Below are 112640 nucleotides of genomic sequence, written 5' to 3'. Positions count from 1 at the left end.
TGGTCTTCGGCGTCGACGCCCGACAGCGCGTCGAAGATCTCGCCGTTGACGGCGTCGACGGCCTGGCGGACGCCCTTGCCCAGGTAGCGCGACTTGTCGCCGTCACGCTTTTCGACGGCTTCGTGAGCGCCGGTCGAGGCGCCCGACGGCACCGCGGCGCGACCAAAGGCGCCGTCCTCGAGGACGACGTCGACCTCGACCGTCGGATTGCCGCGGCTATCGAGGATTTCGCGGGCGATGATGTCGACGATCTCGGTCATGGGAGCTCCCGAAAGAAAAGGCGCTTCCCCTTAGCCGCGACGCCGCGTCGCCGCAACCAAGACCGATGTTCCACCAGCGCGAAGTTCCGCCGCGTCAGGCCTGTAGCGTCGGCCGCTCGGCGCCCAGCCGGAACAGCAGCTGCTCGGCGCCGAAGTCCAGCTCCACCCGGGCGAACAGCTTGAGGACGTCGACGCCCAGCAGGATCGCGGGTTTGTCGCTGATCTTCCAGTGATCGAAGATGTGCAGGTCGGCGAAGACCACGGCCAGGTTGGTCATGCGCAACTCGCCCATGTTCATCGACCTGACGATCCGGTACTCGCCGATCGTCTCGCCGCCGGCGACGCCCTGCAGGCGGACCGCAATGGCAGGATCCGCGCCCTTGCGCTGCTTGGCCTGGATGGCGCGCGACAGGGCCATGTTGCCGATCGACGAGCCCGCGCCCGAGTCGATGAAGGCCAGGGTGCGGATGTTGTTGATCCGGCAATTGACGATGGTCAGGCGGCCGAACTTCTGGTCGGCGACGACCTGCACCTCCTGGGCGCGGCGGAAGAATCGGTACTCGGGCGTGCTGTGGCGGACCTCCAGGCGCTTGCGCTTGAAGTCCATGACCACCGAACGGTCCTGGAGGATGTCGATGCCCAGTAGGCCGTCGCCGCCGACCCGCTCAGGCGGCAGGATCGGAAGCTCGACGCCGGCGAGACGGGCCTCGCCGGAGACAAGCTGGTCGATGTGGGCCGTAGGCGTCACGGCCGAGCCGCCGATGCCGTGGACCATCACGTCCCGCCCTCGCGGCAGCGCCAGGCTCGCGGCCAGGGTGTCGGAGACGACCGAGCGGTCGGCCCCCGAATCGACGACGAAGCGATACGGCCCACGACCGTTGATCATGGTCTCGACGGTCATCCGCTCGGAATCGTCGATCGCCGCGTCGATGATGTAGAGCGGCACGGGCGAGGCCGGCGGCGGCGCGACGGGCGTGGTCGGAGGAACCTGGCCTGGCGAAAGGGCATGGGCCGAGAACGGTGCGGTGCCCAGGGCCAGGGACGCGCCCAGGCCGGAGGCGAGCGCGCGACGCGTGAACATGGCGAACCTCCCAGTCCGCCGGAGTCCCGATCGCGCCTTATGGGCGCTGACCGCGCTCCTGGCTTTGTTGGGATCGTCCCTATGGCGATCCGAGCGTCATCGTAGCACCGCTTGGGCCTGGAAACGACGAAAAGCGCCGCCCGGGCGAGCCGGGCGGCGCTTTCGAAGCGTCAGACGCGAAATCCTGGCGAGGCGCCCTCGAAGGCCCCCCGCAAGGAAGAAAGACCTTAGTCTTCCTTCGGGGTCAGGATCTGCTTGCCGTTGTACAGGCCGGTCTTCAGGTCGACGTGGTGCGGACGACGCAGCTCGCCCGAGTCCTTGTCTTCGACGAAGGAATTAGCGCCCAGGGCGTGGTGCGACCGGCGCATGTTCCGGCGAGAAGGCGAAGTTTTTCTTTTAGGAACGGCCATCGGAGTGACTCTGCTCGCTGAGCGTGAAAATCGAAAGCGGCGACTCGGGTTCGACCCTAGCCGCCGCGTGAGGGCGCGCTTATGCCTGAATCTCTCCAGACATGCAACTCGCCAGTTCAGACCAGTCGTCCGTGCTCCTTGGCCGCCGCGATGAAGCTGGCGAACAGGGGGTGCGGAGCGAACGGACGGCTCTTCAGTTCCGGGTGGAACTGCACGCCGATGAACCACGGATGGTCGTCGCGCTCGACGATCTCGGGCAGCACGCCGTCCGGAGAGCGACCGGTCAGCTTGAGACCCGCCTCCTCCATCTTGTGGCTGTAGCCGATGTTGACCTCGTAGCGGTGACGGTGGCGTTCGACGATGTCGGTGTCGCCATAGATCTCGGCGACCTTCGAGCCCGGCTGCAGGACGGCGTCGTAGGCGCCCAGGCGCATGGTGCCGCCCAGGTCGTCGCCGGCCTTTCGCGAGACGGTCTCGTTGCCCTTGATCCATTCGGTCATCAGGCCGACGACCGGACGCTCGGTGGGCCCGAACTCGCTGGAGCTGGCGTCGGTGATTCCCGCGACATTGCGCAGGGTCTCGATGACGGCCATCTGCATGCCGAAGCAGATGCCGAAATACGGCACCTTGCGCTCGCGGGCGAACTGCGCCGCCCGGATCTTGCCTTCCGCGCCGCGCTCGCCGAAGCCGCCCGGCACCATGATGGCGTGGGCGTTCTCCAGGCGGGCCGCGGCCGCGCCCTCGTCGCCCTCGAAGGTCTCGCTCTCGACCCAGTCCAGGTTGACCTTGACCTTGTTGGCCAGGCCGCCGTGGTGCAGGGCCTCGATCAGGGACTTATAGGCGTCCTTGAGCACGGTGTACTTGCCGACGACCGCGATCGTGACCTCGCCGTCCGGATGCTGGACGGTGTTGTCGATGGCTTCCCAGCGCGAAAGGTTCGGCTTGGGCGCGTCGTGCATGCCGAAGACGTCGAGCACTTCGGCGTCGAGGCCTTCCTTGTGATAGTCGATCGGCACCGCGTAGATCGACGAGCTGTCCAGCGCCTGGATCACGGCGCTCGGGCGCACGTTGCAGAACTGGGCGATCTTGCGCTTTTCCTCGACCGGGATTTCCTGCTCGCAACGGCACAGCAGGATGTCCGGCTGGATGCCGATGGAGCGCAGTTCCTTGACCGAGTGCTGGGTCGGCTTGGTCTTCATCTCGCCGGCCGTCTTGATGAACGGCAGCAAGGTGAGGTGCACATAGCAGCTCTGGCCGCGCGGCAGGTCCTGGCGCAGCTGGCGGATGGCCTCGAAGAACGGCAGGCCCTCGATGTCGCCGACGGTGCCGCCGATCTCGACCAGCACGAAGTCGACCGGCTTCTGGCCCGTCTCGTCCATGGCGGGCGAGAGGACGAAGTCCTTGATCTCGTTGGTCACGTGCGGGATCACCTGGACGGTCGCGCCCAGATAGTCGCCGCGGCGTTCCTTCTCGATGATCGTCTTGTAGATCTGGCCGGTCGTGATGTTGTCGGCCTTCTTGGCCGACACGCCGGTGAAGCGCTCGTAGTGCCCCAGATCAAGGTCGGTTTCGGCCCCGTCGTCGGTGACGAACACCTCGCCGTGCTGATACGGGCTCATGGTGCCCGGATCGACGTTGAGATAGGGGTCGAGCTTACGCAGGCGAACCGTGTAGCCACGAGCCTGCAGGAGAGCGCCCAGCGCTGCGGAGGCGAGGCCTTTTCCCAGGGAGGAAACCACGCCGCCGGTGATGAAGATGTACCGCGTCATGGGCGCTCAGATTACCCGCGATTCGGCGATCGCGGCGAAAAGACCGACGTTCATAAACAAGTTTCGATCCCCCACCCTTATTGGGCGGGGGTCTGGGCCGGAGCGGCCGGCGCAGGAGCGGCCGGAGCCGGAGCCGGAACGCTGAGTTGCGGGGCCGGCACGGCGCTCGGCGCGGTCGCGCCCGGAGCCGGAACGGCCGAACCCGGAGCCGGGACGCTCGGAGCGGCCGGGGCGTTCAGGGTCTTGGTGTCGAGGCTGTCGATCTTCAGCTTGTCGACCACCGAATCGGCGCCGCCGATGCGGCCCGTCAGGACGGTCAGCACCAGGCTGATGACCAGGAACACCGAGAACAGGATCCAGGTCATGCGGGTCATGAAGTCGCCCGCGCCGCGCGCGGTCATGAAGTTGCCGGCGCCGCCGCCGCCCATGCCCAGGGCGCCGCCCTCCGAACGCTGGAGCAGCACGAAGCCGATCAGCGTGATGCAGACGATGATGTTGATGGCCAGCAGGATGCCGATGAGCATGACGAAACAGTTCTCGATCCGGGCAGCCGGCGAACCGACTGTGAAAAACGAAGCGGCCCCTCTACCACTACCGGCGCGCGCACGCCATAGGTGGGGCGACGGCCGGCCAACTCAAGTTCCTCAAATCCAAGTTCCCCAATCCAAGCTTTAGGGCGCGCATGATTCTCGAGACCGAACGCCTGACGCTGAAGCCGCTGGTCGCCGAAGACGCTCCGCTCATCTATCCGTTCCTCAGCGATCCGGAGCTGATGGCCCACTGGGACCGCGCCCCGCTGGAGGATCCCGACGAGGTCGCCGCCTGCGTCGTCGGCCAGGTCGAGGACATGCAGGCCGGCACGGCGCTCTACTGGACCATCCGGCTGACCGCGACCGGCGACTTCGTCGGCGCCTGCGAGTTCGTCGAGATCGACGAGCGCCGCCACCGGGCCGAACTGCGCTTCATCGTGGCGCGTGAGAGCTGGGGCCGCGGCTACGCCCACGAGGCGGTGACCGCCCTCCTCGCCCACGCCGCCGCCGGCGAGCTCAAGCACATCATCGCCCGCACCCAGGTGGGCGACGCCCGCGCCGAGAAGCTGCTGGAGCGGCTGGGCTTCAAGGGCGCGGCCTATCTGAAGGGCCAGGTCGACCGCGACGGCGAGCGCCGGGATGGACGGTTGTTCGACCTGGAGCTTTGAAACCAGGACGCTCCCTGAAGGAGGAGGCGATCGGTGGGGGGATGACTTTCAAACGTCTCGAGAGCTGACAACAGCCCCCCCTCCGTCCGCTTCGCGGACACCTCCCCCAGAGGGGGAGGATCTTGGGGCGTGGCTTCGTGGCCTCGCGCTTTCGCTGCGAGTTGATCGAAGGGGTGCGGGGTGCCCGGGCGACGCCCGGAAGCTGTTTTCAGCAAGTTACCGTTTCGACGAAGCCGGGCGCTCCGCGCCGCCGTTTTCCATCAGCCTCCGGCCGGCGGCGCTGTTGACGCCTTGCCGGAGCGCGCCCGCCGGTTTCCCGGAAGGCGCGCCGCGGGGCGGGGATGTCCTGGGTAGGAGCGTCTCTCCCGTCTGTCCCCGACGAAGCCGACGGCGGGCGGGCCTGGCCAGCGCCAGGTCCCCGAGCGTCCGGCTTTCCCGACCGGACTCGTTCCCGCTCGACTGCATCCCGCCGCCGCATGGTCGCTGGCCTTGCGCCCCTTCGGTGCGGCGAGACGGGTAGATTGTACGGTGGGTTCTAGCGCGTCTGATCGGCGGGCTTCAGAAAGTCGTAGGGCGTTGAGTTCGTGGAACTCTTTTCGGCGAACGGCGGGGATCGGCGCTGCTCTATCCCCGTCCGGCGGTCTTCTCCCTTCCCCATCAAAGGGGGAAGGGCTCTAATTCCTCAGGCCGCCGCGATGATGGCCAGGAAATCCTTGGCCTTCAGCGAGGCGCCGCCGACCAGGGCGCCGCCGACTTCCGGCGTGGCCAGGATCTCGGCGGCGTTCTCGGGCTTCACCGAGCCGCCGTAGAGAATCGGCACGCTTGCCCCGTGGTCGCCGAAGCGCTCGACCAGCACGGCCCGGATCGCCGCGTGAATGGCGCCGATGTCGGCGACGGTCGGGGTCAGGCCCGTGCCGATGGCCCACACCGGCTCGTAGGCGACGGCGAAGGCCTGGCCGGCCAGGTCGTCGGGCAGCGAGTCGCGGGCCTGGCCGGTGACGATCGGTTCCGCCTGGCCAGCCTCGCGCTGGACGAGGGTCTCGCCCAGGCAGATCACCGGCTCGAGACCTGCGGCCAGGGCGGCCAGCACCTTGGCCGACACTTCCTCGCAGGTCTCGTCGTAGCTGCCCCGACGCTCGGAGTGACCGAGAATCACCAGCGTCGCGCCGGCGTCGGCCAGCATCGGCGCGGAGATGTCGCCGGTGTAGGCCCCTTGCGGCGCGGCGTGGCAGTCCTGGCCGCCGACGATCACCGACTCGCCCGAAAGCGCCTCGGACATGCGGTGCAGCAAGGTGGCGGGCGGACAGATGGCGACACGCGCCGCGGGCGGGGTTTGCGCCACCGCGGCGGCCACGGCTCTGGCCTCGTCGAGCGAAGCCTCAAGGCCGAACATCTTCCAGTTCCCGGCGATCAACGGCCGGGGCGTCGTAAGAGAAACGGTCATGAGGAGGCTTTGGGGACGCGCTCCCTTGGTAAGTCAAGTCCGCTTCGGCTTGCTCACGCACCTTGGCCTCTACTATACCCGCTTGCTCGCATCGGATGCGTCGCCCCAGGGCGGTCGCCCACGCGCACGCAATTGGGCGGAATCGAAGAAGGTAGTTTCAAACGTCATGCTCGCCGGCTTTCGCTCTTTCGCCAAATCGCCCTTCGCGATCGTCCTGTTCGCCCTGCTGATCGTCAGCTTCGCGATCTTCGGGATCAGCGACGTCTTCAGCCGCCCCAGCACCAACAAGGTGATCGAGGTCGGCTCACGCTCGGTTTCGCCCGAGGACTTCAAGGCGCGCTTCGACAACTACCGCAACCAGCTGCAGCAGCAGGGCCAGACCCTGACGCCGGACGAAGCCGTCCAGCGCGGCGTCGACCGCGGCATGCTCCAGGAGCTGGCGCTGCAGGAATCGATGGCCGAGCTGATCAAGAAGATGGGCGTGCGCCCGTCCGAGGCCCTGGTCGGCGAGACCCTGCACAAGCAGCTGAGCCAGCTGCCGCCCGGCACGCGTCCGTTCGACCCGGTGACCGGCAAGTTCGACAAGCAGATGTACCAGCGCCTGCTGGCCGACAACGGCATGACCCCGGCCGGCTACGAGGCCTCGCTGCGCGACGAGATCGCCCAGTCGCAGTTCTACGCCAGCGTCGCCAACGGCCTGCGCACCCCGCGCATCTATTCGGCCCTGCAGGCGGTCTACGGCCTGGAGAGCCGCGAGCTTTCGGCCTTCGCCATCAACCCGACCAGCGTCCAGCAGCCGGCCGCGCCGACCGACGCCCAGCTGCAGGCGTTCATGACCGAGAACGCCGCCCGCCTGACCCTGCCCGAAACCCGCGTCCTGTCGGTCGTGCGCTTCAGCGCCAAGTCCCTGGAGCCGTCGGTGACCGTCGACCCGGCCGAGGTGCAGAAGACCTTCGACTTCCGCAAGGACACCCTGGCCCAGCCGGAAACCCGTTCGCTGGTGCAGATCGTCGCCCCGGACGCCAAGGCCGCCGCCGCCATCGCCGACCGCCTGCGCAAGGGCGAGGCCCCGGCCGACGTGGCCAAGGCCTACGGCAAGCAGCCGGTGATGATCCTCGACAAGCCCAAGACCGCCCTGCCCGACCGCAAGGTCGCCGACGCCGCCTTCAGCCTCGGCGAAGGCCAGGTCAGCGCGCCGATCGCCGGCGAGCTGGGCCAGTCGGTCGTCAAGGTGCTGAAGATCAACGCCGCCAAGGCCGCCTCGCTGGAAGCCGCCCGCCCGCAGATCGAAGCCGACCTGCGCGTGCAGGCCGCCCAGTCCAAGGCCTATGACCAGACCCAGGCCTTCCAGGACGCCCGCGACGGCGGCGCCAACGTCGTCGACGCCGCCGGCAAGGCCGGCGCCCTGGTCGTCACGACCGCTCCGCTCACGGCGCAGGGCACGGACCTCGGCGGCCAGCCGGCCGCGGGCCTGACCCCCGACGTGCTGAAGGCCGCCTTCGCCCTGCCGGCCGGCGGCGAGAGCGACCTGATCGAAGCGGGCAAGGGCGAATACTTCGCCGTCCGCGTCGAGAAGGTGAACAAGGCCGCCCTGCCCCCGCTGGCCGAGGTCCGCGCGCCGCTGGCCCAGCAGTGGATGATCAACGAACTGGTCAAGCGCCTGAAGGCCAAGGCCGACGAACTGGCCGTCCGCGTCCGCAAGGGCGAATCGATGGAAGCCGTCGCCGCCTCGGCCAACGCCAAGGTCATGAAGGTCCAGGGCCTGTCGCGCGAGAACGCCCAGCAGCACCAGGCCCTCGGCCGCGACCTGCTGATCGCCTCGTTCAACGCCAAGCCCGGCGAGGTCTTCGCCGCCCGCGCTCCGCAGGTCGGCTACGTGGTCGGCCGCATCGACGCCGTCCGCGCCGGCGACAACGCCGAGATCGCCCGCGCCACCGAGACCATGCGCCCGCAGACCAGCATGGCCTACATGCGCGATATCGGTCAGGCCGGCCGCACCGCCGCCCGCGACAAGCTGAAGCCGAAGCTGAACCTGAACCTGGCCCGCCAGGCGATCGGCGTCGACACCGAGGCGCTGGCCAAGACCGAGAAGGACGGCGCGGCCAAGGGCGGCGCCAAGAAGGCCGCGGCTCAATGAGCCTGGAGCCTGGCTTCGACGCCTTTGCGGCCGGCTACGACGCCGGCCTCCCGCAGCTGGTCTGGACGCGGCTGATCGACGATCTCGAGACCCCGGTCTCGGCCTATCTGAAGATCGGCCACGGCCGGCCCTACGCCTTCCTGTTCGAAAGCGTCGAGGGCGGCGCCTGGCGCGGCCGCTACTCGATCGTGGCCATGAAGCCCGACGTCGTCTGGCGCTGCCGCGGCGACAAGGCCGAGATCGCCCGCGGCGACGACATCGCCGCCGGCAAGTTCGCCCCGCTGGAAGGCGGCGCGCTGGATAGCCTGCGCGACCTGATCGCCCAGTCGAAGATGGAGCTGCCGGCCGGCCTGCCGCCGATGGCGGCGGGGATCTTCGGCGCGCTGGGCTACGACACCGTGCGCCTGGTCGAGAAGCTGCCGGACATCAATCCGGACGCGCTTGGCCTGCCCGACGGCATCATGACCCGGCCCTCGATCGTGGCCGTGTTCGACGCCATCGCCCAGGAGATCATCCTGACCACGACGGCGCGCCCGACGCCCGGCGTGTCGGCCAAGGAGGCCTATGCGGCCGCCCGCGAGCGCATCGAGACGGTGATGGCCGACCTGCGCCGTCCGCTGGCCCACGACGCGCCGCGTAGCGCTAAGGGGCCGATGGAGTTCACCACCCCGGTCAGCCGCGAGGACTACCGCGAGGTCGTCGAGAAGGCCAAGGAGTACATCCGGGCCGGCGACATTTTCCAGGTGGTGCCCAGCCACCGCTTCCGGGCCCCCTTCGGCCTGGACGCCTTCGCGCTGTACCGCTCGCTGCGTCGGACCAACCCGTCGCCGTTCCTGTTCTTCCTGGACCTGGACGGCTTCAACCTGGTGGGCTCCAGCCCCGAGATCCTGGTGCGCCTGCGAGACGGCAAGATCACCATCCGCCCGATCGCCGGCACCCGCCCGCGCGGCGCCACGCCGGAAGAAGACCTGGCGCTGGAAAAGGAACTGCTGGCCGATCCGAAGGAACGGTCCGAACACCTGATGCTGCTGGACCTGGGCCGCAACGACGTGGGCCGCGTGGCCATGCTGGGCCAGGCCGGTTCGAACGAGAAGCCCAAGGCCGGCAAGCACGCCAACGTTCGGGTCACCGACAGCTTCACGATCGAGCGCTACAGCCACGTGATGCACATCGTCTCGAACGTCGAGGGCGACGCGCCCACGAACGTCGATCCGGTCGACGTGCTGATGGCGGCCCTGCCCGCCGGCACGCTGTCGGGCGCGCCCAAGGTGCGGGCGATGGAGATCATCGACGAACTGGAAGTCGAGAAGCGCGGCATCGGCTACGCCGGCGCGGTGGGCTACATCGGCGCCGACGGCTCGGTGGACACCTGCATCGTGCTGCGCACGGCCCTGGTCAAGGACGGGATGATGTACGTCCAGGCCGGCGGCGGCGTGGTGGCCGACAGCGACCCGGACGCCGAGTACGACGAGACGCTGCACAAGTCCCGCGCCCTCAAGCGCGCCGCCGAGGAAGCCTGGCGCTTCGCCTGAGGCGCCTCCAGCGGAAAAGAAGAAGGGGCGGCCTATCGGGCCGCCCCTTTGTCGTTCAGTGGCCCGTATGGGGCCGGGCCGCGCCTTCGGGGCCCACGGCGTCGGTCAGGCCATGGCCCAGGGCCATCGGCTTGCCGTCAGGACCGCGGTCGGCGATGCGGACCATCTCCATCATGCCGGCGTCCTCGTGGTTGAGGATGTGGCAGTGCAGGACGAAGTCGCCGATGTAGCGCTCGTAGTGGGTGCGCACGTTCACCTTGACGCCCGGCTCGACGAAGACGGTGTCCTTGAAGACGCCCTTCATGCCGAAATACTGCGAACCGGCCTGCTGGGTGAGATCCACCCCGGCCGCGTCGATCACCGACTCGACCTCGAACGGATTGACGTGGATGTGGAACGGGTGGCCGACGTCGGCGGTCTCCAGCGTCCAGCGGTCGGTGTCGCCCAGCACCAGGGTGCGCGAGAAGTCGTTGGGATCGAACCGCCGCATCGTCTCCTTGGTGCGCCCCAGGCCAGGCCCCTTCTTCTCGCCCGGCTTGGCGGGCTCGACGCTCAGCGAGAAGATCAATGGCTGGTCGTGGTCGGGCTTGGCCGCCAGCAGGCTGGCGTGCGGCTTGAAGGCGGCCAGCGACAGGTCGCGCTCGAGGCCGGCGACGACGCTTTCGGCCAGGGCCGGATCGGTGATCGGCAGGTTGCGGGCGGCCTCGACCAGCAGCGTCTTGACCTGGTCGCGCGGCGTGGCGGCCTTGGGCTGGCCGGCGACGACGTCGACGAGGAACAGAAGCTGGCGACGATCCGAGCTGCCCTCGATGGCGTCCTTCTTCACGTCGACCTGTTCGTCGATCACGCAGTAGGAGCCGGCCTCGGGGAAGCTGACCAGGATGTCGCTGCGATAGCCGGGTTGCAGCACCGTCGAGGTCCGCTCCTGCACCGCCTCGCGGGTCAGGCCGTCGGCGGCGATCTCGAACTGGGCGATGGCCTGGCTGGAGGGCGCGCACTCCTTGGCGATCAGGGCGTCCTGCGAGATGGCCCCGGCCTTGGCGATGGCCTCCAGCGACTTCTTGCCGATGCGCTTGCGGATCGAGACCTTCACCGTGTCGGCGACGCCGCCGTGGACGAAGCGCCAGCGCTCCGGCGCGCCGGCCACGGCCTTCTGCTCCAGCACCTCGACGGTGGCGCCGTTGACCGTGGTGAAGCGGCCCGAGTTCTTCCAGCGCGGACCGCCGAACAGGTCGTAGCCGTCGAGCTTGCCGACCTGGCCCGCGTCGCAGCGCCAGGTGCCGTCGGCATTGGTCTTCACCTTGCCGTCGGCGTCGCGGCAGGCGTACTGGATCTGTTGCAGCACGAAGACGTGGTCGGGCGCCTTGCGCAGCAGCAGGTCGACGTCGCCCGGGATCACGGCCTTTGTCGCCGCGTCGACGCGCGGCAGGCGGTCGCCCTTGATCACCAGCGCGCCGGCCAGGCCGCTGGCCACCTGGATCGCCGTCGAGCCGTGGACGTGCGGGTGGTACCAGAAGGTGCCGGCCGGGTGGTCGCCGGGAATGTTGTACTCGTATTCGTAGGTGAAGTCGGGATTGGGCGGCAGCTGGCGCAGCACGTTGTCGCTGATGCCGGCCGGGCTGACCCACAGGCCGTGGCTGTGCAGGTTGGTGGTGTTGAAGCAGTGCGGAACGTTGATGTCCGCGGGGTGGCCAGGGCAGTTGGCCTCGGCCGGCAGCAGGTTGCGGATCTTGACCCGCACGGTCTGGCCCGGACGCGAGACCAGGGTCGGGGCGACATAGGGACGGCCGGGCTCGGCCGGATGCAGGGCGTCGCGATAGGCCCGCAGCTCCACGTCGTCGGTCATGCCGCTGTTGGCGTTCCAGATCTTGGACGGCAGCAGCACCACGTCGAGCCTGGCCACCACCTCGTCGCCGGACGGCGGCGGCGCGGGCAGCTCGCCGAACATCTCCGGCCGCTCCTCGGGCGCGGCCGCGCCCGGCGCCACCGTAGTCAGGACCGGCGGATCCGAGAACGGCGCGTCCTGGGCCGCCGCCGCGCCCGCCATGAAGCCCAGGGCGACAGCCGCGCCGCCCAGCAATCCGAGTTTTCGCATGAAGCACCCCCTGCGTCCGAAAATCGCCGGAGGGTGAGAGCGACGCCAGAGTCGTTCAAGTTGAATTCACAACCCTAGGAACTCATTTTGGGTCGACGAGGCCGATCAGTCGCCCAGGCGTTCCTTGGGCAGGTGCTGGGTGGTGAGCGGCGGGGCCAGCACCATGACCGTCGCGAAGCTGACCGCGGCCGCCGCGGCGAAGGCGGCGGCCAGCAGCACCGGCAGCATCTTCTGGCGCCGGCGCGGCGTGCGAAGCAGCGCGCGGGCGTAGGCGATGGCGGCGGTGTCGATGGCGGAATCAGCGACGGACATGCGGGAAATTTCGCCTCTTCGCGCCCCGGTGGCAACGGATCTGCGGCGCGGCGCTTCGCCGCTGGGCGCTTTGACAGAAAAACTCTTTCCGTAAAGGGATGACGCGCCGCCCCCGACCGGACTAGAAGCGAGGCTCGAAAGGCGGCGTCATGATCCTGGTCATCGATAACTACGACAGCTTCACCTACAACCTCGTCCATTACCTGAACGAGCTGGGGGCCGAGACGGTCGTCCATCGCAACGACGACCTGACCGTGCAGGAGGCCCTGGGCCTGAAGCCGCAGGCCGTGCTGTTGTCGCCGGGCCCCAAGGCCCCCGACCAGGCCGGCATCTGCCTGCCGCTGCTGCGCGGCGCCCCCGACGACCTGGCGATCCTGGGCGTGTGCCTGGGCCACCAGGCCATTGGCCAAGCCTATGGCGGCGAGGTGATCCGGGCGAAAGAGGTCATGCACGGCAAGACCAGCCCGATCCGCCACGCCAACAAGGGCATCTTCAAGGACCTGCCCGACCCGTTCACCGCCACGCGCTATCACAGCCTGGCGGTGCGTCGCGAGAACCTGCCGGAAGAACTGGAAGTCACCGCCTGGACCGCCGACGGCGAGATCATGGGCGTGCAGCACAAGACGCGGCCGGTGCACGGCGTGCAGTTCCACCCCGAATCCATCGCCACCGAGGGCGGCCACCAACTGCTGGCCAACTTCCTCGACCTGGCCGGCGTGCGCCGCGACGCCCAGATCTGGGTCTAGGGCGGGGCCAAGACCATGTCCGACGCTTTCAAGCCCCTGCTGGCCAAGCTGGCCGACGGCCAGACTCTTTCGGAAGACGACGCCGAAGTCTTCTTCAGCGCCTGCCTGCGCGGCGAGCCGACCCCGGCCCAGGTGGCCGCGGCGGTAACCGCCATGCGCCTGCGCGGCGAGACCGTGGGCGAGATCGCCGCCTGCGCCCGCGCCATGCGCCGCGCCGCCGTGCACCTGGAGCATCCGTATGACGTCGTGGACGTCTGCGGCACCGGGGGCGACGGCCTGCACACCCTGAACATCTCCACCGCCGTGGGCTTCGTCGCCGCCGGCGGCGGGCTGAAGGTGGCCAAGCACGGCAACCGCGCGGTGACCTCCAAGTCGGGCACCGCCGACGTGCTGGCGGCCCTGGGCGTCAATATCGACGCCAGCCTCGCCCAACAGCGCGCCGCGCTGGACAGCGCCGGCATCTGCTTCCTGTTCGCCCAGTCGCACCACGGGGCGATGAAGCACGTGGCGCCGATCCGCCAGCAGCTGGGCTTTCGCACCATCTTCAACCTCTTGGGCCCGCTGACCAATCCGGCCGGCGCCAAGCGGCAGGTGGTCGGGGTGTCGGCCCCGCGCTTCGTCGAGCCGATCGCTCGTGCATTAGGGGCTTTGGGCGCCGAGCGCGCCTGGTCGGTGCACGGCGGCGGCATGGACGAGCTGTCCATCACCGGCGAGACCGAGGTGGCCGAATGGCGCGAGGGGGCGATCCGCCTCTTCACCATCACGCCGGAAGCCGTGGGCCTGCAACGCGCCTCTCTGGCCGAGATCACCGGCGGGGATCCCGCCTTCAACGCCGCGGCCCTGACCCGCCTGCTCGACGGCGAGACCGGCGCCTATCGCGACATCGTGCTGCTCAACGCCGCCGCCGCCTTCCTGGTGGCCGACAAGGTCGAGACCCTGCGCGAGGGCGTGGAACTGGCCGGGGCCGTGCTCGACGACGGCCGCGCCAAGGCCGCCCTCGCCGGCCTCGTGGCCGCCACCAACGCTGAAGCCCTGACCGCATGACCGACATTCTCGCCAAGATCGCCGACTACAAGCGGCAGGACGTCGCCGGTCGCAAGGCCGTGCGTTCCCAGGGAGACGTCGAGGCCGCCGCCAAGACCGCCTCGGCGCCGCGCGGCTTCAAGGCGGCGCTGGAGGCCAAGCACGCGCCGGGCAAGCTCTCCTTGATCGCCGAGATCAAGAAGGCCTCGCCTTCGAAGGGCCTGATCCGCGCCGACTTCGATCCGCCGGTACTGGCCAAGGCCTACGAGGACGGCGGCGCGGCCTGCCTCTCGGTGCTGACCGACGGCCCGAGCTTCCAGGGCGCCGACGAGTATCTGGTGGCCGCGCGGGCGGCGACCGCCCTGCCCTGCATCCGCAAGGATTTCCTGGTCGATCCGTGGCAGGTGGCCGAGAGCCGCGCCCTGGGCGCCGACGCCATCCTGGTGATCCTGGCGATGATCGACGACCATCTCGCCGCCGAACTGATGGCCGAGGCCGCGCGCCTGGGCATGGACGCCCTGGTCGAGGTGCACGACGAAGCCGAGACCGAGCGCGCCGGCAAGCTGGGCGCGACGCTGTTCGGCGTCAACAACCGCGACCTCAAGAGCTTCGTCGTCGACCTGGCGGTGACCGAGCGATTGTCGAAGCTGGCGCCGGCGGGCTCGCTGCTGGTCACCGAAAGCGGCCTCTTCACCCACGCCGACGTCGTGCGGATGGAGGCTGCGGGCGCCAAGGCCATGCTGGTGGGCGAAAGCCTGATGCGCCAAGCCGACGTGACGGCCGCGACGCGCGAGTTGATCGGCTGATCCGAATTAGGTGCGTGGCCCTCTAAGGACGAGGTTTTCGCCACTCGCCCCATAACATAACGACGGTCGGCCACGTTTCGGCCAAGCTCGCGCTTCTCAATGCCCCTCGGTGTTCGACATCGAGGGGCTTTTCGCATGACCAAGGCTGCGCTGCGTTCGAGCGTGATCGACTGGGCCAGGACGCTGGCGCTGACGGCGGCCATCGTCCTCGTGCCCCGCACCGTGCTGTGCCAGCCGTTCACGATCCCGTCGGCCTCGATGGAGCCGACCCTGCTGGTCGGCGACTACATCCTGGTCAACAAGTTCGCCTATGGCTGGAGCCGTCATTCAGCCCCGCTGAGCCCGGCGATCGGCCATGGCCGTCTGATGGGCCGCCAACCGGCGCGCGGCGACGTGGTGGTGTTCAAGAAGCCCGGCGACGGCCGCACCGACGTGATCAAGCGGCTTGTCGGCTTGCCTGGCGACGAATTGCAGATGCTTGACGGGGTGCTGCGCATCAACGGAACGCCCGTGGATCAGCGTCCGCTGGGGATGCGGATCGAGGAGACGCCGTTCGGCGTGCTGCCGGCCGAGCGCTTCGCCGAGACCCTGCCGGGCGGCAAGACCCACCTGATCAACAGTTACGGCCCGCGCACGGCGGCGGGCAACACCGCGACCTATCGCGTGCCCGAGGGCTGCTACTTCGTGATGGGCGACAATCGCGACAACTCGCTCGACAGCCGCTTCGATCCGGGGCCGATCCCGGCGGGCCAGGCCCGCTGCGCCTGGAACCCGGCCGTGGACGCCCTCCTGCCGGCGGAGATCGGCATGGGTTTCGTGCCGTTCGAGAACCTGGTCGGCCGGGCCGACCTGGTGCTGTTCTCGTGGGAGGCCGGCTCCGGCCCGCGGTGGAATCGCTCGTTCCGGCGGCTCTAGAATCGGTCGCCGAAGGCGGGAATCGGTGCTTTTCAGGACGGACTTCGGCCGCCTGAGGCCAAAGCCAATCGCACCGTTCACGGAAAATCCGCGCTCGTGCAGGCGTGCTCGTCGTTTACGCGCGCTTCAGGACAGCACGGCCAATCCGCATGAAATCAGTCACTTAGACGCCAGTTTCTGACGTCACGCCCCGCCGCGGTTTCAAAGAACGCCGGTCGCTGCAATTCACTTGACCTTAACCAAGAACACCTAGAGAACATTCGAAAGGTTTGCGGTTTGTTCCGCGACGACTTGCGAGGCCGTCATGCTCACCCGCAAGCAGCACGAGCTGCTGATGTTCATCCACGAACGGATCAAGGAGACCGGCGTCTCCCCCTCCTTCGACGAGATGAAGGAAGCCCTGGACCTGGCGTCCAAGTCGGGCATCCACCGGCTGATCACGGCCCTGGAAGAGCGCGGCTTCATCCGTCGCCTGGCTCACCGGGCCCGGGCGCTGGAGGTTGTGAAGCTGCCGCAGCAGGCGACCACGGCCGCCCCGCCCAAGGGCCGCGGCGCGTTCCGTCCGCAGGTGCTGGAAGGCGGCGGCCCGGCCCCGTCGGCCCCCGCCCCGCTTCCGCCGATCCCCGACACCAGCCGCGAGCTGCCGATCCTGGGCCGCATCGCCGCCGGTACGCCGATCGACGCCATCCAGCATGAACGCGACCGCCTGCCGGTACCCGAGACCATGCTGGGCGGCGGCGAGCACTACGTTCTCGAAGTGCAGGGCGACTCGATGATCGAGGCCGGCATTCTCGACGGCGACTACGTGATCATCCGCAAGGGCGACACCGCCAACAGCGGCGAGATCGTCGTTGCTTTGGTCGGCGAGGAAGCCACGCTCAAGCGCCTGCGCAAGAAGGGCGGCTCGATCGCCCTGGAAGCGGCCAACCCCAAGTACGAGACCCGCATCTTCGGTCCCGACCAGGTCGAGGTGCAGGGCAAGCTGGTGGGCCTGATCCGCCGCTATCACTGACGGCGGCCATCACCGAGCAAGACGCGCAAGGCGCGGGTGTCGAAAGGCGCTCGCGCCTTGCTTGCGTCTGGGGCGCCCCTTAAGGCTCGATGCATGTTTGCTTGGGGGGAAATAGCCATGATGGTCCTGCTGCTGGCCGCGCAGGCCGCCGTCGTCGCGTCGCCGGCCGGAGAGCCGGTCCTGACCCTCGCCGAGGTCGGGCTGCACAAGGGGCGCTGGCCCTACACGGGCTATTATCCCGACCGCGCCATGCGCGCCGGCGTCTCGGCGCAGACGACCGCTCTGTGCCGCGTTGCCGCCGCCGAGGCCCTGGTCGACTGCCGCATCGAGGCGGCGCAAGCCGTCGACTACAGCTTCGACCAGGCGACGCTGAAACTGCTGGCCGGCGCCAGCACCGACACGGCAACCCGCGGCGGCGCGCCCACCGAGGGTCGAAGCTTGCGCGTTTCGCTCAGCTTCACGATCAGCCGCAATGGCTCGACGCGGGTCACGGCGCGCTGAACGCGCATTTGTCTGAGTTAATCGAAGCTGCTACTCCAGACCCAAGGCCGTGCGGGGCGTCATGCAAGACGCGCCGCGCCATCGGTCGACCGGAGGAGCCCCCATGTCCCACGCGCCCATCGCATCCTTAAGCGCCGCCCTCTGCCTTTCGCTCGGCCTTGGCGCCGCCGCCGAGCCGATCACCCAGCGGTTCAGCGCCGATCCCTCGCCGCACGTGTTCGGCGACACGGTCTATGTCTACGCCACCGACGACGCGTCGAACTCGGGCAAGTACTGGGACTCGACGTCCTGGCGGCTCTACAGCTCCAAGGACCTGAAGGCCTGGAGCGACGACGGGGCGTTCCTGGACGTGACCGTGTTCAAGTGGGCCAGGCCCGACGCCAAGGCCTGGGCGCCGGGCGCGGTCGAGCACGGCGGCAAGTTCTATTTCTATGCGCCCGTCGGCGGCGACAAGATCGGCGTGGCGGTGGCCGACCGGCCGCAGGGCCCGTTCAAGGACGCCATCGGCGCGCCGCTGGTCGACAAGGCCCGCGACGCCAACGCGGGCGACGAGCCGATCGACCCGCAGGTGCTGATCGACGACGACGGCCAGGCCTACATGCTGTTCGGCACCCGCGTGCCCAAGATCGTGCGGCTGGGCGCCGACATGGCCTCGCTGGCCGGCCCGATCGAGAACCTGGTGGTCACCGGCTATCCGGCGGACGACCCGAAGAAGAAGTACGGCGAGGCGCCGTTCCTGCATAAGCGGGGCGGCCTCTACTATTTCAGCTTCTCGACCGGCTGGCCTGGCCAGATCGTCTATGCGACCGCCAGGTCTCCGATGGGGCCTTACGCCTATCGCGGCGTGATCCTCGACTACCTGCCGATCTCGACCAACCACCAGGCCATCATCGAGCGCGACGGCCGGTGGTGGTTCTTCTATCACGACAAGCTGCTGCCCGGCGGCGGCGACCATCGGCGCTCGATCACCCTGGCGCCGCTGAGCTATGGCGACGACGGCGCTATCCTGCCGATCGAGCGGCCCTAAGGCGGATCGAAATCAGCGGCTTGGGCGTGGTCCTCGCCCTTCGACAGGCTCAGGGTGAGGACCATTTACAGGCCTGGCTGTCAGAAAAACCTCATCCTGAGCCCGTCGAAGGACGAGGTTTTCGTCTCAGATCCTGAATGCCGGTCTCGCCTAGAGCACCAGCGCCTTGGCCGCCGTCTCGAAGCCGCTCCAGGCCGCCGCGGCCAGGGCCACTCCGGTGCTGGCGCGGCGCACGCCCAGGCCCGACAGGTCGGCGACCTTCATGTCCGGTCCCCACAGCAGCACGTTGACCGGCTTGGGGGCCACGGCCGCGACGATGGCGGCGATGTCGTCGTAGCGGGTCACGCCGGGCGCATAGAGGCAGTCGGCGCCGGCCTCCGAATAGGCCACGAGCCGCTCGATGGTCGGCGCGAGGTCGTCGCGGCCGATCAGGAAGCCCTCGGTGCGGCCCACCAGCATGACGTCTTGGCCCGAGGCGTCGATGGCCGCTCGTGCGGCGGCCAGGCGCTCGACGGCGGCAGCGATGGGATGGAGGTCCGCGCCGACGCGATCCTCGATCGAAAGGCCGGCGATCCCGGTCTCGACCGCGCGGGCGACATTGGCGGCGACGCTCTCGGCGCTTTCCGCGAACCCTGCTTCGAAGTCGGCGTTGACCGGCAGGTCGGTGGCGGCGGCCAGCAGGGCCAGGTGCTCGATGACCTCGTCGGCGCTGACCTCGCCGTCAGCGCGCCCCCAGGACCAGGCCATGCCGGCGCTGGTCGAGGCCAGGGCCTTGAAGCCGAGCTTTTGCAGGCGAACGGCGCCGCCGGCGTCCCACGGATTGGGCAGCACGAAGAAGCCGTCCTGGTGCAGGGCGCGGAAGGCGGCGCGGCGGGCGGCGAAGGTGGCGTTCGTCATCGGTCCTGGCTCTCCAAACGAGTCGTCGCCGGGTGATAGCCGCGGCGGCGCGGCATCATCCGCCCGGTTCTTGCGCAATCGTGTCAGCAGCCTGCGTCCAGGGCCGCCGGCCGCGACCGGGCGTGGTCCAGACGATCCACCAGCCGTCGCGCCGGCGCCAGAGTTCAGCCGCGCCGCCGGCGGCGAAATCCTGCCCCGCCAGCACGACGGCGTCGCGGCAGACGGCCGGCAGGACGGCGGGCCTGGGGCCGCGCAGGACCACCACCTCGGCGCCGGTGCAGAGCCGCTGCAGGGCCTCAAAGTCAGGCGTGCGGCGGGTCCAGGACAGGCTGGCGGCCACCGGCGCGCCCTGCCCCGGCCGGCACGAGGTGCGGTCGCAGGTGAAGCCGCCGCCGTCGACGGGCGCCAGGCCGCGTCGGCGGGCCCAGAGCTCGGCCCCGAAGCGGCGAGCGTCGGGGCGCAGCAGCACGGCCTGCCCGCCCCGGCGCGCAACGGCCGTGGTTCCGTCGGCGGCGATCCAGAGATCCGGCGCCGCCGGACGCGGCCACAGGGCCACGGCCAGGAACAGCGGCGCGCCCAGCCAGCGCAGGCGGCCTTTCCAGAGGCAAAGCAGCATGATCCCGAGGAACGACAGCACCAGGGTGAAGCCCGGCGCGCTGGCCACGGTCTGCTGGGCGCCGTGGGCGCCGGCGAACCAGCGGGCGACGGCGGTCATGGCCTCGATGCCCCAGCCGGCCACGGCCAGGAAAGGCCCGCCCAGGCCCAGAGGCTCCAGCGCCGCGCCGACCGCCAGGAACGGCATGATCACGAAGGACGACAGCGGCGAGACCACCAGGTTGGCCGGCAGGCCCCAGATGGCCACGCGGTTGAAGTGCTGCATGGCGAAGGGACCGGTGGCCAGGCCCGCCACGAAGCTGGCGCCGACACTGATCGCCAGCCAGGCCAGGGCGCCCTGCGTGAAGCGGATCGGCCAGGGCACCGAGATCTCGCGCGCCTGGCGCGGCCAGGCTTCCGCGAGCGCGACCAGGGCGGCGGTGGCGGCGAACGACATCTGGAAGCCGGCCGCGCCGGCCTGCTCGGGCTGGGCGACGAGGATGATCAGGGCCGCCAGGGCCAGGCCGTGCAGGCTGACGGCCTGGCGGTCGGCGAGGATGGCCAGGAACGCCACGCCCGCCGTGATCGCCGCGCGCAGGGCCGGCGGCGGTGCGCCGGAGACGACCAGATAGGCCCCGACGGCCGCGAGCCCGGCCAGGGCCGCGATCTTTTTGCCCGGAAAGCGCAGGGCGGCCCAGGGCCAGGCCGCCACCAGCAGCCGCACGGCCGCGAACACGAAGCCGCCGACAATGGCCATGTGCAGGCCGGAAATGGAGAGGATGTGCGCCAGGCCCGAGGCGCGCATGGCCTCGGTCTGCTCAGGCGTGACCCAGGCCTCGTGGCCGGTGACCATGGCCGCGGCGATGCCGCCGCTCTCGGGCCCCAGGCGCTCGACGATGCGCGAGGCCAGGCTCCAGCGCATGGCGTTGATCGCCATCGCCAGGCGCAGCCGCCAGGGCGGCGGATCCAGAGCCGTTTCCTCGATCTCGCCCACCGTGAAGCCGACGCCCCCGATGCCGTTGAACCAGGCGTCGCGGGCGAAGTCGTGGGAACCGGGCGCGGCCGGCGGCGGCGGAGCCGACAGCATGGCGCGCAGGCTCAAGGCCGATCCGGGCGGCGGGGCTTCCACGCCTTCCGGCAGGCTGACGCGGATGCGAGTGGGGGTGGCGGCCGGCGCCAGGCGCGAGATCGACACGGGCGCGATCAGCAGGCGCGGCCCCGCCGCGCCCGGCGAGACCACGTCGACGACGAATCCGTCGACCACCCGCACGCCTCGCTCGACGGGCATCACCGGCGCCGCCACCCGGTCGCAACGCACCTTGCCGGCCAAGGCGCCGGCGGCGGTGAAGGCCAGAAGGGTCAAGGGAACGGCGAGGCCGCTCCAGCGTGTCCAGCCCCGGCTCCAGATCGCCAGGACGCCCAGCGCCAGGGTAACGAGGGCCAGCAGCGACCAGCTGGGCTCGATCCTCAGCCCCAGATAGGCCGCCGCGCCCAGCGCGAAGGCCACCGGGCTCCACAGCATCCAGCGGGCGGCGTTGGCGCGCGCCTCGTCGATCAGTTGTGTGACAAAGGTTGCGGGACTAGGACACCTTCGAACGGCCGTGCTAAGACGCGCCGCCCAACGGCCGGCGCGTGCGTCGCGCGCCGTCGGGCCTCCCGCCGCCCCCGCGGCCTCCAGACCGTCAGCTTCGAAACCTATGTCCAGTTCCTCCCCCGCCCCCAGCGGCGTCGTCACCCGCTTCGCCCCGTCGCCGACCGGCTTCCTGCATATCGGCGGCGCCCGTACGGCGCTGTTCAACTGGTTATATGCACGCCATACGGGAGGGAAGTTCCTTATTCGCGTCGAGGACACCGACCGCGAGCGTTCGACCGAGGCCGCCGTGGCCGCGATCTTCGAGGGCCTGGACTGGCTGGGCCTGAAGTCGGACGAAGAACCGATCTTCCAGTACAGCCGCGCCGACCGTCACCGTGAGGTGGTGCAGGAGTTGCTGGCCAAGGGCCGCGCCTATCGCTGCTGGATGACCGTAGAAGAGCTGGAAGCCGCCCGCGAGAAGGCCCGCGCCGAAGGCCGCGCCATCCGCTCGCCGTGGCGCGACGCCCCGCCGCCGGCCGATCCGTCCGCGCCGCACGTCATTCGCTTCAAGGGGCCGCTGGAAGGCGAGACCCTGGTCGACGACATGGTCAAGGGCCCGGTGACCTTCCGCAACATCGAGTTGGACGACCTCGTCCTGCTGCGCAACGACGGCGCGCCGACCTACAACCTCGCCGTGGTGGTCGACGACCACGACATGGGCGTGACCCACGTCATCCGCGGCGACGACCACCTGAACAACGCCGCCCGCCAGAGCCTGATCTACCAGGCGATGGAATGGGACGTGCCGGCCTTCGCCCACATCCCGCTGATTCACGGGCCGGACGGCGCCAAGCTGAGCAAGCGCCACGGGGCGCAGGCCGTCGGCGAGTTCGCCGACATGGGCTACATCCCCGAGGGCCTGCGCAACTATCTCGCGCGCCTGGGCTGGGGCCACGGCGACGACGAGGTGTTCAACGACGAGCAGGCGATCAGCTGGTTCGACGTCAAGGACGTGGTCAAGGCCCCTGCCCGCCTGGACTGGGCCAAGCTGAACTTCATCAACAGCCAGCACCTGCGCCAGGCCGACGACACGCGCCTGACCGCGTTGACCCTGAAGGCCCTCAAGGCCGCCGGAACCGACCTGCCGGCTGACGCCGAGGCGCGCATCGCCTCGACCGTTCCGCAGGTCAAGGAAGGCGCCAAGACCATCCTGGAGTTGGGCGAGCACGTGGCCTTCGCGCTGAAGGTGCGCCCGCTGACGCTCGAGGAAAAAACCGCCAAGCAGCTTTCCGAGGAAACGGTCGCGCGCCTCGCACGACTTCGTGAACATCTCGCGGCCGCCCCGGTGTGGGGCGTCGCGGAACTCGAGGCGCTGTTGAAATCGTTTGCTGAATCCGAGGCCGTAGGCTTTGGAAAGTTCGGTCCGCCGCTGCGTGGGATCCTCACCGGCGGGGCCCAGGCGCCTGACCTGAACAAGATCATGGCGGCCCTGGGACGAGACGAGTCTCTCGGCCGGCTTGACGATGCGCTGGCGTCGCGCGCATGAGGCGCTATAACGCACCCGCGAAATGCAAAACTGGACTGATCGTACCACTATTGAAAGGGTCTCTCGCATGACCGACAAAGCCACGCTGACGATCGGCGACAAGAGCTACGAGCTGCCGATCCTCAAGGGCAGCACGGGTCCGGACGTTCTGGACATCCGAAAGGTCTACGGCGAAAGCGACCATTTCACCTTCGACCCGGGCTTCACCTCGACCGCCTCGTGCGAGAGCAAGATCACCTATATCGACGGTGACGCCGGCGTTTTGCTGCACCGCGGTTATCCGATCGACCAGCTCGCCGAGAAGTCGTCGTTCCTCGAAGTCTGCCACCTGCTGCTGAACGGCGAACTGCCGACGGCCGCCGAACTGGCCAAGTTCGAGAACAACATCACCTACCACACGATGCTGCACGCGCAGTTCGACCGGTTCTTCGAAGGCTTCCGTCGCGACGCCCACCCGATGGCCGTCATGACCGGCGCCGTGGGCGCCCTGTCGGCCTTCTACGCCGACAGCATGAACGTCGACGACGCCCGCGAGCGTGAGATCAGCGCTCATCGCCTGATCGCCAAGATGCCGACGATCGCCGCCCGCGCCTACAAGTACACGATCGGCCAGCCGTTCGTGTCGCCGCGCAACGACCTGTCGTACTCGGAAAACTTCCTGCGCATGTGCTTCTCGGTCCCGGCCGAGGACTGGAAGCCGAACCCGGTCCTGACCCGCGCCATGGACCGCATCTTCATCCTGCACGCCGACCATGAGCAGAACGCCTCGACCTCGACCGTCCGTCTGGCCGGTTCGTCGGGCGCTCACCCGTTCGCCTGCATCGCCGCCGGCATCGCCTGCCTGTGGGGCCCGTCGCACGGCGGCGCCAACCAGGAAGCCCTGGAGATGCTCGAGCAGATCGGCACGGTCGACAAGATCCCCGAGTTCATCGAGGGCGTGAAGGCGCGCAAGCACAAGCTGATGGGCTTCGGCCACCGCGTTTACAAGAACTTCGACCCGCGCGCGAAGGTCATGCAGAAGACCTGCCACGAGGTCCTCGGCCAGCTGGGCATCAACGACCCGCTGCTGGAAGTGGCCATGGAGCTGGAAAAGATCGCGCTCAGCGATCCGTTCTTCATCGAGCGCAAGCTGTACCCGAACATCGACTTCTACTCGGGCATCACCCTGCGCGCGATGGGCTTCCCGACCAACATGTTCACCGTGCTGTTCGCCCTGGCCCGCACCGTCGGCTGGATCAGCCAGTGGAAGGAAATGTTCGAGGATCCGACCCGCAAGATCGGTCGCCCGCGTCAGCTCTACACGGGCTCGACCCAGCGCGACTACATCGACGTCGAAAAGCGCGGCTAAGCGCTTTTCCGGCTTCGGAAATGAAAAGGCCCCGGGAAACCGGGGCCTTTTTGTTTGGGCCAGCTCCTCCCTCGCGAAGCGGGGGAGGTGGCGCGCTGCGGATACGCAGCGTGACGAAGGGGGCGAGTGACGGAGCTCAGGGCCCCGTCACGCCCCCTCCACCGCTTCGCGGTCCCCCTCCCCCGTTGCACGGGGGAGGAGTTGTCTTCAGAACCGCAGACCCACAATCAAACCCGCATAGGTCTGGTCGTCGGCCATGCCGGTCTGCTTGAGGAACGTGCCCGAGGTCGTGTGGTTGAGGATGCCGGTCACCGTCACGAACGGCGAGACGGCGTAGCTGGCGAAGGCCGCCTGGCGCCAGCCGACATAGTGGGCCGTGCCCTCCAGCCCGCCGCGCAGCACCTGGCCGCCCAGGCCGTAGAGGCCGTCCTCGTCGCTCTGGCGCCACAGCCCCGCCACCTGCAGGCCGGCGGTCAGCTTGGGCGCAGGCTTGAAGGTCAGCTGCGGCTGGATCGCCACCATGTTGGTGATGCCGAAGTCCGTGCGCAGCGAGATCGGCTGCGGGAACATCTGGGCGTACGAGTTCAGCTTGCCGTCATTGCGATCCTTGTCGCCGGAAGCCGCCTCCAGGCGCAGGCCCAGGCGCGGCGACCACGGCGCCTTGAAGGTGTAGCCGCCCATGGCCGAGACGTACCAGGCCGAGACGTCGAGATCGCGGTACGCGCCGTCCTGGTAGACGCCTTCCAGGTCGTAGTCCCATTGGCCGTAGCGGCCGGCCAGGCGCGCCGAATAGGAGCCGCGGCGATCGCGGCCGCCGGTGACGCTGTCATAGACCGCGCCGCGCTTGTCGCTGTTGACGTAGAGCAGTTCCAGCTTGGGCGCCGTCGGTCCCTGCCCCAGCGTGCGCGAAGCCGTCACGCCGGCCAGGCGGTAGTCGAAGTTGGTGGCGTCGTCCCACGAGGTCTTGGCCTCGCGCAGGGCGTAGCCGTAGAAGGCGCCGCCGCTCCAGCCGGTCTTCCGGTCGGCCAGCACGCGGGCCATGTCGAACGAGGTGCGGCTGTTGGCGCCCTCGCGCATGTCGAACAGGCGATAGGCGCCCAGGCCCAGCTCCTGGCGGCCGACGCGCAGGCGGACCTTGGCGTCGCCGACCTCGGCGTTGGTTTCCAGGAAGGCCTGGTGCAGGTCCCAGCGGCTGACCTCGATCGGCGGCTCGCCGCTGTCGAGATCGATGCTGCGGGCGTCCTGCACGTCGACGAAGGCGCGCAGGCGCGATCCCACGTGCAGGTCGGCCCACAGGCGGGTACGGGTCTGGGCGTTGCCGTCCTCGTCCTGGGCGCCGCGGCCGAAGCGCTCGTTGCCGCGGTCTTCGAGGCGCAGGCGGAACTCGCCGCCGAGGCTGAGATAGCTGGTCTCGCCGACAGGGATGTATTTCAGCTTCGACCAGGGCGTGGCGCGCTTGGCCGGGTCGGCCAGATAGCTCCAGTCCTCGTCGTGATTGATCAGCTTGAAGGCCGGCGCCTTGGTCGCGGCCGGCGGCGGCACGTTGCCGGGCGACGGGGCGTTCTGGGCGGGGATCGGGACGACCCGGTCTTGAGCCTGGGTGGCGATCGGGGCGTCGGCTACGGGCGCAAGCAAGGCGGCCGCGGCCACAGTGGTCAGCAGCATGGGTTTCCTCCAGAGGGCGCGGTTGGCTCCGCGCTCTTTGTTTCTTGGCTTTAGAGGATGGGTTTATTCGGCGTCGGGCTGGGCCGACGGCGCGGCGGACTTGAAGGCGTCAAGCTCCAGGCAGGCGGCCTCGATGTCGGTCAGGCGGTTCCAGCGCAGCTCGACGCCGAAGCGGCGGGCGTTGCCCAGTTGCGGCACGAGCACCAGGTCGGCCAGGCTCGGCGCGTCACCGAAGGCGAAGCGGCCTGATTGGCGGGCCAGCAGCTTGTCGACCGCGTCGAGCCCTTCCTCGATCACCCCGGCGGCCCAACCCTGGACGGCGGGCTCGTCGAGGCCCAGGTCGCGCAGGCGGGCCAACACTTTCAGGTTCTGCACCGGGTGGATGTCGCAGGCGATGGCCTGGGCGACGGCGCGAACCTGGGCTTTGGCGAACGGGTCGGAGGGCAGCAGCGGCGGCTGCGGGTGGATCTCGTCGAGATACTCGACGATGGCCAGGGACTGGGTCAGCACCCGGCCGTCGTCGAGAGCCAGGGCCGGCAGCAGGCCCTGCGGGTTGATCGCGAGGTAGTCCGGCGTCCGCTGCTCACCCCGACGCAGGTGGTGGAACACCTGGTCGGCGGGCAGGCCCTTGAGGCCCAGGGCGATCCGCACGCGCCACGACGCGGTCGAACGAAAATAGCCGTGCAGGATCATGGTGGTGTCAGACTCCGGACTTCTTGCGCACGCCGCCGAGGATGAAGACGGCGAGCGAGGCGATGAGGGCGGGAACCACGGCGGTCAGGATGATCGAACCGGGGGCCCACTTGTTGGCGAGGAGCGCGCCGCCCACGAGCGGGCCGACGATGGCGCCGACGCGGCCGACGCCCAGGGCCCAGCCCACGCCGGTGGCGCGGATGGCCGTGGGATAGACCGACGCGGCCAGGGCGTTGCAGCCGATCTGGGCGCCGACGACGCCGAAGCCCGACAGCGCCGCCCCGACCAGCAGGGTGGTCAGGTGCGTGCCGCCAAGCGCGATCACGGCGATGAAGGCGGCCGAAGCCGCATAGGCCGCGCCCAGCACGACATAGGGGCTGAAGCGGTCGATCAGCCGGCCCAGGGCGATGGCGCCGACCACGCCGCCGAGGTTCAGGGTGGCGGTCGACAGGATGGCCATCGACAGCGGCAGGCCTGCGCCCTTCAGCAGGGTCGGCAGCCAGTTCACCAGGAAGTACATGACCAGCAGATTCATGAAGAACGCCACCCACAGCAGGCCCGTGACCGGCGCGCGCCCTTGCGTGAACAGCTGGGCGACCGAGAAGCCCTTGGGGGCCTCGGCCTGCTCGCTGCGCAGGTGCGAGACGAACTCGGCGGTCGAGGCCTGCGCATCGATGCGGCGGACGATCGGCGCGATCTTGCTCTCCGGCGCGCCCTTGGCGACCAGGAAGCGCACCGACTCCGGCAGCATGACCATCAGCACCGGCACCAGCAGCAGCGGCAGCACGCCGCCGACCACGAACACCGAGTGCCAGCCGAACTGGTCGATCAGGCCGGTCGACAGCACCCCGCCCAGGGTCGAGCCCAGCGGGAAGCCGCAGAACATCACCGTCACCAGCGTGGCGCGCAGGCGCTCGGGGGCGTACTCGCTGGTCAGGGCGATGATGTTGGGCATGGCCGCGCCCAGGCCGATGCCCGTGAGAAAGCGGTACATCAGCAGCTCGTTCATCGTGCCCGAGGTCGCCGTCAGCAGGGCGAACAGGCCGAAGATCACGGTCGAGATCAGGATGATGGTCTTGCGGCCGAACTTGTCGGCGGCGGGGCTGAGCAGGAAGGCGCCGACGGTCAGGCCCAGCAGGCCCACGGCGAAGATCGGGCCGAAGGCGGCCGGGGTCAGGCCCCAGTCCTCGGCGATGCGCGGCGCGACATACGCAATTGCCTGGGTGTCGAACCCGTCGAGCATGGCGATGATGGCGCAGAGCGCGGTGACGCCGAATTGCAGCGAGCCGAACTTCGCCCGGTCGACGACGGCGTTGCCCGCCGTCGCTTCAAGAGTAGCCATTGTCGTTTCCTCTAAGAGGGGGCGGCTCTGTTGGCCGCTCCCCTCGTCCCTAGTCTTGGTGTGTCGCGATCAGGCCGCGGGCGGTCCAACCTGGATGTTCAGCGGGGCCAGGCCCTCGATGGTGACGACCATGGCGTCGCCCTCGACCACGGCGCCGACGCCGGCGGGCGTGCCCGTGTAGATCAGGTCGCCCGGCTCGATGCGGTAGAGGCCCGAGAGGTAGGCGACGATGTCGGCCACCGGCCAGATCAGGTCGGCCAGGTCGGCCTGCTGCTTGGTCTCGCCATTGACGGTCAGCTTGATCTCGCCCTTGGTCGGGTCAAAGCCTTCGCCGGCCTTCTGGATCAGGCCCAGCGGCGAGGACTGCTCGACGTTCTTCCCGGTGTCCCAGGGACGGCCTTGGGCGCGGGCTTCCAGCTGCAGGTCGCGGCGGGTCATGTCCAGGCCCGTGGCGTAACCCCAGACGTGGTCCAGGGCGTCCTCGACGGCGATGTCGCGGCCGGTCTTGCCGATGGCGACGACCAGTTCGGCTTCGTAGTGGAAGTCCTTGGTCTTCTGCGGATAGGCGATCGTCGCGCCGTCCGGCACGACCGTCTCGGCCCAGGCGGTGAAGAAGAACGGCGGCTCGCGGTCGGGATCGCGGCCCATCTCGCGGGCATGGGCGGCGTAGTTGCGGCCGACGCAGAAGATGCGGCGGACCGGGAACTGCTCGCCGGTGGAGGTGGCGGCCAGGACCGGCGCCTGGGGTTCGAAGGTCAGGCTCACAGGTTTTCTTCCTTGTAGAGGTTCAGCTTTTCCTGGCAGGCCTTGTCGGAGTAGCCGAACAGGACGAGCTGGCTTTGGGCCTTGAAACGGACCGTCTTCCACGACGGGACGACGAGGATTTCTCGGGGCGAAAGGGCGATGGTCTCGCCCTCGACGACGGCTTCACCCTCCCCTTCCACGACCACGAAGATCGTGCCGTCGGTGGAGCGGCGGTCGCGGGTCTCGAACCCGGCCGGCATCAGCCGCACATGCGCCGAGATCGTCGACATGATCGGCCCGCCGTTGACGGGATTAAGGAACTCCAGCGCGTGGCCCAGGTGCGGATCGATCTCCGCCCCCTTGGCCATGGCGTCGAGCGCCGGCCGCCATTCGGCGTAGGGATAGTGGAACAGCGGCTGGTGGGCCGGGCGGCGGTCGGCCGTGTGCCCCTTAAGCGGACGCATGTTGCGGCCGTAGCGGTTAAGGCTGTCGCCGGCGGGAGCCTGCTCGGGGAACTGATCCTCGCTGTAGCCCTCGGCGAAGCTGGCGTCGAAATGGCGGACGGTGGGGATGTCCAGCCCGTCGAGCCAGATCATCGGCTTGGCCGTGGGGTTGCCGTGATCGTGCCACTGGCCGCCCGGGGTGAGCACCAGGTCGAAGGGCCGCATCACCGCCTTCTCGCCGTCCACCGAGGTGTAGGCCTCCTCGCCTTCCAGCACGAAACGCAGCGCGCACTGGGCGTGGCGGTGGGCGGGCGCGATCTCGCCCGGCAGGATCAGCTGCAGGCCGGCGTAGAGGCTCGGCGTGATGCTCGACAATCCGCCGAGCCCCGGGTTCTCCAGGATCAGCACACGCCTTTCGGCCTGCTTGGCGCTGATCAGGTCGCCGGCCCGCATCAGGTAGTCCCGGGCGCTGTCATAGGACCACTTGTGGACCTTGGCCGGCGAGTCCGGCTGGGGCAGCACCAGGGCGCTCAGTTTTTCCCAGAGCGGATAGAGGCCTTCGGGCTCCATCTGCTCGTAAAGCGCCTCGAGCTGGCTGCGCTGGTCGTTGCGAAGCACCGTCTCCATCAGGCGCCTCCCGGCAGGCCGACGTGCAGCAAGCCGCCTTCCAGCTTCACCGGGAAGGTGCGCACGGCTACCGAGCACGGCGCGCCGACGGCCGCGCCGGTCTTCACGTTGAAGGTGCCCTGGTGGAGCGGGCATTCGATCAGCTCGCCGTCGAGGAAGCCGTCGGCGAGGCTGGCCGCGCCGTGGGTGCAGAGGTCGGCGGTGGCGTAGTACTCGCCGTCGACGGTGTAGAGGGCCACCTTCAGGCCGCCCACGGTGGCGGCGGCGACGCCAAACTCTTCGAGGTCGGAGGGCGGAACGGCGGGCGCCCAGGTCAGCGCCGCATTGTCGATGACGTTGGTCATACGGGGTACACCAAGCTGTTGGGGAGCATTTCGGAGTCGAACACCACCACGCGCTCGGCGAAACGCAGGCGGCCTTCGTCGGCCACGATCAGGTCGTGGCAGACCGCCGAGAGGACGATCTCCGAAGGCTTGTCGATCAGGGTCTGGACGAGCAGCAGGTTGTGGCGCGTGCGCACCCCGCCGTTCTCTTCGCCGACAATGCGCGGGGCCGTCGGGAAGCGGCGATAATAGCGCGGCGCGTACATCTGGGTGCGGGTCAGGCCCGTCACCCGGTCCTTCAGCATGCCGCGGCTTTCGGCCTGCATGGTGCTGAGGGTGTAGCCGGCCTCGAAGTTTTCGCGCGGGATCACCCGATAGAGGCAGTCCTGGGTGAAGAACTCGGGCCAGTCGTGCAGCCGCACCTCGTCCAGGGTTGCGTAGTAGTCGTCATAGAGGTCGCGGATCGCATCGCGCGTGATCGCGGCCGGACGGTCGGTCAGGGTCGTGCTCACAGGCCCATCACCTTTCGCCAGTAGCGGTACATGCCGCGCACGGCCGTTTCGGTGACCTGGTGGTCGGTGCTCTCGATGGCCCGCCCGCCCATCTGCAGGATCATGTGCGCGTCGGGCGACGGCGTGGCGCCCTGCTGGGTCATCTCCAGCACCTCGCCGTCGTCGGCCGAGACGAAGCCGGCCGGACCGAAGAGGTTGGCCTGGCGCGTGCGGCGCAGGCGCATCTCCGGGGTGTCGTCGGCATAGCACCAGTGGGTCCAGTGGAAGTCGAACCCGTCCGGGCCCTTGGGCACGATCTGGCGCGTGGTCAGCGAGTTGACCTGCTGCTGCAGGATCACGCTGGGGAAGATGGTGATCATCCCCACGGTCTCTTCACCGGGGAACTCCTGCACCACGTCCATGACGCGGGGATCCTCGAGCACCAGGTCGCCCTGGAAGTTGCGGATGTCGGCCATGGCCTCGGTCTTTTCCTGTTCGCCCTTGCGCGAGATCAGGATGCCGTGGCGGCCCTCGTCGTCGATATCGACCGCCGACTTCTGGTCGGCGCGGAACAGGCCGAAGGTGGCGAAGAACACGTGCAGCAGGCCCGCATGATACGGGTCCTTGATGTTCTCCTGCATCTGCTTCCAGTTGGCGGGAATGTGCTGGCGGTTATAGCCCAGCACTTCCAGCTTCCGGCCGTCGTAGACGCGCGTGTAGTGCTTCCAGAACTTCTCGCCGAGGTACTCGCGGAAGGCCGGGGTCTCTTCGGAGAAGGTGGCCCAGACGACGCCGTGGACTTCCTCGACGCGCAGCTTGGTCAGGCCGTTCTGCGTAAGGTCGAAGTCGGCCGGCATGCCGCCCTGGCGCTTGACGCCCCGGCGGAACGGCACGCCCTGCAGGTCGCCGTTCAGCGCGTACGACCACTGGTGATACGGGCAGATCAGCTCTTGCGAGTGGCCAAAGCGCGCCTGGCAGAACTTCACGCCCTTGTGGGCGCAGCGGTTCTCGACGACCGAGATCTCGTTCTCGGCGCTGCGCACCATGACGATCGGACGCTCGCCGAGGGTGGCGGTCTTCCAGTCGCCGACATTGGGGATTTCGCACTCCAGGCCGACGTACAGCCAGTGCGGGCCGTACCAGATCTTGCGCAGTTCCTCGGCGTAGATCTCGGGGTCGGAATAGACCCAGTACGGGACGGCGGCGTCCGCATCGGCGGGCCACAGGCGGCCTTCCGGGGGACGAACGGGGATGGTCATGGGCAGCTCCCAGACGGTGGTCGAAGCGGCGATCTCACGTCGCCATTGACCCTCACCCTGTCGTGGGTTTTGATCCATGTCAAATGCATTGCATATTATGCAACGCGAGAGGAAGCACACGCCATGGAACAACGCATCGTCGTAGTCGGCGCCGGACATGCCGGCGGAGCCGCCGCCATCACCTTGAGAGAATTGGGTTTTTCGGGATCGATCACGCTGGTCGGCGAGGAAGCCGAGCACCCGTACGAACGACCCAGCCTGTCCAAGGAGTACCTGTCGGGCAAGGACGCCGCGCCCGTCTATCTCGCCGAGGAATCCCGCTGGAGCGAGCTGGGCGTCGACCTGCGGCTAGGAGTCGCGGCCGCCTCGATCGACCGCGAGAACCGCACCGTGACGCTCTCGGATGGAAGCGCCCTGCCCTATGACGAGCTGATCCTGGCCACCGGCGGCGCGCCTCGCCAGCTGCCCTTCCCCGCTCACCCGAAGATCTTCCCGCTGCGCACGACGGGCGACGCCAAGGCCATCGCGGCGGCGGCCAAGCCCGGCGGTCGCGCCGTGGTGATCGGCGGCGGGGTGATCGGGCTGGAGACCGCCTCGACGCTTCAGGAACTTGGCTTGACCGCCGTCGTCATCGAGGCCGGCCAGCGCCTGCTGGGCCGCAACGTGCCGGGGGACGCCGCCGACTGGCTGGCCGCCGCCCATGAGCGGGTCGGGCTCGAGATTCGCCTCGGCCGCTCGGTGGCCGCCATCGAGCCGGGCGACGAGACGCTGACCCTGCGACTCGACGACGGCGAGACCCTGGAAGCCGACCTGGTGGTCGTCGGCATCGGCATCACGCCGCGCACGGGGCTGGCCGAGGCCGCCGGCCTGCCGGTGGGCGCGGGCGTGCTGGTTGACGAGGCCTATCGCTCGATCGGCGACGCAAACGTCTACGCCATCGGCGACCTGGCCCTGCGCCGGTTCGGCGACGCAGCCGCCCCGCAGCGGATGGAGACCTGGGCCCACGCCCAGAGCTCGGCCCGCGCCGCGGCGCTGGCGATCCTGGGCCAGCCGGCGGAAGCTGAACCCGCGCCATGGTTCTGGACCGCCCAGTGCGGCCATAACCTTCAGATCCTGGGCGATCCGGCCGCCGGCGACACGGTGGTGGCGCGCGGCGAGGCTGTGAGGCTCTACCTGCGCGACGGGGTGCTGGTGGGCGCGGCGTGCCTCGACCAGCCCCGCGACTTCGCCTCGGCCCGCCGGCTGATCGGCAAGCCGCTGAAGGCTGATCTGGCGGGAGATCCTGGGACCGACCTGCGCAAGGCGGCGGCCTGAAACCCCCTCTAGCTCGTCATCCCGGCCGAAGGTCCGCGCAGCGGACCGTAGAGCCGGGACCCAGGGGCGGCCAGCAATGCGCCGGGTGTGAGTTTAAGCGCCGAGCCCAGTCCCCTGGGTCCCGGATAAGCGCTGCGCGCTTTCCGGGATGACGACGGATGGTGTGCTGAATTCCAGCCCGCTCAAACCGCCGGGCGGCGGCCGCCGATGGTGGTCGTGACCTGATCGCAGACCGCGGCCAGGGCCTGGCGGACCTCGTCGTCGCGGTCGGGCACGAAGGCGTCGGTGGCCAGGACCGTGGCGGTGACGACGGCCTCGCCTTGCAGGTCGAAGATCGGCAGGGCCGTGGCCCGCAGGCCCGGGATCAGCGAGCCGCTGATGGCCGAATAGCCGGTCTTGCGCACCCTTTGACGCAAGGCCTCGACGTCGACGGGCGCGAGGCCGCGCTCGGCCTGCGTCTCGCGTTCGACCATGTGGCGGGTGTGGCTCTCGGGGCGGAAGGCCAGGAACACATGGCCCGTCGCCGAGCGCAGCAACGGCAAGGACGAGCCGACCATCAGCGAGGTCGCCACCGGCGGCGAGCCCATGGCCCAGCGCACGACGATCGGGCCGCTCGGCCCCAGTGCCGCGATCTGCACCGTGCGGCCGGTCTCTCGCGAGAAGGCGGTGATGGCCTCGTCTGCCTCGCGGAAGGCGTCGACCCGCGCCAGGGCGCCCAGGCCCAGGCGCAGCGCGCCGGGACCCAGATCGTAACGGCCGGTCGCCGCGTCCTGCCTTGCCATGCCCGAGGCGACCAGGCTGGCCAGGTAGCGGTGGGCCTGCGAGGCCGACAGGTCCGAGGCCTGGGCGATGACGCCCAGGGCGGCCGGGCCGTCCAGCGTCGCCAGCACGTCCAGCACCCGCAGGCCGATGCCGACCGACTGGATGCCTGAACGCTGCTTGGAATCCTGGTCGGTCACTGTCTGGGTCCTGCGCTGGGAAGCGATTGAACCCGATGATGAAACGCCGGGACCCCGACTCGCAAGGCGTCGGGGTCCCTTAGGTGTTCATAGATGCGAATTGATCTCAGGAACTACTTCGAAAGCGGAACCCGCATGGCAAGGACCTCGCGGCTGCGGCGGGTGATGCCGTAGAGCATCCCCTTGTCGCTTTCGTCCCAGTCGATGGCCTGGCCCTCGGCCTCCATGCCGATGGTGTCGAGGTGGTCGAGCACCCCGCCCCCCATCGGCAGCTGCATGACGTAGAGCTCAGGCAGGTCGTGGCCGCTGAGATAGAGGCGGCCGTCCGGGCCCCAGCCGCCGCCGGAGATGCTCATCGGCTTGATCTTCTCCAGCACGCTGACCGGCAGCGCCCAGGCTTCCGTGCGCCGCCACTCGTCGTCGAACTTGACCAGCGTGGTGTGGCGGTGGTCGCGCGGAGGCTCGCCGCCCTTGGCGTCGTAGTTGGCGAACATCGCCCACCAGGCGCCGTCATGGCGGTCGACCCAGGTGATCGAACCCGTGCCCAGGCCCAGCGAGATGCTGCGCTTGTGGGCCAGGGTCATCGGATCGAAGACCTCGACCGTGCTGACCTGGGGCGTGGCGGGGAAGTTGGAGCTGGCGCAGACCAGCTCCCTGGCGATCACCGCGCACGAATTGATGTGCGGGAAGCGGGCCTTGTCGCCGGTCCACTCGGCGCGCCTCTCGCCGGTCTTCTTGTCGAAGCGGACGATGCGCCAGTTGCTGACCGAGTAGATGTCGCTGGGTCCAGCGGCGGCGCCCTGGCTGGCGCCGGCGTCGTAGCGGCGGACGGTTTCGGCCTTCCGGGTCGGCGCCGCGGAAGCCGCGGGGGCCTCCGCCTGCATGGCCAGGGCCGCGATGAGTTCCAGGATCATGATCGGTCTCCCTGCCCCCTATCCTAGAAGCTGACCGCCGCGCCGACCCAGTAGGTGCGGCCGTAATTGGCCCACTCCTGCAGGTAGCCGCGACCCGGGCCGGTGACTTCCTGGCGGCCGGTGTTGGAGAGGTTCTGGCCCTCGACGAAGACAGTGTAGTGGTCGGCGAAGCGCCAGGACAGGCTGGCGTCGAACACGTGGCGGCCCTTCCAGTACTGGTCGGAATTGGGGTTGGCGTCGTTGATCGTCTCCAGCTGGCCGCCGATGTAGTTGTGCGAGATCCGGGCCTCGAACGGGCCGCGCTGGTAGTAGATCGACTCGTTGGTGGTGATCTCGGGCTGCTGGAACAGGCCGGTGACGCGCCGGCCGGCCGAGGTCAGGAAGGTGAACTCGGTGTCCAGCCAGGTGACGTTGCCGTTGAAGCCGAAGCCGTCGAACGGCGCGGGCAGGAAGGTGAAGGCCTGCTGCACGGCGAACTCGACGCCGTTGATCTTGGCCGTCTCGGCGTTGCGCGGGGTCGAGACCAGCACGGTCTCGGGACCACGGCCCACATCGAGGGTCTCGGTCGAGCTCAGCGTGAAGATCTCGTTCTTGATGTCCTTGCTGAACACCGCCAGCGAGACCATGCCGTCGGTCGGATAGAACTCGACCGACAGGTCCAGCCCCTTGCTCTCGCGCGCCTTCAGGCCGGGATTGCCGCGCGACAGGGTCGGCTGGCTGCCGTCGAAGTTCAGGGTCTCGGTGGCGGCCAGCGAGCCGTAGTCCGGGCGGCCGATGGTGTTGGTCCAGGCGGCGCGGACGATCCAGTTGTCGGCCGGCTTCCACTGCACGTGCAGGCTGGGCAGCCAGTTGTCGTAGGCGCCGTCGTTGCTGGTCGGGGTCAGCACGCCGCCGGTGTTGCGGATGGCGCTGGACGAGACCTTGGTGTGCTCGTAGCGCAGGCCGCCCAGCAGGGTGACGTCGCCGAACTGGTAGCTGGCCTGGGCGTAGCCGGCGTAGATGTCCTCGTCGACGCCGTAGTTGCCCGTCGGCGCGGTGACGGTGGTGGTGAAACGGTCGCGGTTGGCCTTGAAGAAGGCCATCGCCTCGGCCGCGCCGATGCGCGGGTTCAGGCGATAGCGGCCGGCGATCAGCTGGTCAGGACCGGCGGTGTCGACCTCGGCCAGGGTGTAGGTGAAGCCCGTCCCGGCGCGGTAGTTGACCTGGCTGCTGGTGAAGTCGCGCTTGGTCGAGCGCAGCACGCCGCCGACCTTGGCCTTCCAGGCGCCGTCGTCGTCGAAGGCCAGGTTGAAGCGGGCCTGGCTGGTCTTCTCGTCGGTCTTGGTCAGGGCGTCGCGGTGCTGCTGCAGCACGTAGTTGGCCGGGTTGCGCATCGCCGCCTCGTTGGTCGAGGTGAAGATGGGGAACAGCGGGTTGGTGGTGTCGTAGGTGAAGCCGTAGTTGGCGCCCTGGGCGTCGACGGTGCGGAACTCGACCGAGTGGTTGGGCACCTCCAGGCCGGCCTGCGAGTAGACGAGGTCGCCGTCGAGCTTCCACTGCGGCGCGAAGCTCCAGGCAAAGCCCGTGCGGGCCATGCCGATCTCGCGCTTGGTGATCGGCTGGTTCAGCTGGATGATGCCGCGGCCGCGGGCGAAGCTGCCGCTGGTGGCGGTCTGGCCCGCGACGTTGCCGAGCGGCTCGATGCGGTACTCGATGCGCTCCTCGTCGTCCTCCATGCGCGAGAACAGGGCCGAGGCCTCCCAGCGGAAGTCGTCGTTCGGGCGGTACTCGATCTTGCCGTTCAAACCGCTGCGCTGCTTGGTGTTGTTGTACCAGAACAGGCGAAGCTGGGTCGGCACCTGGATGCCGTTGCCGGTGGCCGCGCCCGACAGCACCGGCGCGCCTGCGGCGGTGTATTCGCGCACGCTGGGATCGGCGGCCTCGACCTGCGGGATGTCGTAGTCGAGCTGCTCGTGCGAGGCGCCGATGACCACGCCCCACTGGTCTTCCGAACCGAAGGTGCGGCCGGCGGCGAAGGCCAGGCGGTAGGACGGCTTGTCGTTGCGCACGTCGCCGTGGCGTTCGTAACTGCCGTACGAGGCCATGCCGTTGAAGAACGGCCGGCCCGCGTCGAAGGCGCTGCGGGTGGTGACGTTGATGACGCCGCCGATGGCGTTGCCGTCGTTCTCGGGCGTCACGGTCTTGATGACTTCCAGCCGGCCGGCCATCACCGAGGGCACGATGTCCATCGGCACGGTGCGGCCGCTCTCGTCGACCGAGGCGACCAGGGCGCCGTCGATGGTGGTGCGGTTGTAGGTCGAGCGCAGGCCGCGGATGACCGGGAAGCGCGGCTCGCCCTGGTCTTCCATCACCGAAATGCCGGGAATGCGGCGCAGGGCGGCGGCGGTGTTGTGGTCGGGCAGCTTGCCGATGTCGTCGGCCGAGACGACGTCGGACACCACGAAGGCGTCGCGCTTGACGGCGATGGCGGCGCGCTGGGCCTCGCGCTGGCCGGTGACGATGACCTCCTCGACGGCGTCGGGCGCCTCGTCCTCGGCGGCGTGGGCGAGCAGCGGCGCCGACAGGGCGCTGGTGGCGAGCAGGCCGGCGATCAGGCGGCTGGCGGCGAACGGCTTGGACATGTGGACCCCTCTGGCAAACGCGAGGGGCGCTTAGGGCGACGCCGTGACAGGGGCGCTACATTTGGATGTCAGCCAGCAACACGAAAGACGACGGTGCGATGACGACGTACGCCTTGGTCGCTTGGAAACCGCTTTCCGTAAGGGTCACATGACGGCGAAAAGGCCGGCGCCCGCCTATCGCGGCCTCAGCCCATTTTTTGCCGTGACCAGGCATCCCGCCAATCGACGCGCAACCTATTCGCGCCTTCAGGTGAATAACGCTCAAGGGATGCGCGCGGGAATCGCGCCTCCGACGGTCGGCGAGGGCCAGCCAACGCCGGCCCTCGCGCCGCTTCACCAGCTGTAGCGCAGGGTCGCCGTCACCGTGCGGGCGGAACCGAAGTAGCAGCTGTTGTTGAACGGACAGGCCGAGATGTGGCGCTTGTCGAACAGGTTGGCGGCGTTCAGGGCCGCTTCCCAGCCCTTCAACTCGGTCTTGGCCACGCCCAGGTCATAGCCGACTAGGGCGTCGACCAGGATGAAGCCGTCGGTGTGGAAGCGCTGGAAGGTGGTGACGTTGTTGATCACCGCATAGCTCGTCGTGCCGTCCGAACCGCCAACATAGCGCAGGCCGCCGCCCAGGCGCAGGCCCGCCGCCGGACCCGTCGCCCGGCCGGCGCGGCCCAGGTCGTAGGAGATGAAGGTCGATGCGCCCCACTCCGGCACGCCCAGCTGGCGCGTGCCCGTGGTGGTCGGCGTGCCGCTGTTGGTGGCGGTGGCCGCGATGGCCGGCGCGCCCTGGGTGATGATCGCGTCGGTGTAGCTGAGCGCCGCCACCACGTTGAGGCCGCGCGAGACCTCGCCCCGGCCTTCCAGCTCGACGCCGCGCACGCGGACCTCGCCGATCTGGATCTGCGAATTGGCCGGGATGCCGTTCGTGCCGGCCTGCGGATCGGCGACCGGAACCTTGCGGCGCTCCAGCTGGTAGGCCGACAGGGTGAACAGCGCCGACGTGCCCTTGGGCTGGTACTTCAGGCCGCCCTCGAGCTGGCGGCCGGTGACGGGCACGAAGGCCTCGCCCTGCCAGGTCGTGCCGGCCTGGGGCTCGAAGGATTCCGAATAGCTGACATAGGAAGCCAGGCCCGCGCCCAGGTCGTAGAGCCCGCCCAGGCGCATGGTGAAGGCCTTCTGCTCCAGCGTGTTGGAGGTGTTGTTCTTCTTGTTGTCGGTGACCTGCTCGTACCAGTCGTAGCGGCCGCTGGCGATCAGTTGCAGACGGCCGATGGTCATCTGGTCCTGTGCGTAGAGGCCCTTCTGCTCGCGGCGGCTGTAGGTGTTCACATAGGCCGACGACAGGACGGTCAGGTCCATGCTGGGCAGCGTGCCGCCATAGGTCGGCGCGAACAGCGACAGGTTGGGAATGCTGGTCAGCGGATTGCTGCTCTGGCCGGTGTTGAACTGCTGGACGTTCTCGCCGGTGATCTTCTGGTAGTCGAAGCCGGCCAGCACCTGGTGCTTGACCGCGCCGGTCTCGAAGCGGGCGCTGACCTGGTTGTCGAGGGTCAGGGTGTCGAAGTCCTCGTCGGCGCCGCCGCCGCCCCGGATGATCGTCGAATAGTCGCTGTTGCGGGCCGCGCCCACGCCCGTGGTGGCGAAGCCGCCCACATAGAGCTGGCGATAGGACAGCTTGTTGTTCTGGAAGCGGGCGTTCGAGCGGAAGGTCAGGTGCTCGTTGAAGTCGTGGCGGAAGAAGGCCGCTGCCGACCCGGCCTTGTGGTCGTAGCGCTCGTAGCCCGGATCGCCTGTGTTGATCTCGCGCGGCAGCTTGCCGAACGGATTGGGCAGCACCGAGCCATAGGCCGGAACGCCCGAATAGCCGCCGCCGCTGGGCGAGCGCTGGTAGGCGCCCACCAGGGTCAGGCTGGTGTCGGCCGTCGGCTCGAAGGTCACCATCGGGCTGACGTGATAGCGCTCGCTGAAGGCGCCGTCGGTCATGCCGTCGCCCTTCTGCCAGCCGGCCAGCACGCGGCCCAGCCACTTGCCCTGGCTGTCGAGCGGGGCGTTCACATCCACCGCCGCGCGGCGGGTGTCGAAGTTGCCCAGCTGGCCCTCGATGCGTCCGAAGCTGCCCTCCTCCGGCAGCTTGCTGGCCAGGTTCACGAGGCCGCCGGGCGTGGAGTTGCCGTAGAGCACCGAGGCCGGGCCCTTGACGATGTCGATGTGGTCGATGCGGTTGAAGTCGATCTGCGGCGTCGAATAGGGCCCGGCGATCAGGCGCATGCCGTCCAGGAACACGCCCGGCGCGAAGCCGCGCACGACCAGCTGGTCATAGCGGGTGACCATGCCGCCGCGCTGGTTGGGCGAGACGCCGGCGACGAAGCCCAGGGCCTGGTTGATGGACTGCACGTTGCGGCGCGAAAGCTCGTCGCCGTCGATGACGGTGATGCTCTGGGGCGTCTCGATCAGGGCGGTCTCGGTCTTGGTGCCGGCGGCCGCGCGGCGCGCCTTCAGGCCAGTCACCTCGACCCGCTCGACGGTGTTGGAGTCGGTGTCAGCGTCCTCGGCCCATGCGGCGGTCGCCCCGATTCCCTGCAACGCCGCCGCGGCGGCGACTGTCACGGCCAGCCCTCGCAAGACCCCGGCGTTGGCGGTCGCGCCACGCGCGGTTTTGGAACGGATGACCATGAGGACTCCTCGTCAAGATTGTCGATAGGATTGATAATGAGTTGCAACTATCGAAAGGAGTTGTTAGGCGCAAGCCAACTTTCGGAGGTTGCGTGAACAACGATCGATCGGCGAAACAGGCGGCTGCATGGCCCGGCGTGGCGCGGATGACCGCCCGCGCCGTCACCGCCATGCTTGGCGGTTACGCGGCCGCCGCGGCCCTGGCTTCGCTGCTGGCCCGCCTGCTGTCGATCGCGCCCGCGGAGGCCTCGGCCTGGGGCATGATCCTGTCGTTCCTGGTCTTCGCGGGCCTTGCCCTGTGGGCCTTCCACGAGCGGCGACTGGCGATCGTGGCCGCGGTGCTGTGGGGCTCGGCGCTGGCCGCCGGCGCGGCGGTGGTGCTGCTGGGAGCCCGGGCGTGAACGTGCGCCCGTCCTTCCCCGCCCCTGCCCCGCCGGCTCGGGCCTTGCGCCAGTCGATGGCCTGGATCCACGCGTGGCTGGGCCTGCTGGCCGGCTGGATCCTGTTCGCGATGTTCCTGACCGGCACGGCCAGCTATTTCCGGCCCGAGATCACCCAGTGGATGCAGCCGGAGCTGCGCTCGACATCTGTCCCCGCCGAGCAGGCCGCCCAGGCGGCGATCGCCCACATGCAGGCGACCACGCCAAACGACCAGCAATGGTTCATCTACCTGCCCGACGACCGCACGGCCGTGACCCGGGTGTTCGCTCGCGCCAAGCCCAATCCCGAAAAGCCGCCGGCCCGTCGCCCCGAACTGAAGCTGGACCCGGCCACCGGCCAGTCGCTGGAGGCCCGCGACACGCGCGGCGGCGAGCACTTCTATCGCTTCCATTTCCAGCTCCAGCTGCCGCACCCGTGGGGACGCTGGCTGGCTGGGGTCTGCGCGATGTTCATGCTGGCGGCGATCATCTCGGGCGTGATCACCCACAAGCGGATCTTCGTGGACTTCTTCACCCTGCGCTGGCGCAAGGGCCAGCGCAGCTGGCTGGACGCGCACAACGCCTCGGCGGTGCTGGCCCTGCCCTTCCACGCCATGATCACCTACACCGGCCTGATCACGCTGGTGGCGATGTATATGCCCTGGCCGGTGAAGGCCAATTTCGACAAACCCGACGCCTTCACGGCCGCCGCCTATGGCGCGCCGGCCGAGGCCAAGGCCACGGGAACGCCCGCCCCGCTGCTGCCGGTCGGACCGATGATCCAGGCGGCCGGACGGGCCTGGAGCGGCGACGCCCCGCGCACCGTGGTCATCCGCAATCCGGGCGACACGGCCTCGACCGTCACCCTGCTGCGCGCCACCGGCGGTCGGCTGAACGCGCGGCCGGACTCGATCACCTTCTCCGGCGCGACGGGCCAGGAGCTGTCGCGCTCGCCCTCGCCCGGCCCGGCCATCGCCACGGCCGGCGTGATGCTGGGCCTGCACCTGGGCCATTTCGCCAGCCCCGCCCTGCGCTGGGTCTATTTCCTGCTCGGCCTGACCGGCGCGGCCATGGTCGGGACGGGCCTCGTCCTCTGGGTGGTCAAGCGCCGCAAGCCCAACGCCGCCCCGTTCTTCGGGCTGAAGCTGGTGGAGCGCCTGAACATCGGCGCCATCGCCTGCCTGCCCAGCGGCATGGCCGCCTACCTGCTGGCCAATCGCCTGATCCCCGCCGACCTGCCCGGCCGCGCGGAACTGGAGGTCAAGGCGATGTTCTGGACCTGGTTCGGCCTGGCCGTGGTCTCGCTGCAGCGCCCGGCTCGCCGCGCCTGGATCGAGACGCTGGGCCTGGCGACGCTGGCCTTCGCCGCCCTGCCGGTGGTCAACGCCGCGACCACCGACCGTGGGCTGGTCGCCAGCCTGCGCACCGGCGACTGGCTGTTCGCCGGCTTCGACCTGGCCATGCTGGCCATCGCCGCCCTGTGCGGCCTAGCCGCCTTCAAGGCCTCGCGCAAGCCGCAGCCGCCCAGTCAGAAGACGTCCGTCCGCGCGCCCGCGGCGGCCAGCCCCAAGCCGGCGCCGGCCAAGGAGAGCGTCGATGCCCTATGAAAGCGGCCTGATCAGCTTCGCGGCCTTCACCTGCCTGGCCCTGGCCATGAAGAAGCACCGGTCAGGGTTGGAGCCCCTGGTCCTGCCTTCGGAACGGGTGCTGCGCGTCCTGGGATGGTGCCTGCTGGCGCTGTCGGCCGCCGTGGCCGTCTTCCGGCTGGGACCGGCCTTGGGCGTCACCGTCTGGATCGGCCAGATGTGCGTGGCCGTGGCCCTGCTGGTGCTGCTGCTGTCATGGCGGCCGAAGGCGGCGACGGCCCTGGCGGGGGTCGGGCTGATCTGCGCGCCGTTCCTGGCCTTTCTATGATCGGCCGATCAGAACCGCCGCCGGACGGCGACCTCGACCGTGCGCGGCTCGCCATAGATCATCGAGGTGGCCGTCACCGCCGGCGTGATCGCCCCGCCGCCGGCCGCGTAGACCTCGTCGAAGAGGTTGCGCACGGCCAGCGTCAGGGTCAGGTCGTCGCGGCGAGGCGGTTGGACGGTGAGGCCCGCGCCGGCGACGGCGAACGCCTTCTGCATGCCGTTGCTGTCGTGGGCGCGCTCGACATAGCGCACCGGCCCGCTCTGGAAGAGGTCGCCCCAAAGGGTCCAGCGCCCCAGGCGATCATCGTCGAACAACCGCCAGTCGGCCGTCAGCCGCGCCGTATAGGGCGGTGAATAGGAAAATCGCAGGGAGTCAGGATCGGTCGGCGTCAGGCCGGCCAGCAGAGTCGGCACGGTCAGGGCGGTGAACCGCGCCTGCGTCAGCGTCGCCGAGGCCGACAGCGTCAGGCGCTGGGTCCACTGGCCCCGCCAGCCCAGCTCCAGGCCGCTGATCGTGGCCGAGCCGGCGTTGATGATCAGGTTGGGCGGGTCGTTGGCGGCGATGTCGTCGCCGTCGAAGTTCTCGGCCGGAAACAGGGCCCGCTGGATGTCGCGCGACCAGCCCCGGAACAGGGCCGCATCGACGCGATGGCGCCATTCGCCCGCGCCGCCGGCCCATTTGAGACCCAGCTCGACGTCGGTCAGGCTTTCAGGCGCATAGACCTGATAGGCCTCGAGCAGCGAACCGAAGTTGGGCGCGTTCACGCCGCCGGCCCGGTAGCCCCGACGGGTGACGGCGTAGACGGTAAGATTCGGCCGCCCGCGCCAGGTCAGCCCCAGGGTCCAGGTCGGCGCCGAGGACTGGGCGCGGCCGGCCTCGCCGCAGGCGGCCTCGGAGATATCGGCGGCCGGGGCGGCCACCCGCACCAGGCAGGCGCTGGAGACGTCGCGGGTATAGCGCAGGCCGGCCTCCAGTTCGAAGCCCGCGCCCAGCCGCCGCGTGGCGTCGAGGAAGCCGGCCAGGCTCTCGCCGCGTCGGTACTGGAACTCGACGCGGGCCGGGTTGGTCGGCGTGACCACGCTGGCCCACAGGGTGCGCTGCACGCCGACGGGCGCGGTCGACATGTAGAAAACACCCGCCTGCCAACCGCCGTCCTGACCGCCGCCGCTGGCCCGCACCTCCTGGGTGAACTGGCCCAGGTCGATGTGGCGGACGATCTGGTTGAGCGGCAGGGGCGAACCGTCGCTGTCCAGGGCGCTGTCGAGCACGCTGCGCCGATAGGCCGTGACCGAGCGCAGGTTCAGCCCGCCCTCGCGCCAGTCGAGCCGCAGGGTCGCCCCGTCGTTGCGACGATCCGAGCGTGGGGGAAGGTCGATGTCGGTGGCGCGGGTTCCGCGCGCTTTCTGGCGGGCCAGAGCGATGTCGATGTCGCAGCCGGCCACGCCGCAGTCGAAATAGGGCGCGGCCTGCGGCGTGCGACCATTGCCGCCGCCGGTGACGTCCGGCGGATTGGGATAGCTGCCCGACAGGATGGCGGCGCTGCCGGTCTCCCAGGCCCGGAACCCATCGAGCACCAGCAGGGCCGACAGTGGTCCGTCAGGCTTCCAGGCCAGGGACAGGCGCACGGCGGCCTGGTCGCGGTCGTCGAGGTCGCCGCCGGCGCCGAGGTTCTCGACCACGCCGTCGCGCTTGAGGCCGTAGGCGGCCAGGCGCACCGCCACCGGCGCACCGGCCTTGGTCAGGTCGGCGGCCGCCTCGATCTCGCGCAGGCGATAGGAGCCCGTCGCGGCGCGGACATAGGCGTCGCGTCCCGGCTCGTTGGTGTGGATCAGCAGCGCGCCGCCGGTGGTGTTGCGACCGAACAGAACGCCCTGCGGCCCTCGCAGCACCTGCACCTCCGACAGGTCGAACGACGGCAGGATCGAGCCGTTGTTGGGCAGCGGCGCCTCGTTGACATAGGTGATCACCGACAGCGCGGAGTCGCCCGCCGTGGCGCGACGCTGGCCGCGGATGACCAGGGTCGGCGTCTCGACCGAGACCTGGCCGGCGGCGGTGAGGCCCAGCGCCGCCTGCCGCAGCGCCAGTGTTCCGTCGCCGCCGAGGCGGTCGAGATCGGCGGCCGACACCGCCGCGACCGAGGCCGGCACGTCGATCAGCCGCTCCTCGCGGCGGCGGGCCTGGACCAGTACGGCGTCCAGCGGCTCGACGGCTTGCGACCTGGCGTCGGACTGGCGCGGATCGGGCGCTCGGACGGCGGATTTGGCGCCGGGCGCGGCGGCCGGGGTCAGGGCGAAGGCGCGGGGGCCGATGCGGCGCGCGGTCAGGCCGCTGCCTCGCAGCAGGCGCTTGAGGGCCTCCTCCGGCTCGGAGACGGCGCGGCCGCCGGGCGAACGCAGGCCCGCCACGGCCTGGGGCGCGAACAGCACGTCGACTCCCGTCTGGGCGGCGTAGGCCTGCAGCGCGCCTTCCAGCGGACCGGCCGGAACGTCGAAACGGAGGGGAGCCGCCAGCGCCGCCGGGGCCTGGGCCAGCAGCGCCACGGCCGCCAGGGCCGGCGCCGTGCAACTAGTCGGCCGTCGCACCGGTGTCCTTGGCCGGCGAAAGCACGATCGAGCCGTCGGCGGCCTCGCCGAGGGTCAGGCCGTGGATCACGGCGACGGCGCGGGCGAAGGCCAGGGGATCGTCGCCGCCGAAGGCGCCGCTGAGCTTGAGGTCCTTGGCCGAACCGCGCACGACGATCCGGCGCCCGCCTCGACGGTTGATCTCGTCGGCGGCGTCGGAAAGCGCATCGCCCTTCAACACCAGCCGGCCGTCGCGCCACGCCGTGGCGGCGGCGACGTCGGCCGACGAGACCGCCTCGCGTCCCTGCGCGTCCGCCGCCAGCACCTGGCCCGGCGCCAGCTCCACAGGCTGTTTCCCGCCGCTGACCCGCACCCGGCCACGCAGCAGCGCGACCTCATAGGTCTTGGCGGCCGGCGCCAGGTCGACCTCGAAAGCCGTACCGAGGGCGCGCACGACATGGCCGCCGCCGCTGACCTCGAACGGACGCGACGGATCGTGGGCGACGTCGAAGAAGGCTCGGCCGCCGGTGAGAGTGATGTCGCGCGAGCGGCGGTCGATGCGGGCGGTCAGCCGCGCGCCGCCGTCGAGCACCACGCGCGAGCCGTCGGCCAGGACCACGGCGCTGCGCTGTCCGGGCGCGGCGGCGAAGCTCTGTTCGGAGGCGCCCGCGCGCGTCCAGGCGAGACCGCCCAGCCCTGCCAGCACGGCGACGCCGGACAGGCCGGCCGCCATCAGCGCGAAACTTCGGCGTGAGTTGCGCGCCTTGCCCTGCGCAAAGGCTGCGCGAGCCTGAGCAAGCTCAAGATCGAGCCCGCCGGCGGCGACGGCGTCGTCGAGCGCCGCCTCGACCTCGGCCATGGCGGCATAGGCGGCGACATGCTCGGCGTCGGCTTCCAGCCAGGCGGTCAGCGCGGCTTCATCAGCGGCGCTCCAGCCTGGCGCGCGCCGGCGCTCGTGCCAGTCGACCGCGGCGTCGTAGACGTCAGCCTGGCCGTCATTGGCGGGAACCGGGCTCATGGACGGCGAACCCGTCGGGTCAGATGGGCCATGGCCCTGCGCACGTCCTTCTCCACGGTGCTGATCGACACCCCCAGGGCGTCGGCGATGGCCTGATGCCTCAGGCCGTCGATCCGGTAAAGCAGGAACACGTGACGGGTCCGTTCGGGCAGGTCGGCCAGGGCCTGGCGAACCTGAGTCAGGGTTTCCCGATCGATCAGGGTCTGTTCGGGCGTCGCCGGAACCTGGGCGGCGGCGTCGTCCTCGATCTCGGGCGCGGCCAGGCGGCGCACCTGCTGGCGGCGGGCGCGGTCGCGGATCAGGTTGGCAGCGGTCTGGAAGAGGTAGGAATCCAGCCGCTCGACGCCCTCGTCGGGCGGGCGGCGGGCGAAGCGCAGGAAGACCTCGTGCACCAGGTCGTCGACATCGGCCCCGCCGCCTATGCGCAGGGCGATGAAGCGACGCAGCATGCCCTCATGCCGGCGCACGACCTCGTCGATACCGCCCGGCCGAAGCTCGGCCATCGCCGCCTGACTGAACGCGGACTGTCCGGACACCTCGCTCTCCCGCTCTGGGGCCGGGCTATTCGAACTTGGCCGCCAGACGATGGCGGAACCGGCGCCGAGACCGGCGTTTTGGCTGCATCGCCGCTCATTTGATCAGCATGCGCCCAATTTGCGCGCAGCTTGACCAGGCGCGCACAAGGCGGGCCGGAGGCGAAAAAAGTCGTAAGGGCGATCTCCCCTCGCCCGTCTTGCGGCCCGGAACCGAGCTTCTGGCCGGTCCTCAACGAAGGGGATGAACTTGAACCGCACTGCCTTCCGCACCTTCCGCCGCGCGGCCCTGGCCACCAGCGCCCTCGCCGCCCTGGCCGCCGCCAGCGCCCACGCCCAGGAGGCCCCGGACGCCGCCGTCGACGAGATCATCGTCACCGCGCTTAAGCGCTCGACCAGCCTGCAGGACACCCCGCTCAGCATCTCGGCGGTCGGCGAGGCCCAGCTCAGCCGGATCGGCGCCACGGGCATCAACGACTATTTCCGCCAGGTGCCGAACCTGTCGCTGGACGGCGGCACCCCGTCGAACCGCCGCATCACCCTGCGCGGCGTGCGCAGCGCCGGCGAGGCCACCACGGGCCTCTATTACGACGAAACCCCGCTGACCGGCCCGACCGGCACCACCCAAGACGCCGGCTCGACCACGCCGGACATCAACCTGTTCGACGTCGAGCGCGTCGAGGTGCTGCGCGGCCCGCAAGGCACGCTGTACGGCTCCGGCTCGATGGGCGGCACCCTGCGGGTGATCTTCAACAAGGCCGACACCAACGAATACGCCGGCGCGATCGAGGCGCAGGCGACCACCACCAAGAACGGCGAAGGCGGCTACTACGGCAAGGGCATGGTCAACGTGCCTCTGGTCGAGGACAAGCTGGGCGCGCGCCTGGTGCTGTATCGCGAACAGCGCGGCGGCTATGTCGACAGCGTTCCGCTGAACAAGCAGGACATCAACGGCTCGACCGCCAGCGGCGGCCGCCTGATGCTGACCTACACCCCCACCGAGAACCTGACGATCCGCACCACGGCGGCCCTGCAGAACGAGGAAGTCGACGGCCAGGCCAGCTGGTCGGCCGCCGCCGGCCGCTACAAGTCCGACCGCAAGACGATCGCCCAGAGCAACTCCAAGCTGGCGCTCTACAACGTCACCGCCGAGTGGAACCTGGACTTCGCGACGCTGACGGCGACGTCGTCCTACTACAAGTGGAAGATGCTGCGGAACAGCGACTGGACCAACAACATCGCCAACAACCGCGCCAGCAGCGCCGCCTGCGGCCGCTATTTCGGCCTGTCGGGCACAACCTGCTCCAGCGCCCAGTTGTCGCAATACACCGCCTGGGCGGACTCGCGCGGCCCGGCCGTCTCGTGGCAGCCGATGAGCCTGGAGACCTGGACCCATGAGCTGCGCGCCAGCGGCAGCCTGCTGGAGGACAAGCTCGATTGGACCGGCGGCGTCTACTACGAGACCCGCAAGGACCATGTCGACAGCATCCAGACCCGCGCCGACGCCACGACCGGCATGGCCATCCAGCCGTTCGACGCCCTGGGCGCGCGCTACATCGACAACGACGTCAAGCAGACCGCCTTCTTCGGCGAGCTTTCGTACCATGTCACCGACGCCCTGACGGTGACCGGCGGCGCCCGTCGCTTCGACTATGACAAGACCGTCTCGGGCGCGGTGACCATCGGCAACGTCATCTCCAACTCGCCGGTCACCGCCTTCAGCCAGGTCGACGCCAGCGCCAAGGGCTGGGTGCAGCGCGTCAACGTCAACTACGAGGTCAGCAAGTCGCTGATGGTCTACGCCCAGGCCTCGAAGGGCTTCCGTCCCGGCGGCGCCAACAACATCCCGGGCCTGACCACGGGCCTGGTGGCCTTCGCGCCCGACAGCCTGTGGAACTACGAGGCGGGCGTGAAGAGCGACTGGTTCGACCGTCGCCTGACCGTGAACCTGTCGGCCTACCAGATCGACTGGGACAACATCCAGGTGCAGGCCCAGGCGAACGTCGGCGCGAACTTCTTCATCATCACCAACGCCGGCGCGGCCCGCATCCGGGGCTTCGAGCTGGAAACCACCCTGCGCCCGATGACCGGCCTGACGCTCAGCAGCGCCATCGGCGTTTCCGACGCCAAGCTGACCGAGGACATGACCAACTCGTCGGTGACCGTGTCGGGCTCGACGGGCCTGGCCGGCGACCGCCTGCCGTTCGTGCCCAAGTTCAGCGGCTCGGTGAACGCCGACTACACCTGGCCGATCGGCGAGGGCCTCAACGGCCTCGTGCACCTGGACGCCAGTTACACCGGCAAGACCGCATCGCAGTTCCGCCCCAGCTACGTCTACTACGAGAAGGTCCCGTCCTACGCGGTGGTCGGCGCGCGCGTCGGCGTCGAGGGCGAAGGCTGGGGCGCCTACGCCTTCGCCCAGAACCTGACCAACTCGATGGGCCCGGTCTCGATCACCTCGGCCGCCGGGGCCCTGGACCAGGTGGTCAGCCTGACGCCGCGCACGCTGGGCGTGATGGTCCGCCGCACTTTCTGATCCCGCTCATTCAGTACAGAGATTATCGCATGAAAACCCGCATCGCTTCGGCGGCCCTGGCCGCCCTCCTCTGCGCCGTCGCAGCCCCCGCCCTGGCCCAGGAGGCCGCCAAACCCGCCGCGCAGGTCGACTTTGGCAACGTGCGCCCGCCGCAGCCGACCTCGCCCTACACCAAGCAGGCCAAGGCCTTGATGACGTCCAAGGCCTTCAAGGCGGCCAAGGCGACCCTGGCCGCCGGCTACGAGCAGACGGTCGAGGACATCGTCACCCTGACCGAGATCCCCGCCCCGCCCTTCGGCGAGGCCGAGAAGGGCAAGGCCTATCTCGCCATGCTCGCCAAGGAAGGCCTGACCGACCTCGACACCGACGCGGCCGGCAACGTCATGGGCCTGCGCAAGGGCACGGGCGGCGGCGGCCTGCTGGTGGTGGCCGCCCACCTCGACACCGTGTTCCCGGCCAGCACCGACGTGAAGGTGCGCCGCGACGGCGACAAGCTCTACGCTCCCGGCATCGGCGACGACACCGTGGGCCTGGGCTCGATCCTGGCCATCCTGCGCGCCATCAACGCCGCCGGCATCCAGACCAAGAGCGACATCCTGTTCGTCGGCGACGTGGGCGAGGAAGGCCCCGGCGACCTGCGCGGCATGAAGGAGCTGTTCTTCAAGGGCAAGTACAAGGACAAGATCGACGCCTTCATCTCGCTGGAGCCCAGCGGCCCCACCGTGATCGTCAACGGCGGCGTCGGCTCCAAGCGCTACAAGACCACCTTCAAGGGCCCGGGCGGCCACAGCATGGGCGACTTCGGCACGGTCAACCCGGCCTTCGCCCTGGCCGACGCCGCCCGCCAGTTCGGCGAACTGAAGGTCCCCAGCGACCCGCGCACGGTCTACAACATCGGCCTGCTGGAGGGCGGCACCTCGGTCAACTCGATCCCCTTCGCGGTGTCGATGACCGTCGACATGCGCTCGTCTGGCAAGGCCGAGCTGAAGGCCGTCGAGGACGCCTACCTGGCCATCCTGCCCAAGGCCGTCGAGGCCGAGAACGCCGCCCGCTCGACCAAGCGCGGCGTGATCAGCCTGGACAACAAGATGGTCGGCGACCGCCCGGTGGGCGAGACCCCGGCCAACTCGCCGTTCGTGCAGCAGCTGGCCGCCGTCGGCGACGCGCTGGGCAAGCCCATGGGCTATGTGGCCGGCTCGACAGACGCCAACATCCCCATGAGCCTGGGCAAGCCGGCGGTGACGCTGGGCGCCGGCTTCGTGACCTTCCGCGGCCACTCGCTGGAGGAAGGCATGGAGGTCAACAAGGCCCGCGACGTCGAGAGCATCGCCGTCACCATGGCGCAGATCCTGATGGTCGCCGGCGCCAAGTAGAGGCCCGGAAACAAGAAAGAGGGCGCGATCGGCGCCCTCTTTCCCTTTCTCCATGCGCCCCGGATCAGAGACCGCCGGGCTTGCACTCGTTCTGGAAGAACTTGTCGATCTCGACCAGCTGGGTCTCCATCATGGCGGGGGTCATGGTCACGTAGCCGTGGCCCATGTCCTTGATCTCCAGCCACTTGTACGGCTTGTTGGCCGCCTTCAGCCCCGCGATGAAGCGGCGCGAGTCCTTGATGTCGACATTGGTGTCGCGGTCGCCGTGGTACAGGAAGACCGGGATCTTGGCCTCGCCGGCCTTCTGGATCGCGTCCAGCCCGCCGACGAACGGACGCTGGTACTCACGGCCAAGACGACTTTCGGCAGTGACCTTCTTCATGTCGGCCAGGCTGCCGCCGGCGCCCGAGACGGCGCACTGATAGAGGCCGTTGGGACGGATCGTGGCCGCCAGCGCCGAATAGCCGCCGTAGGAATAGCCGAACATCACCGTCCGGTTCGGATCGGCGACCTTCTGGTCCATCAGCCACTTGGCGCCGTCGTCCTTGTCGTCCTGCATCTTCTGGCCCCACTCATTGTCGCCGGCGGTCCAGAGTTTGCGGCCCCAGCCGTCGGAGCCGCGGAACTGGGGTTGCAGGACGACATAGCCGCGCGAGGCGAAATACTGCACCCAGCCGGCGACGTCCCAGCCGAGGTGATCCCGCGCCCAGGGCCCGCCGTGAGGCATGATGATGGTCGGGAACGGGCCCTTGCCGAACGCGGCCGGCGGCGTGGTCAGGAAGGCCGGGATCATCAGGCCGTCGCGGGCGGCGTACTGCACCAGCCGCGTATCGCCCAGCGTCTCGGGCTTGATCCAGGGGCGCGCCTTGCCCAGCAGGCTCAGCTTGCCATCCTTTGTCAGCAGGTAGTACTCGCCCGGGTCCTTAGGGCCCGATTTCATGACGATGGCGGCGTCGCGGTTCTGGGACCAGGCCTGCAACGCCACGTCGGCGCCGTCGGCGACGTTGATCCTGGCCTTCTGGCCGGTGCCGGGATCGATCCAGTCCATCGGCGCCAGCTTGATGGACAGGGCGCTGCGCAGCCCCCTGTTCATCCCCGCCAGTTGCGGATCGGTCCAGTAGATGCTGCCGGCCGCGTCGTTGTAGCGGAAGCCCAGCAGGTTGCCGTTGTTGTCCTCGATGACGCCCGCGGAATCGAACATCTTGTGCTCGAAGGCCGGCTCCAGGAACGCCTTGCTGCGGATGTCGTATTCGTAGATGCCCGTCTTGTCGCCGCTGCGCACGCCCTGCACGTAGACGATGTTCGGGTCCGGCGAGAAGCCGGCGATCGTGAAGATGTTGCGGTCCTTGAGGAACGAGCGGAAGTGCTGCTCGAACTGGCCCGTGGCGGGGTTCTTGATCCACTGGGCGTAGAAGGCCTTGCCGTCCTCGAAATCGATCTCGGACTTGGCGCGGATTTCGCCCTTGGCGTCGGTCTGCAGGTCGCCGTAGCGCTCAGAGCCGCGCTCGATCCGCTCGGCCGTGCCGCTGTAGACGTCGGCCCGGTAGACGTCGCCGTTGTCGTCGACCACCAGGATCTTGCGCGGATCATGCGGCAGGGTGTCGAGGATCTGGGGGTTGTTGGTGGCCTTCTCGAAGTCCTCGGCCTCCGAGCGGGAGCGGCTTTCCGGCAGCGCGGGGATCCACTTCTCGCCCTTCAGGTCGGTGATGAAGAGCTTGCCCAGATGCCCCTTGAAGTTGCCCACCGTGTAGAGCTGCTGCACGACGACGGCCAGGCGGTCGTTCTTGATGAACTCCACGCCCTTGAAGACCATGTGCTTGGAACTGAGCAGGTTCGGCGGGCGATCGATGTGCTCGGTCTCCCAGACCCCGATCACCTGTTCGTCGCCGTCGGCCGAGATCAGCGCGGCGATTCGCTTGCCGTCCGGCGAGATCACCACGTCGCTCAGACCCGGAAGGCGGGTCAGCTCGCGGGCTGACGGCGCGCCCGGATTGGTCGCCCTTGCCTGGGCCTGACCGGCGACCAGGCACATGCCCAAGACGGCCGCGGCGGCCGACAGGGCGAAACTGCTCTTCGACTTCACTCAGACACCCCACTCTGGCTTCCGACTCGCCCCTAGCGAGCAACACACGCGCGGTGCTTTTCGTAAAGCGCCCGGCGGCGAAGCGCGTGACACAGGCGCAGATCACCCCCGAACGCCGTTGCCGACGCACCAACATGTCCGAAGTGTGTTCATGCTGTAACGGTTTTCGCAAGAATGAGCATCATTTCAGCAACCGACGTTGCGCGGACGATTTCGCCGAGCCTTACTCTAGGTGGCGCCGCAGAGGGCATCAGCGATGCGGGCCGTTTTCCGAGTCAGGGGCTCGAGGGGAGTAGAAATGTTGCAACGTAAGTTCCTGCTGGGAACGAGCATGATCGTCGGCCTGATGGCCGCGACGGCAGCGCCCAGCTTCGCATTCGCTCAATCCGCCAATCCGCCGGCCGAAGGCAACGAGGTCGACGAACTGATCGTCACCGGTTCGCGCATCAAGCGCACCGAATACAACAGCGTCTCGCCGGTGCAGGTGATCACGAGCGAAAGCTCGTCGCTCGCCGGCATGATCAACCCCACCGAAGTGCTGCAGAGCGCCTCGGTCGCCGCCGGCTCGACCCAGATCAACAACCAGTTCACCGGCTTCGTCGTCAACGGCGGCGGCGGCGTGAACACCATCTCGATCCGCGGCCTGGGCGACCAGCGCACCCTCGTCATGCTGAACGGTCGCCGCCTGCCGCCGGCCGGCACGCAGGGCGCCGTCGCCGCCGTCGACCTGAACATCCTGCCCGACGCCATCGTCGAGCGTTACGAGATCCTGAAGGACGGCGCCTCGTCGATCTACGGCTCGGACGCCGTGGCCGGCGTCGTCAACGTCATCACCCGCACCAACCTCGACGGCGGCCGGCTGGAAGCGTCGGGCCGCTTCGGCGGCGGCGGCGACGGCGGCAACGAATACACCTTCAGCGGCGCCTACGGCAAAGTGCTGGACCGCGGCCGCTTCCTGATCAGCGGCCAGTACTACGAGCAGAAGGCGCTGAAGTTCGGCGACCGCAAGGACCTGAACTGCCAGGAGCAGTACACGTTCAACCCGACCACGGGCGCGCGCAACGACTGGATCGACGTCGACACCGGCACGTTCAAGTGCTTCGGCGCCTCGGGCGCGCTGTTCAACTACATCCCGGTGACCCTGCCGAACGGCGCCTTCTACGGCAGCCGCGCGCGCATCTCGACCGACGGCCCGGCCTACGCCGCCAACCAGCCCTACTGGGCCGCCGCGGCCGCCGACCCGAACCTGCCGGGCTATCGCTTCGCGCCGTTGAACGACCGCGACTCGGTCAACGCCCTCGACGCGGCCTCGGACTTCATCTCGCCGGTGAAGCGCTACACCGTCTACGCCGAAGGCCAGTACGACCTGAACTTCGGCGAGCTGTACGGCGAATTCCTGGGCCACCAGCGCAAGTCGTCGCAGACCAACGTGCAGCAGCTGTTCCCCTACATCTGGGAAACCGCCCCCTGCTCGGTGAACCCCTTCAACTGCGGCGGCGGCATCCCCGCCAACACCTTCATCCCGCAGTCGCTGGTCCTGACGCCCTACGTCTTCAAGCAGGACGTCCAGGTGTTCCGCGGCCTGGCGGGCCTGCGCGGCAAGTTCGGCGAAGGCCTGGGCTTCCTGACCGGCTGGGACTGGGACGCCTATGTCAGCTACTCGAAGAACCGCGGCAAATACTCGCTGACGGGCATCAACAGCGAGCTGTTCCTGGCCTCGATCGGCGGCGACTGGGCCAACACCTTCACCTTCGACGGCATCTGCCCGCCCGGTTCGCCGGCCGGCTGCCGCCCGGTGAACCTGTTCTCCGACCAGGTGCTGCGCACCGGCAACCTGACGCCGGAAGACTACGCCTATCTCAAGCTGACCGAGAACGGCGTCACCAACTACACCCAGACCATCGTCGAAGGTCAGATCTCGGGCGACATCCTGAGCCTGCCGGCCGGCAAGCTGGCCGGCGCGTTCGGCGTCTCCTACCGTCGTGACGAACTGGACGACAAGCCTGGCGAGAACCTGGCCAACCAGAACTTCTACAACCTGGCCACCGCCAACCGCACCAAGGGCGACGACAGCGTCGTGGAAGCCTACGGCGAACTGGAAGCCCCCCTGCTGAAGGGCCTGCCTGCGTTCGAAGCCCTGACCCTGAACCTGTCGGGCCGCTATTCGGACTACGACTCCTACGGTTCGAACTCGACCTACAAGGCCGGCCTGAACTGGCAGCTGACCAACCAGTACCGGCTGCGCACCAGCTACGGCACCTCGTTCCGCGCCCCGGCGCTGTTCGAGCGCTTCCTGGGCAACCAGGGCGGCTATCTGAGCCAGACCTCGGTCGACCCCTGCATCCGCTGGGCGGGCGACGGCACCTCGGTGGTCAACCCGGTGATCGCGGCCAACTGTCAGGCGGCCGGCATCCCCGGCAACTACAGCGGCGCCAATCCGTCGGTCTTCATCATCACCGGCGGCGGCCAGAACCTGAAGCCCGAGAAGTCGAAGGCCTTCAGCGCCGGCTTCGTCTGGACGCCGGAATTCGCCGACCTGAGCGTGGCGATCGACTACTACGAGATCGAGGTCAACGACCAGGTCACCAGCAACGGCGCGGCCGTCGTCGGCCAGTGCTATGCGGCAGCCGACTATCCGAACAACCCGTTCTGCGACCTGTTCACCCGCGACACCGATCCGACCTCCCCGACCTATCTCGGCATCACCGAGATCGACGGCAGCTTCCGCAACATCGTCAGCCAGACCAGCCGCGGCATCGACCTGACGACGCGCTACTCGCGTGACGTCGGCCCGGGCAAGTTCACCCTGGAAACCCAGTTCAGCTGGACCCTGGAAGACACCCAGGAGCTGTTCCCCGGCAACACCGACGACTTCAACGGCCTGATCGGCGAGCCGGCCGTGGTCGGCAACACCCAGGCCCGCTACCGCTGGAACGACCTGACCTTCACCTGGTCGACCGAGTTCGTCGGCCGCCAGTCGAACTACGAGTACCAGTTCGGCACCGACCTCTCGCCGCCGTCGAACTACACGACCCCGCAGGGTTCGGCCTATCGGGCCAAGAACCACGCCGAGGCCATGTGGTACCACCACCTGTCGGTCCGCTATCAGACCGACACCTGGGAAGGCATCGTGGGCGTCAGCAACGTCTTCAACGAAGACCCGCCCAAGGTCTCGCCGGCCCTGGCCGACAAGGGCAACTACAGCTACGGCCGCGTGGGCAGCTACGCCTTCGCGACCCAGTACGACTACATCGGTCGCCAGGTGTTCGTGAACCTGACCCGTCGCTTCTAACCAGGCGAAGGTTCGAGACCGGAAGGGGCGACGCTTGCGTCGCCCCTTTTCTTTTGGGCCAAGGGCTCGGCCTTGGAAGCCTAAGCCTTCAGCGCCTTGGCCACGATCGGCGCAAGGGCCTCGCCGATCCGTTTGGCTCCGCCCGCATTGGGATGGACGCCGTCACGCTGCATGAGAGCGGCGTTGCTGTTCACCCCGGCCAGGATGTTGGCGTAGAGCGGCACGCCGAACTCTCGCGCCAGGCTGGGATAAACGGCGTTGAACTCGCGGGCGTAGGACGCCCCGATGGCCGGCGGCGCGCCGACTCCGACCAGGACCGCGCCGATCCTGCGCGCCTTCAGCTTCTGGAGAATGCCCCGCAGATTGGCCTTGGTCTGGGCGGGCTCGACGCCTTGCAGCAGATCGTTGCCGCCCAAGGCCACGACGCAGATCCGGGTGTCGGCCGCGACGCTGAAGCCGACCCGCGCCAGCCCGCCGCCGCTGGTGTCGCCCGACACGCCGGCCGCGCGGACCATCGCCGAAACGCCCAGCCGCCCCAACGCCGTCTGTAGCTGCGCGGGCATGGCGTCACGCGCCGGAAGGCCCAGGCCCGCCGTGATCGAGTCGCCCAGAACAGTGACGATCGGCGGCTTCGGGGCGGCGGCGACCTGGGTCATCAGGCCCAGGCCGAGCAAAAAGCGACGACGGCTGGAAAAACGCTGTGCGGTCTGGCTCATGCCTTCCTATGTAGGCTGACTGCCGGCCGAACAAGGACCGGCCTCGCAGGAAACACCATGCCCGACGACGCTTCGCCCCTGGCTCCCCCCCTGGCTCTGAGCGCCGTCGCCCTGACCCTGCCCTCCGCCGCCGGACCGGTGAACATCCTGCGCGGCGTCGACCTGACGGTGGACGCCGGCGAACGCGTGGCCGTGGTGGGGCCGTCGGGCTCGGGCAAGTCGTCGCTGATCGCGGTCGGGGCCGGCCTGGAAGAACCGACCGCCGGGACCGCGCGCCTGTTCGGCCAGGACCTGGCGGCGCTGAGCGAGGACGGCCGGGCCCGCCTGCGGCGCGGCCGGGCCGCGCTGGTGTTCCAGTCCTTCCACCTGCTGCCCAACATGACCGCCGAGGAGAACGTCGCCACGCCCCTGGAGATCGCCGGCGTGGGCGCCGCCCTGGCGACCGCCCGGGACTGGCTGGGCCGGGTCGGCCTCTCCGGCCGCCTGACCCACTATCCGCATCAGCTGTCGGGGGGCGAGCAGCAGCGTGTCGCCCTCGCCCGCGCCCTGGCAGCCCGCCCCGCCCTGCTGTTCGCCGACGAGCCGACGGGCAATCTCGACGGCGCCACCGCCGCCTCCGTCGCCGACCTGATGTTCAACCTCGTCGCCGAGGTCGGGGCGGCGCTGGTCATGGTCACGCACGACCCGGCCCTGGCCACCCGCGCCGACCGCATCGTGCGCATGGCCGACGGGCGCATCGTCTCGTGAGACTGCCCCTCGCCTTCCACCTGGCCGCCCGGGAACTGCGCTCGGGCGTACGCGGCTTCCGCATCTTCCTGGCCTGCCTGGCGCTGGGCGTCGCCGCCATCGCCGCCGCCGGTTCGACGGCCGAGGCCTTCCGCCAGGGCCTGGCCGGCCAGGCGCGCGAGATCCTCGGCGGCGACCTGTCGTTCGCGGTCGAGAACCGCGACTTCACCGACCAGGAACGCGCGGCCTTCGACAAGCTGGGGGTCGCCTCCTACGCCGCTTCGGCGCGCGCCATGGCCCAGGCGCCCGGCGGTGAGCGCCGCCTGGCCAGCCTGCGCGGCGTGGATGGGCGCTTCCCGCTGGCCGGGGCCGTGACCCTGGAGGGCGCGCCGAGCCTTTCGACCGCCCTCGCCGACCGCGACGGCCTGCCCGGAGCGGCGGTCGAGCCGGCGCTGCTGGATCGCCTGCACCTGAAGATCGGCGACCGGTTCGAGGCCGGGCCCATGACCTTGGTCGTGAGCGCCAGGCTGATCAGCGAGCCCGACGGTCTGTCGCGCGGCTTCTCGATGGCGCCGCGCATCCTGGTCCGCCGCGAGGTGCTGGAGCGTTCCGGCCTGCTGGCGCCCGGCGGCCTGTCGGGACGCACCGTGCGCATCGCCCTGGCCCCGAACCAGGACCCGCGCGCAATCGGCAAGGCCGTGCAGACGGCGCTGCCGGACTCGCACCTGCGGGTCCGTGACCGTTTGGACAGCGCGCCAGGCGTCCGACGGCTGATCGATCAGCTGGAATACTTCCTGGGGTTCATCGGCCTGGCCTCCCTGGTGGCCGGCGGCCTGGGCGTGGCCGGCGCGGTTTCCGCCTATCTGTCGACCCGCGAACCCGCCATCGCCGTGCTGAAGGCCATGGGGGCCGAAAGCGGCCTGATCCGCGACCTGCACCTGATCCAGATCGCGGTCCTGGCCCTGCTGGGCGTGGCGATCGGCCTTGCGATCGGAGCAATCGCGCCCCTGGTCCTGGGCCAACTGGCCGGGTCCAGCCTGCCGATCCCGGCGCTGTTCAAGGTCTATCCGTGGCCCCTGGCCAAAGCCGGCCTGTTCGGGATCCTGGCGGCGGCCGCCTTCTCGCTGCTGCCGCTGGCGCGGGCGCGGGTCACGCCGCCTTCGGCCCTGTTTCGCCGGGCGACCAAGGCCCGCCTGCCGCTGGGGCTTGAGACCATCGGCGCAGTGGTTTCGGGCCTTGGCCTGGCCGCCCTGGCCGTGGCCACCGCGCCGACCCCGCTGGCCGCCGGGATCATGATCGCGGGCGTCGCGGTCGCCTTCGGCCTGCTGGCGGCGCTGGGCCGCTCCGCCGCCTGGCTGGCGGGGAAGGCGCGCGGTCTGACGCGCGGCCCCGTCAAGCTGGGCCTGGCCAACCTGGCCGGCCCCCGCTCGGCGGCGCGGACGGCCAGTCCGGCCATCGGCCTGGGCGTGGCCCTGCTGGCCTGCGTGGTGCTGATCCAGTCGGCTCTGCTGGCCCAGGTCAGCGACGTGGCCCCGCGAACCGCCCCGGCCATGGTCTTCACCGAGATCCCCGGCGACCGGGCCGCCGCCTTCGACGCCGCCGTGGCCGGAGTGACAGGCCCGCTGCGCGAGGACGTCTATCTGCGCATGCCCTTCGCCACCGGCCGGGTCATCGCCCTGAAGGGCAAGGCGGTCGACACCAAGGCCATCAAGGCGTCCGAACGCTGGGCCTTCGACAACGATCTCAGCCTGTCGCTGCTGGCCAATGAGCCGAAGAACGCCGGCGTGGTCGCCGGCCGCTGGTGGCCCGCCAACGACGCCGGCCCGCCGCAAGTGGCGATGAACACCGAGATCGCCCAGGCCGCGGACCTCAAGGTCGGCGACACTATAACCGTGCTGGTGCTGGGGCGTGAGATCGAGGCGAGGATCGCGGTGCTGCGCAAGATCGACTTCGGAGGCTTCGGGCCCAGCTTCAACCTGATCTTCAATCCCTCCACGCTGGAAGGGGCCGAGCTGCGCAGCGTCGCGATCGCCCGGCCAAGCCGTGAGCAGGAGGCGGCCCTGACCCGCAAGCTGGGCGAGGCGTTTCCGAGCGTCAACGTGATCAGTGTCCGCGAGCAGCTGGACGCCGCGGCCGCCCTGTTCGACCGCCTGGCCCTGGCCGTTCGCGGCGCCGCGGCCGTCGCGGGCCTCGCCGGCCTGCTGGTGCTGGCCGGTGCGATCGCTGCTGGGGCCCGCGCCCGGGCGCGCGAGGCCGCGACGCTGAAGGTCCTTGGCGCCACGCGCACCCAGATCCTGGTCGCCTATGTCATCGAGTACGGCGCGGTGGGCCTGATCGCCGGCGCCGCGGGCGTGCTGTTCGGCTTCGCCGCCGCCTGGCCCGTGGTGGTCAAGGTCTTCGAAGCCAGCTGGAGCGTCGACTGGAGCGGGGTGCTGGTCCTGCTGGCCGGCGCGACCGGCCTGGCGACGCTGGGCGGACTGATCGCCGCCAGCCTGGCGCTGTCGCAACGGCCAGCGCCGGTGCTGAGGGGCGATTAGCGCAGCCAGGCCAGCGCCGTCCGGACCTTGAGCATGTTCGCCAGGGTGCGCCGAAGCGCGATGCCGGGCTCGCCCAGGTTCGGGGTGGCGAAGGTCAGCACCGCCGAGGCGCCGAACGGCAGGGCCAGCCAGACCAGCCACGGGCGAAACTGCCCCAGCGGCTGCGTGTGCGATCGGCCACCGCGCCCATCACCGGATCCAGCACCGCGTCGAACACCCGCACGACCAGGAACAGGGTCCCGACCATGTCGGTGTAGTAGAAGGCGATGAAGTTGACGATCGTCTGGAAGACGAGGTTGCTGGCCGCGTCGCCCAAACCGCAGCCGAGCTTTTCGACCAGACGCTGCGCCGGCGGATCGTCAGCATGGAGCTGGCGCCCAGCGCGGTGCTTGACGAGGTGTCGCTGAGCGAGGAGTTCGGGCTATCGCGCCCCGACCTCGGCCGACCTGCAGGAACGCCTGCAGACCGCCGTCGTCCAGCACGACCAGATCATCGAGGCCATCGAACGCCGCGACACCGTGGCCGCCGGCGAGATCGTCCGCGCCCACATGGACCTGTCACGCCGCAACATGGCCGAGTTCGTCGCCCCCCAGGGCCTGGACGTCGCCCTGGCCTGAGCCCGCGGCCGCGCCAGGCGGAAGCGGGCCAGTCAGCACGACCGATCAGAACCTCCAGCTGATTTGGGCGCGGGCGCCGTGGTCGGTCGAGCGATCGCCGTAGCTTCCCGAGAAGGTCACGCCCAGCACCGCGGCTTTGCCAAGGTCGGCCTCCAGGCCCAGATTGACGGCGAGGCTGTCCTTGTCGATCCGCGCACCGACGATCCCGAACGACGGCGCGCCGGTGAACGCCAGGTCGATGGTCGGCGCGCGATCGCCGAACGCATGCCGCAGCGCGGCCGAACCGGTGAGGCGCAGATTGAGCTCTCCCGTGCTCAGGTCGCTCTTCAGGCGCACGCCGACCGAACCATAGGCTAGGTGTTCGTCACCGCCGCCATGCAGCGCGGCGCTTCCGCCTCGCTCGCTGACATCGGCGTCGGTGAGCGCGACATAGGCCAGGCCGGCATACGGCTGCAACGTCACGCCAGCCGCCTCACGCTTCACGGCCACTTCGCCGAACGCCTGATAGGTGCGGGCCGAATAGTCGCCGGACAGGGTTTCGGCAAAGCTTCCGAACGCAACCCGACGCGAGGCCTTGATGTCGTGCCACGCATAGGCGCCCCCGAGCTGGAACGACACCCCGCCGCGCTCGGCCAGGACGTAGCCGCCGAGATGGTAGGTCTCGACATCGTGCTTGGCGCGCGCGGTCTTCAGGTCGCCTGCGCTGTAGCCCACGGCGACGCCGGCGCGGACATCCCGCCCCAGCGAGCCGTCGTAGCCGGTCAAGAAACCCTGGACGTCGCGGTCGTAGCTCTGCGCGTTGCCGTCGCCCTTCATCGAACCCCAGCCGCCGAAGGTCTCGCCCCAGGCCGACTGCCCCTCGACGCCGGCCAGGTCGCCCCGGGCCAGGATCGCGTCGCGCACGAAGCGGCTGTCCTGGATCAGCGCGCCGCGCAGGCTGGCATAGTCCGAACCAGCCAACTGGTCGAAGGCGTCACGGGCCTGATCGGTCGAGAGATTGACCGCCGAGTCGAAGACCGGGTTGTCCCAGCCCAGATGCTCGGCGCCCGCCCCCGCCGCGACCTGGTTCGAGGTCACGCCGATATCGGCGAAGCTGATGTCGTTGCGCCGCAGCCGCAGGTAGACATTGGCGCCGTCGTAGCTGAGCGAGGGATCCAGGAACGCCAGGTTCGAAGTCACGCCGTCGAACTTGCCGCCGGCCACCAGGCCCCCGCCGGCGTGCAGGATCAGATAGCTGGTCTGCGGCCTGTAGGTCCCAGCGCCCGCCAGCACCCTGACGGTCCCGCCCTGGATCGTGGCAACGCCGGACGCGACCATCTTGTCCGACTGGCCCGCCACGTCAGCCTCGACCTCGAAGACCGAGCCGGGCTTGAAGGTGACGCCGCCGGCGACGTTCAGCGTGCCGATCGAGTTGCCAGGCGCGACCGTGCCCGACACGACGGTGGTCCCCACCGTGCCGACGCCTTGCAGGCGCGCGCCGGACCAGACGTCCAGCGTTCCGCCGAGCACGCCGTTCACCGCCAGCGTTCCCCGCTCGACCGTGGTCGCGCCGGTGAAGCCTCCTGAAGCGCCGGTCAGTTCCGTCTTGCCGACGCCGATCTGACGAATGGCGCCAGCGCCGCTGATCACGCCGGCGAAGGCCAGGCTGTCGGAACGGTCGAACGCCAGCGCGCCATTGTTGGCGACATCGCCGCCGATCGACCCCGTCGTCTCGCCGGTGCCCAGCGTCAGCTGAGCGCCCGAGGCGATGGTCGTGCCGCCGGCATAGGTGTTGTTCGCCGTGAAGGTCACGCCGCCGCCCAGGATGCGCACCGCGCCCGAACCGGAGACCAGGCCGCCGAAAGTGATGGCGTCCGACCGGTCGAAGGCCAGCACGCCGTTGTTGGCGACGTCGCCGACGATCGAGCCCGAGGTTCCACCATCGCCGATCTGCAGCACGCCCGCGCGGATTGAGGCGCCGCCGCCAAAGGTGTTGGCGCCCGTAAGGATCAGCGTGCCGGCTTCGGTCTTGACGATCCCGCCCGCGCCAGTGATCGCCACGCCGATCTTGGCCGCGTCGGCCAGGACGCGGATCTCGCTGCCGCCAGCGGCCGTGACCAGCTGGCCGCTACCGCCGAGTTCATAGCCTTCGTCGACGAACTGCAGGCCAAGGAAGCTCTGCGCCCCAGCCACCGTGATCTCGCCGCCGGTGAAGGCTCCGGCGTCCTTGAAGATGGCGTACTTGCCGGCCCAACTGGCCGGAGTGTTGCCGCCCTGGTTCAGCCACTGGCTGCTGGCGGCGCTCCAGACGCCGTCACCGCCCTGCCAGTGCTGCAAGGTGTCGTCACCGGGGATGAGCGTGCTGGCGATGAACAGGTCGACCCGGCCGCTGCCTGCCTGCAGCGTATAGTTCACGTTGCTGAGCGACGGCGTGGTTCCGATCGTCGCCGTGTTCGAGGTCAGGACGCCGCCGTAGGTGATGAGGCGATAGTATCCCAGGCCCGCCGCCATGACGGGGGTCTGCGAGAGGTTGACCACGCCGTTCAGCGCCAGGTCGCCGCTGACGACCACGCGGTCGCTGACGCCCGGCGAGGCCGACGACGCGCCCGGCGCGACCAGCTCGATGTCCAGGTTCGAGCCGGACGCCAGGGTCAGATCACCCGCGATCGACAGGGTTGCGACAGATCCGATAGGTCCCCCGGAGCCGGGAGCCAGATGGCCGCCGCTCTGGATGGTTGCGGCGCCCACCGTGCCCGCGCCGCCCAGAGTCGCACCGGAGCCGACGTTGAGCGTAGAGCCGGCCAGGGAGCCGTTGACCGTCAGCCTGCCCGCATCGACAGCCGTCGTCCCCGTAAAGCCCGAGGAATTGCTGGTCAGGATCAGATTGCCCGAACCGGCCTGGCGCAAGGCGCCCGAGCCGCTGACTACGCCCGAGAAGCTCACGCTGTCAGAGCGATCGAAGGTCAGGCCGCCGTTGACGACGGCGTCGCCGATCAAGCCGCTCGTTCCGCCGGCGCCGAGGTTCAGCTGCGCGCCCGAGGCGATGGTCGTGCCACCGGCATAGATGTTGTCGGCGGTGAAGGTGACGCCGCCGTCCAGGATGCGCACCGCGCCCGAGCCCGAGATCCGACCGGCGAAGGTGATGGCGTCGGAACGGTTGAAGACCAACACGCCGCGGTTGCCGACATTGCCGACGATCGAGCCCGAAGTCCCGCCGTCGCCGATCTGCAGCGTGCCCGCATCGATCAACGTCCCGCCGGTATAGGTGTTGGCGCCCGTCAGGATCAGCGTGCCGGCCTGGGTCTTGGTGACGAGACCGGCGCCGGTGATCGCCACGCCGATCTTGGCGACGTCGTCCAGCACGCGGATCTCGCTGCCGCCCGAGACGGTGGCCAGCTGGCCGGTTCCGGTCAGTTCATAGCCGTCATCGACGAACTGCAGGCCGATGAAGCTCTGCGAGCCATCCACCGTCACCAAGCCGCCCGTGAAGGCGCCGGCGTCCTTGAAGATGGCGTACTTGCCCGCCCAGGCGGCCGGGGCGTTGCCGCCGTCGTTCAGCCATTGGGTGTTGGCGGCGCTCCAGACGCCGGCGCCGCCCTGCCAGTGCTGCAACGTGTCGTCGCCAGGAATGAGCGTCCTGCTGATATACAGGTCGACCCGGCCGCTGCCCGCCTGCAGCGCGTAGTTCACGTTGCTCAGCGACGGCCTGGTTCCGATCGTCGCCGTGTTGGCGGTCAGAGCCCCGCCATAGGTGATCAGGCGGTAGTACCCGATGCCGGCGACGCCGTCGGCCGAAGACGCGCTCTGCGAAAGATTGACCACGCCGTTCAGCGCCAGGTCGCCGCTGACGAGCAGGCGATCGCTGACGCCCGGCGAGGCCGACGTTGCGCCCGGTGCGCCCAGTTCGATGTCGAGGTTGGAGCCCGAGGCCAGGGTCAGGTCGCCGTTGATCGACAGCGAACCGACCGAATTGCCCGGCGCCAGGTGGCCGCCGCTCTGGATGGTTGTGTCGCCGATCGCGCCCGTGCCGCCCAGCGTCGCGCCAGAAGCGACGGTGATCGTCGATCCGGCCAGCGAGCCGTTGACCGAAAGGGTTCCGGACCCGACCGTGGTGGCTCCAGTGAAACCGGACGAATCTTCGGTCAGGATCAGCTTCCCCGAGCCGGCCTTGCGGAAATCACCCGCGCCAGAAAGCACGAAGCCATAAGTTCCGTCCGCACTCTGATCGAGGGTCAGGAACGCGCCGGCGCCGATCGACGCGTCGCTGCCGAACAGGCCGGCCTTGGCGATCACCCCGCCGCCCGAAATCGTCCAGTTCGAGGCGGACTCGCCGGTCAGGGTCAGGGTTCCCGCACCCGTCTTGGTCACCGCGCCGCCGGTGGAGATCTGGCCGCGATAGACCCCGTCGAACGCCTGGTCGAAAACGACGCCACGGCTGCCGGCGCCGCTGCCGAAGACCACGCTGCCGGCCAGGCTGTTGCTGTCGCCCTTCAGCACGCCTTCCAGCACCGACCAGGTCTGGGCGCCCGTACCGGTCAGGGTCCAGGTGCTGGCCCCCAGCTTCTCGAAGGTGTCGAAGCCCATGTAGCCGTAGCCGTCCACGGACCCGTCCGATCCGATATGCATGGCGTCGAACGTGTCGTCGTCCGCGCCGCCCAGGGCCAGCACGTTGTTGGAGCCGCCGCCGGTCACCGCCGCGATGTCACGGATCCACGAACCGGCGTGAAGCTCGAGGCGGTTGTTGCTGCCGAACAATTCGATCGCGTAGGCGCGCTGGAAGCTCACGCTGACGCCGCCGATGATCGTGCCCGAATTGATGATGGTGGTGGAGCCGGTGCTGGCGCCGACCACGCCCCTGCCGCCGGCGCCCCGCCGGATCGCGTTGGAGGCCGGGCCGCCCGCTCCGCCCTGGATCGTTCCGGCGTTGACCAACAGCCCCGGCTGGCCGCCCGTGAAGACGACGCCCGCCCCGCCGGCGCCGGAATACATCCCGCTGAAATTGCCGTTTCCCTGGCCGCCGACGCCGCCGGCGATGACGCCGGTCGCGCTGTTCTCGATCGCGCCGCCCCAGGCGATCACGCCGATGCCGGCCGCCCCGCCGTTCGAATAGCCGTAGCCGCCCTCGCCGCCGGTGATCGTCCCCGCGTTAGCGATGGTTCCCAGGTTGCTGAGCACGCCGGCGGCGCCGGCCCCGCCCCAGCTGGTGAAGGTGCCCCCTGCCCCGCCCGTGATCGTGCCACTGACGACGTTCAAGGCGCCGCCGCTGTAGAGGAACAGACCCGCGCCGCCGTTGCCGAACGAACTGCCCGTGCCGCCCGTGATGGCGCTGGCCGAACCGCCCGCGCCGCCGTTCACAGTCACCGAGCCGCCGTTCAGCAGCACCAGCCCGGCGCCGCCACCGCCGCCGCCACCGCCGCCGCCTGCACGGCCCTCGCCGCCGTCGCCCCCTGTGACGTCATAGCCTGCGGTCGTGAGCTGGACGTTCGCCCCAGTCAGCACGAGCCCGCCTCCGCCGCCGCCCCCGGCAGCATTCGTGCCGCCGTTGGCGCCGTCCGTCGCGGCGAAGTCGACGGCCAGCGAGATGGATCCGGTCGAGGCGAGTTGCCAGCCCAGGCCGCCATCGCCGCCAAGGCCGGTGGCGCCGCCACCGCCGCCGCCGGCCGAGAGGTCGTTCAGCGCCCCTGGCTGCCCTCCAGCCTGGCTGCCGGTGGCCCCGGCCTCTGCCGAGCCGGTCGGCGTGCCGGCCGCCGCTCCGCCATAGCTTCCCGCGCCGGAAGCGCCGCCCGCGCCGCCGGCGATGCCGCCCTGGGGCGTGAAGGAGCCGAAGCCAGCGCCAGCGCCGCCGCCCTGGGTGATCTGCCGGGCCTGGGCCATCGGGGCGCCGAGGCCGACCGCCAGCGCGAGCACCGTGAGCGAGACCGAGTTGCGGATGGTCCGCGCTTTGTTGATCGACTGCCGCACTTTGACACCTGCCAAGCCCGTCATGGCGGGCCGCTCCTGAACCGCAAGGGCGTCAGATCGCGTCACGCGACGCGCTGGCTTGGGCCGGGCCCGATCCCCTCAAAGGCACGCGAAGACAGGGATCGACGACGGCGTCCTCAGACACGCAGCATCGATGATCCGTAAAACGCATGTTTTCCCGTCCCTGCCAGCGGGGCGTGCGCGAAACTATGCAATCCCGGCATGAACAGCAGAGTTCGAAACGGGGTCAGTGCGCGCTGCGGCGCAGGGTGTCGGAAGGACGCTCGCCGAAGCGAAGGCGATAGGCCTGGGCGAAGCGGCCCAGCTCCCAGAAACCGTGGTCCATGGCGACGTTGGTCACCATGGTCGTGGCGGGATCGGAACCGCGCAGCCGCGCATGGACGAGGTCCAGGCGGCGATTGCGGGCGTAACGCACCGCGCTTTCCCCAAGAAATTCCTGGCAGGCCAGGTTGAGCGTCCGCTCTGCCACGCCCACGATCCGGCAAATGTCGCCCGACGACAGCATCTCTTCCGGACGCTCCTCAAGGGCTTGCTCGAAGCGGGCGACGATCTGGCGATGGCGCCCCAGGGCGGCCCTGTCAGGCTTGACCAGCCCTTGCGAAAGGCAGGCCATCAGCTTGTCGACGACCGCGCCCGCCAGGGCCTTGGCCGGTTGCGGCTCGCCGAGGACCTGGGGTGTGTTCTGGATCACGCCCGAAATGTCGCCCATCAACCCGATGAGCTCGTCCATCGCCGCCGACGGCGCGACGAACATCCGATCATCATCCAGCGGCGCCCCATGGCCTGCGCCCATCAGGTTGGGAGCGTGCGCCGTCAACAGATCGAACGGCATGGTGACGATACCGAACGCCCACGGCATGTCGGGCGGAGAGCCCGTCACGGTCCGCTCGTTGGGGCGGAAATGGAAGATGTGCCGGCCGAACAGCTTGCGTCCGGAGACCCGTCGCATGATCCCCGGCTCGGTGGCGAACATGAAGGTATGGACGCCGGGGATGTCCGCGGTCTGGGCGATGCCCTGGGCGAAACGGCCGATGCCCAGGTTCAGTCCGCCGAAACTGGCCCGCGCCAGCATGCCGTCGAAGCGGCGGCTCGTCCGTTCGAGAGGAAGAGGCTTCGCCCCCGAATTGATGTCGCCGATCGCTAACGCCATCGTCTCGGGGTCCGTGAACCTGGCGAAGGCGCTCGAGGCGGAAGGTCTGCTGGCGGGCGCGGATGTCATCTTGCTGCGGAGAGGTCGCGAACTGTGTCGGCTTCGCGACAATCGCCAACCGGTATGCCAAGACTCGCCAGAGGACAACCAAAGCCCGCGCCTGCGCCCCACCGCCCACGATCTACGGGCAAAAAAGAAGGCGCCCGAAGGCGCCTTCCCTGATCACTCCCACTCAATTATGATTTAAAGCCCAGTGAATTGAATTCATTTGGCTTTTTTGATAACGCGTTTGTGCTTACCCGTGATCAATACCGCTAAATTATAGCGTTTTGATTTTAAACTGGAATTTCTATATTTGACAAATTCGCGATGTCATGCCCTCATAAATTTTATATCTAGAAAAGACCATTCCACTCCACCCGCATTTACTTTCAGGAACGTTCGCTGACGTTCCTCAGCCAACGTGCGATGCGGTCTTCGCTGGCGTCCTTCTGAAAATCGTCGAACGCGGCCTCCATTCGCTCGAACTTCATCTCCCGCAAATCTCGGACGATGCCCCCGGGCGAAGTCTCGACCTGCAGGTCTTCGAGCGACCTGATCCGGATCCGCTCGAACCCGTAGCCGGCGCTCCGCTTGACCTGGAAGAGGTCCAACTTCAGGTCCGCCTCCGCGATCGCGTCCAGGATCGTAGCCACGGTTTCCGCCGCGCAGTTGGCGCCCAGCACGACTTCTCGGATGGCGTCGGGGCGAAAGTTGAACAGCAGCAACTCATGGCCGTTGACCACCACGCCGCGCTGGGCTGCGCCATCGGGCATGTTCAGGAACCGCCACTCCTTCTCGTAGGCCCAATGGTCCATCTTCGCCGTCAGGAAATTGCTGGTGTCCATGTCGGACATGCTGATGCGCGGCTGGCGCCGGACGTACTTCACCTTCAGGGCGGGCAGGAAGCGCTTGTCCGACTTCGGATTCGGGTTTGGAAAGGCGCTGGCCGGGTCGAGGCCGATGGTGAACCCGGTGTGGTTGCCCGCGTAGTGGGCCCACATGGGCACCGAAGCCCAAGCCTCGCTGCAGCTGAAGACCAGCACTAGTCCACGCCTTACCTGTTCGAGCAGCAGCACCTCGAACTCGTCGGCCGCAGCCGCCATCACCTTTCGCATCGTCTTGGCGATGAAGGGACCCAGAAGCAGAGTCATGAGGATCGCCAGGGGGAGCACGACGGCCAGCGCGATCATCCTGACTGGCCAGGCCAGCGTCTTAAGCTGCCCGTTCTCCCTCACCCCCTTGAAGGCGGCCCACACCCCCATACCGATTAGGCTGAATGGATTGCTCATCCGGCCCGCCATGCGCTGAGCCCCTCGTCGCAGTTCGCCCGGCCGGGCCTGAACCAGGAACTCGAAGGGATCGTTCAGGGCGCCCAGCTGGGAAAACCGGACGCGGAAGCTCCTGAAGACGTCGGCCCGTTCCGGCCCATAGTATTTGTAGACGATGCTGGGCGAAGCCGGCCTACGCCTCATGGTCATTATCCCTTCGGCCTGGCCGGGCGACCAGGGGTTCAACCCGGACCCTGGCGCCCGCCCACGTCAGCATCGGACGCTTCGCTTCGCCGGCCAACGGCGGAGCTAAAAATCTACAGGCGCGTGCAGGGCCGCAACATCAGGTCAATTTGGCCACGACCTTGTCCAGGATCGCCGTATTCGCCGGGGTCAACTTCTCCTCTGGCGAGATGTCGTAATAGGCTAGAATCTTCCGTGTCGGCTTCGTGATCGTGGTCCGGGTTCCAAGAATGAACCGGCCGAGATCGGACGGCGGAACCACCGGAAGCTTGGTCGGTATCCCTTCGGACACCAGATCGCCGACGCGCCGGCTCAAAAGGTTTGAGCTGACGCTAGGTGTATCAGGCGACCGGAACTGAGGCAGGCGCGATCCAGGCTATGCGATCCAGGACACGCCCGACACCATCGCCGAGCACTACGGCCGCTTCCCGCCCCAGGACAAGGCGGCGATGACGGCCGGGGTGTTGAACAAGGTCTGGACCGCCTGAGCCGGCAGCGTTCCGCCCAAGTCAAGCTCGCCCCTCCGGCGAAGCCGCGAGGGGCAGCCGCTATTCGCAGATCCATCGCCGTTGGCTGGCAGCCATCATGCGGTCCTCGTCAGCCACGAGTTCGCTGCAGACCTCATCGGGATGGCGGTGTGAAAACATGTGCTCGATCGAACCGCGCCATTGGAGGAGATTCCAGGGTGCCGGATTTTGCTCAGCCAGAGGATAGTAGACGCCATCCGGCTCGCCATGGCGATTGTCGAGCACCAAGGTTCGCGTTGGGCTCACGGGAAGGGAGATGGTGGTTTCCGGGTCCCGCAGACCCTTGAATAGCAAAGACGGGTGATTGACGATTACAGGGTGATCCGAGGTGATGAACACCGGCTCCTCGGCGGTCACCATCACCATGCGCATTCCCAGCAAAAGCGGCGCGATGTCGCCCGCGCTCGCGACGTGGCTGTTCCAGGCGCGCTTCATATCCTCATCGTCCGCGTCCCTGAATAGGGGCCAGTCGGAGTTGTCGATAGTCCGGCGCTCGGCGCCGATGGTCATGTGGGTGGGCAGTGTCTCGAACCTGGAAAGCTCGCCGACCATCTGGCGATGGACGTTCTTCCAAGTGTCGAACTGACGCGGATTGCGCACGTAGGTGGTGGCAACAATCAAGGCGAGGATCTTGCGAAGAGGCTCCCACGTCAGGTCCATGTCCGTGGTTCCGAGCGCCTTCCAGATCGGATGATCGAACCATCGCTCGAGTTCACTCAGCTTGCGCTCTACGGCGTCGTCGCGATCACCTGCGGGCGACCGGGGCGCGTACAGATGGAATTTCACCGCCACCTTTTCGATCGGCTTGAGCTCGGGTTCGCAGTCGGTCTTGCCAAAGCGCCAGATCTTCTCGCGCCGTTCATCCGCGGCGAAGGTCTTCAGATAGGCTTGGGATACCCAATGACAGCGCTTGGTGACCTGCTTGCCCATGTCCCCCCCGACTCGCTGGCCACCCACGCTACGCGTCGAAGCGCGCCGTCGCCACGTCCCCGGTCCGGACCAGTTGCCAGGCGCGGACGGCCCGCGAAAAGCGGGCGATGCCGCGTAGATCGACCGAAACCAAGACCTTGCCGAGAGCTGTTTACGACTGTCGCCCGGGCCCGCGAGAGGCAAGCAATTGGAGAAACGGGGATTTTAGCGCCCACTTTGACCTGGACACTTCCAAGTCGAGGTCTAGTGTTTTTCGTCGCGGAGGGCGCCATGAGAATTTCCAGGTACTTCAAGTTGGGACGAACCCAGCCAACACTCGATTTCGTGGACGTCTCCTATTCTACCGACACAGCCTTGTTCATCAGCCCGAAGGCGCTCGCGAGCCTTCCGTCGGCCTGGGGCGCTGAATGCGCCCATCTGGTGCAGGATTTTTTTACCACCGTCCTGAGGCACATACGGGCGGGCCGCCACGGTGACGCCGAACGGCTGCTGCGTGCTCTGCGCGAACCCAACGAAACCCACCTTGGCCTTTCACGCGGCGAATCGAGGGGCCGCGCACTCGGCGATGGCTCCGCCCATGACGTATGGAGTGCTTTAAGCGGCAGCAAAGCTGCGCGAAGTGGCCTGATCAAAGACCTGGAGGACACGGTCCTTTTGATCGAGGGAATTGGCGTCGATATAATATCCGATATGACGACGAATATTATTCGCGGCCCACTTCTTGAATACACAAATGAAATGGCCAAGCAGTACGGCATACCGTTAAAAGAAGGCGTGCCGTCCGGTCCAATCTGGAACTCTCAGACTAAGGAATGGACAGAGAAGTTCACCACTCTTCCCATGACGCCACGCGGAAAGATTTTACTTGTACCGAAGGCTGTAGTCCGGAGGCACCTCGCGTATTCTTTAGAAGAATACTATAGATTTTACGTACTCACTCACCTCCAGAAGGTTGAATTGGACGCGAACTCTTCCCTTGTACAGGTAGTCAAGAAAACGAAAGTCAGAAAAGTTACAAAGAAGAGCGTCGAAGAAAAATACGGAAAAACCAAATCCGACGTGGTCAATATAACTATTGATAATCCCGATGTTTTCGAAAAATATAAGAAAGATATGGATGAACGACCATATCTTTCGCTGGACCACGACCTAATCGCAGCCGTCGAGGGGACGCCGAAGCCGGATTGGGACGCTTTACTTTCAGCAGTTAGGTCGCTGCCAACGGGTAGGGAGCGAGCTGGCGATTATGAAGACGCCGTGGAAGCTTTGCTCTCTGCACTTTTCTACCCCGATCTTACCAGCCCAAGGCCGCAATTTAAAATCCACGAAGGAAGAAAAATTGTAGATGTCGTTTACACAAATGCCGCAAAGGGCGGATTTTTCGATTGGCTCTCCAAGCACTATAGCTCAGCAATGGTTTGGATTGAGTGCAAAAACTACGGCGGCAAAGTAGCAAATCCCGAACTCGACCAGCTATCGAGCAGATTTAACCCAAGCGCCGGGCAAACTGGAATTTTGGTTTGCAGATCCTTCGACAACAAAGATTTGTTTAGAAAGCGATGCCGTGACACAGCCAAAGATATGCGCGGATTTATAATCGCGCTTGATGACGATGATTTGGCTACTTTAGTGGAAGCCAGGAAATCAGAAGAATCCTATCAAAACTGGCCCTTACTTAAATCCGCCTTCCTTGATTTGATTGTGTAAACGCAAAGCGTCCCCTCCGCGCGCACACCAAGAGCGTCAGAGGCTTACAACCCATTTTCTTACGCCAGACATCCAGGGTTGACGTGACGTAGCTTGGGCAAATCGAACGTCAGCGCCCAGAGTGCTCGGAGTGCGCTAAGTGGAGACGCGGCAAGACGCCCTCGGGCTCGCGACCGACCTCAAAATGCGATTTCCGCGCCTACCTCTTCGGGCCGAAGCGGATTAGAGCCGCTCCATGTTCCTTACCGCCGCCTTCGCCGCCGCCCTCATCGCCTGCACCGCCCCGACCGTTCACGATGGCGACACCCTGCGCTGTGGTTCCGAGCGGGTGCGGCTCTTCGGCGTCGACGCGCCCGAGGTGCGCCGCGGCCAGACCCCAGCCGAGCCCTTCGCCTATGAGGCCCGGGATGAGTTGCTCCGCCTGACCCGTGGCCGCGTGGCCTGTCGGTTCGTCGCGCGCGACCGCTATGGCCGCTTCGTCGGCAAGTGCTGGTCCAGCGCCAGTCCGGACGTCAACGCCGCGCTCATCCGCTCGGGGCTCACCACCGAGTATCGTCGCTACAGCAAGGGTGCCTACGCCAAGGCCGAAGCGGACGCCAAGGCGGCCGGTCGCGGGCAGTGGGCCGACGGCGCGGCCTCGGCCAAGCCATAGAGGCGTAAGCCCGCACCGCGCCTTCGAGGACGGGACGGGCCGCCCCGGGCGACGCCTCAACCGGGCTTGGGCAGACCCGCGGCCAGTAGCTCGTCCTTGGTCACGTACCGCCCCGAGCCATAATAGGCCTCCAGGCGCGCTGGGTCGTTCTGACCGGGATCCATCAGCCAGCGCGTGTGCCAGGTCATGAACCACAGCCAATCGGCCTGGGGTCCGAGTAGGGCTGGATCGGGGATCGGCCCGTTCTCGTGCAGGCAGATCGGCACGCTGTCGCCGACGATCGCCTTGACCGCCCTGAACATCGGCTCGAGCGCGCCATGGTCCTCGACATAGATGTCGGCGCCGGCGACATCGACGCGCTCGCGGCCCGGATACCAAGCCGGATCGACGTTCTGGCCGGCCCAGCCCAGCACCCAGATCAGGTTGTCCAGGCCCCGGCGGCGGGTGAACGCGTCATACATCAGCGCCCACAGCGCCTTGAAGGCGGCCGGCCCATGCTTGCCCCACCAGAACCAGTCGCCGCTGAACTCGTGCAGCGGCCGCCAGAGCACCGGCACGCGTCGGTCGCGCAACACCGTCAGGAGGTCGGCGATCGCGTCGAGGTCGCGGTGCAAAGCCCGGTTCTGCGGCGTGCCCGGCTTCAGGGCGGCCGGCAGATCGAAATCCTTCTTCGAGTTCTCGTATCCCGTCCCGACGTCGGGCGCGCCCCAGTGCCAGCACAGGGTGACGATCCCGCCCGAGCGATGCCAAGCCGTGGCCCGCGCGTTGACCGCGGCGTTGTCGCGCGGGTCCATGTAGTCGAGGCCGAGGATGGCCGGCTGGCGGCCGGTCACCCGCGCCAGGTAATCCAGCTCGACCCGAGGGCCCGCGCGGGCCACGCCCAGCTCCTGCTGGCCGGTCAGTGTCTTGCGGCCGTAGAGGCTCCAGAGAAAGTCGTAGAGGGCGCGGGCCTGCGCCGAAGGCCGAGGATTGCTCAGGCGGCGTGAGGACGCCGCCTCGCCTGCCCCACCAACCGCCGCCAGCGCCAGGCCCGTGGCCAGGGTCGAGCGCCTGGAAACCCTCATGCCGTTCCCCTCTTGTCCCTGGCCCCTAGCCACGCTCGGAGAACCGGTCATAGGCGTCGATGCGCCGGGCCAGCAGGTCGATCTCGCCGCCGTAGATTTCCTGGCGCAGGAACAAAAGCTCGGCGTCCTTGTCGGCCTCGGCGACATCGACATACCAGCAGCGCGAGGGCACGGCGTCATCGCCGTTCCAGCGATAGCCGCGAGCCTTGAGCCTGTCCTTCATGGCGAAGGGCGAGTTCTCGGCCCAGATCCGCCAGGTCGGAAGGCGCGCCCGCTCCAGCAGGGCGGCCAGGGCCGGAACGCCGCTTTTGGGCAGGTCGGTCGCCAGCAGTTCGATGGCCGCTGCGCAGTCATTGACCGCCCGGTGACGGTCGTAGAAGAACCCGGCCCCGGCGGCGAGCCAGGCCAGCTTTACGCCCTCGTGCCCCTCGGCGGCCCAGTCGACCTGGCTCATCGAGCAGGCCCAAGGCTTGGTGCGGAACACCTCGCAGAACCGCTCGAGGAAACGGCGGTCGAAGGCGGCGTTGTGGGCGATGACCAGGGCGGCCGGAGCCGCGGCGGCCGTCACCGCGTCCAGGTCGAGGGTTTGGCCGGCGACCATGGCGTCATTGATGCCAGTCAGGGCGGTGATCTCCGGCGGAATCGGCCGCGCCGGCTGGCGAAAGCCGTGGAAGGCCTCGCCGATCTCGTAGATCCGCCCGTCCATCCCATAGCGGAACGGGACCATGGCCAGTTCGATGATCTCGTCCTGGCGCCAGTCCAGGCCCGTGGTCTCGACATCGACGAACAGGCCTGTGCGGACAACGACGCCATCGGGGATCGCCACCGGCGGCCGCGGGACCAGCCGGCGCAGCACCCGGTAGTCGTCGCTTTCCTGCAGCGCCGCGGCCATCGCTTCCAGATCCAGAGCCGGCTCCTCCATACCGCCCGCATAGCATCAGAGCCGTTTCCCAGGCCAGCCAAGGCCTCATGCGGATCGATCCCCACTTCGCGTTCCGGTCGATTGACTCTCGTCCGCCCATGAGAACAATTATAGAACAACCTGGACATCCGCCATGCCCCCTCCCCCGCGTCGCGGGCGCCTCGCCGCGCCCGCCGGCCAGCCGCCCCGTGTCTGGCGCAAGAGCATCGAGAAACTGACCCGCCAGCGCGAACGCACCGGCGATCCAACCAGCCGCACCCTCTGCTTCACCTTTCCCGGCGGCCACCGCGCCTCGCGCAGCCGCGTGACTTCGTCTCGCCCGAACACGTCCCCGACTTCGATGGCGAAGAGGCCTGGTTCGAGATGGCGCTGACAGCGGGCGTCCCGTGGTCCTATTGGCGCGCCGTGTGCCGGGTCGATCCGCCCGCAGTCGCCGAACCAGACGGGCCGGCGCGGCGATGAGCATCCAGCCGAGCCTCTTTGACCTGCCGCCCGCGCCGCGCCGGACCACGCCGCAGGGCTTCGCCTACCAGCCCGACCTGATCGGCCCGGCCGAGGAGCGCGATCTGGTGCGCCGGTTCGAGGGCCTGGACTTCAAGCCCTACGAGCACCTCGGCTATCTGGGCAATCGCCGCGTCGCCAGCTTCGGCTGGCGGCGGGATGACAGTGGCCAGATGATCGAAACAGGCGAGCCGATCCCCGACTTCCTGTGCCCGCTGCTCGACAAGGTCGCCGCCTTCACAGGCCTGGCCCGCGAAAGCTTTCGCCACGCCCTGGTCACTGAATACCCGCCCGGCGCCGGCATCGGCTGGCATCGCGACCGGCCGCCCGCCGTCGCCATCGCCGGCGTGTCGCTGGTTTCGCCCTGCAGTTTTCGCCTGCGGCGCAAGGCCGGGGACACCTGGGACCGGGCCACGATCGAGGCCCAGCCGCGCTCGGCCTATCTGATGAGCGGCCCAGCCCGCAGCGACTGGCAGCACAGCATCCCGCCGGTCGAGGCGCTGCGCTATTCGGTGACGTTCCGGACGATGCGCGCGCCAAGGCCAAGCTACTGACGCACACGTGTTTTGAGGCCGGCCCATCGGAACGACAGGATGGGCGTCACACCAGGACGGGAAAGCCAAGATGATCGAGCGGACGTTCCAGCCCGGCGAGCAGGTGCTGCGCACCGGAGTCAACCTGCCCCATCTGGGCATCTACAGCGGCCAAGTCTACGAGGTCGAGGACTTCGAGCGCCACCACGCCGAAGGCCTCTATGTCCGCGGCGTGCCCGAGGGCCTGGACCCGGGCAGCTTCCAGCCGATCGGGGCTTGAGGCCCGCCAAGGTCGGCGACGCCCGGTGAAGATCGCCACCTTCAACATCAACAATGTCGTCAAGCGCTTGGACAACCTGATCGACTGGCTGGCTGAGGCCGAGCCGGACGTGGTCTGCCTGCAGGAGCTCAAGGCCGAGCAAGACGCCTTTCCCGCCGAGCCGCTAGCCCAGCTGGGCTACAACGCCGTCTGGAAAGGCCAGCGCAGCTGGAACGGCGTGGCGATCCTGGCGCGCGAGGCCGAGCCGATCGTCACCCGCACGGCTCTGCCTGGCGATCCGGCCGATGCGCAGGCCCGCTATATCGAGGCGGCGGTCAATGGCGTGCTGGTCGCCAGCCTCTACCTGCCCAACGGCAATCCAAGGCCCGGCCCCAAGTTCGACGACAAGCTGGCTTGGTTCGAGCGCCTGATTGCCCACGCTGAAGACCTGCGATCCAGCGGCGCGCCGGTGGTGCTGGCCGGCGACTACAACGTCGTGCCCACCGAGGCCGACATCTATCAGCCCCACTCGTGGGCCGACGACGCGCTGCTGCAGCCGGAGGTGCGAGCCGCCTACCAGCGCCTACTGGATCAAGGCTGGAGCGACGCCCTGCGCCAGCGCCATCCGACCGGACCGCTTTGGACCTTCTGGGCCTATCTCCGAAACCGCTGGCCGAGCGACAAGGGCCTGCGGCTGGACCACCTGCTGCTGACGCCGGATCTCGCCGATCGCCTGGTCGAGGCCGGCGTCGACCGCTGGGCGCGCGGCGAGGCCGACGCCAGCGACCATGCGCCGACCTGGATCCGGCTGGCCGACTAGCTGCGCACGTTCCCCTTTGGTTCTAACTCCGCTAGACTGCGACCATGACCAGGCAGCGGATCGGGGTGGTCTTGGAGATCACCTTGCGCTTGGCCAGCAGGCGCAAGGCCAGGCGCCGCCCCTCGCCGATGGTGACGAGGCCGTAGCCAGTCTCCGAGCCATCGGCGCGAAGCTCCGGTTCGACCACCGGCATTTGCAGCACGCCCTTGGTCCTGATACTGGCCGCCCGCGCCTCGATCTCGGCCTCTGTGTGCGGCACCTTGCGCACGTTGCGCGGCGATTTCTTGAGCTTGTTGAGCGCATAGACGCGCTCCTCGCCACACTGGACGCCAGCGGACGAAACGGCTTGGCTGTGAGTGTTCATGTCTGCCTCCTGAGGGCATGGGGGTTCAGGCGCAAAAGGCGCGCCTGAACCCCGACGCCCGTCGGCGAGACCGGGTGTGCAAACGGAGGGGCGGCTTCGCGGGGACCCGGCTGCAGGGCGTGATCCCCCTTCCCGCCTGCCCTCCCAGCCACGCCCGAAGCTGGGCGGAAGCCGATCCGAAGTGCGCCGAGGGCGGAGCCCTAAGCCACGCGACCGCGTAGCGGTCGCCAACAAGAATGAAGCCTGCACAGGAGCCCGCGCGAAGCGCGTGGCGGGAGGCGGCGTCGAGCGGCCGGCGGCGCCCCAAAGGCGCCCGCCAGGCGTCGCGCCCGTAGGAGCGGCGAAAGCCGCGGGACCGAGCGTGACCGCCGGCCGCTCTCCCGATCGGGTGGAACCGGACGCGAAAGCGTTCGGCGGGAACCCTTCGGCGACGATCGCCCTGTCACCCAAGCGGCGGCCAAAGGGCGCGCTCCGGCTATCAAGGTGGCCCGACGTTTCTCAAGCCGCCGGGCCTGTCTCCGACCGTTCTCAAGCCGTCAGCGACACGGCAACAGTTCCCCAACCGGGGCCCAGGCGCAATACCGGAGAAATACGGGGTCATGCGACGAAGCCGCGCCCTCGTCGGCACGTGCTGACCAACGACAAACCGCCGTTCGCCTGCCTTTGCGCGCCATTGCCGCATGCGGCGAGCTGCCCCCTTCACCAGCAGACCGGGAGAGGCTTAGGTCGAGGCGAAGGAGCAAACCTATGTCCGCCACCGCCTCCGACACGACCCGGCGCCACCCCGACTCCATGCCGACCCGTGCGATCCGGCGCGGCCAGCTGCGCCAGATCGTGCCGCTGGCCGACACCACGATCTACGAGATGGAACGGCGCGGCGAGTTTCCCCGCCGCTTTGCCCTGACACGCCGCTGCGTGGTCTGGGACCTCGCCGAGGTCGAGACCTGGCTAGCCGAACGCAAGCGCGACGCGGAAGCCGGCATCCAAGACCGCGCGCCCCTGCCTGACGTCCGAGATCGCAAGACCCGCCCTGTAATTCGGTGAGAGGCCGCCTGATCGGCTCGCCGGTAGAGCGTCTCGTTTACACCGAGAGGTTCGGGGCGCCGATCCGCGCGCTCAAGCACGCGGATCCAAAGTGACCCCATGCAACTCGGCGGGCCGAAGGGTCGGGACATGCCGCTCTCCCCTCACCCAGGCGTCGATCATGTCCGCCCACTCCTGGAGCATGTGCCGACGCTGATGGGCGTATTCGGCGACATTGTAGACCCGACGCGAGGTCCGGCGATCGACGTGGGCCAGGCACTTCTCGATCCAGTCGCTTTCGAACCCGATCTCGTTGAGCAGGGTCGAACCCGTCCGGCGCAGGTCGTGGACGGTGAAGGGCGCGATGGGCAGTCCTTGTTCCTTGGCGCGCTCGGCGATGCTCATGGTCACGCGGTTGAACGTTGCGCGCGACATCGGCTGATCCGGCTCATAGCGCGACGGGAGCAGGTACGGCGAGTTCCCCGCACAGGTCTTCAGGGCGATCATGATGTCGAGCGCCTGGGTCGACAGGTAGACGTTGTGGGGCCGGCCGGCCTTCATCCGAGCGGCGGGGATGCACCAGACCGCGTTGACGAAGTCGACCTCGTCCCAGGTGGCGTCCTGCAGCTCGCTCTTGCGGACCAGAGTCAGCAGGATGAGCTTCATGCCCAGTCTGATGGTCGGCAGCGTCGGCACCTGCTCCAGGAGCGGATAGAACAGCCGGATCTCCTTGGCCGACAGGGCCCGATCGCGCGGCACGAACGACCAGATCGACGACGGGCTGACGTCGTTGGCCGGGTTCTCCACCTTCTCGCCATGCAAGCGGGCGAAGGCGAAGATCAGGTTGACCTGGTCGCGGATATGGATCGCGGTCGCGGGCGCGCCCCGGCCCTTCACCGTCTGGCATAGAGCCCGGATATCGGCTGGCTCGATCTCGGCCAGCAACCGGTTCTTGAACGCCGGCTCGACGTCGCGCTCGTAGATCGAGCGGCGCATGGCCCGGGTGCTTTCGGCCATCCGGGCTTCCTCCAGCCACTTGCGGCCAAAGTCGCCGAAGGTCTTGGCGGCCTTGATGCGGGCCTTGTCCCGCTGCTTCTCGATGGCGGGCGAGATCCCTTCCCTCACCTTGCGGCGGGCCTCCATGCCCAGCTCGCGCGCGGCGAGCAGGCTGATACCGTCCCGACCATAGCGGCCGAGGGTCAGGGTCTCTCGCCGGTTGTTGATCCGGTAGTCGAGACGGAAGGAGATGGACCCGGCGGGAGAGACCACCACATAGATACCGTCACGGTCCGCGACCTTGTACGGTTTCTTCTTTGGTTTCAAAAACTTGAGTGCGGCGTCGGTGAGCATGAACGGCCTCCTGCGCACCCCGAAAACCGGCAAAAAGGCCGCAAAATACCGTCATGCCGAAAACGGCATGGTGGAAGCGCCTTTTCCTGAGTGAATTCAGGGGCTTGATGCTGGAAAAAGTACCGTCAGGCCTGACTTGGCGTGACGGTACCAGCCGCTCGCCCTCGCGAGCAAGGTCGTGGGCTTACCGTCAGCCACGCGAAAAGTGAACTGGCTCCCCCTGATCGTCGCCGATCGCTAGGGAGACAGAACACAAATTATTTCAATGATTTAGGTGATATTCGCGATGGTCCGCGAAGGTCCCGGAAGGACCCTGAATCATTCCCACTCGATGGTGCCGGGCGGCTTGCTGGTCACGTCGTAGACGACGCGGTTGACGCCGCGGACCTCGTTGATGATCCGGGTGGCGGTCTTGCCGAGGATCTCCCAGGGGAACTCGAAGAAGTCGGCGGTCATGCCGTCGGTCGAGGTCACCGCGCGCAGGGCCAGGACGTTTTCGTAGGTGCGGGCGTCGCCCATGACGCCCACCGTCTTGACCGGAAGCAGCACGGCGAAGGCCTGCCAGATCTTGTCATAGAGCCCGGCGTTGCGGATCTCTTCGAGATAGATGGCGTCGGCGTCCTGCAGGACCTTGACCTTCTCGGGGGTGATCTCGCCAGGGATGCGGATGGCCAGGCCCGGGCCGGGGAACGGGTGGCGGCCAACGAAGGCGGGCGCCAGGCCCAGCTCGACGCCCAGGGCGCGGACCTCGTCCTTGAAGAGTTCGCGCAGCGGCTCGACCAGCTTCAGCTTCATGTAGTCCGGCAGGCCGCCCACGTTGTGGTGGCTTTTGATCACCGCCGACGGACCGCCGCGCGCCGAGACGCTCTCGACCACGTCGGGATAGAGGGTCCCTTGCGCCAGGAACTGCGCGCCGTCGATCTTGGCGGCTTCCTTGTCGAAGACGTCGATGAACAGGCGGCCGATGGTCTTGCGCTTGGTCTCCGGGTCGCTGACGCCGGCCAGTTCCCCCAGGAACAGGTCGCCGGCGTCCACGTGGACCAGCGGGATGTTGTAGTGGTCGCGGAACAGGGTGACGACCTGGTCGGCCTCGTTCTTGCGCAACAGGCCGGTGTCGACGAACACGCAGGTCAGCTGGTCGCCGATGGCCTCGTGGATCAGCACGGCGGCCACCGAACTGTCGACGCCGCCCGACAGGCCGCAGATCACCTTGCCGTCGCCGACCTGGTCGCGGATCTTCTGGACCATCTCCTGCCGGAACGCCGCCATGGTCCAGTCGCCCTTCAGGCCGGCCAGGGCCAGGAAGTTCTTGTAGATCTGCGGGCCGTTGACCGTGTGGTAGACCTCGGGGTGGAACTGCAGCGCGTAGATCTTCTTGGCGTCGTTGGCGATGGCGGCGAAGGGCGCGCCGTTCGAGGTGCCCACCACCTCGAAGCCCTCGGGGATGGCGGTGACGCGGTCGCCGTGGCTCATCCAGACGGTTTCCAGCTCGCCCACGCCGGCCAGGCCTTCGAACAGCGGGCTTTGCTTGCCGATGGTCAGCTCGGCGCGGCCGAACTCGCCGGCGTGGCCGCCCTCGACCTTGCCGCCCAGCACGTCGCACAGCAGCTGCTGACCGTAGCAGATGGCCAGCATCGGCAGGCCCAGGTCGAACAGCTTGCGGCCGATGCGGGGGCTGTCGGCCTCCAGCACGCTGGCCGGACCGCCTGACAGGATGATCGCCGAGGGCTGGTAGTCATCGACCAGGGCTTCGGCCTTGTCGAAGGGATGGATCTCGCAATAGACGCCGGCCTCGCGCACCCGGCGCGCGATCAGCTGGGTCACCTGGCTGCCGAAATCGACGATCAGGACGCGCTGGTGGTGGGGTTCGGTGGTCATCGGGCGGGTCTCCAGCGGGTCGGGGCGGGCAGTTACGGTGCGTAGGTCGAGCGCACGAGCACGGCGGCGAAGAAGCCGTCCGTACCGGCGCGGTGCGGGGTCAGGCGCAGATAGCCTTCCGGTGTCACGTGGGTGACGCCGTCGAGGGCGATCGGCTTGACGGTGAATTCGGGATGGCGCTCGAGGAAGGCCGCGACGCGGTCCTCGTTCTCCTCGGCGAGCAGCGAGCAGGTGACGTAGACCATGCGGCCGCCGGCCTTCACGAAGGTCGAGGCGTCCTCCATGACGCTGTCCTGCTCGATCTGGCGCTTGACCAGCTGATCGGGCGACAGGCGCCACTTGGCGTCCGGATGACGCCGCCAGGTGCCGGCGCCGGTGCAGGGGGCGTCGACGAAGACGACGTCGATCTTGCCTTCCAGGCCTTTCAGCGGCTGGGCCTCGATCGGCGAGCGGATCTGCAGGTTGCGGACCCCTGCCCTCTGGCCGCGCCGGATGGTGTCGGCCAGGCGCCGGGCGTCGGCGTCATGGGCGAAGATCTGGCCGCTGTTGCCCATGGCGGCGGCCAGCGCGAGCGTCTTGCCGCCGCCGCCGGCGCAGAAGTCGAGCACCTGCTTGCCCTTGACCTCGCCGGCCACGGCGGCGGCGAGCTGCGAGCCCAGGTCCTGGACCTCGAACCAGCCCTTGGAGAACGCGGGCACGGCCTCGACCGACGGCGTGCGGTCGGCGGCGGCGGGCGCGGGAATACGGAAGGCGGTGGCCAGGACCCCAGCCGGCGCGGCGTTGATCAGGGCCAGGGCCTTGGCGCCGCGCTCGACGTCGGTCTTCAGGGTGTTGATGCGCAGGTCCACCGGCGCGCGCTCGGACAAGGCGGCCATCTCGGCGGCCTGCTCGGCGCCCAGGGCGCGGGCCAGGTGCGGCTCCAGCCAGTCGGGATAGTCGCCCGCCACCGGCGCGGGCGCGCCTTCGAGCGAGACAGGATCGTTCAAGCGGGCCAGTTCGGCCGCGGACAGCGCGCCAAAGCCGTGCTCTTCGGAGCCCGCCTCGGCGATGCGCTCGGCCGGCCACTTCCAGACGAAGGCCAGGACGCCAAGCACCACGCCTCTTGCCGAAGCGTCGCCCATCATCCAGCCCAGCGAGCGCTTGCGGCGCAGGGCGTCGAGCACCAGACCCGAGACGAAGGCCCGGTCCTTGGAGCCGGCGTAGCGCGCGGCTTCGCCCCAGCGCTTGAGCGCCATCTTCACAGGAAAATGCCGCGTCTCGATCTCGGTCAGAACCTCGATCGCCGCGGAAACCCGTCCTCCGTCACGCATGGAGCTAAATCACCAACGCCAGAAGGACCAGGCCAAGGCCCGCCATAGAGGCGACCCAGACCAGGCTGCGAACGACCGGCACGCCGAACGCATAGAGAAAGACATAGACCGCCCGGGCGCCGACATAGAGTGCGGTTCCAGCGACGGTCAGCGCGCCGAGCCGGCCGCCCAGATAGGCGACCAGCACGGCGGCGACGAAGAACGCGAAGGTCTCGCGGAAGTTGGCGAACGCCCTTTCGAGCCGTCCGGCCATGCCGGTCAGCACGACCGGAACCTCCCGCGATCCGACATTCCACTTCAAGCCGCGCTGGGGCTGGGCCGCCGCGCTGGCCCACAGAAGGTGGACCAGCCCGATGACGACCGCGACCGCCAGCATCCGCAGCTCGAAGGCCATCTGCATGGCCTAGACCGCGCTCGGATAGTTCGGAGCCTCGCGCGTGATCATCACGTCGTGGACGTGGCTTTCACGCAGGCCGGCGCCGGTGATCCGCACGAAGCGCGCGCGCTCCTGCAGTTCCGGGATCGTGGGGGCGCCGACATAGCCCATGGCCGCGCGCAGGCCGCCGACCAGCTGGTGCAGCACCGGAGCGATCGGACCCTTGAACGGGGTCTGGCCTTCGATGCCTTCCGGAACGAGCTTGAAGCTGTCGGTCACTTCCTTCTGGAAGTAACGGTCGGCCGAGCCGCGGGCCATGGCGCCCACCGAGCCCATGCCGCGATAGCTCTTGTACGAGCGCCCCTGGTACAGGAACACCTCGCCCGGCGCCTCTTCGGTGCCGGCGAACATCGAGCCCATCATGGCGGTCGAAGCGCCCGCGGCGATGGCCTTGGCCAGGTCGCCCGAGAACTTGATGCCGCCGTCGGCGATCACCGGCACGCCGCTTTCGCGACCGGCGCGGACGGCTTCCATGATCGCGGTCAGCTGCGGCACGCCCACGCCCGCGACGATGCGGGTGGTGCAGATCGAGCCCGGGCCGATGCCCACCTTAACGGCGTCGGCGCCGGCGTCGATGAGAGCGCGGGCGGCGTCGTAGGTGGCGATGTTGCCGGCCACGATCTGGACGCGGTTGGCTTCGCGCTTCAGGCGCGAGACCGCCGCGGCGACCTGGCTGGAGTGGCCGTGGGCGGTATCGATGACGACGACGTCGACGCCGGCGTCAACAAGGCCCATGGAGCGCTCGAAACCGGCGTCGCCGACGGTCGAGGCCGCGCCGACCAGCAGGCGGCCCTTGTCGTCCTTGGCGGCCAGGGGGTGAGCCTGGGCCTTCTCGATGTCCTTCACCGTGATCAGGCCGACGGCGCGATAGGCGTCGTCGACGACGATCAGGCGTTCGATCTTGTGCTTGCGGAGAAGTTCGCGGGCCTCGCGGTGATCCACGCCCTCGCCGACCGTGATCAGGTTCTCGCGGGTCATCAGCGCCGAGGCCGGCACGTTGGCGTCGCCCTCAAAGCGCATGTCGCGGTTCGTGAGAATGCCCACCAGCTTGCCCGTGTCGCGCTCGACCACCGGGAAGCCCGAGATCTTGCGGCGGGCCGTGATCTCGCGGACCTCGGCCAGGGTGGTGTCCGGGTGGATGGTCAGCGGATTGATGACCATGCCGCTTTCGTAGCGCTTGACCTCGCGGACGTGGTCGGCCTGCTCCTCGTTGGAGAGGTTGCGGTGCAGGATGCCCAGGCCGCCGGCCTGCGCCATGGCGATGGCGAGACGGCTTTCGGTGACCGTGTCCATGGCGGCGGACACGAGCGGGATGTTCAGACTGATTTCACGCGTGAACTTGGTCTCGGTCGTCACTTGCGTCGGCATGACGTCGGACGGACCAGGTTCGAGCAAAACGTCGTCGAAGGTGAGCCCTTCGCGAATCTCCATCGGATTCTCCATTTTGCGGCGCTCGTATAGTCGCGAGACGGGCGTTTGTCGAGGCGTGGAGAGCGCCCTGCGGCATGAAATCTGCGCTCTCAGGCTGGAGGGCGAAACTCCAGTCCCAGATCCCGCGCCACACCTTCCAGGCGCTGATCCTGCGTCCAAAGGCGAGCACCGGCGGTCAAGCGCACGGCCGCCAGTAGATGCGCATCGACATGATCAATCCCGCGCCCGTAGAGCCGATGACCTCCGACAAAGTCAAACACCTCCGCATCGGTCGCCGAGGTCGCCATCGGCATCTGCCGAAGCGCTTCCAGAAAAGCCGTTCGGTTCTTGAGATTGCCGAGCGCCAGTTCGCCCACGACGAAAGGATGGACAAGCACCCTGCTCTCTTCCAGCAACCGCACAAGCACCGCGTCGGCAGCGCGAAGATGAGCAACCCAGACCGAACTATCGACCAGGATCACGCCGCCTAGGACCTTCGACGAGGAGCAAGCTGGAGCTCGGGCTCGCTGCCGCCCAGCAGCGTCAGTCGACGTGCGCTTTCGCGCTCGACAAGAGCCTTCAGGGCCTCGCGCACCAAGGCCGCCTTTTCCTGGATGCCCGTAAGAGCGGCGGCCCGCTTCAGCAGTTCATCGTCCAAGGCCAGTGTCGTGCGCATGGCGTGAGCTCCTTGCAACACGAAATGTAGCATCGAACGATGCCCATATTCATGCCAGGCAACACGGCTCTAGCGGTCGTCATGGCTCCTCTAGCGGCTCGCAAGCCTTCGCCTGCGGAACGAAGCCCAGCAGCCGGAAGCCGTCGCCGGTCCAGAGATAACGATAGACCCCTGCGCGGGCCTGGTCCTCACGCGGCGCGCCGGCCAGCACGATGACGCGGCTCCCCTTCTCGAAGTTCACGCCGTGGAGCATTCCACCCACGCGGTTCGTATCCATGTAGTCCGCGCCGGGCAGCTTGGTGACACGGCCCGTCCGGGCGTCCACCGCCGCCCAGGCAACGCAGGAGGTCCCGCAGCCCCACTGGACGATCGTTATGTGGCCCGCAAAGTTCGGCCCCCGGGCCGCGCCCTCGCGCAGCGCGGTTCGAAACAATCGCTTGTCGGGCGTATCCAGCACGGGCTTGGCGGGAGCGCCGCTCCGGGCCTTCGCCGGATGGCCCTAGAACCGCAGGCTGTCGCGAGCGGCGCTATCGGTGATGATGCAGGCTGGCGTCGATGCGGCCGCCGCGATCATCAGGGAGACAAACGCGGCGACCATCGGAGACCTATCTTCCCTTGAAGCCCGTCGCCACGAGGAAGACCTCGGAGCTGTCCTGGCGGCTGGCCTTGGGCTTGAAGTGCTGGACCTTCTCGAAGTTCTTCTTCAGCCGGGCGATGACCTCGGAGGTCTCGCCGCCCTGGAAGGCCTTGGCGACGAACGCGCCGCCGGGCTTCAGCGTCTCGATGGCGAACTCGGCGCCGATCTCGATCAGGCCGACGATGCGCAGGTGGTCGGTCTCGCGATGGCCGACAGTGTTGGGGGCCATGTCCGACATCACCAGATCCGGCGCGCCGCCCAGCAACTCGAGCAGCTTGGGCGGACAGGCCGGGTCGGTGAAATCCATCTCGACGATGTGCGCCGGCTCGACCGGGTCGACGTGCAGCAAGTCGACGCCCACGAGCTGGGTCACGCCGCGCTCGACGGCCACCTGCAGCCAGCCGCCAGGCGCGCAGCCCAGGTCGATGACCTTCGCGCCCTTCTTGAAGAAGCGGAACTTCTCGTCGATCTCGCTGATCTTGAAGGCCGCGCGGCTGCGATAGCCCAGCGCCCGGGCCTTGGCCGAGAACGGGTCGTTGATCTGACGCTCCAGCCAGGCCTGCTGGCTGGGCGTGCGTCCATAGGCGGTCTTCAGGCGCGCCGGCTTGGCGCGGCCGTCCGCGTTGCCGCCCGTAGGCGGTTTCACCATGCGGCGCTTGGGGGGCTCGTCGTTCATGCGTTCACCGTTCGGGCCGAACCGGCCCCGCCACGCCGCCGTCGGCGGGGGCGCTTCTGCCGATCCGACATCAAGGACATCAGAAGCCCCTCTCTAAGCCCTCGGTCGGCGACTCGCACGCGCGAACATGGCCAAAGCTCTTGAACGGCTTGAAGAATGGCCGCGCCGGCCAGCACCAGGTCGGCGCGATCGGCCCCGATGCAGGGCTCCAGCGCCCGCTCCTTGGCGGTCAGGGTCAGCAGGCGGCCTGCGGCGGCCTCGCAGTCGGAACGCTGCATCCACAGCCCATCGACGACATTGCGGTCGTAGCGCGGCAGGCCAAGGTGCAGGCCCGCCAGGCTGGTGATCGCGCCGGAGGTTCCGACCATGTGGGCGCGGCCGGCGTCGAAGGTCTTGCGCATCGGCGCGGCGTGCGGGAACGCCGAGATCTTCGACTTGACCTCCTCGACCATGGCCCGGAACCAGCCGTCGTCAGCCCGCTCGCCCTCGGGGAAGCGCTCGGCCAGGGTGACGACCCCGATCGGAATGGACAGCCAGGCGCGGATCGGCAGTTTCCAGGCCTCGAACTGGCGCGGCTTGGCGTCGAGCCCGCCGCCCTTGAGGTCGACCCACGACAGCTCGGTCGAACCGCCGCCGACATCGACGACCAACGCGGCGTCGGCCTCCCGGTCGAACAGGCTCATGCAGCCGGCGACCGACAACTGGGCCTCCTCGCGCGGCGTGATGATCTGCAGGCGAAGGCCCGTCTCCTCGGCCACGCGGCGGACGAACTCGGTGCCGTTGCTGGCGCCGCGACAGGCCTGGGTGGCCACAGCCTTGACCCGGACAGCCTTGCGACGACGGATCTTCTCGGCGCAGACCTTGAGCGCGGCCATCGACCGCTCCATCGCGGCGTCGGACAGCTGCCCCGTCTGGGACAGCCCCTCCCCCAACCTGACAATACGGGAATAGGCCTCGATGACGCGGAACCCGCGCGGCGAAGGCGTCGCCACCAGGAGGCGGCAATTATTGGTTCCGAGATCGAGCGCCGCGTAGCACGGCTGCTCGCCCGGAGACCGACGTGAACCCTGGCCGCCCTGGCCACGGGATCCGCCGGGCGCTCTCGGCGCCTCCGACATGGTCTTTCCACCTGTCTCGCAGGCGATTCGTCACGAACCGCCTCACTTCGTCGGAGACCATAGCAACCGTGTCGATGCACCGGAAGGCGGCGTGAGCCTGCAATGAACGCGGGTTACGTTCAGGATTCAGTCAGGAGACTCGTCGTAATATCTTCATCATGAACGAGAGACTCGCCAAATTCGCGATCGGCCAGGTCGTCAGACACCGCATCTTCCCCTTCCGGGGCGTGGTGTTCGACGTCGACCCGGTGTTCGCCAATACGGAAGAGTGGTGGGAATCGATCCCCGAGGACATCCGCCCGTCCAAGGACCAGCCGTTCTATCACCTGCTGGCCGAGAACGACGACAACACCTATGTCGCCTACGTCTCGGAGCAGAACCTGTTGCCCGACGACAGCGGCGAGCCCGTGCATCACCCGCAGGCCTCGCTGATCTTCGAATCCTTCGACCACGGCGCCTACAAGCTTCGCCCCCGGATCTCGCACTGACGGCAAGGCCTGACCGCCGATCTGGCGGTTGCGCGCAAAAATCGAACGAAACTTGCTGCGCCCCGGGCGTAACGTCGTTTCATGAGCGCAGACGGTTTTAGCGGCGGGCCGCCCCCAGGGGCCCGCCCCGATTGGACGATCGATCAAGGCTGGGAAGCCTATAGCCAGGCCGAGCACGACGTCTGGATCACGCTCTACGAGCGCCAGGCCAAGGTCCTGCAGAACCGCGCCTGCGACGAGTTCCTGCGCGGCCTGGACGCGCTGGACCTGCATCGCACGGGCATTCCCGACTTCAATCGCATCAACGAGGAGCTCAAGCGCCTGACCGGCTGGAGCGTCGTGGCCGTGCCGGGCCTGGTGCCCGACGACGTGTTCTTCGATCACCTGGCCAATCGCCGTTTCCCGGCCGGGCAGTTCATCCGCAAGCCGCACGAGCTGGACTACCTGCAGGAGCCGGACGTCTTCCACGACGTGTTCGGCCACGTGCCGATGCTGACCGACCCGGTCTTTGCCGACTACATGCAGGCCTACGGCAAGGGCGGCCAGCGGGCGCTGGGCCTTGGCCGGCTGGCCAATCTCGCTAGGCTCTACTGGTACACCGTCGAGTTCGGCCTGATGGCCACGCCGGCGGGCCTGCGGATCTATGGCGCGGGCATCGTCTCGTCGCGGACGGAGTCGATCTTCGCCCTCGAAGACCCCTCCCCCAACCGGATCGGTTTCGACCTGGAGCGGGTGATGCGCACGCCCTATCGGATCGACGACTTCCAGCAGGTCTATTTCGTGATCCCGTCGATCCAGACCTTGCAGGAAGTGACCCTGCGCGACTTCTCGGCGCTGTACGAACGGCTGGCCGGCGCCGGCGACATCGGCATTACCGAGATCGTGGGCGCCGACCAGGTGCTGACCCGCGGGACCCAGGCCTATGCGAAGGCCGGCGGACGGCTGGCCTCGGCAGCCGGCTGAACCCGCAGGCCGAACAGCACCCGCACGCCCGGAATGCGCCTGACGATCTCGTAGGTCGCAAAACAGGCGCCGAAGGTTCCCGCGACCAGGATCAGGGCCTCCAGCCCCTGTGGCAGCCCCAGCCTGGCCAGGTGGTGCGCCAGGACGACCGTCACGGTCTGGTGGACGATGTAGAACGGGAAGACGCCCAGGGTCAGGTAGCGCAGCACCGGTCCGCCGCGGTTCAGATGCTTGGCGCCAAAGCCGAGGATGGCCGCGATCGCGCACCATTGGTCGACCGCATAGACCCCGCGCATGGTCAGCCGCAGCGCCTGCGCCGGGTCGCCTTGCCGGTAGATCCAGGCGTAGGTCGCGAAGGCCGCGTAGGCGGTCAGGGCCAGGACCACGGCAGGCCAGCGCATGGCGATCAACCGCTCGCGCAGCACCGAGGACTTGGCCAGCCCAAAGCCCAGCAGGAAGGCGGCAAGCGAGATGGCGTGGTTGTACCAGTCGTCGACCAGGGCGTGGGTGATGTCGAAGATCGGAAGCAGCACCGCGCGGGCCAGCGCCAGGAAGGCGATCGGCAGGACAAGCAGCCAGGGACCGGCCAGCACGCGCTCGCAGGCCGCCTGCACTTTCTCACCCAGCCTGGGAACGATCGCCAGCAGTAAGGCCAGCACCAGCGTGTAGGCCAGGAGGTAGGCGACGAACCACATGTGGTTCCAGGTCGGGGTGATCAGGCAGTCGCCGTCCTCGCCGCACCAGCCGCCCGAGGCCGTCAGGTACTTGGCCCAGAAGGTCGGCCACGGATCGACTCCGAACGGCGCCTGCGGGTGGGCGGCCACATACTCGGCGACCTGGTAGTAGGACTGCGGCGGCACGATCACGGCCATGGCCAGCAGCAGCGGCGGCAGAAGGCGTGCGATGCGGGCGCCGGCCAGCCTGCCGACGCTGACCTTGTCAGCCATGAAGCGCGTGGCCGCCCCCGAGACGAGGAACAGCAGGGTCAGCCGCCAGGGGTTGATCAGCATCATCACCGGCTCCAGCGCCGGGATGGGATGGGGCGACTTCACGTGCCACTCCCAGGGCACGTAGAACATGCCCACGTGATACAGAATCAGCAGGAAGAACGCGCCCACCCTGATCCAGTCGAGGTCGTGGCGGCGAGCGAGATCCTGTGGAGACGAAAGGGACATTGGGGTTGGTTCCGAACGATGGCGTCGCCGGAGAGAAATCCGCGCAGGCCGCCGCCCGCCAAGCACCAGGGGACGAACAGCGCCGCGCCCGTGACGCCGCCACGTCCCCAGGGACGAACGGCGCGCGCTGGGGGATGAGCAGCGCCGAGCGTCGCCTGCTGCTGCGCGGCTGGCTGTGCGGCCTGGCCATCGTCGCGGCCATCACCGTCATCAACATCCTGACCATCATCCACGACGCGCCACGCCTTGGCCCCTGGCGGCCGGCGATCTGGGAGGTGTCCAGCGGCCTGGTCACGGTGCTGATCATGCTGCTGCCGGCGGCCGTCGCCCTCTGGACGCATCGGGCGAAGCCAACCCTGGCCCGCGCCCTGCCCGTCCACGCCCTCGCCCTGCTGGCCTACTCGATCCTGCACGTGAGCGGCTTCGTCGTGCTGCGGAAGATCGCCCACCGCCTGATCCTGGGCGAAGGCTACGACTTCGGGCCGATCGGGCCGGAGTTCGTCTACGAGTTGCGCAAGGACGTCATCGCCTACGTCCTGGCCTTCGTCGTCTTCTGGCTGCTGGCTCGGATGGCGCGCGACGTCGCCGCCGAGGCTCCCGCCCAGGCGGCGGCTCCGGCGCCTTCGCCCGCGATGTTCGACATCCGCGACGGCGCGCGGCTGGTGCGCACGCCGATCGTGGACATCCTGGCCGTACGATCGGTCGGCAACTACGTCGAGTTCCTGCTGGCCGACGGCCGGCGACCGCTCACCCGCTCTTCGCTGACAGCGCTTGAAAGCGAACTCGGGGCGCAAGGCTTCGTGCGCACCCATCGCTCGTGGTTGGTCAACGCGGCGCGCGTGACGGGGCTACGGCCGGAAGGCTCGGGCGACTACGCCGTGGAGCTCGGCCCGATCGAGGCGCCGTTGTCGCGCCGGTGCCCCGAGGCGCTGGCGGCGCTGCGGGGTTAGGCCTTCACCGCCCAGAGCAGCTTTTCGACCTGCCCCTCGCCGCCGGAGATCGGGCTGTCGGCGCTGTCGCGAACCGTCCAGCCTGACGCCTCGATGAAGGCCGAGACGCGCTCGACACAGGCGGAGATGACCTCCGGATCCTTCACGAGGCCGCCCTTCCCGATGTTCTCACGGCCGGCCTCGAACTGCGGCTTGACCAGGGCGACGAGATCCGCGCCGGGACGCGCCAGGACTAGCGCCGCCGGCAGGGCCTTTTCCAGCGAGATGAAGCTGACGTCGGTGACCACCAGGTCGACGCCGTCCGGCGCGTGTTCGGCGGTCAGGGCGCGGGCGTCCAGCGGCGACAGGTCGTCCACCCGCGGATCGTTCTTCAGGCGCGGATGCAGTTGATCCCGGCCGACGTCGACGGCCAAGACGCGCGCCGCGCCCTTCGACAGCAGGACCTCGGTGAAACCGCCGGTCGAGGCGCCGACATCGACAGCGATGCGGCCGTCGATCGCCACCGGCCACAGCTCCAGCGCCCGCACCAGCTTCAGCGCGCCTCGGCCCACCCACGGATGGGCCGCCTCGGCGACGATGTCGGAGGCCTCGTCGATCGCCTCGGAAGCCTTGGCCACGACCTTGCCATCGGCGGTGACGCGGCCGGCCTCGATGGCGGCGCGCGCCTTGGCGCGGCTGTCGAACAGGCCCTTCTCGACAAGCAGGATATCGGCGCGTTTGCGGCTCATCGGAGCCTGATAGCAGACTCGCCGGCCTGCTTCCTCAATCAGGCTGCTTCAGCGTCGTTGGCGGCCAGTCCCAGACGGGCGACGGCGGCGTCCATGGATGCGCCGCGCGGCACGACCACCCACTCGCGGGGCTTCGAAGCATTGACCGCCACCACGGCGTCCTTGGGGCAGACGTCGAAGCAGTCGACCTCGATCACCGCCAGCGGCGCCTTGCGATCCTTGCCCTTGCCGCCGCCGGAAGCCTTGCGCAGGGCCTTGGCGAAGCTCTGTTCGCCGTCCTTGCCGAAGCCGCCGTCCAGCTTGCGCGAACACTTGCGACAGACCAGAACGACATCATTCCAGTCGGCGCGCACGCGCTTGATCGGCCGATCCTTGCTCACTTGGAGCCTTTCCGCTTCAGGCGCCCTGCCCGCGCCTTGGACATGGGAAGTCGTCGCCCGAAGTGCTAGAGAGCCGCGCTTTCAACGCTTCGGAGGCCGCCATGGTCCGCAATCTCAAGGGCAAGGTCGTTTCGCCCGCCGCCGACCCGACCGCCGCCGACGACCTGGCCTGGTTCACCGCCAGGGCCGACCGCGCCTTCCGCCTGCGTGATCCGGCGCCCCTGGAGTTTGGCCCGCTGGGCGATCCAGGCGACGGCTTCAGCTGGCGCGTTCTGGTGGCCCGGCTGCCCGACGGCGGCCGTCTTCGCCTGCCGATCTCGCTGGCCTGGGACCTGCACAACGACCATGCCAAGGACCAGCACCTGTCGATGCTGTTCGACCAGGTCGCCCCGGCCGAAGCCAAGGCGGCGCTGAAGAAGAAAGCGAACTAGCCCTTGCGCATCCAAGCCGCGACCGCCCAGGAGTGGGCGTCGTGGCGCAGAGCGACGACCGCGTCGCGCGGATCAAGCCAGACCAGCCTGTGGTCGTCCTCGACCTTCAGTTCCGGGCGTTCGCCCGTCAGCTTCACGGCGTAGATCCCGCCGTAGTTCCGCATGGCCTGTCCGTCGGACTTCAGGAACGGCTGGGACACGTCGACGACATGGGCGCCGACCTCGACGACCAGGCCGGTCTCCTCGCCGAACTCGCGGATCAAGGCCTCGCCTTCGGTCTCATCGCCGTCCACCGCGCCGCCCGGCAGGTCGAAATAGGGCGCCTTGCCGGGCTTGGTGACTTCCACCAGCGCGATTTGCCCCCGCTCGTCCTCGGCGATGCCGAAGGCGGCGTGACGGTCCCTGTAGTCCAGGGACGCGTCCGGCGCATAGAAAGCGATCAAGCGGTCAGTCCTTGCCGAACAGGTCGTTCCACGGATCGGCCTTGCCGCTCTCGACATCGGCGACGCTGATCTCGGGACGGTAACCGATCTTGCCCTCGGCGCTGGCCTTCCAGGCCATGGTGACCATGTCGCGCAGTTCGGCGGCGCCGGCGGCCAGGCGCTCGTCGACGAAGGCCTTGGCGCGCGGATCGGTGGCGACCATGCCGCCCGACTTCTCGAGCTGATAGAGCGGCTCGGTCAGCTTCCAGGTCGTGGTCAGGTAGCCGACCATCCGGGTCTCGTAGCTGCACGCGCAGTCGCGCAGCGCCGGCATCTTGGCCTTGACCTCGTCGTCCTTGGCCACGGCCTTGACCAGCGGCCCCTCGAAGGCGCCGTGGGTGCCGCGGCTCTGGGTGTAGCCGTTGGGGTTCGGATAGTCGCCCCAGCCGTTGTAGTGCACGCTCATGTGCAGCGGCTGGCTGCCGTCGCCGATATAGTGGGCCCAGACGCCCAGGTCGCGCAGCAGCAGTTCCTCGCGACGCTTGAGGTCGGCGGCGTACCAGGCCTTCTTCTGGGCGTCGGTGGTCTGCTTCTCGGCGGCGACCAGGATGCGCCAGTAGGTGAAGTCCTTCACCAACTGCTGATAGCCGTCGATCATGGCGTACGGCAGGTAGCCGGCCTTCCACTCGTCCTGGCCGACGGCGCGCAGGGCCGTCGCATAGTCGGCGCGGGTGGCCGGCAGGGTCTCGACCGTGAACTTCGGGCCGCCGAACATGCGGCCTTCGTCGTCGAGATCCAGGAAGTGGGCGGCGTCGCGATCGTGGTCGTGGACCTTGCCCGAGCCCTTCCAGCGGTCGGGCTCGCGGGCGTACTCGCCGATGGCGGCCACGCCGTAGGGGCTGCGCACGAAGGCCGGCACGTCGTCCGGCAGGGCCTGGGCGCCGAGCACGCCGATCATCCGGTGGCCGGAAGCGCCCCAGGCCAGGGCCGACTGGGCCGGCGCCGCCACGACGGCGGCCAGGACGAGAACCTTCAAGGTAGAAGACGGCGACTTCATGCGCGCTCCGAAGACTTAATCGATGCCGAGGGTCGTCTCGACGCGGCCGACCCAGGCCTTCACGGCAGGATAGCGCGCCAGATCGAAACCGCCCTCGTGGGCGACACGGGTGTAGGCCACCAAGGCGATGTCCGCCAGGGTCAGGCGATCGCCGACCAGGAAGCCGCTCCCGGAAAGCCCGTTTTCCAGGCGCGCCAGGGCCGCATGGCCACGCTCGACCAGCTTGCCGTCGAGGCTTTCGACCGGCTTGCCCATATAGGCGACCTGGAAGCGGGCGACGGCCACATAGGGCTCGTGGCTGTATTGCTCCCAGAACAGCCACTCGTACATCTTGGCCTTGAGATAGGGATCGGCCGGGATCAGCACCGAGCCCTCGGCAAGGTGCAGCATGATGGCGTTGGACTGGGCCAGCGCGCGGCCATCATCCAGGATCACCGCAGGCACCTGGCCGGCCGGGTTCATGGCCAGAAAATCGGCGGTGCGGGACTCGCCCTTCAGGATGTCGACCTCGATCCACTCGAAGGGCAGATGCAGGCGCTGGGCCGTCCATTTCACCTTCAGGCAGTTGCCCGACTTACCGTCGCCGAAGATCCGCAGCGTCATTCCGTCGCTCTCCCCCACTTTTCAAATGGCGCGCTAAACGATTGAATTTTCACCCGAGTTCCGAGCTTCACCAGAAGTTTTCGTCCGATTCCGCCCTAATCGGGCGACTTTAAGCGGGTTGTCACGGAGCCGTGATCGGCTTAAGGAAGCCGCCGAACCGACAGATACGCCGATAAGAGGACCCCCTCGATGCGACGCACGCTCGCCGGAATTTTGGCCTTCATGGCCATGTTCGCCGCACTTCCCGCCGCCGCGGGCCCCGACTCCGAACGCGCCAGCGATCCGCTGGGCGAACTGATCGCAGGGGCTCTGACCGGCTCGATCCCCGGCTCCATCGAATACAAGATGAAGGCCACCCTGTACCACGCCGGCGCCAAGGGCATCCGCGCGCTCGACAGCCTGGGCTGCAAGGTGGTTGCGATGCGCACCCTGGCCGTGGACACCAAGGTGATCCCGCGCCGCACCGTCGTCTTCATCAAGGAGACCGTCGGCCTGCCCATGCCCAACGGCGAAACCCACGACGGCTACTGGTACGCCTCCGACATCGGCGGCGCGATCAAGGGCAACAAGATCGACATGTTCAGCGGCCAGGGCGCCAGCTCAATGAAGCCGCTGGCGGGCCTGAACCTTACGCACCTCTCGGTGACCAAGGTCGGCGAATTCAAGGGCTGCCCGCCGGAATAGCCGGCCGCACAACCCCCAAGCTACAGATCGAGCATTGGACACGGCCGCGAAAGCGGCCGTTTCGCCGTATGCGTGCAGTGTTGGGAAGTTAACCAAACGCGAGATGTTCGCGCTGGCCTCCCCGACCGTTCTGCACCACTCTGAATTGGTGTCGCGACTCCCTTGAAGCTCAGCTTGCAGGCGAGGAATGGTGTCCAGGCGATCTGAAAGTAACCTTGCGTCCTCTCCTTCGGTGCTCATCGCCGACGATGACGCCCTGCTTCGCGAGATCCTCGAGCATAAGCTCAGCATGGCGGGCTACGCGGTCACGGTGTTCGAGGACGGACGCGCCGTGCTGGAGGCCGCCCGCACCGAGCGGCCGCACGTCGTCGTGCTGGACGGCATGATGCCGATCATCGACGGGTTCGAGGTCCTGCGCCGGATGAAGGGCGACGACACCCTGCGCGACATCCCCGTGGTCATGCTGACCGCCCTGAGGGGCCGCAACGACATCGTCACCGCCCTGAACCTGGGCGCGGCCGACTACCTGCCCAAGCCCTTCGATCCCGACGAACTTCTGGCCCGCCTGTTCCGCATCGCCCCGGTGGCCGCATGATCGAAGCCGTCGCGGTCCAGGCGCCGGAGACGGCCGATCCGGCCTATGCGGCGGCGGTCCAGGCCCGCCAGGCCGGCCGCACCGCCGAGGCGATCGCCGCCTTCGACCTGCTCGCCAGGCAGCGCCCAAAGGACCCCGACGTCTGGCTGAACCTGGGCCTCTCGCGGATGGCCGCCCAGCGCTACGCCGAGGCCGACCGCGCCTTCGAGACGACCCTCGCGCTGGCGCCGGACTACCGCGACGCCCGCATCGCCTATGCCCGCTCGGCCCTGTTCGCCAGCCGTCCCGAACTGGCGCGCCGACGCCTGGCGCCGCTGCTAGCGGCTGCTCCGGACGACGCCGAGGCGAAAGGGCTCTCGCAACAGATCGCCGCCACCCTGGCCATGCCGGGCGAGCCGACCTGGCGGCTGGACGTGGCCTATGCGCGCAGCGAACTGACCAAGGACCTGGGTCACTGGAGCTCAGCGACCATCGCCCTGTCGAAACGGATCGATCCGGACACCACCCTGGGCGGCTCGATCGAGCACACCGAGCGCTTCGGCGTCTCCGACACCTATGCCGAGGCCTTGGTCGCCCGTAGGTTCAGCTCGCGCGTGGACGGCTTCGTCGCCGTCGGCGGGGCGCCGGACGCCGACTATCGGCCGGAACTGTCGATCCGCGCCGGCGGTTCGGTCGGCCTGCTCACCGAAGGCGACTGGCGGGTCCGCCTGGGCCTGGACGCGGTCTGGTCGCGCTACGCCGTGGGCGAGGTCAAGAGCCTGCAACCCTATCTGACCCTGGCCGCCGGACCCGTGTCGCTGACGGCGCGCTCCATCAACACCGAGGACGAACGCGGCAAGCATCAGTCCGGCTACACGCTCAGCGGCGAGTGGTCGGCGACCGAGCGCCTGCGTCTGCGCCTGGGCTATGCCGACGCCCCCGAAAGCGCCGACGGGAACACCGTGCCCGTGGAAGCCGTCTCTGGCGGTATCGCCTACGACCTGACGCCGCGCTGGACGGTGCAGGTGGTCGGGGCGCACGAGAAGCGCACGGCCTATGACCGCGACGAGGTCGGGGTCGCCGTCACCCGACGGTTCTAGATGTCTTCCCTGACGCTGATCTGGGTGGTCGCCCTCGTCCTGATCGGGGCCGCGCTGACCTGGATGAGCGGTCTGATCGTCGCGCGCTTCGTCAAGGAAAGCCGCTCAGCCACGCGCGCAGGCGAACGGAAACTGATCATCCAGGCGCTCTCGGGCCTGCTGCGCGGCCAGACGGAGGCAGTCAGCGCGCTTTCCCCCTTCGTGCGACAGCCGCAAGTGCTGGCCGAGGCCATCCTAGACTTCCAGGGCCTGATCCGCGGCGCCGACCAGGAGCGCGCCATGGGCGCCCTCAGAAGCCTGGGCCTGATCGAGGCCCTGGAAGAGCGGATCCTGCACGGCTCGCGCGACGAGCGCCTGACCAGCGTCGAGGCGCTGGCCGCGCTGGGCGGCGAAGAGGTCAAGGCCGCCCTGCGGCGGGCCATCCGCTCCAAGGATGCGAACGTACGCATGGCCGCGATCAAGGGGCTGGCCGACGCAGGCGCGCCGCCGACGCCCTCGCGCCTGCTCGACTATGTGGGGACCGGTGAGCTGACCCCGTCGCGGATCTTCGCCGAGGTGATGCGGCAGGCGGTTGCCGGCGCGCCCGGGGAAGGACTTCTCGCCCTTGGCCGACAGGATCTTACGCCGTTGATGCGGGCCGTGTTGCTGGACGCCCTCGGACGCTCCGGCGCCTACGAGGCCGTGCCGGCGCTGGCCGCGGCGGCGACCGACCCGGATCCGGATGTCCGTACGGCCGCCGTGCGGGGTCTTGGCCGCCTTCAGCATCCGGCGGCCGCAGAAACCTTGGCCGGCGCCCTCGCCGACCCGACCTGGACCGTCCGCTCGGCGGCCGCGGAAGCCGTCGGCGCGGCGGGCCTGGTCCGCCTGGCCCCGACGCTCGCTCCCCTGCTCGACGATCCCGAGTGGTGGGTGCGCTTTCGGGCGGGCGACGCCCTAGGCAGACTGGGCAAGGCCGGTCGCGGGCTGCTGGAAGCCGCCGCGGCCGACGACGCCCGGCCGATCGCGCAACGCGCCGCCGAGCGCGCCCTGGCGGAAGGCGCCTAGGCGATGCCCGAACTGGAAACCCTCGCCCTCGCCGTCGTCCGCTTCGCCGAAGCCATCGCCTGGGCCGTGATCGCCACCGGCCTGGCCCAGAACGCGCTCTACCTCTACCAGCTCCTGCTGGCCGCCCGGGCGCTCTCGCAGGCGCCGCCGGTCAACCAGGCCGCCCTGCTGTGGCGTCGATACGCGGAGGCCGCCCCGCCGATCACCCTGATGGCGCCGGCCTACAACGAGGCCCTGACCATCGTGGAGAGCGTCAGGTCGCTGCTGGCCTTGCAGTACCCCCACTTCGAGGTCGTGGTGGTCAACGACGGCTCCAAGGACGAGACGTTGCAGGTGCTGGTAGACGCCTTCGAGCTGCACCCGGTCGAGCGGCACTACGACCTCGCCGCCCCTTGCCAGAGGATCCGCGGCCTCTACGCCGCCGCCAACCAGCCGCGCCTGCTGGTCGTCGACAAGGAGAACGGCGGCAAGGCCGACGCCCTGAACGCGGCCATCAACCTGTCGCGCTCGCCCATCGTCTGCTCGATGGACGCCGACAGCCTGCTGGAGGTCGACGCCCTGCTGCGCGCCGTCGCGCCTTTCGTGGAAGACCCTGAACGCACCGTGGCCGTGGGCGGCACCATCCGCATCGCCAACGGCTGCAAGATCTCGTTCGGCCGGGTGGTCGAGGTGGGCGTGCCCAGGAACATGCTGGCCCGCCTGCAGACCATCGAGTACCTGCGCGCCTTCCTGATGGCTCGGCTGGCCTGGAGCCGCATCTCGACCCTGACCATCATCTCCGGCGCCTTCGGCCTCTTCCGGCGCCAGGCGGTGCTGGACGTCGGCGGCTACAGCCACGGCACCGTCGGCGAGGACATGGAACTGGTGGTCAAGCTGCACAAGCACTACCGCCGCCTGCGCAAGCCGTATCGCGTGGCCTTCACGCCCGAACCCGTGTGCTGGACCGAGGCGCCGGAAACCATGGCCGTGCTGTCACGACAACGGGCGCGCTGGCATCGCGGAGCGCTGGAGACCTTCTTCCGCCATCGCGACATGATCCTGAACCCGCGCTATGGGCGGATCGGCGTCGTCGGTTTCGGGCACATACTGGTGGTCGACGTACTGGGACCGCTGATCGAGATCTTCGGCTACGTGCTGATCCCGGCCTTCTGGCTGCTGGGAGTGCTCGACGTCGAATACCTCTGGGCCCTGCTGGCGGTGACCTTCGGTTTCGGCATCGTCATCAGCGTCGGCGCGCTGGCCCTGGAAGAGACGGAGCTGCGCCGCTTTCCCAACGCCCGCAGCCTGGCCGTGCTGATGGGCGCGGCGATCCTGGAGAACTTCGGCTATCGCCAGATCAACAACTTCTGGCGGCTGCGCGGGACGTGGCAGTTCCTGACCGGCGCCCAGGGCTGGGGCAAGATGACCCGCAAGGGGTTCTCGTCCCAGGACTGAGCCCGCCAGAGACTAGATGTCGCCGCCGACGTTCGGGGCGACGCCCGGCGCGCGAGCGACGTGGATGCCGCACTCGGTCTTGTCCTGGCCCTGCCAGCGGCCGGCGCGGACGTCGGCGTTGGGGTCGTCGACCGGCTTGGTGCACGGCCAGCAGCCGATCGACGGAAAGCCTTGTGCGACCAGCGGGTGGGCAGGAAGCTGGTGCTCGGCGACATAGGCGTCGAGCTCGGCCTTGCTCCAGTTGGCCAGCGGATTGAACTTCAGCTGGCCGTCGGCGTCCTCGACCACGGCCAGTCGCAGCCGGTCGCCGCCGTGAAAGCGCTTACGGCCGGTGCACCAGGCCGAGAAGTCCGCAATGGCGCGATCCAGCGGCAGCACCTTGCGGATGTGGCAGCAGGCGTCGGTGTCGGTGCGCCACAGGTCCGACCGCGGATCGGTCACCGCCAGGTCGGCGAAGGCCGGCCGCAGGTCGCGCACGTCGGTCAGGCCAAGCTCGGCGGCCAGGCTCTTGCGGTAGTCGAGGGTCTGGCCGAACAGCATGCCGGTGTCGAGGAACAGCACCGGAATGTCCTTGGAAACCTGGCTGGCCAAGTGCAGCAGCACCGCCGATTCCGCGCCGAACGAGCTGACCAGGGCCAGCTTGTCGCCGAAGGTTTCGTAGGCCTTGCGCAGGATGGCCAGCGGATGGGCGTCGCGCAGTTCGGCGTCCAGCCGCGCCGCCAGGGTCGGCGCGGCGTCGGTCTGGTCGTAGGCCATCAGAGCGCGCCTTCCTTGGCTTGGGCCTGCGCCCGCTCGTCGGCGGCGATCGGACGAGCGTCGACCGCGCGCTGATAGACATGGCGGAAGCGGTTGGCGGCCTTGGTCCAGGCCTCCGGCGTCGCGCCGTCATTGGGCTCGAAGGCGTCGAAGCCGCAGCGGACCATGAAACCGGCCTGCTCCTGCAGCACGTCGCCGACGGCGCGGACCTCGCCCTCGTACTTCAGGCGTTCACGCAGCAGCCGGGCGGAGGTGTAGGCGCGGCCGTCGCGGTACTTCGGGAAGGCAAGGGCCACCACCGACAGGCGCGGCAGGTCGTAGGCCAGGGCCTCGACCTCCTCGGCCGGCTCGATGCGCACGCCCACGCGGCGGCTGTTGGACGACAGCAGCGTGTCGCCCTCGGCCTGGAAGCGCGCCAGCGACAGGATGACGTCGCCGGCCTCCGGGATGGCGTCCTCGTCGGCGACGTGGACGAAGGTGTTTTCAGCCCACTGGGCCGCTTGTTCGCCAGTTGGGCCTGCGAGCTTAATCAGCTTGGGCATAGACCGCTTCCTTGAAGGGCTCGAGGCCGACGCGGCGATAGGTGTCGAGGAAGCGTTCCTCGCCCTGGCGCGCGGCCAGATAGGTGTCGACCAGGGTGTCGATGGCGGGGGCGACGCGATCGGCCGCCAGGGCCGGGCCGAGGATCTTGCCGATCGAGGCGTCTTCCGCGCCCGAACCGCCGAGCGAAAGCTGGTAGAACTCCTCGCCCTTCTTATCGACGCCCAGGATGCCGATGTGGGCCACGTGGTGGTGGCCGCAGGCGTTGATGCAGCCGCTGATCTTGATCTTCAGCTCGCCGATCTTCTCGGCCCGGTCGGGGTCGGCGAAGGTCTTGGCGATGTCCTGGGCGATCGGGATAGCGCGCGCATTTGCAAGAGCGCAGTAATCCAGCCCCGGGCAGGCGATGATGTCGCTGATCAGGTCGATGTTCGGCGTCGCCAAACCCGCCGCCTCCAGCGCCGCGTGAACGGCGGGCAGGTCGTCGAGCTTGACGTGCGGCAGAACCAGGTTCTGGGCGTGGGTCACGCGCAGGTCGTCCAGGCTGTAGCGCTCGGCCAGATCGGCCGCGACGTCCAGCTGGTCGGCCGTGGCGTCGCCCGGCGTCTGGCCGACGGCCTTCAGCGAAACCTCGACGATGGCGTAGCCCGGCTTCTTGTGGGCCTTGACGTTGTTGCGCGCGAAGCGGGCCAGGGCGGGGCTTGCGGCCTTGGCGGCCTCGAAGGCTTCAGAGCGGGCCGGCAGGGCCTCGAATGGGGTCTGGGCGAAGGCGCCGCGGATGCGGGCCAGTTCCAGGTCGCCCAGGTCGGCGCGGCCTTGATCGATCTTGGCCCACTCTTCCTCGACCTGACGGCCGAACTCGTCGGCGCCGAGGGCGGCGACCAGGATCTTGATGCGGGCCTTGTAGATGTTGTCGCGGCGGCCGTGGCGATTGTAGACGCGCAGCACGGCTTCCAGGTAGCTGAGCAGGCTGGACGCTGGCAGGTGCTGCTTGATCGTCGGGCCGACATAGGGCGTGCGCCCCTGCCCGCCGCCGACGATCACCTCGAAGCCCAGCGAGCCGTCACGGGCCCGGCGCAGGATCAGGCCGATGTCGTGCACCTTCACCGCCGCGCGGTCGGTCAGGGCGCCGGTGATGGCGATCTTGAACTTGCGCGGCAGGTAAGAGAATTCCGGGTGCAAGGTCGACCACTGGCGGATCACCTCCGACCACACGCGCGGATCGTCGATCTCCTCGGCGGTCGCGCCGGCATAGGGGTCGGCCGTGGTGTTGCGGATGCAGTTGCCGCTGGTCTGGATGGCGTGCAGATCGACCTCGGCCAGGGCGTCAAGGATGTCCGGCGCGTCCTTCAGCTTGATCCAGTTGAACTGGATGTTCTGACGCGTGGTCATGTGCCCGTAGCCCTTGTCGTAGGTGCGGGCGACCCAGGCCAGGCGGCGAGCCTGGCGGGAATTGAGCGAGCCGTAGGGGATGGCGACCCGCAGCATGTAGGCGTGAAGCTGCAGGTAGAGACCGTTCATCAGGCGCAACGGCTTGAACTGGTCCTCGGTCAGCTCGCCGGCCAGGCGGCGCGTGACCTGGTGGCGGAACTCGTTGGAGCGGTCCGTCAGGAATTCGCGGTCGATGACGTCGTACTGATACATAGGGTCGGCCTACTTGCGGCGGATCAGGTCGACACGGCCCGTCGAGCGGGCGGCGCCGGAAGCGTGGCGGATGGCCTCGACGACGGCTCCGCCCTCGGCCTGCTTGCCGTGGAGAAGCTCGTTGGTCGGACCCAGGGCGCGGATGCGCTCGCGATAGCTGACCGGGGCGAGACCGAGGCCTTCGACGGTAATCAGGTCGATCGGATAGGGATCGACGATCACGGTCGGGGCGGCCTTGCCGGCGGCCACGGCGGCCTCGACCTGCTCACCTTGCTCATCGTCGAACAGCTGGGCGTCGCCGAAGCCGTCCACCCACGCGCCGTCCTTCCAGAAGACGACCTCCCCGTCGATCAGGCGATTGGCGGTCACGGCTTTCATTGGCCCGAACTCACGTTTTGAACTTCGAAGGCGGCGAGCGTTGCGGTCTCGCCGGGAACTTTGACATCGGCCATGGCCATGGCCTCGCCGACCATCAGCAGCGCCGGGCCCTTCAGGCCCTCGGCGGCGGACGCAAGGCCGGCCAGGGTGGTCAGGATGCGGCGCTCGTCGGCGCGACTGGCGTTCTCGACGACCAGCGCCGGCGTCGCACCGGCGCGGCCGGCGGCCGTCAGGCGCTCGGCGATGAAGCCGGCCGTCGAGACGCCCATATAGACGACGACGGTCTGGTTGGGACGCGCCAGGGCGGCCCAATCGAGGTCAGGCTCGCCGTGGGCCGCATGGCCGGTGACGAAGGTGACCGCCTGGGCGCTGCCGCGATGGGTGAGGGGCGCGCCGGCGCCGGCGCTGGCGGCCAGAGCCGCGGTGACGCCAGGCACCACGGTGCAATCGATGCCGGCCTCGCGACAGGCCGAAAGCTCCTCGCCGCCGCGACCAAACAGGAAGGGATCGCCGCCCTTCAGGCGCACGACCTCCAGCCCCTCGCGGGCCAGGGCGACCAGCAGCTGGTTGATGTCGTCCTGCGGCAGGGTGTGGCGCGACTTGCGCTTGGCGACGTCGATGCGGCGGGCCTGGGGCGCCAGGTCGAGGATCTCGGCCGAGACCAGGCCGTCGTGCACCAGCACGTCGGCGGCTTGCAGGGCCTTCAGCGCCTTGATGGTCAGAAGATCAGGATCGCCGGGACCGGCGCCCACCAGCGTCACGCGCCCCACCGCGGGCCGCACGCCATCGCCGCCGCGCAGCGCGACCAGACGGGGTTCAGCCTTGCGATCCCCAATCCTGCGGTCAAAGGGCGACGCCATGCGCGATCCCAGGTCCTCTAAAAGCGTCCGACGGACGTGCGAAAGCGGCGCGAGCCGCCATGGCCCCGCCGCTGGATCCAAAAGAAATGCGGGGCGAACCCTAGGGTCCGCCCCGCCTCTCGCTCACCGATGAAAAGGGCCAATCCATCAGCGAACGCTTGCAAACTGGTCGCGGGCAGGCCAATTCGCAAACAAGGACTTCTGCCGGGGCGTTCAGTAAAACTCATGGAACGACAGACCGAACGGCGCCGCCTTCCGCCTCTCAACGCCCTGCGGGCTTTCGAGGCCGCGGCGCGTCACCTGAACTTCAGCCGCGCCGCCGACGAGCTGTCGGTGACGCCTGGCGCGGTGAGCCAGCAGATCCAGAATCTCGAGGACTATGTCGGCGCGGCCCTGTTTAAGCGCACGCCCAAGGGCCTGCTGCTGACCGATGCGGCCCAGACCGCACTGCCCGCACTGCGCGAGGCCTTCGACCGCCTGGCCGAGGCCGCCTCCTTGCTCACCGCCGCCGTCGACGGCCGCCGCCTGACCCTGACGGCCGCCCCGTCGTTCGCCGCCAAGTGGCTGGTGCCGCGCCTGGGCAAGTTCGAGCAGGCCCAGCCGCAGGTCGACGTCTGGCTGTCGGCCGGCATGGAGGTCGTCGACTTCGCCGCCGGCGAGGTGGATCTCGCCATCCGCTACGGCTCGGGCCGCTATCCAGGCCTGGAAGTCACGCGGCTGATGAACGAGACCGTGGTGCCGGTCGCCAGCCCTGAACTTCTGACCGATAACCCGCTGGAATCGCCCGAGGATCTGGCGCGGCACATCCTGTTGCACGACGGCTCGCCCGACGCTGACGATTCGTGCCCGGACTGGGCCATGTGGCTGGCCGCGCGCGGCATCAAGGGCGTCGACGGCGCCCGCGGCCCGCGCTTCAACCAGTCGAGCCTGGTGATCGAGGCCGCCGTCAACGGCCGGGGCATCGCCCTGGCCAAGCGCACCCTGGCCCAGGCCGACCTCGACGCCGGGCGGCTCGTGATCCCGTTCGACATCGCGACCTCGGTGGACTTCGCCTACTACGTCGTCCACCCCAAGGCCAAGGGCCGCCTGCCGCAGGTGAAAGCCTTCGTGAGCTGGCTGAAGGACGAGGCCGTCGCCCACGAAGCCGCACTGCTCACCATCGACAATGGAGCCGGTATCTAGGGGGCCGGCATCTAGGCTGGAACGGCGCAGCCAAACCGGCTTAAAGGGGCGCATGATCAAGACGACTCTTACCGTCGACGAGCGCCTCGCCCCCGCCGACTGCCAGACCATGCTCGACGTCCGCCAGGGCGTGGACGCTCTGGACCGGGCCCTGGTGGCCCTGCTGACCGAGCGCCAGGGCTACATGGACGCCGCCGCCCGCATCAAGGCCGACCGCTCCAAGGTGTTCGACCGCGCCCGCATCGAGGACGTGGTCGACAAGGTCAAGGCCGCCGCCCGCGAGGCCGGCCTGTCGGAAGCCATCGCCGAACCGGTTTGGCGCACCCTGATCGACCGCTGCATCGCCTACGAGTACGACAGCTGGGACCGGACCAAGGGCGACGCGTGACCAAGGAAGAGATCGACAAGCTCCTGGACGACATGGCCGCCGAGGCCGCCGCCAAGGGCGATGACGACCTGCGACCGGGGCTGCTCTACCTGAACGCCCGCCTCTACGGCACCGAGATCCGCACCGAAACGGTGTCGGCCGTTCGCGGCCAGCGCTATCGCGGCATCAGGGTGTTCGTCGGTCGCGAGTACGAGACCCGGATCCTCACCCGGAAGGAAGCGGCCTCGCTCGAGGTCGGGGCGTTCGAGGACCTGACGGAGTCGATCCCGAACCCGGTGTAGATTCGGGCGGGTTCGCCCCATCCTGCCGGCCGCCGCCGCTCCGCCTTCGGCCCCAAAGAGCCCAACGCTCCGCCAGGTGATGGACATCAGTCCAGCCCCGTCTTGCCGGGCGCCCAATAGGCCTTGGCCAAGAGGCGCCTCGGCGCGACGCCGCGCGCCTTGAGGCCATTGCGAATCCGCTGGATGGCGCCCGCCCTCCCCGTCAGCACGAAGGACGCGCCGAGGCCACTCAGCGAGGCGAGCGCATCGGTCATCGTCTCCAGGTGGGCGTCGTCGGCGCGCTTGCGAAACAGCGCCGCCCGGGAGAGCCCGAGCCGATCGGCGACCTGGGCGGCGGCGTCGAGATCGGTAACTTCAAAGGCGCAGGCGACGCTCCGGGCAGGGTCTTGCATCGCCAGCGCATAGGCCAGCCCCATCGACGTCTCGTCGCCGAAGACGGCCAGGGGGCCTGTGAGTCCCTCGACGTCGAGCGAGGCCCGGGGCCCGAAGACGTCGCACTCGACACCGGGCTCCAGCGATCGCAGCCAGTCGGCGCCGGGCCCCTCGCCATGCGCATAGCCCAGGATGCGGGTCCGCCCCGAAGCCTCCCACGACATCGGCGTATAGGTGCGGGCGACGAAGGCCGAGCCCATCGCGACCTGGATCTTCTGCCCGGGCGCCCACGCGGCGCCGGCCAGCTCCGGCCCCTCCAGCGTCACCAGCGAAAAGCGCTCGGCCAACGTCTCGGTGGAGACCACCCTGGCGCGTCGCATCAGCAAGCGGACCAGGACCTGGCTCAAGCGCCCCGGCGCCCTGCCCGTTCTCGTGCTGGCCAATTCGGTCACCGTCATTCCTTTCCGGATGCGTGAAGCCGAAGCGATCTCGACTTCCTCCGACCGATCGATTAGCCAGGGCTGGCAATGGCGTCATTCCGAAGGATCGCCAGAATACTATTCAATCCCGCCAAGCGTCCGAAACCCGCGCCATGCCGATCCTGAGCGAGCTGCTTTCGAAAATCGACTGGGTCGAGCCCGACGAGGTTCCCCGCCCGATCGTGGTGTTCGGGACGATGATGGACGAGGCCGGCGCCATCGAGCTCGACCTCCACCGACACCAGAAGGGCCAGATCATCCTGGTGCAGCGCGGGGCGCTGAGCTGCGAGGTCGAAGGCGGGCTCTGGATCGTGCCGCCCCGCAGCGCGATCTGGATCCCCGGCGGGGCGCTGCACGCGATCAAGGCCAGCGGCGCGCTCGAGGGCTACAACGCCTTCATCGATCCCGCGGTCGCCGCAGGCCTGCCCGCAACCTGCTGTGCAGTGTCGGTGACGCCGCTGCTCAAGGAGCTTCTGGCCCGGGCCGCGCACCTGCCCTACCTCTACGAGGAAGGCGGGGCCAATTCGCGCCTGGTCTCGGTGCTGCTCGACGAAGTGGCCGCGGCGCGGGTCGAGGACCTGCACCTGCCGATGCCCAGCGATCCCCGCCTGCGCAGGATCGCCGACCAGATGATGGCCGCGCCCGCCGAGCGACAGGACCTGGCCGCCTGGGCCAGGCAGGCAGGCATGAGCGAGCGAACCCTGATGCGGCTGATCGACCGCGAGACGGGCATGAGCTTCGGGCGTTGGCGACAACAGCTGGGCGTGGTGCTGGCCGTCAAATGGCTGGCCGCCGGCGCGTCCATCCAGAAGGTCGCCGCCGACCTGGGCTACGAAAGCGCGCCCAGCTTCGTGACCATGTTCCGCAAGGCGCTGGGCGCCTCGCCCGGCCGCTACATGGCCGAGCGCCATCCTGGGCGGGCCCTGGGCTAGCCCCGCAACGACCTTAGCGCCTGCTCGTGGACATAGGCGGCGATATCCAGCAGCACCAGGTCGAGCGCCGTCTTCACCTCGTGGAGACTGGCCGCGCCATCCTCGGCCCCCTGGCACACCTCGCCGAGCGTGACAGCCCCGATTCCACGCGCCGCGCCCTTCACCGTATGGACCGCGTCACGCCAGCCGGGATGATCCGGGGTCAGCAGCGGGGTCCACAGCGCGGCCTGTTCGCGAAACAGCGCCAGCACCTCTTCGATGACCGTCTGGTCGCCCATCGCGAACCCTTCCAGGTAGGCGAAATCCACGGCTCCGCTGATATCTCGCCTGGCCATCGAAAAAGTCCTTGCGCTCTCAAATTCATTGCGTATGTTCCGCGCCTCGCCGCCGGGACGCTTCAGCGCTTCGGAATCGCGAATGGGTGTATAGCTCAGTTGGTAGAGCAGCTGACTCTTAATCAGCGGGTCCAAGGTTCGAATCCTTGTACACCCACCATTCTCCTCAATACTTGATCCGATAAGAACTTCCCCTCACGGGGAGGCGCTTTCGCGTATCTGCGTTTCGTCCGGGTGCGACGAATATATCCACACCTTCTTGTCTAAATTGGATTGCGCTCCCCGCGTCTTGGGGTATGTATCGCGCCTCGCCGTTGGGGACGCGCAAGCGACTTCGAAACGCGAACGGGTGTATAGCTCAGTTGGTAGAGCAGCTGACTCTTAATCAGCGGGTCCAAGGTTCGAATCCTTGTACACCCACCATTCTCTCTTCAAGTTGTTGATCTGAAGCCGGATGGCCGCGAAAGTGGCCGGCGCCGTTGCTTCGTGCAGCCGCACTAGATCTCAATCGACGATTGTCCGACTGTCGGGCGCCGTCATGGGCGGCCGCTTGCGGTGACGTTTCACGCCTAGCGTCGCTGATCCTTCGCAATGGATCCGCGCCATGACCGCCGCCAAACCGCCCTCGCCTCACCGCCTGCCCCTGCTCGTCCACGCCGGCTATGGCGCGGGCCAGATCGCCGGCCAGGTGTTCCGCGACGCGCCCTCGCTGCTGCTGCTGTTCTTCATGACCAATGCACTGGGCGTGGAGCCCGCGCTGGCGGGCGCGGCGATCTTCTTTCCCAAGCTGTTCTGGGGCCTGATCTCGGACCTGACCGTGGGGCTGGTCTCCGACCGCTGGAAGGCGAAGATCCCGCGCCGCCTGTGGCTGCTGGCCGGAGCGGTGCTGGCGCCGGTCGCCCTGATTCTGCTGTTCCATGTGCCCGGCGGCTCGCCGACGGCCAGCGCCGCCTATGTGGCCGGCGCCTTCAGCCTCTACATGCTCGTGTTCGGCGCCTTTTCGGTGCCGTACCTGGCGATCGGCACGGAGCTGTCGGACGATCCCAAGGAGCGGACGGTGGTCATGGCCTGGCGGATGGGCTTCTCGGCCATCGGCCTGCTGGTCGGCAACGCCCTGGCGCCGGTGCTGGTGCAGACCTGGGGCGGCGGACGCCCGGCCTATTCGCAGATGTCGCTGGTGCTGGCCGGTGTCTGCGCGGTCAGCCTGCTGATCGCCTTCCTGGCCTCGCCACGCCCCGTCGTGCAGGCCGCCACCCAGCCGGCGCTGCGCCTGAAGGCGATTCTCAGCGCCCTGACCGACAAGGCCTTCCGTCCCCTGCTGGGCGCCTACCTGCTGCAGCTTATCGGCTCGGGCCTCGGCTATGCGGCGATGATCTACTTCCTCAGCTACAACATGGGCCGCAAGGACGCGCTGACCCAGATCGGCCTGATCGTGCTGGTGATGAGCGCCGTGGTCATCGCCGCCCAGCCGCTGTGGATCAAGCTGTCGGCCGCCTTCGGCCGCAAGCGGATCTATATCGCCGCGGCGCTGGGCCACGCCCTCGTGCAGGCCCTGTGGGGCGTGATGGCCGGCGCGCCCCTTGGCGCGATCTACGCCGTGGTCGTGCTGTTTGCTTTGTTCAACTCGGGCTGGAGCCTGATGGGCTACAGCCTGCTGTCGGACGTCATCGCCCAGGACGAGGCCGAGCATGGCGAAAGCCGGGCCGGCGTGTTCTCGGCGCTGTGGACCGGGGCCGACAAGATCGGCTTCGCCCTTGGCGGCACCCTGCTGACCGGCCTCGTCCTGTCGGCCTTTGGCTTCTCCAGCGCCCTGGCGGTGACCGGCGCGGCCCAGCCGGGCTCGGCCCTGGTCGGCGTGGCCATGGCCTTCGCATACGCCCCGGCGGCGTTCAACCTGGCGGCGGCGGCGCTGTACGCGAAATTCGGGAAGGCTTGAGACCGCTCCAAAGCAAAGGGGCCGACGCACTGCGCCGGCCCCTAGGTCCCGGATAGCCGCTGCGCGGCTTCCGGGATGACGAGTTATTTGAAGCGTTGGCGGAAGGTAAGCCTCAGCCCACCTTCACCAGCGTCTTGCCGGTGTTGGCCCCCTTCATCAGGCGCTCGAACTGGGCCGGCGCAGACTTGAGCCCCTCGCCCAGGTCCTCGACCTGCACCAGGCGGCCTTCCTTCAGCCAGGGCTCGGCTGTCTTCACCCACTCGTTCCAGCGCGGATAGAAGTCGTAGACCACCAGGCCCATGACGGCGGCGCGCTTGCCTACGATGGGGCCCAGGCCGAACTGCGGCGGCGGACCGTCGGCGTGGTAGTGAGCCGACAGGCCGCAGATCACCACGCGGCCGTAGGTCTTCAGCAGACCGAACACCGGATTGAGGATCGGCAGGCCGACGTTCTCGAAGTGGACGGTGGGGCCGCCGTCGGTCAGGGTCTTCAGTTCGTCGGCCCAGCCTTCGTTGCGGTAGTCGACCGCGGCGTCGAAGCCATAGCGCTCGACCACCTGGGCCACCTTGTCGGCGCCGCCGGCGATGCCGACCGCCTTGGCGCCAAGGATCCTGGCGATCTGGCCCGCCGTGCCGCCGACGCTGCCGGCGGCCGCATCGACCGTAAAGACGTCGCCGGCGCCGACCTTGGCCAGTTGGGTCACGCCCGCCCAGGCGGTCAGGCCCGGCATGCCCAGCACGCCCAGGTGATTGGAGACGCCCAGCGCTGGATCGACCTTGCGGGCGAACTTGGCGTCCATCAGGCCCACTTGCGCCCAGCCGGCCTCGCCGATCACGTGGTCGCCCGGGGCGAAGTCCGGATGGCCCGAGGCGATGACCTCGGCCACGGCCGAGCCCGGCAGGGTCTCGCCCGGCGCCGGGCGCGGCTCGCCCATGTGCCGGCCGCGCAGCCGCGAGCCGAGATAGGGGTCGAGGGACAGGTACAGCACCCGCACCAGCAGCTGGCCGGCGGGCGCCGTGGTCGGCGCCACGCGCTCGACCACCTCGAAATCGGCGGCGACGGGCACGTCCTCGATCACGCGCTTGAGGACGACTTCCAGTGATTTGCTCATGACGCTGCTCGCGGAGAAAAAACGAGCGTTGACCCTAGCCGTCGGCGGCCCACCATCTCCGGTCGGCGGCGAGTTTCATCACCAGCCGAACTTTCCGGCGCACGCGCAGTGCGCCTTCAGCCGCAACCTTGAGCGGAGCGGCCGATACATGAAATAAGCGATGCTTCCAACCGGGGGATCCTGCTTGTTCGTGTCAACCGCTCGCCTGGCTCTCGCGGCCGGCATGATCCTGACGGCCGCGGCTTGCACGCCGCCCGCCAAGCCCGTGACCGATCCCAAGGTCGACGCCGTGCTGGAACGCTCACGCACGACGCGAGCCACCTATGCGGCCTATGCCTGGGTGAATGTCGAGCGGCCGAATGAAGACCCGACAGTAGAGTGGTCGGCCGAGTTTCACAGCGGCGACAAGCACCGCGTGGAGACCCCGGCCGATCGCATCGTGGCCGATTGCGCCGCCGGCACGGGCAAGATCTTCAACATCGCCAGCGGCGAGGTTCGCGAAGGGCCGGAATACGCCCGCTCGGCCTGCGGCGTGAACAGCAACAACGAGCTTCTTGAAAAGGCCCATGTCGGCGCGCGGCAGACCCCGACCGGTCCGGTCGACCGCATCCGCGTGGCCGACGCCGAGCTGGTGAGGATCTACGACATCGACCAGAACGGCGTGATCCTCGGCACGACGTTCAAGCTCAAGAGCGAGAACAACAAGACCGTCCTGAGCGTGCTCAAGACCGTGGTCGAAGGCGACCTGCCCGCGCCGGACATTTTCGACGAGGCCTCGCTCCAGCGCAGCGTCGTCCCCGATCGCTACAAGGTCGCGCCCAAGACCTAGTGCGGCTCCTCGCCGCCCGAAACATTCATGCTCTCGGCAGTGATGTACTTGGCCTCGTCCGAGCACAGAAAGGCCACGGCGTCGGCGGTGTCCTCGGGCTTGCCGGGGCGGCCCAGCGGGATGCGGGCGGCCATGGCGGCCAGATAGGCCTCGACCGAGGCCGCGCCGGTGACCTTGGCGAAGTACTCGTTCTGCCAGGCGCCTAGGCCCGTGGTCACGTGGTTGGGGCAGACGTTGTTGACGGTGATCTGGTGCGCGCCCAGCTCGATGGCGGCCGAGCGGGTCAGGCCCACCAGGCCGTGCTTGGAGGCGGTGTAGGCCTGGGCGTGCGGGAAGCCCGACTTGGCCGCCTGGCTGGCGATATTGACGATGCGGCCGCCCGTGCCTTGCGGGATCATCACCTCGGCCGCGGCCTTTAGGCCGTAGAAGCAGCCGGTCAGGTTGACGTCGATGACCGCCGACCAGTCCTCCGGACGGACCTCCATCAGCGGCTTCATGATGTAGCCGATACCGGCGT

102 protein-coding genes, 2 tRNA genes and 1 pseudogene (2 of these 105 only partly in view) are annotated in these 112640 nt (G+C 68.6%); 45 read left to right on the top strand and 60 right to left on the bottom strand.

Going from position 1 to position 112640, the window contains the following annotated elements:
- The 5 genes from eno to secG all read right to left on the bottom strand — a co-directional run.
- Positions 1-260 carry the start of a phosphopyruvate hydratase gene (eno, locus tag SGCZBJ_RS10130; RefSeq protein WP_101717874.1) on the bottom strand. 1021 nt of this gene lie to the left of the window's left edge, so 260 of the gene's 1281 nt are visible here — the first part of the coding sequence; the start codon lies at positions 258-260; its stop codon lies beyond the left edge, outside the window.
- A 94-nt stretch (positions 261-354) separates the two neighbouring features.
- Positions 355-1341 carry a retroviral-like aspartic protease family protein gene (locus tag SGCZBJ_RS10125; RefSeq protein ID WP_101717873.1) on the bottom strand — a complete coding sequence of 329 codons (987 nt, stop codon included), beginning with the start codon at positions 1339-1341 and terminating at the stop codon, positions 355-357.
- Positions 1342-1568: 227 nt separating this feature from the next.
- Positions 1569-1751, bottom strand: a complete 183-nt coding sequence (gene rpmF / locus SGCZBJ_RS10120) for a 50S ribosomal protein L32 (RefSeq protein ID WP_007671126.1) — start codon at positions 1749-1751, stop codon at positions 1569-1571.
- Between the two features lie 116 nt (positions 1752-1867).
- On the bottom strand, positions 1868-3520 hold the full coding sequence (locus SGCZBJ_RS10115) for a CTP synthase (protein WP_101717872.1): 1653 nt from the start codon (positions 3518-3520) through the stop codon (positions 1868-1870).
- A 77-nt stretch (positions 3521-3597) separates the two neighbouring features.
- On the bottom strand, positions 3598-4044 hold the full coding sequence (gene secG / locus SGCZBJ_RS10110) for a preprotein translocase subunit SecG (protein ID WP_101717871.1): 447 nt from the start codon (positions 4042-4044) through the stop codon (positions 3598-3600).
- 158 nt (positions 4045-4202) lie between these two features.
- Between secG and SGCZBJ_RS10105 the strand changes: the two genes are divergently transcribed.
- Complete coding sequence (locus tag SGCZBJ_RS10105; RefSeq protein ID WP_101717870.1) at positions 4203-4718, top strand: GNAT family N-acetyltransferase; 516 nt, start codon at positions 4203-4205, stop codon at positions 4716-4718.
- A 682-nt stretch (positions 4719-5400) separates the two neighbouring features.
- On the opposite strand, the gene tpiA is transcribed toward SGCZBJ_RS10105, so the two are convergent.
- A complete protein-coding gene (gene tpiA / locus SGCZBJ_RS10100; RefSeq protein ID WP_101717869.1) occupies positions 5401-6162 on the bottom strand; it encodes a triose-phosphate isomerase in 762 nt (253 codons plus the stop codon).
- 166 nt (positions 6163-6328) lie between these two features.
- Here tpiA and SGCZBJ_RS10095 point away from each other — a divergent pair, with 166 nt between their 5' ends.
- Positions 6329-8299, top strand: a complete 1971-nt coding sequence (locus tag SGCZBJ_RS10095) for a peptidylprolyl isomerase (protein ID WP_101717868.1) — start codon at positions 6329-6331, stop codon at positions 8297-8299.
- Positions 8296-9831 carry an anthranilate synthase component I gene (gene trpE / locus SGCZBJ_RS10090; protein ID WP_101717867.1) on the top strand — a complete coding sequence of 512 codons (1536 nt, stop codon included), beginning with the start codon at positions 8296-8298 and terminating at the stop codon, positions 9829-9831. The genes SGCZBJ_RS10095 and trpE overlap by 4 nt, the downstream gene beginning before the upstream one ends.
- A gap of 55 nt (positions 9832-9886) precedes the next feature.
- Here the strand turns inward: trpE and SGCZBJ_RS10085 are convergent, their stop codons facing one another.
- Both SGCZBJ_RS10085 and SGCZBJ_RS25620 read right to left on the bottom strand, forming a co-directional pair.
- Positions 9887-11926 (bottom strand): multicopper oxidase family protein, encoded by a 2040-nt coding sequence (locus SGCZBJ_RS10085; protein WP_133149225.1) that lies wholly within the window; start codon positions 11924-11926, stop codon positions 9887-9889.
- A 105-nt stretch (positions 11927-12031) separates the two neighbouring features.
- Positions 12032-12238, bottom strand: a complete 207-nt coding sequence (locus SGCZBJ_RS25620; RefSeq protein WP_165799292.1) for a hypothetical protein — start codon at positions 12236-12238, stop codon at positions 12032-12034.
- A 149-nt stretch (positions 12239-12387) separates the two neighbouring features.
- On the opposite strand from SGCZBJ_RS25620, the gene SGCZBJ_RS10075 reads away from it, so the two are divergent.
- The 7 genes from SGCZBJ_RS10075 to SGCZBJ_RS10045 all read left to right on the top strand — a co-directional run bounded on the left by SGCZBJ_RS10075 (position 12388) and on the right by SGCZBJ_RS10045 (position 18268).
- Complete coding sequence (locus SGCZBJ_RS10075; RefSeq protein ID WP_101717865.1) at positions 12388-12984, top strand: anthranilate synthase component II; 597 nt, start codon at positions 12388-12390, stop codon at positions 12982-12984.
- A gap of 15 nt (positions 12985-12999) precedes the next feature.
- Positions 13000-14028: an anthranilate phosphoribosyltransferase gene (trpD, locus tag SGCZBJ_RS10070; RefSeq protein WP_101717864.1), complete on the top strand. Its 1029-nt coding sequence runs from the start codon at positions 13000-13002 to the stop codon at positions 14026-14028.
- Positions 14025-14813: an indole-3-glycerol phosphate synthase TrpC gene (gene trpC, locus SGCZBJ_RS10065; protein ID WP_101717863.1), complete on the top strand. Its 789-nt coding sequence runs from the start codon at positions 14025-14027 to the stop codon at positions 14811-14813. Before trpD ends, trpC begins: the two co-directional genes overlap by 4 nt.
- Positions 14814-14948: 135 nt before the next feature.
- Positions 14949-15728 carry a signal peptidase I gene (gene lepB, locus SGCZBJ_RS10060; protein ID WP_165799291.1) on the top strand — a complete coding sequence of 260 codons (780 nt, stop codon included), beginning with the start codon at positions 14949-14951 and terminating at the stop codon, positions 15726-15728.
- 304 nt (positions 15729-16032) lie between these two features.
- Positions 16033-16740: a transcriptional repressor LexA gene (lexA, locus tag SGCZBJ_RS10055; protein ID WP_101717861.1), complete on the top strand. Its 708-nt coding sequence runs from the start codon at positions 16033-16035 to the stop codon at positions 16738-16740.
- A 117-nt stretch (positions 16741-16857) separates the two neighbouring features.
- The gene (locus tag SGCZBJ_RS10050) at positions 16858-17241 is read left to right on the top strand and encodes a hypothetical protein (RefSeq protein WP_101717860.1); all 384 of its coding nucleotides are present in this window, start codon (positions 16858-16860) and stop codon (positions 17239-17241) included.
- 103 nt (positions 17242-17344) lie between these two features.
- Positions 17345-18268: a family 43 glycosylhydrolase gene (locus tag SGCZBJ_RS10045; RefSeq protein WP_101717859.1), complete on the top strand. Its 924-nt coding sequence runs from the start codon at positions 17345-17347 to the stop codon at positions 18266-18268.
- Positions 18269-18418: 150 nt separating this feature from the next.
- Here SGCZBJ_RS10045 and SGCZBJ_RS10040 read toward each other — a convergent pair whose 3' ends face one another.
- Complete coding sequence (locus tag SGCZBJ_RS10040) at positions 18419-19165, bottom strand: isocitrate lyase/PEP mutase family protein (protein ID WP_101717858.1); 747 nt, start codon at positions 19163-19165, stop codon at positions 18419-18421.
- Positions 19166-19220: 55 nt separating this feature from the next.
- Positions 19221-21281 carry a ComEC/Rec2 family competence protein gene (locus SGCZBJ_RS10035; RefSeq protein WP_101717857.1) on the bottom strand — a complete coding sequence of 687 codons (2061 nt, stop codon included), beginning with the start codon at positions 21279-21281 and terminating at the stop codon, positions 19221-19223.
- 175 nt (positions 21282-21456) lie between these two features.
- Here SGCZBJ_RS10035 and gltX point away from each other — a divergent pair, with 175 nt between their 5' ends.
- On the top strand, positions 21457-22878 hold the full coding sequence (gene gltX / locus SGCZBJ_RS10030; RefSeq protein WP_101717856.1) for a glutamate--tRNA ligase: 1422 nt from the start codon (positions 21457-21459) through the stop codon (positions 22876-22878).
- Positions 22879-22945: 67 nt separating this feature from the next.
- Positions 22946-24226 carry a citrate synthase gene (gltA, locus tag SGCZBJ_RS10025; RefSeq protein WP_101717855.1) on the top strand — a complete coding sequence of 427 codons (1281 nt, stop codon included), beginning with the start codon at positions 22946-22948 and terminating at the stop codon, positions 24224-24226.
- A gap of 207 nt (positions 24227-24433) precedes the next feature.
- Here gltA and SGCZBJ_RS10020 read toward each other — a convergent pair whose 3' ends face one another.
- The 8 genes from SGCZBJ_RS10020 to SGCZBJ_RS09985 form a co-directional block, all read right to left on the bottom strand.
- A complete protein-coding gene (locus SGCZBJ_RS10020; RefSeq protein ID WP_101717854.1) occupies positions 24434-25891 on the bottom strand; it encodes an alginate export family protein in 1458 nt (485 codons plus the stop codon).
- Between the two features lie 63 nt (positions 25892-25954).
- Positions 25955-26584: a maleylacetoacetate isomerase gene (gene maiA / locus SGCZBJ_RS10015; protein ID WP_101717853.1), complete on the bottom strand. Its 630-nt coding sequence runs from the start codon at positions 26582-26584 to the stop codon at positions 25955-25957.
- A 7-nt stretch (positions 26585-26591) separates the two neighbouring features.
- Positions 26592-27926 (bottom strand): MFS transporter, encoded by a 1335-nt coding sequence (locus tag SGCZBJ_RS10010; RefSeq protein WP_101717852.1) that lies wholly within the window; start codon positions 27924-27926, stop codon positions 26592-26594.
- Positions 27927-27995: 69 nt separating this feature from the next.
- Complete coding sequence (locus SGCZBJ_RS10005; RefSeq protein WP_101717851.1) at positions 27996-28691, bottom strand: fumarylacetoacetate hydrolase family protein; 696 nt, start codon at positions 28689-28691, stop codon at positions 27996-27998.
- On the bottom strand, positions 28688-29740 hold the full coding sequence (gene gtdA, locus SGCZBJ_RS10000; RefSeq protein ID WP_101717850.1) for a gentisate 1,2-dioxygenase: 1053 nt from the start codon (positions 29738-29740) through the stop codon (positions 28688-28690). Before gtdA ends, SGCZBJ_RS10005 begins: the two co-directional genes overlap by 4 nt.
- On the bottom strand, positions 29740-30084 hold the full coding sequence (locus SGCZBJ_RS09995) for a non-heme iron oxygenase ferredoxin subunit (protein WP_101717849.1): 345 nt from the start codon (positions 30082-30084) through the stop codon (positions 29740-29742). The genes gtdA and SGCZBJ_RS09995 overlap by 1 nt, the downstream gene beginning before the upstream one ends.
- Complete coding sequence (locus SGCZBJ_RS09990; protein WP_101717848.1) at positions 30081-30575, bottom strand: aromatic-ring-hydroxylating dioxygenase subunit beta; 495 nt, start codon at positions 30573-30575, stop codon at positions 30081-30083. The genes SGCZBJ_RS09995 and SGCZBJ_RS09990 overlap by 4 nt, the downstream gene beginning before the upstream one ends.
- Complete coding sequence (locus SGCZBJ_RS09985; protein ID WP_101717847.1) at positions 30572-31813, bottom strand: aromatic ring-hydroxylating dioxygenase subunit alpha; 1242 nt, start codon at positions 31811-31813, stop codon at positions 30572-30574. The genes SGCZBJ_RS09990 and SGCZBJ_RS09985 overlap by 4 nt, the downstream gene beginning before the upstream one ends.
- 123 nt (positions 31814-31936) lie before the next feature.
- Between SGCZBJ_RS09985 and SGCZBJ_RS09980 the strand changes: the two genes are divergently transcribed.
- Positions 31937-33127 (top strand): NAD(P)/FAD-dependent oxidoreductase, encoded by a 1191-nt coding sequence (locus tag SGCZBJ_RS09980; RefSeq protein WP_101717846.1) that lies wholly within the window; start codon positions 31937-31939, stop codon positions 33125-33127.
- Between the two features lie 182 nt (positions 33128-33309).
- Here SGCZBJ_RS09980 and SGCZBJ_RS09975 read toward each other — a convergent pair whose 3' ends face one another.
- From SGCZBJ_RS09975 to SGCZBJ_RS09960, 4 genes and pseudogenes are all read right to left on the bottom strand, one after another.
- A complete protein-coding gene (locus tag SGCZBJ_RS09975) occupies positions 33310-34086 on the bottom strand; it encodes an IclR family transcriptional regulator (protein ID WP_101717845.1) in 777 nt (258 codons plus the stop codon).
- Positions 34087-34199: 113 nt separating this feature from the next.
- On the bottom strand, positions 34200-34970 hold the full coding sequence (locus SGCZBJ_RS09970; RefSeq protein WP_338065450.1) for a hypothetical protein: 771 nt from the start codon (positions 34968-34970) through the stop codon (positions 34200-34202).
- Between the two features lie 53 nt (positions 34971-35023).
- Positions 35024-37594, bottom strand: a pseudogene (locus tag SGCZBJ_RS09965) (TonB-dependent receptor); the annotation flags it as partial.
- Positions 37595-37954: 360 nt separating this feature from the next.
- Positions 37955-40285 carry a TonB-dependent siderophore receptor gene (locus SGCZBJ_RS09960; RefSeq protein WP_101717842.1) on the bottom strand — a complete coding sequence of 777 codons (2331 nt, stop codon included), beginning with the start codon at positions 40283-40285 and terminating at the stop codon, positions 37955-37957.
- A gap of 92 nt (positions 40286-40377) precedes the next feature.
- Here SGCZBJ_RS09960 and SGCZBJ_RS09955 point away from each other — a divergent pair, with 92 nt between their 5' ends.
- Genes SGCZBJ_RS09955 through SGCZBJ_RS09945 form a run of 3 tightly spaced genes read left to right on the top strand, consistent with a single transcriptional unit; the run spans position 40378 to position 42618 of the window.
- Complete coding sequence (locus SGCZBJ_RS09955) at positions 40378-40686, top strand: iron transporter (protein WP_133149224.1); 309 nt, start codon at positions 40378-40380, stop codon at positions 40684-40686.
- Entirely contained in the window at positions 40683-42311 is a 1629-nt protein-coding gene (locus tag SGCZBJ_RS09950; protein ID WP_205685360.1) for a PepSY-associated TM helix domain-containing protein, read from the top strand. Before SGCZBJ_RS09955 ends, SGCZBJ_RS09950 begins: the two co-directional genes overlap by 4 nt.
- On the top strand, positions 42301-42618 hold the full coding sequence (locus SGCZBJ_RS09945; protein WP_101717839.1) for a DUF3325 domain-containing protein: 318 nt from the start codon (positions 42301-42303) through the stop codon (positions 42616-42618). The genes SGCZBJ_RS09950 and SGCZBJ_RS09945 overlap by 11 nt, the downstream gene beginning before the upstream one ends.
- A gap of 8 nt (positions 42619-42626) precedes the next feature.
- Here the strand turns inward: SGCZBJ_RS09945 and SGCZBJ_RS09940 are convergent, their stop codons facing one another.
- From SGCZBJ_RS09940 to SGCZBJ_RS09930, 3 genes are read right to left on the bottom strand one after another with little or no spacing between them, the layout of a single operon-like run.
- Positions 42627-45200, bottom strand: a complete 2574-nt coding sequence (locus SGCZBJ_RS09940; protein ID WP_101717838.1) for a TonB-dependent receptor — start codon at positions 45198-45200, stop codon at positions 42627-42629.
- Positions 45184-46197 (bottom strand): FecR family protein, encoded by a 1014-nt coding sequence (locus SGCZBJ_RS09935; RefSeq protein ID WP_101717837.1) that lies wholly within the window; start codon positions 46195-46197, stop codon positions 45184-45186. Before SGCZBJ_RS09935 ends, SGCZBJ_RS09940 begins: the two co-directional genes overlap by 17 nt.
- Positions 46194-46733 carry an RNA polymerase sigma factor gene (locus SGCZBJ_RS09930; RefSeq protein ID WP_133149223.1) on the bottom strand — a complete coding sequence of 180 codons (540 nt, stop codon included), beginning with the start codon at positions 46731-46733 and terminating at the stop codon, positions 46194-46196. The genes SGCZBJ_RS09935 and SGCZBJ_RS09930 overlap by 4 nt, the downstream gene beginning before the upstream one ends.
- A 247-nt stretch (positions 46734-46980) precedes the next feature.
- On the opposite strand from SGCZBJ_RS09930, the gene SGCZBJ_RS09925 reads away from it, so the two are divergent.
- Positions 46981-49266: a TonB-dependent receptor gene (locus SGCZBJ_RS09925; protein ID WP_101717933.1), complete on the top strand. Its 2286-nt coding sequence runs from the start codon at positions 46981-46983 to the stop codon at positions 49264-49266.
- Positions 49267-49295: 29 nt separating this feature from the next.
- Positions 49296-50639, top strand: a complete 1344-nt coding sequence (locus SGCZBJ_RS09920; protein ID WP_101717835.1) for a M20/M25/M40 family metallo-hydrolase — start codon at positions 49296-49298, stop codon at positions 50637-50639.
- Between the two features lie 64 nt (positions 50640-50703).
- On the opposite strand, the gene SGCZBJ_RS09915 is transcribed toward SGCZBJ_RS09920, so the two are convergent.
- Positions 50704-52722: an alpha/beta hydrolase family protein gene (locus SGCZBJ_RS09915; RefSeq protein ID WP_101717834.1), complete on the bottom strand. Its 2019-nt coding sequence runs from the start codon at positions 52720-52722 to the stop codon at positions 50704-50706.
- Positions 52723-53020: 298 nt separating this feature from the next.
- Between SGCZBJ_RS09915 and SGCZBJ_RS09910 the strand changes: the two genes are divergently transcribed.
- The gene (locus SGCZBJ_RS09910; protein WP_165799290.1) at positions 53021-56014 is read left to right on the top strand and encodes a TonB-dependent receptor plug domain-containing protein; all 2994 of its coding nucleotides are present in this window, start codon (positions 53021-53023) and stop codon (positions 56012-56014) included.
- Between the two features lie 80 nt (positions 56015-56094).
- Here SGCZBJ_RS09910 and SGCZBJ_RS09905 read toward each other — a convergent pair whose 3' ends face one another.
- Positions 56095-56730, bottom strand: a complete 636-nt coding sequence (locus SGCZBJ_RS09905; protein WP_101717832.1) for an arylesterase — start codon at positions 56728-56730, stop codon at positions 56095-56097.
- A 57-nt stretch (positions 56731-56787) separates the two neighbouring features.
- Here SGCZBJ_RS09905 and SGCZBJ_RS09900 point away from each other — a divergent pair, with 57 nt between their 5' ends.
- Both SGCZBJ_RS09900 and SGCZBJ_RS09895 read left to right on the top strand, forming a co-directional pair.
- Complete coding sequence (locus SGCZBJ_RS09900) at positions 56788-57477, top strand: ABC transporter ATP-binding protein (RefSeq protein ID WP_101717831.1); 690 nt, start codon at positions 56788-56790, stop codon at positions 57475-57477.
- Positions 57474-59993 (top strand): ABC transporter permease, encoded by a 2520-nt coding sequence (locus SGCZBJ_RS09895; protein WP_101717830.1) that lies wholly within the window; start codon positions 57474-57476, stop codon positions 59991-59993. The genes SGCZBJ_RS09900 and SGCZBJ_RS09895 overlap by 4 nt, the downstream gene beginning before the upstream one ends.
- Positions 59994-60087: 94 nt before the next feature.
- Here SGCZBJ_RS09895 and SGCZBJ_RS25850 read toward each other — a convergent pair whose 3' ends face one another.
- Entirely contained in the window at positions 60088-60309 is a 222-nt protein-coding gene (locus tag SGCZBJ_RS25850; RefSeq protein ID WP_205685359.1) for an MFS transporter, read from the bottom strand.
- A 130-nt stretch (positions 60310-60439) separates the two neighbouring features.
- On the opposite strand from SGCZBJ_RS25850, the gene SGCZBJ_RS26365 reads away from it, so the two are divergent.
- Positions 60440-60610, top strand: coding sequence for an FCD domain-containing protein (locus tag SGCZBJ_RS26365; protein WP_101717829.1), 171 nt, complete (start codon positions 60440-60442; stop codon positions 60608-60610).
- A gap of 45 nt (positions 60611-60655) precedes the next feature.
- On the opposite strand, the gene SGCZBJ_RS09880 is transcribed toward SGCZBJ_RS26365, so the two are convergent.
- From SGCZBJ_RS09880 to SGCZBJ_RS09860, 4 genes are all read right to left on the bottom strand, one after another.
- Entirely contained in the window at positions 60656-66574 is a 5919-nt protein-coding gene (locus tag SGCZBJ_RS09880; protein WP_101717828.1) for an autotransporter domain-containing protein, read from the bottom strand.
- A 223-nt stretch (positions 66575-66797) separates the two neighbouring features.
- Positions 66798-67790, bottom strand: coding sequence for an AraC family transcriptional regulator (locus tag SGCZBJ_RS09875; RefSeq protein WP_101717827.1), 993 nt, complete (start codon positions 67788-67790; stop codon positions 66798-66800).
- A gap of 362 nt (positions 67791-68152) precedes the next feature.
- On the bottom strand, positions 68153-69235 hold the full coding sequence (locus tag SGCZBJ_RS09870) for a DUF2971 domain-containing protein (protein WP_165799289.1): 1083 nt from the start codon (positions 69233-69235) through the stop codon (positions 68153-68155).
- A gap of 587 nt (positions 69236-69822) precedes the next feature.
- Positions 69823-70731, bottom strand: coding sequence for a DUF4238 domain-containing protein (locus SGCZBJ_RS09860; protein WP_133149222.1), 909 nt, complete (start codon positions 70729-70731; stop codon positions 69823-69825).
- Between the two features lie 270 nt (positions 70732-71001).
- On the opposite strand from SGCZBJ_RS09860, the gene SGCZBJ_RS09855 reads away from it, so the two are divergent.
- Positions 71002-72438, top strand: a complete 1437-nt coding sequence (locus SGCZBJ_RS09855) for a restriction endonuclease (protein ID WP_101717932.1) — start codon at positions 71002-71004, stop codon at positions 72436-72438.
- Positions 72439-72673: 235 nt separating this feature from the next.
- The gene (locus SGCZBJ_RS09850) at positions 72674-73090 is read left to right on the top strand and encodes a thermonuclease family protein (protein ID WP_101717823.1); all 417 of its coding nucleotides are present in this window, start codon (positions 72674-72676) and stop codon (positions 73088-73090) included.
- A gap of 56 nt (positions 73091-73146) precedes the next feature.
- Here SGCZBJ_RS09850 and SGCZBJ_RS09845 read toward each other — a convergent pair whose 3' ends face one another.
- Positions 73147-74154 (bottom strand): glycosyl hydrolase, encoded by a 1008-nt coding sequence (locus tag SGCZBJ_RS09845; RefSeq protein ID WP_240621465.1) that lies wholly within the window; start codon positions 74152-74154, stop codon positions 73147-73149.
- A 25-nt stretch (positions 74155-74179) separates the two neighbouring features.
- Complete coding sequence (locus SGCZBJ_RS09840; protein ID WP_101717822.1) at positions 74180-75076, bottom strand: 3'-5' exonuclease; 897 nt, start codon at positions 75074-75076, stop codon at positions 74180-74182.
- A gap of 458 nt (positions 75077-75534) precedes the next feature.
- On the opposite strand from SGCZBJ_RS09840, the gene SGCZBJ_RS09830 reads away from it, so the two are divergent.
- The 3 genes from SGCZBJ_RS09830 to SGCZBJ_RS09820 all read left to right on the top strand — a co-directional run bounded on the left by SGCZBJ_RS09830 (position 75535) and on the right by SGCZBJ_RS09820 (position 77189).
- On the top strand, positions 75535-76131 hold the full coding sequence (locus SGCZBJ_RS09830) for an alpha-ketoglutarate-dependent dioxygenase AlkB (protein WP_101717821.1): 597 nt from the start codon (positions 75535-75537) through the stop codon (positions 76129-76131).
- A 70-nt stretch (positions 76132-76201) separates the two neighbouring features.
- Complete coding sequence (locus tag SGCZBJ_RS09825; protein ID WP_101717820.1) at positions 76202-76390, top strand: hypothetical protein; 189 nt, start codon at positions 76202-76204, stop codon at positions 76388-76390.
- A 25-nt stretch (positions 76391-76415) separates the two neighbouring features.
- Complete coding sequence (locus SGCZBJ_RS09820; RefSeq protein WP_205685358.1) at positions 76416-77189, top strand: exodeoxyribonuclease III; 774 nt, start codon at positions 76416-76418, stop codon at positions 77187-77189.
- A 31-nt stretch (positions 77190-77220) separates the two neighbouring features.
- Here SGCZBJ_RS09820 and SGCZBJ_RS09815 read toward each other — a convergent pair whose 3' ends face one another.
- Positions 77221-77553 carry a ParB N-terminal domain-containing protein gene (locus SGCZBJ_RS09815; protein WP_117590376.1) on the bottom strand — a complete coding sequence of 111 codons (333 nt, stop codon included), beginning with the start codon at positions 77551-77553 and terminating at the stop codon, positions 77221-77223.
- A 747-nt stretch (positions 77554-78300) separates the two neighbouring features.
- Here SGCZBJ_RS09815 and SGCZBJ_RS09810 point away from each other — a divergent pair.
- On the top strand, positions 78301-78597 hold the full coding sequence (locus SGCZBJ_RS09810) for a helix-turn-helix transcriptional regulator (protein ID WP_101717818.1): 297 nt from the start codon (positions 78301-78303) through the stop codon (positions 78595-78597).
- A gap of 72 nt (positions 78598-78669) precedes the next feature.
- Here SGCZBJ_RS09810 and SGCZBJ_RS09805 read toward each other — a convergent pair whose 3' ends face one another.
- The 10 genes from SGCZBJ_RS09805 to SGCZBJ_RS09760 all read right to left on the bottom strand — a co-directional run bounded on the left by SGCZBJ_RS09805 (position 78670) and on the right by SGCZBJ_RS09760 (position 88067).
- Positions 78670-79926, bottom strand: a complete 1257-nt coding sequence (locus tag SGCZBJ_RS09805; RefSeq protein WP_101717817.1) for a tyrosine-type recombinase/integrase — start codon at positions 79924-79926, stop codon at positions 78670-78672.
- A 318-nt stretch (positions 79927-80244) separates the two neighbouring features.
- Complete coding sequence (gene guaA, locus SGCZBJ_RS09800) at positions 80245-81804, bottom strand: glutamine-hydrolyzing GMP synthase (RefSeq protein ID WP_101717816.1); 1560 nt, start codon at positions 81802-81804, stop codon at positions 80245-80247.
- 32 nt (positions 81805-81836) lie between these two features.
- Positions 81837-83114 carry an RsmB/NOP family class I SAM-dependent RNA methyltransferase gene (locus SGCZBJ_RS09795; protein WP_101717815.1) on the bottom strand — a complete coding sequence of 426 codons (1278 nt, stop codon included), beginning with the start codon at positions 83112-83114 and terminating at the stop codon, positions 81837-81839.
- A 4-nt stretch (positions 83115-83118) separates the two neighbouring features.
- Complete coding sequence (locus tag SGCZBJ_RS09790) at positions 83119-83514, bottom strand: MAPEG family protein (RefSeq protein WP_101717814.1); 396 nt, start codon at positions 83512-83514, stop codon at positions 83119-83121.
- 3 nt (positions 83515-83517) lie between these two features.
- Positions 83518-84981 (bottom strand): IMP dehydrogenase, encoded by a 1464-nt coding sequence (gene guaB, locus SGCZBJ_RS09785; protein ID WP_101717813.1) that lies wholly within the window; start codon positions 84979-84981, stop codon positions 83518-83520.
- An 89-nt stretch (positions 84982-85070) separates the two neighbouring features.
- On the bottom strand, positions 85071-85442 hold the full coding sequence (locus SGCZBJ_RS09780) for a type II toxin-antitoxin system VapC family toxin (RefSeq protein WP_101717812.1): 372 nt from the start codon (positions 85440-85442) through the stop codon (positions 85071-85073).
- 5 nt (positions 85443-85447) lie between these two features.
- Complete coding sequence (locus SGCZBJ_RS09775) at positions 85448-85636, bottom strand: type II toxin-antitoxin system VapB family antitoxin (protein ID WP_101717811.1); 189 nt, start codon at positions 85634-85636, stop codon at positions 85448-85450.
- A gap of 79 nt (positions 85637-85715) precedes the next feature.
- Positions 85716-86093: a hypothetical protein gene (locus SGCZBJ_RS09770; protein ID WP_101717810.1), complete on the bottom strand. Its 378-nt coding sequence runs from the start codon at positions 86091-86093 to the stop codon at positions 85716-85718.
- A 148-nt stretch (positions 86094-86241) separates the two neighbouring features.
- On the bottom strand, positions 86242-86949 hold the full coding sequence (locus SGCZBJ_RS09765) for an RlmE family RNA methyltransferase (RefSeq protein WP_165799288.1): 708 nt from the start codon (positions 86947-86949) through the stop codon (positions 86242-86244).
- Positions 86946-88067, bottom strand: coding sequence for a Ppx/GppA phosphatase family protein (locus SGCZBJ_RS09760; protein WP_101717809.1), 1122 nt, complete (start codon positions 88065-88067; stop codon positions 86946-86948). The genes SGCZBJ_RS09765 and SGCZBJ_RS09760 overlap by 4 nt, the downstream gene beginning before the upstream one ends.
- 158 nt (positions 88068-88225) lie before the next feature.
- On the opposite strand from SGCZBJ_RS09760, the gene hspQ reads away from it, so the two are divergent.
- Positions 88226-88555 carry a heat shock protein HspQ gene (gene hspQ, locus SGCZBJ_RS09755; protein ID WP_101717808.1) on the top strand — a complete coding sequence of 110 codons (330 nt, stop codon included), beginning with the start codon at positions 88226-88228 and terminating at the stop codon, positions 88553-88555.
- A gap of 81 nt (positions 88556-88636) precedes the next feature.
- A complete protein-coding gene (phhA, locus tag SGCZBJ_RS09750) occupies positions 88637-89518 on the top strand; it encodes a phenylalanine 4-monooxygenase (RefSeq protein WP_101717807.1) in 882 nt (293 codons plus the stop codon).
- Here phhA and SGCZBJ_RS09745 read toward each other — a convergent pair.
- Positions 89476-90693: an acyltransferase family protein gene (locus SGCZBJ_RS09745; RefSeq protein ID WP_101717805.1), complete on the bottom strand. Its 1218-nt coding sequence runs from the start codon at positions 90691-90693 to the stop codon at positions 89476-89478. The two genes, phhA and SGCZBJ_RS09745, sit on opposite strands and share 43 nt — an antisense overlap.
- A gap of 134 nt (positions 90694-90827) precedes the next feature.
- Here SGCZBJ_RS09745 and SGCZBJ_RS09740 point away from each other — a divergent pair, with 134 nt between their 5' ends.
- Positions 90828-91643, top strand: coding sequence for a LytTR family DNA-binding domain-containing protein (locus tag SGCZBJ_RS09740; protein WP_101717804.1), 816 nt, complete (start codon positions 90828-90830; stop codon positions 91641-91643).
- Here the strand turns inward: SGCZBJ_RS09740 and SGCZBJ_RS09735 are convergent.
- Both SGCZBJ_RS09735 and SGCZBJ_RS09730 read right to left on the bottom strand, forming a co-directional pair.
- Positions 91640-92371, bottom strand: a complete 732-nt coding sequence (locus SGCZBJ_RS09735) for a TlyA family RNA methyltransferase (protein ID WP_101717803.1) — start codon at positions 92369-92371, stop codon at positions 91640-91642. The genes SGCZBJ_RS09740 and SGCZBJ_RS09735 overlap by 4 nt on opposite strands.
- 38 nt (positions 92372-92409) lie before the next feature.
- Positions 92410-92751 (bottom strand): (2Fe-2S) ferredoxin domain-containing protein, encoded by a 342-nt coding sequence (locus SGCZBJ_RS09730; RefSeq protein ID WP_205685357.1) that lies wholly within the window; start codon positions 92749-92751, stop codon positions 92410-92412.
- Between the two features lie 101 nt (positions 92752-92852).
- On the opposite strand from SGCZBJ_RS09730, the gene SGCZBJ_RS09725 reads away from it, so the two are divergent.
- Complete coding sequence (locus SGCZBJ_RS09725) at positions 92853-93182, top strand: hypothetical protein (protein ID WP_101717802.1); 330 nt, start codon at positions 92853-92855, stop codon at positions 93180-93182.
- On the opposite strand, the gene SGCZBJ_RS09720 is transcribed toward SGCZBJ_RS09725, so the two are convergent.
- From SGCZBJ_RS09720 to SGCZBJ_RS09710, 3 genes are read right to left on the bottom strand one after another with little or no spacing between them, the layout of a single operon-like run.
- A complete protein-coding gene (locus SGCZBJ_RS09720; RefSeq protein WP_165799287.1) occupies positions 93179-93625 on the bottom strand; it encodes an NUDIX domain-containing protein in 447 nt (148 codons plus the stop codon). The two genes, SGCZBJ_RS09725 and SGCZBJ_RS09720, sit on opposite strands and share 4 nt — an antisense overlap.
- Positions 93626-93629: 4 nt before the next feature.
- Positions 93630-94661 carry a phospholipase C/P1 nuclease family protein gene (locus SGCZBJ_RS09715; RefSeq protein ID WP_101717800.1) on the bottom strand — a complete coding sequence of 344 codons (1032 nt, stop codon included), beginning with the start codon at positions 94659-94661 and terminating at the stop codon, positions 93630-93632.
- A 15-nt stretch (positions 94662-94676) separates the two neighbouring features.
- On the bottom strand, positions 94677-95264 hold the full coding sequence (locus SGCZBJ_RS09710) for a glutathione S-transferase family protein (RefSeq protein WP_101717799.1): 588 nt from the start codon (positions 95262-95264) through the stop codon (positions 94677-94679).
- Between the two features lie 189 nt (positions 95265-95453).
- Here SGCZBJ_RS09710 and SGCZBJ_RS09705 point away from each other — a divergent pair, with 189 nt between their 5' ends.
- From SGCZBJ_RS09705 to SGCZBJ_RS09685, 5 genes are all read left to right on the top strand, one after another.
- A complete protein-coding gene (locus SGCZBJ_RS09705) occupies positions 95454-95948 on the top strand; it encodes a 3D domain-containing protein (protein ID WP_101717798.1) in 495 nt (164 codons plus the stop codon).
- A gap of 232 nt (positions 95949-96180) precedes the next feature.
- A complete protein-coding gene (locus SGCZBJ_RS09700) occupies positions 96181-96543 on the top strand; it encodes a response regulator transcription factor (protein WP_205685356.1) in 363 nt (120 codons plus the stop codon).
- The gene (locus SGCZBJ_RS09695) at positions 96540-97622 is read left to right on the top strand and encodes a YaiO family outer membrane beta-barrel protein (protein WP_101717795.1); all 1083 of its coding nucleotides are present in this window, start codon (positions 96540-96542) and stop codon (positions 97620-97622) included. The genes SGCZBJ_RS09700 and SGCZBJ_RS09695 overlap by 4 nt, the downstream gene beginning before the upstream one ends.
- Positions 97623-98666: a HEAT repeat domain-containing protein gene (locus tag SGCZBJ_RS09690; protein ID WP_101717794.1), complete on the top strand. Its 1044-nt coding sequence runs from the start codon at positions 97623-97625 to the stop codon at positions 98664-98666.
- Positions 98667-98669: 3 nt separating this feature from the next.
- On the top strand, positions 98670-100100 hold the full coding sequence (locus SGCZBJ_RS09685) for a glycosyltransferase family 2 protein (RefSeq protein WP_101717793.1): 1431 nt from the start codon (positions 98670-98672) through the stop codon (positions 100098-100100).
- A gap of 12 nt (positions 100101-100112) precedes the next feature.
- On the opposite strand, the gene SGCZBJ_RS09680 is transcribed toward SGCZBJ_RS09685, so the two are convergent.
- Genes SGCZBJ_RS09680 through cobA form a run of 5 tightly spaced genes read right to left on the bottom strand, consistent with a single transcriptional unit; the run spans position 100113 to position 104278 of the window.
- A complete protein-coding gene (locus tag SGCZBJ_RS09680; RefSeq protein ID WP_101717792.1) occupies positions 100113-100856 on the bottom strand; it encodes a phosphoadenylyl-sulfate reductase in 744 nt (247 codons plus the stop codon).
- Positions 100856-101398 (bottom strand): DUF934 domain-containing protein, encoded by a 543-nt coding sequence (locus tag SGCZBJ_RS09675; protein ID WP_101717791.1) that lies wholly within the window; start codon positions 101396-101398, stop codon positions 100856-100858. Before SGCZBJ_RS09675 ends, SGCZBJ_RS09680 begins: the two co-directional genes overlap by 1 nt.
- Entirely contained in the window at positions 101382-103040 is a 1659-nt protein-coding gene (locus tag SGCZBJ_RS09670; RefSeq protein WP_101717790.1) for a nitrite/sulfite reductase, read from the bottom strand. The genes SGCZBJ_RS09675 and SGCZBJ_RS09670 overlap by 17 nt, the downstream gene beginning before the upstream one ends.
- A 9-nt stretch (positions 103041-103049) precedes the next feature.
- Entirely contained in the window at positions 103050-103418 is a 369-nt protein-coding gene (locus SGCZBJ_RS09665; protein WP_101717788.1) for a DUF2849 domain-containing protein, read from the bottom strand.
- The gene (cobA, locus tag SGCZBJ_RS09660; RefSeq protein WP_101717787.1) at positions 103415-104278 is read right to left on the bottom strand and encodes a uroporphyrinogen-III C-methyltransferase; all 864 of its coding nucleotides are present in this window, start codon (positions 104276-104278) and stop codon (positions 103415-103417) included. The genes SGCZBJ_RS09665 and cobA overlap by 4 nt, the downstream gene beginning before the upstream one ends.
- A 225-nt stretch (positions 104279-104503) precedes the next feature.
- Here cobA and gcvA point away from each other — a divergent pair, with 225 nt between their 5' ends.
- The 3 genes from gcvA to SGCZBJ_RS09645 are packed head-to-tail and all read left to right on the top strand — an operon-like array spanning position 104504 to position 106129.
- Positions 104504-105460 carry a transcriptional regulator GcvA gene (gcvA, locus tag SGCZBJ_RS09655; protein ID WP_101717786.1) on the top strand — a complete coding sequence of 319 codons (957 nt, stop codon included), beginning with the start codon at positions 104504-104506 and terminating at the stop codon, positions 105458-105460.
- A 52-nt stretch (positions 105461-105512) separates the two neighbouring features.
- A complete protein-coding gene (locus tag SGCZBJ_RS09650) occupies positions 105513-105848 on the top strand; it encodes a chorismate mutase (protein WP_101717785.1) in 336 nt (111 codons plus the stop codon).
- Positions 105845-106129, top strand: a complete 285-nt coding sequence (locus tag SGCZBJ_RS09645) for a hypothetical protein (RefSeq protein WP_101717783.1) — start codon at positions 105845-105847, stop codon at positions 106127-106129. The genes SGCZBJ_RS09650 and SGCZBJ_RS09645 overlap by 4 nt, the downstream gene beginning before the upstream one ends.
- A gap of 86 nt (positions 106130-106215) precedes the next feature.
- Here SGCZBJ_RS09645 and SGCZBJ_RS09640 read toward each other — a convergent pair whose 3' ends face one another.
- Entirely contained in the window at positions 106216-106908 is a 693-nt protein-coding gene (locus SGCZBJ_RS09640; protein ID WP_205685355.1) for a siderophore-interacting protein, read from the bottom strand.
- Positions 106909-107093: 185 nt separating this feature from the next.
- On the opposite strand from SGCZBJ_RS09640, the gene SGCZBJ_RS09635 reads away from it, so the two are divergent.
- The gene (locus SGCZBJ_RS09635) at positions 107094-107912 is read left to right on the top strand and encodes an AraC family transcriptional regulator (RefSeq protein WP_101717780.1); all 819 of its coding nucleotides are present in this window, start codon (positions 107094-107096) and stop codon (positions 107910-107912) included.
- Here the strand turns inward: SGCZBJ_RS09635 and SGCZBJ_RS09630 are convergent.
- Positions 107909-108247, bottom strand: coding sequence for an Hpt domain-containing protein (locus SGCZBJ_RS09630; RefSeq protein ID WP_101717778.1), 339 nt, complete (start codon positions 108245-108247; stop codon positions 107909-107911). The two genes, SGCZBJ_RS09635 and SGCZBJ_RS09630, sit on opposite strands and share 4 nt — an antisense overlap.
- An 84-nt stretch (positions 108248-108331) precedes the next feature.
- Here SGCZBJ_RS09630 and SGCZBJ_RS09625 point away from each other — a divergent pair.
- From SGCZBJ_RS09625 to SGCZBJ_RS09615, 3 genes are all read left to right on the top strand, one after another.
- Positions 108332-108407 (top strand) — tRNA-Lys (locus SGCZBJ_RS09625).
- 187 nt (positions 108408-108594) lie between these two features.
- Positions 108595-108670 (top strand) — tRNA-Lys (locus SGCZBJ_RS09620).
- 181 nt (positions 108671-108851) lie between these two features.
- The gene (locus tag SGCZBJ_RS09615; protein WP_101717777.1) at positions 108852-110183 is read left to right on the top strand and encodes an MFS transporter; all 1332 of its coding nucleotides are present in this window, start codon (positions 108852-108854) and stop codon (positions 110181-110183) included.
- Positions 110184-110295: 112 nt separating this feature from the next.
- On the opposite strand, the gene SGCZBJ_RS09610 is transcribed toward SGCZBJ_RS09615, so the two are convergent.
- Positions 110296-111294, bottom strand: coding sequence for an MDR family NADP-dependent oxidoreductase (locus tag SGCZBJ_RS09610; protein ID WP_101717776.1), 999 nt, complete (start codon positions 111292-111294; stop codon positions 110296-110298).
- Positions 111295-111484: 190 nt separating this feature from the next.
- Here SGCZBJ_RS09610 and SGCZBJ_RS09605 point away from each other — a divergent pair, with 190 nt between their 5' ends.
- The gene (locus tag SGCZBJ_RS09605) at positions 111485-112123 is read left to right on the top strand and encodes a hypothetical protein (protein WP_133149221.1); all 639 of its coding nucleotides are present in this window, start codon (positions 111485-111487) and stop codon (positions 112121-112123) included.
- On the opposite strand, the gene SGCZBJ_RS09600 is transcribed toward SGCZBJ_RS09605, so the two are convergent.
- Positions 112120-112640: the 3' portion of an SDR family NAD(P)-dependent oxidoreductase gene (locus SGCZBJ_RS09600; RefSeq protein ID WP_101717774.1), read on the bottom strand. It continues 319 nt past the right edge of the window; only the last 521 of its 840 coding nucleotides appear in the window; its start codon lies beyond the right edge, outside the window; its stop codon occupies positions 112120-112122. The genes SGCZBJ_RS09605 and SGCZBJ_RS09600 overlap by 4 nt on opposite strands.

This window comes from Caulobacter zeae (assembly GCF_002858925.1).
Taxonomy (GTDB): Bacteria; Pseudomonadota; Alphaproteobacteria; order Caulobacterales; family Caulobacteraceae; genus Caulobacter; species Caulobacter zeae.
This window is presented reverse-complemented; position numbering and strand designations above follow the sequence as displayed.

Coding starts and splice junctions, on each gene's coding strand:
- SGCZBJ_RS10125 (WP_101717873.1), bottom strand. CDS start 1,341: ATGTTCACGCGTCGCGCGCTCGCCTCCGGCCTGGGCGCGTCCCTGGCC.
- rpmF (WP_007671126.1), bottom strand. CDS start 1,751: ATGGCCGTTCCTAAAAGAAAAACTTCGCCTTCTCGCCGGAACATGCGC.
- SGCZBJ_RS10115 (WP_101717872.1), bottom strand. CDS start 3,520: ATGACGCGGTACATCTTCATCACCGGCGGCGTGGTTTCCTCCCTGGGA.
- secG (WP_101717871.1), bottom strand. CDS start 4,044: ATGCTCATCGGCATCCTGCTGGCCATCAACATCATCGTCTGCATCACG.
- SGCZBJ_RS10105 (WP_101717870.1), top strand. CDS start 4,203: ATGATTCTCGAGACCGAACGCCTGACGCTGAAGCCGCTGGTCGCCGAA.
- tpiA (WP_101717869.1), bottom strand. CDS start 6,162: ATGACCGTTTCTCTTACGACGCCCCGGCCGTTGATCGCCGGGAACTGG.
- SGCZBJ_RS10095 (WP_101717868.1), top strand. CDS start 6,329: ATGCTCGCCGGCTTTCGCTCTTTCGCCAAATCGCCCTTCGCGATCGTC.
- trpE (WP_101717867.1), top strand. CDS start 8,296: ATGAGCCTGGAGCCTGGCTTCGACGCCTTTGCGGCCGGCTACGACGCC.
- SGCZBJ_RS10085 (WP_133149225.1), bottom strand. CDS start 11,926: ATGCGAAAACTCGGATTGCTGGGCGGCGCGGCTGTCGCCCTGGGCTTC.
- SGCZBJ_RS25620 (WP_165799292.1), bottom strand. CDS start 12,238: ATGTCCGTCGCTGATTCCGCCATCGACACCGCCGCCATCGCCTACGCC.
- SGCZBJ_RS10075 (WP_101717865.1), top strand. CDS start 12,388: ATGATCCTGGTCATCGATAACTACGACAGCTTCACCTACAACCTCGTC.
- trpD (WP_101717864.1), top strand. CDS start 13,000: ATGTCCGACGCTTTCAAGCCCCTGCTGGCCAAGCTGGCCGACGGCCAG.
- trpC (WP_101717863.1), top strand. CDS start 14,025: ATGACCGACATTCTCGCCAAGATCGCCGACTACAAGCGGCAGGACGTC.
- lepB (WP_165799291.1), top strand. CDS start 14,949: ATGACCAAGGCTGCGCTGCGTTCGAGCGTGATCGACTGGGCCAGGACG.
- lexA (WP_101717861.1), top strand. CDS start 16,033: ATGCTCACCCGCAAGCAGCACGAGCTGCTGATGTTCATCCACGAACGG.
- SGCZBJ_RS10050 (WP_101717860.1), top strand. CDS start 16,858: ATGATGGTCCTGCTGCTGGCCGCGCAGGCCGCCGTCGTCGCGTCGCCG.
- SGCZBJ_RS10045 (WP_101717859.1), top strand. CDS start 17,345: ATGTCCCACGCGCCCATCGCATCCTTAAGCGCCGCCCTCTGCCTTTCG.
- SGCZBJ_RS10040 (WP_101717858.1), bottom strand. CDS start 19,165: ATGACGAACGCCACCTTCGCCGCCCGCCGCGCCGCCTTCCGCGCCCTG.
- SGCZBJ_RS10035 (WP_101717857.1), bottom strand. CDS start 21,281: ATGCTGTGGAGCCCGGTGGCCTTCGCGCTGGGCGCGGCGGCCTATCTG.
- gltX (WP_101717856.1), top strand. CDS start 21,457: ATGTCCAGTTCCTCCCCCGCCCCCAGCGGCGTCGTCACCCGCTTCGCC.
- gltA (WP_101717855.1), top strand. CDS start 22,946: ATGACCGACAAAGCCACGCTGACGATCGGCGACAAGAGCTACGAGCTG.
- SGCZBJ_RS10020 (WP_101717854.1), bottom strand. CDS start 25,891: ATGCTGCTGACCACTGTGGCCGCGGCCGCCTTGCTTGCGCCCGTAGCC.
- maiA (WP_101717853.1), bottom strand. CDS start 26,584: ATGATCCTGCACGGCTATTTTCGTTCGACCGCGTCGTGGCGCGTGCGG.
- SGCZBJ_RS10010 (WP_101717852.1), bottom strand. CDS start 27,926: ATGGCTACTCTTGAAGCGACGGCGGGCAACGCCGTCGTCGACCGGGCG.
- gtdA (WP_101717850.1), bottom strand. CDS start 29,740: ATGGAGACGGTGCTTCGCAACGACCAGCGCAGCCAGCTCGAGGCGCTT.
- SGCZBJ_RS09995 (WP_101717849.1), bottom strand. CDS start 30,084: ATGACCAACGTCATCGACAATGCGGCGCTGACCTGGGCGCCCGCCGTT.
- SGCZBJ_RS09985 (WP_101717847.1), bottom strand. CDS start 31,813: ATGACCATCCCCGTTCGTCCCCCGGAAGGCCGCCTGTGGCCCGCCGAT.
- SGCZBJ_RS09980 (WP_101717846.1), top strand. CDS start 31,937: ATGGAACAACGCATCGTCGTAGTCGGCGCCGGACATGCCGGCGGAGCC.
- SGCZBJ_RS09970 (WP_338065450.1), bottom strand. CDS start 34,970: ATGCAGGCGGAGGCCCCCGCGGCTTCCGCGGCGCCGACCCGGAAGGCC.
- SGCZBJ_RS09960 (WP_101717842.1), bottom strand. CDS start 40,285: ATGGTCATCCGTTCCAAAACCGCGCGTGGCGCGACCGCCAACGCCGGG.
- SGCZBJ_RS09945 (WP_101717839.1), top strand. CDS start 42,301: ATGCCCTATGAAAGCGGCCTGATCAGCTTCGCGGCCTTCACCTGCCTG.
- SGCZBJ_RS09935 (WP_101717837.1), bottom strand. CDS start 46,197: ATGAGCCCGGTTCCCGCCAATGACGGCCAGGCTGACGTCTACGACGCC.
- SGCZBJ_RS09920 (WP_101717835.1), top strand. CDS start 49,296: ATGAAAACCCGCATCGCTTCGGCGGCCCTGGCCGCCCTCCTCTGCGCC.
- SGCZBJ_RS09910 (WP_165799290.1), top strand. CDS start 53,021: ATGTTGCAACGTAAGTTCCTGCTGGGAACGAGCATGATCGTCGGCCTG.
- SGCZBJ_RS09905 (WP_101717832.1), bottom strand. CDS start 56,730: ATGAGCCAGACCGCACAGCGTTTTTCCAGCCGTCGTCGCTTTTTGCTC.
- SGCZBJ_RS09900 (WP_101717831.1), top strand. CDS start 56,788: ATGCCCGACGACGCTTCGCCCCTGGCTCCCCCCCTGGCTCTGAGCGCC.
- SGCZBJ_RS09880 (WP_101717828.1), bottom strand. CDS start 66,574: ATGACGGGCTTGGCAGGTGTCAAAGTGCGGCAGTCGATCAACAAAGCG.
- SGCZBJ_RS09875 (WP_101717827.1), bottom strand. CDS start 67,790: ATGACATCCGCGCCCGCCAGCAGACCTTCCGCCTCGAGCGCCTTCGCC.
- SGCZBJ_RS09870 (WP_165799289.1), bottom strand. CDS start 69,235: ATGAGGCGTAGGCCGGCTTCGCCCAGCATCGTCTACAAATACTATGGG.
- SGCZBJ_RS09860 (WP_133149222.1), bottom strand. CDS start 70,731: ATGGGCAAGCAGGTCACCAAGCGCTGTCATTGGGTATCCCAAGCCTAT.
- SGCZBJ_RS09855 (WP_101717932.1), top strand. CDS start 71,002: ATGAGAATTTCCAGGTACTTCAAGTTGGGACGAACCCAGCCAACACTC.
- SGCZBJ_RS09850 (WP_101717823.1), top strand. CDS start 72,674: ATGTTCCTTACCGCCGCCTTCGCCGCCGCCCTCATCGCCTGCACCGCC.
- SGCZBJ_RS09845 (WP_240621465.1), bottom strand. CDS start 74,154: ATGAGGGTTTCCAGGCGCTCGACCCTGGCCACGGGCCTGGCGCTGGCG.
- SGCZBJ_RS09840 (WP_101717822.1), bottom strand. CDS start 75,076: ATGGAGGAGCCGGCTCTGGATCTGGAAGCGATGGCCGCGGCGCTGCAG.
- SGCZBJ_RS09830 (WP_101717821.1), top strand. CDS start 75,535: ATGAGCATCCAGCCGAGCCTCTTTGACCTGCCGCCCGCGCCGCGCCGG.
- SGCZBJ_RS09825 (WP_101717820.1), top strand. CDS start 76,202: ATGATCGAGCGGACGTTCCAGCCCGGCGAGCAGGTGCTGCGCACCGGA.
- SGCZBJ_RS09815 (WP_117590376.1), bottom strand. CDS start 77,553: ATGAACACTCACAGCCAAGCCGTTTCGTCCGCTGGCGTCCAGTGTGGC.
- SGCZBJ_RS09810 (WP_101717818.1), top strand. CDS start 78,301: ATGTCCGCCACCGCCTCCGACACGACCCGGCGCCACCCCGACTCCATG.
- SGCZBJ_RS09805 (WP_101717817.1), bottom strand. CDS start 79,926: ATGCTCACCGACGCCGCACTCAAGTTTTTGAAACCAAAGAAGAAACCG.
- guaA (WP_101717816.1), bottom strand. CDS start 81,804: ATGACCACCGAACCCCACCACCAGCGCGTCCTGATCGTCGATTTCGGC.
- SGCZBJ_RS09795 (WP_101717815.1), bottom strand. CDS start 83,114: ATGCGTGACGGAGGACGGGTTTCCGCGGCGATCGAGGTTCTGACCGAG.
- SGCZBJ_RS09790 (WP_101717814.1), bottom strand. CDS start 83,514: ATGCAGATGGCCTTCGAGCTGCGGATGCTGGCGGTCGCGGTCGTCATC.
- guaB (WP_101717813.1), bottom strand. CDS start 84,981: ATGGAGATTCGCGAAGGGCTCACCTTCGACGACGTTTTGCTCGAACCT.
- SGCZBJ_RS09775 (WP_101717811.1), bottom strand. CDS start 85,636: ATGCGCACGACACTGGCCTTGGACGATGAACTGCTGAAGCGGGCCGCC.
- SGCZBJ_RS09765 (WP_165799288.1), bottom strand. CDS start 86,949: ATGAACGACGAGCCCCCCAAGCGCCGCATGGTGAAACCGCCTACGGGC.
- SGCZBJ_RS09760 (WP_101717809.1), bottom strand. CDS start 88,067: ATGTCGGAGGCGCCGAGAGCGCCCGGCGGATCCCGTGGCCAGGGCGGC.
- hspQ (WP_101717808.1), top strand. CDS start 88,226: ATGAACGAGAGACTCGCCAAATTCGCGATCGGCCAGGTCGTCAGACAC.
- phhA (WP_101717807.1), top strand. CDS start 88,637: ATGAGCGCAGACGGTTTTAGCGGCGGGCCGCCCCCAGGGGCCCGCCCC.
- SGCZBJ_RS09745 (WP_101717805.1), bottom strand. CDS start 90,693: ATGTCCCTTTCGTCTCCACAGGATCTCGCTCGCCGCCACGACCTCGAC.
- SGCZBJ_RS09740 (WP_101717804.1), top strand. CDS start 90,828: ATGAGCAGCGCCGAGCGTCGCCTGCTGCTGCGCGGCTGGCTGTGCGGC.
- SGCZBJ_RS09735 (WP_101717803.1), bottom strand. CDS start 92,371: ATGAGCCGCAAACGCGCCGATATCCTGCTTGTCGAGAAGGGCCTGTTC.
- SGCZBJ_RS09725 (WP_101717802.1), top strand. CDS start 92,853: ATGGTCCGCAATCTCAAGGGCAAGGTCGTTTCGCCCGCCGCCGACCCG.
- SGCZBJ_RS09715 (WP_101717800.1), bottom strand. CDS start 94,661: ATGAAGTCGCCGTCTTCTACCTTGAAGGTTCTCGTCCTGGCCGCCGTC.
- SGCZBJ_RS09710 (WP_101717799.1), bottom strand. CDS start 95,264: ATGACGCTGCGGATCTTCGGCGACGGTAAGTCGGGCAACTGCCTGAAG.
- SGCZBJ_RS09705 (WP_101717798.1), top strand. CDS start 95,454: ATGCGACGCACGCTCGCCGGAATTTTGGCCTTCATGGCCATGTTCGCC.
- SGCZBJ_RS09695 (WP_101717795.1), top strand. CDS start 96,540: ATGATCGAAGCCGTCGCGGTCCAGGCGCCGGAGACGGCCGATCCGGCC.
- SGCZBJ_RS09690 (WP_101717794.1), top strand. CDS start 97,623: ATGTCTTCCCTGACGCTGATCTGGGTGGTCGCCCTCGTCCTGATCGGG.
- SGCZBJ_RS09685 (WP_101717793.1), top strand. CDS start 98,670: ATGCCCGAACTGGAAACCCTCGCCCTCGCCGTCGTCCGCTTCGCCGAA.
- SGCZBJ_RS09680 (WP_101717792.1), bottom strand. CDS start 100,856: ATGGCCTACGACCAGACCGACGCCGCGCCGACCCTGGCGGCGCGGCTG.
- SGCZBJ_RS09675 (WP_101717791.1), bottom strand. CDS start 101,398: ATGCCCAAGCTGATTAAGCTCGCAGGCCCAACTGGCGAACAAGCGGCC.
- SGCZBJ_RS09670 (WP_101717790.1), bottom strand. CDS start 103,040: ATGTATCAGTACGACGTCATCGACCGCGAATTCCTGACGGACCGCTCC.
- SGCZBJ_RS09665 (WP_101717788.1), bottom strand. CDS start 103,418: ATGAAAGCCGTGACCGCCAATCGCCTGATCGACGGGGAGGTCGTCTTC.
- cobA (WP_101717787.1), bottom strand. CDS start 104,278: ATGGCGTCGCCCTTTGACCGCAGGATTGGGGATCGCAAGGCTGAACCC.
- gcvA (WP_101717786.1), top strand. CDS start 104,504: ATGGAACGACAGACCGAACGGCGCCGCCTTCCGCCTCTCAACGCCCTG.
- SGCZBJ_RS09650 (WP_101717785.1), top strand. CDS start 105,513: ATGATCAAGACGACTCTTACCGTCGACGAGCGCCTCGCCCCCGCCGAC.
- SGCZBJ_RS09635 (WP_101717780.1), top strand. CDS start 107,094: ATGCCGATCCTGAGCGAGCTGCTTTCGAAAATCGACTGGGTCGAGCCC.
- SGCZBJ_RS09630 (WP_101717778.1), bottom strand. CDS start 108,247: ATGGCCAGGCGAGATATCAGCGGAGCCGTGGATTTCGCCTACCTGGAA.
- SGCZBJ_RS09615 (WP_101717777.1), top strand. CDS start 108,852: ATGACCGCCGCCAAACCGCCCTCGCCTCACCGCCTGCCCCTGCTCGTC.
- SGCZBJ_RS09610 (WP_101717776.1), bottom strand. CDS start 111,294: ATGAGCAAATCACTGGAAGTCGTCCTCAAGCGCGTGATCGAGGACGTG.